The following is a 115,343-nucleotide window of genomic DNA, read 5'->3' as shown; positions in this document are numbered from 1 at the left end:
CCATCTTTATCAAGACAATATATCATTCCAGGGTCCGTATCTGATGTAAAATATATGTATACTTCTCCATCACCGTTATCATAAGCAGTAGATATCACAGGTGAAGATTGCACCGGGCCATTAGCCGTGAAGTTCCATTTCTCATCAAGCGTCACGGCATCCAGACAGAATAATTTTGTGTATGCAGTTCCACCCATGGAGGCACCCGTGCCTACATATAAAGCACTATTATAAACTGTTGGGGTAGAAGTGCTCCACCCGATGTAATGGGAAGCTGTATCAGAGGTTTCAAAGATACCTGTTGCAGGATTGAAACCCAGCGAATAGCAGTATCCACCTCTGGATGAGAAATAAAGATGCTGGCTTTCCTCCACATAACAAACAGAGGAACGTATCGCCTCGGTTGAGACTCCAAACACTGTAGATACATCAATCTCATCCACCGTACTACCGTCGATCTTGTTGACAGAAACAAGATGAGAGTTTTCATCACCATAAACAAGATAATCACCTATAAGTGCTGCACCTGCCCAGTAATAGCCTCCACCGCTGTTGGAAGGACGTGACCATATCTGGACTCCAGTATTTGCATCGTAGCAATAATAGGAGTTGATGCCACCATACTCACCAAAATATATATTCTGGTTCTCATAAGTTACCGGTGTATTTAGCTGTGCACTTGTAACACTGACATTCCAGTTTTTGGCACCTGTAAGTGAATCAATTGAAAATATTTTTCCGTCTTTTGTAGGTACAAATATGCTTCCATCACCATATGCAATGTTGGCAATAAGAAAACCTTCTCCACTCGTGGGAGTTTCCCAAAGAACATTTCCTGTATTCTTATCCATTGCTCTAAGTATATTGTCAGCCCCAGCTATGTATAAAATATCATTAACCACAACTGGTGCTGTATTGAACCCACTCATGCCACTATATTCAAAATTCTGCTCCCAGAATAATCCATTAGCTACCGGATTTATAATGGGAGCTTTTTCGGATGTTACGCCATTGTTATAATTGTTCTTCTGGAACTTGTGCCACTGTGAGCCACTGTAATAGTCGGAGGGAGTGGCCATTGCAGCAAAAGTTAATGAAACAATACCAGCCAACACAAGAAATATTGCAACTATTTTTTTTATATCCGTATTTAATCTCATATTTCTCACTACTATTTTGCCGCCCATGATTAGTTCTTGCTCTTCCAGAGAGTAACATTGTTAACTATCGTCTGATGAATGCTCCCGCAAAGAGTTGTTATTGGAAGGAAAAACGCCCTCTGTAATCTTATTTATCTAGCGCAGCAATCTTGCTTAAAAGGTCAAAAGCCTACAGATTTATCTGACCCGAGTAAAACTATCATCAAGTCCTATATATACGCGGCTTTAATCATTAGATATATTACCATTTATGATAATATGCGGAAAACATCAGTGAGGTAAAAAAAAGAAGAAGCAGGCAATAAACCTGCAATAATTTATACTTATTTACATGGGTGTCTGACTAACAAACGCATTGTACATTACCATCACAGTGGCAAAGTCAATATCCTCACCAGTACCTGGAGCACCAGACTGACTGATGAAACTGTTGTACGCTTCCATAACCTCGGCAAAGGTGATCATTTCCCCACTGTCAGAATCAGGGTCGTTCCATGGATTCCAGTCATCGGCAATATAGATGTAATCCATCTTGGTTTCGATGTCTGTACCAGCTGAGTTGCTCACTGTGAGAGTCACGCCGTATGCGCCTGGGCTTGTATAGCTGAACTGTGGATTCTGCTCTGTAGAATCTTCATTTCCATCACCATCTAAGTCCCAGGACCAACTATTAGCATATGAAGACTGATCAGTGAACTGCACAATCATTGGTGCATATCCGAAAGTTTCATTTGCCATAAAGTTAGCAATTGGATTCAAGTCCAACGATTCTTCATTGGCAAATCCAAATAAGTACTTTGAATCAGTTCCAAAGAACATCCATCCCTCAGAGATAGATATTCCACACAGAGTATATGCTGTCTTTGAGGAATCACCCCATGACCATTGCACTGCGCCGGTTTCATTCAAACAATAAACATTACCTGTTGCTGCGTTTGTGGTAAAGTAAACATATACTTCTCCATTACCGTCATCATGTGCTGTGGAAACTACTGGTGAACTTTCGATAGGTCCATTCGCTACAAAATTCCAATTCTCATTTAGCGTAACCGCGTCAAGGCAGTAGAATATCTTCTGAGTGGAAGCGGAAAGTACATTTCCAGTTCCAACGTACAACTTTCCATCATAGATTGTTGGTGTGGATGTACTGAGTCCTATGAAATGTGAAACTTTGTTTGAAGTATTAAAGGCACCTGTTATGGGATCAAAACCAAGGGAATAACAGTACCCTCCCTGGGAAGTAAAGTACAACTTATTTGTTTCCTCAACATAAGAAACAGAGGAACGAATCTGGTTTGTTGTGACGCTAAATACTGTTGACACATCAATCTCATCAATCGTGGTACCATCGATCTTGCTAACAGAAACAAGATGGGATCCATCATCGCCGTAGATCAGATAGTCGCCAATCAATGCAGCACCTGCCCAATAATAACCTTCCCCAGAATTTGAAGAGCGCATCCATATTTGATTTCCTATATCTGTGTCATAGCAGTAGTAGGACTCATCGCCCATGTACTCTCCAAAATAAATTCTGTTTTCTTCATATATTATAGGAGTATTGAGCTTTGAGAAAGGGGATGCTGGCAAAGTTGCGTTCCAAACCTCATTTCCTGTGACTATATCGATGGCAAATATTTGCCCATCATCAGTAGGAACATAAAGCTTACCATCACCATATGCCATACTCCCTACAATTGAATTGAAAACAGAGATTTGTGTTGCCCACAACTCATCTCCACTGGTTTTATTAATCGCACGCACAACACCATCATTCCCTACAACATAAACAGTGCTTCCAAGAACCAGAGTCGAAGAATCAAACCAGTCTCCTGATGAAAAATGGCTTTCCCATGAAAAGCTATTGCCAATAGGATTTGTTATTGGTGCCTTGTTATCTGTCACACCATTATTGTAATTTGTTTTTTGAAATCTTGGCCAATCCAAAGGAGCAGGGTTGCAGTTGTATGGAATTGACCCACTGTCGGGTGCATAGTCTCCGCTTATAGTTGAAGCCATTTCAACTGAAAAATCAAGTGATTTAGGATAACCTAGTACTTCTAATGGTATTTCCAATACATACTTGTTCCCATCAGTAGTATAAGTGGACTCAAAAATGGACTCTCCATTATTCGGGTCTCCAAAAGAGCGATCCATTACCCTAAATGTCCCTAACATGAAATTGAAATGAGTATAATATTCCGCACCATTATAATAATATGATAGGGGTGTACTAGCATTTTTATCGGTATCAAACTGTAGGTAGAGACTGTGATAGACATCATTAGTAGTTTGCTCTACCTCAACTTCAATAATCAATGTTTCACCATCATCACCCATGTAAACATTTATTATGTCAGTAGTTGGACTGGAATCACCTGATGCATCTGCTAGTATTAGATCAAGATCAATTGTTTCTGAAGCTGTTACTGGTAATATCATTATTGAAAAAAGCATACATAGAAAAAGCAAGCTTCTACTAAGAAATTCTGTATTCTGCATTTTTTTCATTTTTGTCCTCCATTTAAATCTAAGTTTAATGCCATTGATTGTTCCTTAAATATCATTTAGGCCATACTTTCCATTCTGGCAGAGAAACTCATCTTTATATCAAACCCAACTGCTTGAATTAATTACTAAATCTGAGAGAATTTCATTAATCTGTGCAAGTTGATTTTTGCTTGGAAAATAAACATTCTTTTGTCTTTATTGAACTACTATTTAAACTTAGAAAATAAACATAAACATATAAGCTAAAAAGATAAACATGCCATTGAACAGCAAATTAGAATATCAAGAACATGCTCATTCAAAAAACCAGATCCACAAGAACTAAGCTAAACTCTGGCTTACGAAAGCATTATACAATACCATCACAAAAGTAAAGCACCTTCAACTGCACCTGACAGCATAAGCAATCCCATTATGATAAAAACAAACATTTTCCTGATATTCATATATGTTGTACCACCTTTTAAAACAAGTTCAATGAAAAATTTATGAAATTTTAACACATGCCCTAACTGCTTTAATATTGATTTGAATTTGTTTACTTTTGAAGCATCTAATCTTAAGTACATATAAATATTACTTATTGAAAATATATATTGGAGTTAAAGATTAGAGGTATAAAAAACAGAATTAATAGATGGTTAAGCTCTGAAGCTTAATAGCAACCATTCACAAAACACATATTGCGAAGGATGAGAATCCTGGAGTCTGAGACTCAAATACTAAGTAAATATCTTCTTCATTTACAATTTCAGTTGGCAGTTCATGCCAGATGCCATCAGCATATCTGAACAGTACAACTGAGGAAGCATCAAATTCGTTTTCATCCAACCAAGGTATGCTTACCCTGAAACCAATTACTATATCTGTCATTCTGGATGGAGCCGGCAATATCTCTGCCCCGATCCAAATGTTCAGGTGCCTGTAAACTTTTCCGGGAGGATCAGATTTTACGAGACCTGATCTGTTCCTAAGAACTTCCACCTTTGATTCCGTCATCCCTGAATCATCCAGTGCTCCAAAACGAATATACTTAATTGGATTCTCTTCATTTTCAAAATCATAGAAAACATTGCTATCTGCAACTACTTCCTGGGTAAGTACATCTTTAAAAATAACATTCTCATACTTTTTATTCTTTACAGGTATTATTCCCTTTTTGATACCGGTGTATGCTCCAAAACCTGCTACCAGTAACAACAGGAGCGGTATAACTATCCATTTATTGACATTCGATGAAGACTCATTATGTAACTCATCTTCATGAAAGCCTTCCTCAAATGAAGGATCAGTCGAAAGAAGCTCATCATCGGTTGTTGAACGCAATGCATCCACAATAGTAGACTGAAGATTTTGCCTATCACCGGTTATAACAAAAGGTGAGAAACCTGGAGTTTTGGACTCAAAATAAAAGAATTTCGAATCCTCCTTTATTTTACGTGTTTCCAACTTGCCCCATTTGTTGTCGTTATACCTGTACATAGCTATTGAAGAATCCTGGATATTATTTTCAGATATCCATGATTTATCCACTTTGAAAGTAATCTTTGCATCATCAATATTGTCAGAGGTTGCAAAGCCACTGTCTCCGACCCATATGTTCAGGTATTTGTATACTACTCCAGGAGGAGGATTAGACACAAGACCGGATATATCCTTCAGAATTTCAATGGTAGTTGCCACCACACCAGAATTCTTCAATGCCAGGAAACTGATAGATGTTATTGGATTTGTATTATCATCAAATTTAAAGGTGGTTATTTTCTTTGCCAACACATTCTGACTTTTTGTTACCTTCTTCAGGATATTATCATAGTTTTCTCCTGAATAACCGATTCCTTTAATGCGACTCTTTCCTGAGGAGGAATCTCTATCATTAATGGGAGTAGATTGTACAGTCACATTCCATAACCATTCTCCCTGTGCAGTTCCATTAATATTTTCTGCAAGGACAGTTAGATTATGTGATCCCTCTTCTGCTGAAGAAAAATGACATGAAGCTGTTGTAACTGAGTAATTGATATGCAGTAACTGACCATCGAGTAACCATGTAATGTTTGCAATCTCGTTAATACTGACATTGAAAGTTCTTGAATTACCTACATTATCCGTAACTGAAAAGGATTCAGGTGAAAATAATGTGAACGTTATTTTTGAATGATTATTAATTTCATCTTCCAAAGTTACCCAAATAGTCTCAGAATCAGATGCATATCCGTCAGAAACAGAGAATTGGACTTCATAAATACCATTTTCAACACCTGATGTGTTCCAGCTAAACATATTTCCATGAAGATAACCATACTGTGAACTCATTGAGTAGGTAAGTTCATCCCCATCGGCATCTGTTGCAGAAAGAACAAGTTCCAATGTTTCTGATGAATTGACAGTTTTGTTCCCAATTGTTTTAAGAATAGGTGCCTGGTTTCCTTTCATCTCTGCCCAGAATACAAGTTTTCCTTCCATTGCTCCAATACCAATGAAGTCTTCAGGAACTTCCAGCATTACTTCAGCATCTATGCTTTGTTGTCTCCTGACCGTTTCAGCATATTCATCCCATTTACCGGAGTCAAGCAGAATACCATCTACGTAAAGATCTCTGGCTACATCTGTAACCTCTGAAGTGATGATAGCATTTAATGAACCTTTGTTCCTTATTGACAATAGATGCGTGTCACTCGATTGTCTAGGAGCAAGTGTTCCAAAGTCAATGCCATTTGGTGTCACTTCAATAGATAGTGTCGGAATTATCTCAGCGCTAAGAGATACACTGGATGTTTCCTCAAAGTTGCCCAAAATTCCAGACTCTTCATCCACTACTTCTTCTTCGAAAAGATAATCTGATTCATAATTTTCCGATTCATTCATAAGAGGATAGAAATCGATTAACATTACATCAGCTATTATAGAAGGAGTGTCACCGAGATGAATAGCATGATTTGGGATAATCCTTGTTGCTATAATATCTCCAGATGCATTAACTGGAACTACAAGTAAAAGAAATATAATACTAAATATTATGCATCTCTGCATTTCTTTAGGTTCCAGAATACTTTTCATTTTTCGTGAAGCTTGACCTTAAAAAAAATTCAGTGAAGGAACTTATTTTTTGTTCCTTCCTTCAACAAACAGTCCTGCAAGAAGTAAAGCAAACAAGCTTCCCATCAAGCCTATAGCAGGTGTGCTGTAGCTTGCTTCATTATGGACTTCTTCATCTTCTGCTGGAACTTCACCAGATACTTCGGAGTCTTTTGTGGACTTAAATTGTGCCTCACCCACTTCTTCCACAACACTATTCTCTGTTAACGAAGCAGAGATTGCAAATGGTGAGAAACCTGGAGTTGAAGATTCAAAGTATACGTATGTATCATCCTCTCTTACTATTTCAGTTTCAAGTTTATTCCATGCATCATCAGAATATCTGTACAGATGAACATTGTCTGAAGATACAGAGTTCTTTTCCATCCAATCTTTTTCAACTTTGAAACCAATTTCTGGACTTTCAATATTACTTGCTGTTGCGAATCCTACTTTGCCAACCCAAATGTTAATATTCTGATATATCAATCCGGGTGCATCTGAATCTGCAAAGGCTGATCTGTTCTTGAGTACTTCAATTGTGGTAGAGATCTTTCCTGAGTTCTTAAGAGCATTGAACTGAATGAAAGAAATAGAGTTCTCTTCAGATCCAAATTCATATTTAACAGTGCCTTTGTTTATGAAAACAGATTCTACTTCTTTCTTTGCAATGTTCTCATATTTTTCACCTGAAGATCCACCACCTCCGCCACTTCCACTGCCGCCGCTACTTCCTGATGAGGATGAGGTGGTTGATTGTGTTGAAGCAATTACATTTATACTGGAATCTCCTTGGACCGGTATTGATATTATTTCAAAATAGTCAAAATTTCCAACATATTTCGGAATTCTTCCAGAAGCTTCCCCATCTATTGAATACTGAACACTACTTGCTTGAGAAGGTACATTCACCTTGTATGTGATGGTTTTTTCATCCCCTTCGGATGAATCATCCATTAGTACCCATGCTTGAGTAGTAGAACTAAAAGAAAAATCTCCGTTGTCAACTTCTATGACATTCCATCCATCAGGTAAATTCTCTTCAACGGTAAGACCATTTACAGACTGGAAAGTTTTCAATTTTAAGACAACCTCGAAAGTACCACCTGCTTTGATCTCATCTACAGATAGTGTTCTCGAAACAGAGATTTCATTGTCTGCAAGTGCTGTACCCCCACTTGCTACAATTAAAGCAACACTAATAAAAACATATACAATTGTTTTTACATCCATATATATCACATTTATTTACTTATATTATTCAGTTAACTAATTGATATTTTTATTTTATATAAACATATGCAAGTTATGAAGGATGTTATCATGATGATGATGATGACTGTTTATACACTTATTTTGAAGTTACAAGAAAAATCATATCTAACTAAAATCAAAAATGTATTATATATTGAATAGATTAATTAGTATATGCCATGCGTATGTTAGCTAAAAAAATAAGAAAAACTGAGTTTAAACTAATTGCAAAACGTAGCGAAGAAAATACCTCTAGATGTAAGATCACAAATTCTGACAGAATCATTTCCTTCATCCCACCCGCAGGGACCGAAGAAGTAAAACATTACTGGGTAGACGAACCATACACATTTGTCTCAATCCTAAAGGACAGCAATAGCAAAGAGTACCTCTATCATGTTTCTGAGCCTGAACTCAGTGAATATGAGCAATCACTACTTGAGGAAATAAGGAACATGCTAGGAGATGTTCTGACACTCAAAGAAATTAGGAATCTGGATGAGATAACTAATAGTGACAAGAATAATCTTATAAGAACAAAGATAAAAGAACTGCTGAAGGACTATCCTGAACTCGCCAATGATTCCTTTGAGAAAATATACTACTATATCAAAAGGGATTTTGTTGACTTCGGAAAGGTAAGTCCCATCATGCATGACCCTCACTTAGAGGATACATGGTGCAATGGGGTTGACATACCCATATACATATTTCATTCATCCTACGGAAACCTTACCACTAATATCACTTTTAAAAATGATGAGGAACTAGATGCCTTTGTAATGAGGATTGCACATCAGAGTTCCAGGCATATCTCAAAATCGTCACCCATACTTGACACAGTGATGCAGGACGGCTCAAGGATCAATATCACATACGGCCATGAAATCAGCCCTAAGGGAAGTTCCTTTAGCATACGAAAACAGAAAAAGACCCCTTTGACTCCCTTAGACCTTATTGCCTGGAAGACATTCACATCCGAGATCATGGCTTACTTCTGGCTCTGCATGGAAAATGGAAAAAACATACTGGTCTGTGGAGGAACAGCATCCGGGAAAACATCCACATTAAATGCTATTTGTATGTTTATTCCACTAAACATAAGGGTCGTGACCCTCGAGGATACCCGTGAAATACAGCTTCCGCACGAAAACTGGATACCAACGGTAACCAGGGAAAGCATTACACACGATGAAATTGGTAAAATAGACCTTGAAAATCTGCTGCGTGCATCCTTAAGGCAGCGTCCGGACTACCTCCTCGTTGGAGAAGTGAGGGGGCGGGAATCCCAGATACTATTCCAGGCCATGAATGCAGGCCATGCAACCTGTTCTACCTTCCATGCAGGATCACCCACGGAGGTTATAAACAGATTCACTAACCCCCCAATCAGTGTTCCAGTAGCCATGTTTACAGCACTTGACATAATCTGTATGCAATCAAACACCTATGAAAATGGAGTTGAAAAACGCAGAGTCTCTGAAATTGCGGAAGTCGTTGGAGTCACAAATGGCGTGAAAACCAAAGAGATATATGTCGGAAATCCAAAAGACGAGAAATTTGATCATAGGACATCGCATGTTTTGAAAGAAATCAAAAGAAGAAGAGGCTGGACCGATGAAGAACTTTATTCAGACCTTTCTGCCAGAAAAGAATATTTGGAAATGTTAATAATCAAAGAAATTCGGGATTACAACAGCGTAGTAGAGTGGTTTGATTTCTTCAACAAAGATCAAAAGAATGCATATTCTGAACTGAAACGATACGATTCTAAAAATTTGAATCAAGTACAGTGAAATAATAAAAAGTATTTAGTAAACTTTTTATAAACATATGATTTATTGCAATAGATATGAGTGAAAACGATAATAAATGTGAGGATCAGAAATTAAAATGTTTGAGACTTTTTCGCGCTCTTGACAGTGAAACACGTCTTGAGATGTTGCAGCATTTGTTCGAAGATGAGAAACATGTTTCCGAGCTTGCACGCGAGCTTGGTATCTCTGTCCCGGTAGCCGCAAAGCACGTAAATATCCTTGAAGCCGCAAATCTAGTTGAAAGAAACGTATTCGGGAAAACTCATGTTTTGGAGTTGAACAACAAAAATGTTGCTAGTTCATTGGATGTTCTGGCACCGATAAAGAACATTGAAGTAGAGAAAGGAACAAACTTACTTGATATTTTGAAGACAGTTTCTACCATTGAAACAAAAACACTACGGGACAAAGAGCATGTGATATCAACAAATGGTGAAAAAGGTTTTTTTATCTATGAAGTGAACGGAGAGTTTTCTGACAAGACCGTACAAAACTTTGTTGTCACCAAGGATTCGAACATTGTCTGGAAGAAACTGGAACCTGTAGCAAAACTACGTATGAATATCAAAGTTAAGGAGTGAATTTGCAGCCATACAAACATATTGCTCTCCTGAAACTTTCTTTTTATTTATCGATTCCTGAAGATGCTTTGTAATTTATAGCTCAAAAGATATGCTTCAAAAAAAGGACAGATGATTGACCATTAACCATCTGTTCTGACGAAACTATTGATAAAATTTAAGCCTTAGTCTACGTTTACCGCAACCAGAGAAAGACCAAGGTCTTTTTCTAATTTCTGGATCTGTTCGAGATCCTCCTTTGTGATTTCAGCATTCCTGATGCTGAGACCCGAGAATGCAAGCAAAGTAATGTTCATTTTATCTTCGAGTTCTGATATAGCTTTTATCTGCTCATCTTTCAGTATGGAAAATCCCCATAGCATATTTTTTGTCTCCTGTGTTTTATGGAAATATTTAGAAGTGTCAGAACTAAAGTACTAATAATATTTATTTTTTCTTAAAGCACATGTTATCGGTAAAGAGCATAACCAATCATTTAAAACTGTAATTGGATTAGATCATAATTCTCTGGTTTTATATTTTGGCACGGCGTGCAAAAGCACTTGTTAGCGTTGTGTAAATGAATATTGCAACTCCAGTCCATATGAGAACAGATGCAACCTGATTTTGTCCAAGGAGCGTTAATAATAATCCAGCACCTAGTATGAATATATTGATCTTATTGATCTTCTTATTCCTGACAAGAATATTGCGGAACTTCTGTTTCCTGATTATCTTTTCTTTTTTTTCTAGTTTCAATATGCTCACCTCACAAAAAGTCCTTACTGGGATATCGTCTGATTTGGCCCAATAGTTGAGCTCCACATCCAGAATCTTTTGTTACTTGCTCACGTCAACACTTTATCAAGGCATCCCAGATCCCGTGCTTTTTTAATCTCAATTGCTATCCTACGGCCTGTGGACATCTCCGGATAAATAAGTTCAGAATAGGGTGAACCATTTATGTACGGATTTGTTCCTGCGACTATCCTGGCAGATATTTCAAAAACTTTGAATTCCAGTTCATCAGTGAGAACCGTTTCGAGACAGAATGATCCGATCAGTCCACCAAAAAGTTCTATGGACTTTTCTACCACCCTTTCTCCCATTTCAAATACTTTCGGGAGCAATGATTCCCTTAACACAAGAGGAACATTTCCTGTAACCACAAAAGTAGGTTGAATTCCCGCTTTTTCCAGCTCTGTGGGAGACCCCAGTCTGAAAATTTCGTCAGCATTTGACTCCACTCGCCTATCCATCCCGGTGAGTTCAAGTGCTCCTTGACTCAAGCTGTAGCCTTCAGTGGATAAAGGGGAATAAAAGTAATGCAAGTAGTACCTGGTTCCAAGCACGAATTCCTGCAAATCATATATTTCTTTAGATTCAATTCTCTCATTAAAATCTGAAATATTTTTAGCAATGAAAAAACCTTTTCCACCTTTAGCGCCGTGATACTTAACCATAACAGGCCCTTTTATATATTCAGGAGCTTGAATTTTACGTGGCATAGGCACACCTGCCCCTTCTAACCATTTGCGTTCCATCCGCCTGTCAGATTCCCACTCAAGCACATTACGATTACCAAAAGTTGGCAGCCTGATTTTTGCAAAATTTGATGCACCCAGATATTCCACAAATGAACCATGCGGAATGATTATTGCATTTTTTTCTGCCAGTTCATCTGTTCGTTCAAGAATTTCACTGTAAGAACTCACCGACATGAAACTATCCGGCTTTGCAAGAGGGAATGCATCATAAAACCGCGGTGGCTCTCCTATACATATACCAAGTGTTTTCAATCCTTCTTTTTTTGCTCCATGAAATATCTGGAGGCTCGTATGGGAACACACTGTGACGATCGTAAGATCTTCCATATCATATCCATCAATTATTTTTTGAATACAATCGGACATATTCTCACTCATTATACTCCTCCTGAAAAGATGAAACAAGCTTATCTGCCTTGGTTCTAGCATTCGGGATTGTCACCCTGTCTTCAGTAGTAACAGCATCCACAATGGCTACGGTTTCCGAAACCCATGTATTTTTACCTGTTTTCGTTTTTTGTCTCTGTGGATATTGGATTTGCATTATCTGACCTCTAATTCCTGCAATGCTTTTATACCGAAAATTCGGTTTTTTCTTTTAACCATTGACTGGACTGCTGTTTTAAATCCGGATATTGTTGTAATATATGGGATATTAAAATCAATTGCAATGAGACGAATCGCCGTATCAGGAGATTTTGGATTGTGATTGTCAATTGTATTGATTATCAAATCAACATCAGAAGATATTAATTTGTGAGCTATCATCGAACTATTCTCACTTTGTCTGGGGATTTGTTCTGTGAATACTCCATATCCCGCCAGCTTCCTTTTCACTTCAGTATCAGCCAATATCCTGAAGTTGAGTTCTTGTAATTGCAGTATTTCAAAAACAATTCGGGAGATCTCATCGCCCTTCACCGAAACAAATATAGTTCCTTCTACCGGAAGCGGGGAATTTGCTGCTAACTGTGCTTTATAGTATGCCATCTCAAAAGAGCCATCAACTCCCATGACCTCACCTGTGCTCTTCATTTCCGGACCAAGAAGGCTATCTGAGCCTTTGAGCTTTATAAACGGAAATACGGATTCTTTCACAGCTACATGGACTATTTCTTTTTCACTAAGACCAAAATCTTCGATTTTCGCTCCTGTCATCACCTTAGTGGCTATTTTTGCGATGGGTAATCCTGTTACTTTACTAACAAAAGGAACTGTTCGGCTGGCTCTTGGATTTGCTTCAAGAATGTATACATCCTTATTGCAAACAACATACTGTATGTTTATAAGTCCGGCCACATTTAATTCAATTGAAAGATCACGAGTGTATCGCTTGATCTTGTCAATTATTTCATCAGATAATGATTGTGGAGGAATGACACAAGCCGAATCTCCGGAATGTATACCTGCTTCCTCAATATGTTCCAGGATTCCGGCAATATACACATCCGTTCCATCGCAAATAGCATCAACATCTACTTCGATGGCATTCTCCAGGTATTTATCTATGAGTATCTGTCCCTTGCCGGAAGCATCAAAATATCTTTCAAGGGACGATTCAAGGTGCTCATTATCCCTGACAATTTCCATACGTTGCCCACCCAGTACATAGGAGGGACGTATGATTACAGGATATCCTATTTTCTCAGCAACATGAATCGCCTTCTCCACAGAAGAAGCCATTCCATGTGAAGGATTTGGTATATTCAGCTTATTTGTTATTAACCCGAACTTTTCCCTGTCCTCTGTAATATCAATACTACTTAATGACGTACCTATTATGGGAATTCCGTTTTCTTCAAGACCTTTTGCAAGGTTCAGAGGTGTTTGACCTCCAAACTGGATGATAACACCTTCAACTTTTTCCCTTTCAAGCACATTCAGGATATCTTCAAGTGTGAGAGGTTCAAAATACAGGTAATCAGAAGTATCATAATCAGTACTAACAGTTTCAGGATTGCAGTTTATCATTACAGATTCAATACCCATTTCACGCAAAGCATAACAGGCATGAACGCAACAGTAATCAAATTCTATGCCTTGTCCTATACGATTTGGTCCACTTCCGATTATAGCAATTTTAGAATTATTGAAGGACACCTCTTTATCGTCACAGTCCTCATAAGTCGAATACATATAAGGGGTCTTGGCATCGAATTCAGCAGCACATGTATCTACCATCTTGTATGATGGTAAAAGTCCCGATTCCTGCCTCAATTTCCGAATATCTTCATCTTCAGCTTTCACTAGCTGTCCGATGCGTATGTCGGAAAAACCCATTATTTTGGCATCTTCCAGAAGTTGTATGGGCAGAGTGTGTTTGGCATATGATGAAAGAATCTCTTCCATTTCCACAATATTTTTAATTTTGTGTACGAACCACGGATCTATTCTTGTGATTTTTACTATCCGGTCTACTTCCATCCCCTTTTTCAAAGCAGATGCAATACAGAAAAGACGATCACTGTTAGGAGTAGACAGGTATGTACTAAGCTCATCCAGTGAGAGTTTTTCAAATTTATCAACAAGAAGTCCATATGCATCAATTTCAAGGGACCTGACGGCTTTTTGCAGAGCTTCTTCAAATGTTCTTCCAATTGCCATCACTTCGCCTACAGATTTCATCTGGGTTGTCAATATTTCATCAGAACCGGGGAACTTTTCAAACGCAAATTTTGGGATTTTTACAACTACATAATCAATTGCAGGCTCAAAGGATGCAGGCGTCTCCTTTGTAATATCATTTGGTATTTCTGGCAGTGTCATTCCAACGGCTAGTTTCGCAGCTATCTTTGCAATCGGAAATCCGGTAGCTTTTGATGCCAAAGCAGATGAGCGCGATACCCTTGGATTCATTTCAATAGCTACAAACCTTCCATCAGTTGGGTTTACTGCAAACTGAATATTAGAACCACCAGTATCCACACCAATTTCCCTTATTATTTTCAGTGACGCATCTCGCAATAACTGGTACTCATGATCCGAAAGAGTTTGGACAGGTGCTACAGTTATGCTATCACCCGTATGTATCCCCATCGGGTCCATATTCTCAATGCTGCATATTATAACGACATTATCGTCACTATCCCGCATTACTTCCAGCTCATACTCCTTCCAGCCCAAAACTGATTCTTCAACAAGAACCTGATTGATCCTGCTGTATTTAATCCCCAGTTTTGCAATGCTTTCTAATTGTTCAGGATTGTATGCGATCCCCCCACCTGCACCTCCTAGAGTATATGCAGGCCTGACGACTACCGGATAACCAAGTTCTTCTGCGATTGAGATAGCTTCTTCAACATTCGAAGCAGTTGAACTCCTTGGAAGTGAAACACCTATTTTTTGCAGAGCTTCCTTGAACTTCAGCCGGTCTTCCGCCTTTTTAATAGCCTCAAGGTTTGCTCCTATAAGTTCAACACCATGCTTTTCAAGTACACCGGCTTCTGCAAGTTCGGATACCAGATTCAAAGCTGTCTGTCCTCCAAGAGTCGGCAGTATTGCACATGGCTTTTCTTTTTCTATAATCCTCGTCAGTATCTCAAAAGTTAGTGGTTCAATATAAGTACGGTCTGAAAGTTCAGGATCCGTCATGATTGTTGCAGGATTGGAGTTTACCAATATCACCTGGTAACCTTCTTCCTTGAGGGCTTTGCATGCCTGGCTTCCTGAGTAATCGAACTCACATGCCTGCCCTATTACGATAGGACCAGCACCGATTATCAGTATCTTTTTCAAATCATCTCTCTTTGGCATTACCTGCTAACACTCCTGTCTATTATTGTCATCATATTGTCGAAGAAGTCATAGGTATCATGTGGACCAGGTCCGGCTTCCGGGTGAAATTGAACCGAATGGATGTTGAGTCTCCTGTGCCTGACTCCTTCTATCGTTCCATCGTTAGGATTTAGCATTGTGATCTCAAGTCCGGTCCCTTCAAGAGAATCTTTGTCTACTGCAAAGCCATGATTTTGAGATGTAATAAATACCCGATCGGTTTCACAGTCCATCACCGGATGATTAGCACCCCGATGTCCGAATTTTAACTTGTATGTCTTCGCACCCAATGCAAGAGAAATAATTTGATGGCCAAGACATATACCAAACAATGGCACTTTCCCTGCTAACTCTTTCACTGTAGATATGGTATACTTCAATACTGACGGGTCTCCCGGACCATTTGATATCAGAACAGCATCAGCACCCGTATTAAGTATGTCATTGAAATTAGAAGTATAGGGAACAAGCAGCACATTTACATTTCTTTCATTCAATTGCTCGATTATGCTATGCTTTATTCCACAGTCAATGACTATAATTTCAGGTCCGCAACCTCCGTAAAACCGTTTGTACTTCTTGGTAGACACCCTGTCTACAACTTTGCACTCCGAGATTCCGGGTTGGGATTTTGTTTTTCGGACCAAAGCAGGAATATCAGGATCAGCTCCTTCGTAAACTAATATCCTGCTTTTCATTGTACCATACTCACGAATTTTTTTAGTTAATTTTCTGGTATCAACCCCTTCTATTCCAGGGACACAATTCTTTTTCATAAATGTGTCAAGATCCATCTGCGACCTCCAGTTACTTGGAGTCTCGCAGGTTTCTTTCACCACAAAGCCACTTGCTTTTATGCCATCGGACTCGCAGTCTTCATTACAGACTCCGTAATTTCCAACCAGTGGATATGTCGACATCAGTATCTGTCCGGCATAAGAAGGATCCGTAAGTGACTCTACATAACCGGTCATGGCTGTATTGAATACCAGTTCTCCAAATGCTTCACCTGCTGCTCCGAAGCCTTTCCCAAATATTGTAGTACCGTCCTCAAGTACCAATATTGCTTTTTTCATGATCATCCCAGCGATTTTCGAATTTTTCCCATTTTGAACAATGTAGACTGCGTGAGCTCCAGTAATTCCTGATCCGTATCAACACAACTACTATTATCTGTCAATAACAATCCCGCCGGCACCATCTCAAGCAGAATTTCATAGGAAGGATTGCACTTATTGTCCAGGTCAAATATTTCTTTTAGAATATCGACATCATGGGACACATTATTGATGAAATCCTTTGGCAGGAATTTAGATGCAGCATTCATATCCAGATAATCAAAAGCAAATTTTAGATCAGATTGCAGGGATGGGAAATACTTTGTAAGCAATCGCTCACAAGCATTTTCACCCATTTTGTCCCTTACATCTACTATGGCACATCCTGTTCCAATAATCTCAGGAGGCAAGCCTATTGAATATAATGCGCCTGTAAACTTTATTGCCCGTGGTAAATCCAGATTATTTTTCGGCATGTTTGCTGCAAGTTCTCTCTTGATTTCATTTCGGCAAAAATCAAATATATGCGTCATACTAGGCGCATCCCTCGAATATCCTGTTGACCCTACACGTGTAAGACGATCACGCTGCTGGGGAAGAAGATCCGAGATACTGTTTATGATTGGTGAGATATCTTTTATTGCCCTGTTATACCGGGCACCGAATATCGCTATAATATTGATGATTTCTTCTTTATCGTCATCCGAGAAGGCATCCGGAGATCCTGACAGTTTGCTTTTAGCCTGTTTAACTAAATTTTCAGCATCTCCCTTTTCGTGATCGTATCTTAATCCGGACTGAAGTGTCAATGTATCTATTCCACGATACTCTTCGAAAAAATTATCAGCATTTTCAAGTGTTACATGCCCTCTGAAAGGAAGAGCACCAGCACCGAATATGATTCCTATGCTCGTATCAATGTCTGCTTCCAATTCATTCAGAGTGCTTATGGCATACTTGCATGCTAAAGTACTCGCTACATGACCGAATGTCAGAGCTGAGTCGGACTTTCCGATAAATACCCTGTATTTTTCAAATGTGTCATTTAATTGTGCCTGGCAATCAAGGATTGTATTGGAAATAATATCCTTTGAATTCAGGAGACCCGGTACATCTTCAATTAAAGGTATTATACGCGGAGGCTCCATTTCGAAATTGAACTCTTTTTTAGCCAATTCACTTACATCAATCATATGTTGCTGCGCCTCTACGATCTCTTTAATGGCACTTGTCATTGGGTGTACCAATTCAGAAATAGCCTGAAAATCTGAATATTCATAGGCACTATAGTTGGCTTCAGCAACAGACATCATAACCATAAGTTGTCTGAATCTGTTTTCGTGAACTGCACTTGGTGCTCTTGGAGTAATGAATACATCCCTGCCAGGGATAAGTCCGGTTTCATCAATAATCTTTGATACGATCTGGACATTTTGATGATAGGGAGTTGTTTTTCCCTCATAGTCAGGCATGTATTCATCGCAGCCATATTCCGTTACAGCCTCGACAGCTTCGATAATTTCTTCCTGGGTGGAGATACACTTCGACACCGAATCCGGATGCTGCGTACACATCACTTTTGGAAATTTGATTTTTGATGTCATTTCGAATCACGTCATGATATGAATAGTTATGATAAGTTATTTAAAATTATTGCAACATATGAGATCATAAAAATGAATTAGGAAAGGGCATCCATATGTTTAAATATTTTATCATATATTTGCATATACTCACATATATTTACATAAAAAAGGTGAATCAATGGCTGATGTAACAGTGATACTCGGAAGCAAATCAGATAGAGATATAGCAAAAAAAACAATTGATATTTTCAACAAATTTGGTATTGACTATACAATCACAGTTGCATCAGCACACAGAACACCTGGCAGGGTAACTGAAATAATCGAAGAAGCCCACAAAAATGATGTTAAGGTTTTCATAGCTGTAGCGGGACTTGCAGCACATCTTCCAGGTGTGGTGGCAGCACATACGACAAAACCAGTCATTGGAGTTCCTGTAAATGCCGAACTTGATGGAAATGATTCTCTGCTCTCAATTGTCCAGATGCCTCCAGGCATTCCAGTCGCATGTGTGGGAATTGGAAGAGGAGACAATGCAGGTATTCTCGCAGTCCAAATAATGGCAACCAATAACAAGGAACTAGAAGCTAAATTGGCAGATCATAGAAAAGAACTTGCTGAAAAAGTAGAAAAGGATGCGTTGAGCTTATTTGAATAAGTTCAAGTACATTTTTGTTAAACCTTAATCTATATAAAACTGAATCGTAGATTAATTTCATGCTTCAATATAACATTGGAGCATCTTTTATCATAATTTCTATCTCCTCCATGATAAACTCTGCAACAGAACCTAACTGTCAGGCAATGTTAATAGCTGTAGTAAAAACCCGGGATTTTAAAATCATCCTTATAGCGAATACTTAAGCGGAGATTGACAATGGACTCAATATATTTGATTGGACTGATTGTAGCCCTCTTAGTAATGAGTTTGGCGGCACAATCACTTAGCAAAACATTCAAAATGCCTATTATCGTCTTTTTGTTAACACTGGGCATAATAGCAGGTCCTCAGGTATTGAACCTTCTAAATCCTTCAGTATTTGGAGACGGACTAACTGCAATAGTATCATTATCCGTTGCGATCATCGTTTTTGATGGTGGCCTCCATATCAATCTCAAGCAAATGAGGACTATCCAGAGAAGTACTTTGAAGCTTATTACAATCGGTGTCCTGATAACATTTGCACTTGCCACGATCATTACATACATGATTATTGGGATACCATTGGAACTTGCTGCGCTTTTTGGGGCACTGGTAGCTGCTACCGGACCTACTGTAATTACACCATTAGTAAGGCAAATAAGAGCAAACCACAAAGTCAGTAAAGTACTGGAACTTGAAGGAATTCTGAACGACGCAGGAAGCGTTATTCTTGCTGCCTTAGTATTCGAATGGATAGTTTCAGGACTATCCGGCATAGATGCCATTAATTTTATACTCATTCGCATAGGAATAGGCCTGACAATAGGTGCATTAAGCGGAATTCTTCTAAGTCGTTTTCTCTCAAGAGGCGCTTTAATTAGTGAACAGACTATAAGAATGCTGACAGTTACAATGGTGCTGGCAACTTATGTGATAGCTGAATCCGTAGGAAATGAAGCCGGAATACTGGCAGTCGCAATTTTCGGAATTATTATGGGAACTTCAAACGTATCCCAGAAAAGCGTAATAAAAGAATTCAAAGCTGATATAGTAGTTGTGATGCTGTCCTTTATCTTCATCATGCTGGCAGCCATGCTGCGATTTGAAGATATTATCAATCTCGGACTGGAAGGAATTATAGTTGTAATGCTTCTCATATTCCTTGTTCGCCCAATTGCGGTATTTGCATCTACCGCAGGATCAAGCCTGCGTAAAAATGAAAAGGCATTTATTTCTTTTATTGGACCAAGAGGTGTTGTTCCTGCATCTATCGCAACATATTTTGCAATCAAGTTAGACGGCCTGAACATCGCTGGTGGCCAAACACTCGTAGGACTCGTTTTTCTGACAGTAATCATTACAGTTGTGATGACAGGCACATTATCAAAGACAGTAGCAAAAATACTGGGAGTGATACCCATGGAAATAATATTAGTTGGCGGAGGAGAAGTTGGCCGCATACTTGCCGAGAGATTTGAAAAAAGGGGAGAGAATGTTGTCGTTATAGACATCTCTGAAGAAAAATGCCAGCGTCTTATGAAGAAAGGAATCCGGGCAGTACAGGGTGATGCGGGAGATATCAATATACTTAAAAAAGCAGGTATCACTAATGCAAAATATATAGTCAGTACTACAGATCAGGATAACACAAATCTACTTGTTTGCCAGATAGCAAAAACTAAGTTTGGATTTAAAAACGAACAGATCATTGCCAGGGTTAACAATATGGAAAATCTTCATGCATTCTGGGACCTTGGGATTCGTGCTATGAGTCCTGCGATGAGTTCAGCAGTTATACTCGAAAATATGACAGGTAAACCCCAGATGTTTGCAATGAGTGAGATTGGTGAGGAAGGAAATATAATGGAAACCAGAGTCACAAATCCAAAAATTGTGGGTAAGTCTATAAAGGAACTGCGACTTCCTGAAAACAGTCTTCTCGTTATGATCAGAAGATGTGAAGAGTCAATAGTTGCCAACGGTAATGTGATACTGGAAAATAACGATCTTGTAACAATCATAGGAACCGGAGATTCAACCCGGCAAACTGCAAATCTGCTAACAGGATGAAATTCAAATTGAATTCATGGTATTTGCAGCCTTCATTGCAAGCCGGATATTGATTACAAAGAGAGCTGAGTGATTTGTAGAATTACAGTTCAGCTTATAGTGGACGTGCAGAACTTAACTTTGGAAATGCTGTTAGTTCTGCGATCTGCAATATAGAACTGGTGCTTGGCTCTAAAATAGTAATCAAGTTGATACCGTGCCCTGGATACATCCCTTAAAAAAGTGCTTTTATGCTTATTTCAGGAAGTTTACTGGCGATACTAACGCTTGACAGTGATGTCACAGGACTTGAAGGCGAGCATCATCACAAGTATTGATCTTCCATTTTCTGCAATATTTCTTTTCCTGTGTTTGTCAGGACATATTTTTTCCAGGTTGTTTTCTCAGGAGTCAGACACTTTATCAAATCTTTATCCTCAAGTTCCTTCAAAGCACGGCTTATATTTTGTGTAGATCTATTTGTTTCATGAGCGATATCGGAAGCTTTAATGACAGTGTGACCTTTCATAGCTTCCATTAGCACCAGACGGCGATCGACACTTATTACCCATATAAGCAGTTCGTCCATTGAATCTTCGTTCAGATTTTCCATTGTGACCTCCTCAAATGTAAGTGTCCAATATTACATTTCACATATTAGTTCTCTGTAATTTATTAAATAGTTCTCTATAAGCAAGAGTTAAGTCACCCGTATCTTTCCTGAATACATCTTTGTCAAGACTGGTTATAATTCCTTTTTCAAAATCGTTCTTCATCCAGAAGCGACATCCATCAGGAGTACCAGCTTCATCAGCAAGAATTATTTCACCATCAGAAGTTCTTCCATATTCTACCTTGAAATCTGCCAGTATTATACCACTGGTAGCTAGTTCTTGAGCCATTATTTCATTTATTCTTTTTGTTAAATCGGTTATGTAATCAACTTCTTCTTTACTTAACCAACTATTAGATAATATTTCATCTATGCTTACAGGCCGATCTACCGCTTCGAATTTAGTTGTAAACTCAATCATTCCACCCGGTATTGGCGAACCCTCCTTTGGCTCCACACCTTCGGGAAGTATAATATCACCTGCTTCATAGCGACGCAAAAGCGAGCCTGCAGCATAGTTTCTCCAAATTACCTCAACAGGTACTATGTCCAAACGTTTAACAATCATGCTTGTTGAAGTCGGGCATTCAATGTAATGTGTAGGTATACCGTTCTTTTCTAATATCTTAAACCAGTATTCCGCTACCTTGCACGTAATTTCCCCTTTTTCATTACATTCTGACTTCTTTTTACCGTCAAAAGCAGTTACTCTATCAGTAAACTCAAAAATGAGAGTTCCATTTGAGTTTTCATAGATGTCCTTTGCCTTTCCTGAAGAAACATATACCAAATTATCTTTTTGCATATGGAGGTAAAATGCATCTGAAACTTAAATAATTTGTCATATGTTTTAATATGTCTGAATCGAACAATAATTTTGGTCTGACGAATTTGTGCTAATTTACTCCGATCCAGATTGATTATAGCAACTGATGCCTTATTGTCCAGAAGTATAAGTCAGGAATACCATCCTGGAGTCTTCAGCAGACAAAAGAGTATTTCTACCAGATGGACATTAGCGTCTGTTGTGAAAGATATCAATGATTTACTTTCCAGCTCATCCACCCGGAAAAAAGTAGAAAGGTTCAGGCTTTTTTTGCAATTAGCCGGACTCGCCATTTTTGTTTACTTCGGCAGTCAGTCCACAATATACGTAATACTTTTAAGTGTACCTCTTGCTTTACTTTTCGGGCCCGTATACTGTGGCTGGATGTGTCCGAGGGGGCTTTTTCAGGATATCTTTGCAAGGGTGGGAAGCAAGACTCTTGGAAAAAGATACAACGTTGCGGTCCCAAGAAGGTTTCATCCATTTTTGATGTATTCCAGGTACATTCTGCTGCTTTTTGTTCTTATGACTCTCATTCTCTCAGTACTTGGTGTTCTTCAAGAGTCAATAGAAATTCTTATCCTTGAAGGACTGGTAGCAATAATGATATTTTCAATATTGCTTTCCCTTTTTGTTGACAGGGCCGCATGCAAGTATTTTTGCAAAGAAGGAGCTGTTGGCGGACTGCTAAATCTTGTCAGTAGAAAGAAGGTTACAAGAGATACTTCCCTGTGCAATTCATGTGGTATTTGCGACAGGGTTTGCCCTATGTGGATTAAAGTATCAAAAAAGCATATTGTGACTGATCATTCATGTGTCTGTTGCTTTAAATGCATCCAGGCATGCCCGGTGTGTGCACTCCATATCAAAGAATAAACTGAAAGTCCGCTCACAATATAAGAACTATTACCAGGGTGATTTTATGGTTGAATCCATATGTTTCAGCCTATTAGTTGGACTTACCTGAATCCTACTATAAGAATTTCTCCGATTTGTCCGTACAAATGCTACTAAAAGTTTTTTCTGTAAAATAACAGCAAAACACCTAAGTAATGTCGGTGACCTCCTTTAAGTAGAATGAGTCAAGGCTTGTTTTAAACTATATTGAGTTGATAAATTGTCAATTAAAGATGGCGATACGATAAAGATAGATTACACCGGTACACTTGATGACGGTTCAGTATTTGATTGTTCCGATAATCACGAAAAACCCCTTGAGTTCACTGTAGGTGCAGGACAAGTCATACCTGGTTTTGAAGAAGCCGTAAGAGGTATGGAAGAAGGGGAAGAGAAAGAGTTCAGGATCGAACCGGCCGAAGCCTATGGAGAATATAACGAAGAACTTGCCCAGCAGGTCCCAAAGAATGTCATCAGGTCAGACATGGACATCCAGGTGGGAATGATGTTACTTGTAAAAACGCCAGAAGGTCAGGAAATACCTGCAAAGGTGACTGAAATCGGTGATGAGCAGGTCACACTGGATATGAATCATCCCCTTGCAGGAAAAGCACTGAACTTTAATATTAAAATAGTTGAAAAATAGACAAAGAAACCTCGAGTACTATAGAACTTTGTGACTATAGGACCGGGGTCATGTTTTTTTAAATCCATCATGAAGAAAGTTACAATTTGAGCAGATGGATTAAAGATTTAGATTTAAATGCAACAGCTGTGCTATTACCTTTCTAATAGGCTTAATTATGGCTCGGACAATTCCCTTAAATCGACAATCTTATCAGGAAAGTAAGTTGATGATTTTCTTTAGATATAAACTGAATTTCTAATTCTTCTTTTTTAATATATCAAGAAACGCATAGGCAAACTAGAAGAACAATTAGCGCGCTTCATGCCTAACATGGACCAACTGAACTTTGATGGCTCATGCGATCCCAATCCTGGAGGCAGGATGGGATTTGGATGGATTATAAGATGGGAGAGAAAGAAAACTTCCACAGAAGGAAGTAAAGAGAAGAAACGTTCCCCTTCAAACACCAACAACGTTGCGGAATACACAGCTCTTAAAGAAGGCATCCTGAACTATCTGGACCTTGGTGGCAAGGGACCACTCCAGATATGTGGGGACAGCAAGCTGGTAATCAATCAGATGGAAGGAAAATGGAAGATCAAAAACCAAAATCTTGCTGAAATTCATAGCCAGATAGCTATTATTATCAAAAAGAATAGTTTGAATGTCAAGTACAAGTGGGTACCCAGAAGTGAGAACAGTGACGCTGACAGGCTGGCAATGCCTGATAGTAAGCAGCAGGCAATGCAACAGGCAATGCCTGTTACCCGAAAAGTTATAGCTGATACAAATACAGCCCCGGTTTCACCTCAGCTAAGAGTAAGGATAAATGAGCTGAATACACATCCGTCACCCGGATTCAAGTCTTTTGCACAAATGAAGGTTGGTGGCCTTGATTCATTTTCAAGAATCAGGATAGAAAAATTGCGCAAACTTGCAGGTATCGAAGCTGCAAATCTTGCTAAAAAAGAGTTTGCGGAAGAAACACACCAGGCTTCAGTCCTTCGATGGATGTTGAGAGGACTGGCCGCAGATCTTGCAGTAAGGAAAGTAAAGGTGGATGCAGAAATCAGTAAGAGAAATGGAAAGAAGCGTTCACCTCGCTGAAATGTAAGAAAGCAGAGGATAAGGAGGATAATTAACTTATTTCCCCAAATACCTGCATTCAATTTCATTTGGATCTTCTGGACGCATCAGCCCCAATATACATTTTCAAAAACCAGAGTTAAGACAGGATTACCCTCGACATCTTTCCTAAGAAAATCAGATCAGCACCTGATATCACAGGTTACCGGAATTGCAGGGATTTCAAACAAAAAATTGCTACCTTTTCCAGGCTCACTCTCTATCCATATATGCCCATCATGCATCTCAACAAGTTTTTTGACCAGGGAAAGCCCAAGCCCCGTGCCACCGTACTTTCTGGAGATAGAACCATCAACCTGCCTGAAGGGTTCAAAGATTCCTGCAAGCTTTTCTTTTGCTATACCTATTCCTGTATCATACACTGAAAACAGAACGTAATCATTTTCGATTTTTGCTTCCACTTTTATATATCCTTCATGGCCAGTGAACTTTATGGCATTTTCCACCAGGTTATAAAGGATATTAGCAAGCTTCCTTTTATCTGCCATGATCAAATCCAGGTTTTGGTCAATATTGATATCGATTTTAATATTTTTCTTTGATGCTTTTAACGAAAGAATATTCAGGGTTTCATAAATAACATCCTTCACATTGACAGGTTGCAGCTCCAGTGAATCCGACGTTCTGTATTCTACATTTGCATAATCAAGCATTTTGTTAACTATGCTCAAAAGATCCTGTCCGCTTTGATGAATGCAATCAACATATGATCTCTGGGACTCATTGAGTTTTTTCCCGTCCCCATTAAGTAAAAGATCTGAAAATCCTATTACCGAAGTCAGAGGAGTCCTGAGTTCATGAGTGACATTCTTCAGCATTTCACTTTTAATGCGGTTAGACTCATCCGCAATATCCTTTGCATAAATTAGAGCTTCTTCGGCTTTTCTTTTTTCAGTTATGTCCGCAATTACTGAAATAGCATATAATCCTCTGCTATCTTCATCGCAAACAATCCTTACATATAATTTTGCCCATACGGAATGGCCTTTTTTATGTATATAGCGTTTTTCTATTTCGTACGAATCAATATTTCCCGCAATAGTCTGCCGGATATATTTTTCATCAAGAGGCAAGTCATCGGGATGAGTTATATCTCTGAAATTCATTTCAACTAATTCATCAACAGGATAACCAATTATTTCACTGAAACGTTCATTGACCCTGAGGAAATGTCCATCAAGGGCAACCTGGGCAACACCTGTTGCTGCCTGCTCAAAAAGTGATTTAAACATCCTTTCACTATGCTTTAGTGCTTCTTCCGCATGCTTCTTTTTAGAAATATCAAGTGCAGTAAAGGTTACTCCCTTTGAAAAGTCAGAGCTATCTCTGGGGGTGGAGGAAAGTAATACATCAATAATTGCACCGTCTTTTCGTTTCCATTGGGTTTCAATGGTACCGGTGCCCTTTTCTACAATCTGCCGATATTTTTCTTTTCCGACATACTCGAAATCCTCCTGTGTCAGATATAGCTTGCGAGAACTGAAGCCCAGCAATTCGTCAGCATTATAACCTGTCATTTCGCACATGCGAGTATTCACATCTGTAAATACACGATTTTTAACAACACCTATTCCAGCAGGTGCAACTCTGAAGATACTTTGCAATTTTTCCTTATTAGAAATCGCAGCTTCCTGAGCCCGTCGCTGTGCTAATGCCATAGCAATGCTATCACTAAGACGTTCAAGCAAGGCAATATGTTCAGCAGTAAACATTCCTTTGCGCGAATCATTTAACTGAATTAATCCCAGAGTTCCTCCCTGACTCCGCAGCGGGATTAATGCAACTGATTCATAACCTTCATCGTTACAACGATTTCGCGTATGTATCTGTCCTTCTGATTCACCTGCTTTAGCAAGAAGCTCCGAGGTCGAGTTCGTCCAGAAACTGCCATGAGAAGTGAAATACGGGTTTTCCGAATCAAATCTTCCACTTATAACGCTTCCACACATACAGTCCAGAAAAGGATTTCCAAGCTCATCTCTCAGGATATTTCCATTCGAATCAGTTGAACACAGTGAGTTTTCCAGAACTACAAAATTTTCCGGGAAACCACGCGCCTGATAATATGGGTAATCATCATCTTTTTTCAGCCTGATGCCCACAGCTTCGCAGCCTGAGCAGTCTTGTAGTAATTCTGTCACTGAGTCAATGAGTTCATGAACATCATTGGATGCATTTAGAAGATTCAGAAGACGAATAGTAATTTTGCGTTCATCTTCTACATGTTTACGCTGGGTTACATCCTGTACGAATCCAAGGAACCTTTTTTCACTCAACTTGACCGCTTTTACAGTACATATTATCTTTTCACCGTCTCGTTTCAAAAAGTGGAAATCACCTACAGCTTTTCCGGTTTCAACAACATTCTGAAAGTGCAATAAGGCATTTTCCATATCATCAGGAAATGTTATATCTTCCAGATTCATCTCCAAAAGCTCTTTCCTGGAATAGCCGGTGATCCTGCTTGCAGCCTCATTAACTTCAACGTAATTGCCTTTTTCATCTGTTATGAATACACCATCAGGTGCCTGTTCCACATAACTACGGAACTGGCTTTCACTTTCATGCAGCGATGTGAGCAGATTGTCACGTTCGTCTAGCGTTCTTGCAAGTTTGATGTTGCTATAGCTAAGATTGGAGATAAGATAAGTTAGCCGGGTATAAAATGACATTACCGCATCAAATTTTTCCCGACTCAGACGTGGCACTTTTTCAAGCGCTTCCATGTACTCTTCTTCATTAAAGCCGTATTTTCTGGCCTGCTGTCTGAAAGTATCATAAGGTATATCCTCATCATCGAAAAAGAACTGACCATAGTACAGGTTTCCTAAATGCAAACCATCCACAATAATTGGAGTAGCTGCATCCCAAAGGTTGTTCTTGCATCGGTAAAGTTTGTATTCGCCGGGATTTAAGCGACTACATAATTGCAAATCACTTTCAGTACAGTGAGTTCTTGTCTCAGGATGTATACGATGGAACTTCGTACATATATCCTGCCATCCAACAGCAACCAGAGCATTTCCATGCCGATCACCAATGGAAAGAAGAAGACCAGTCAAGCGGTTAAAATCTTCCATCATTAATTGAAGGCTTTCACAGTCAAGGATGTCAGCAAGTTCCAGTTCCCCAACAGCATCATCCTTGCATACATGCCCTGGACAATTGCCTTCCGTTAATACTGACGGATTATGCCCTCTGTTTTCCGATGAACGTAAAGAAGTTTTCATGGTCCCCCTGAATTTAACTAAAGTTCAAGAGTACGTTTTAAGCAGTGCTTTACTATCTCTGGACTACGCAACCGGATAAGTTAAAACACCCACATATCAAAGCATTTGTATGCTTTATATTCCCGCTTTTTATGATGGGACCATATTATTTATGTTTTACTAAACTGTTTCTTTAGGAATCATATCCTGAAATATAGGTCAACACAGGAGCACCAAGCCACAAATGTGCAGCAGTAATATTTCTGCATCTTGGCTTCCCCACATTTTTATTTTGTCCGGGATAAAACAGAAACTACTTATTCGAAAATTTTGTCATCCATGATTTCTACAAAATCTAAAATTGCATAGTGTTCAGTATTTACTAATTGATACAAACAACGAAGCCAGAAGTAGAATTTGATACCAGAATTTCCTCAATTTAAAAATTATTGAAATATCTCTTTTGACATTTTATCCGGCCTCTCTGCACAGTTGATATAAAGAAGTAAGAACAAATTTCACAGTTACAAGAGAGGATAATGCCATGACAGCAAAATGTTCTTTATCTGAAGAATTACCTGTTGAAGAATATCTCATCGAGGAAGAGCCTTACTATGTTCCGATAGGTAATGAGATAGAAATATTTACAGCAGCTTACAAGAACCTGCTACCCATCAATCTTAAGGGGCCGACTGGCTGTGGAAAGACACGTTTTATGGAATACATGGCTTACAGGTTGAAACGTCCCCTGATAACCGTTGCTTGCCATGAAGACCTTACTTCCACCGATCTTGTAGGAAGGTACCTTATCAAAGGTGAATCAGTAGAGTGGACCGACGGGCCTCTCACAAAAGCTGTCAAAAACGGAGCTATATGCTATCTTGATGAAGTTGTAGAGGCCAGGAAAGATACGATAGTTGTCATACACCCTTTGACAGATGACAGACGCATTATCCCAATAGACAAATTAGGTATAATTCTTAAAGCATCACCCGACTTCATGCTTGCTATATCCTATAATCCCGGTTACCAGAGTGCCGTCAAGGACCTGAAACAAAGCACAAGGCAAAGGTTTGTATCCATAGACTTTGATTATCCTCCAGCAGATCTTGAAAGAAAGATAGTAGCCCATGAGAGCCTGGTAAATGAGGAAACAGCAAAATATCTGGTTGAGATAGGCCAGAGGATACGCAATTTCAAGCACCACGGACTTGAAGAAGGAGTAAGTACCCGCCTTTTGATATATGCAGGCAAGCTGATACATGAAGGCATAGAACCCAAGGAAGCCTGCAGAATAGCTATGGCACGGCCGATAACGGACAACGTTGACCTCCAGAAAAGTATCGATGAGATTATCAATGCAATCGTGGAGTGAAAAAACATCTTGAAAAGAGATACCACTGAACAAACAGATCCAACAGAGGAAGAGCTTTTAGAGCTTATAGAAGTTCACTTCCCAAAACTTGATATCGAAAATAGGCGGAACGTTGTAAAGCAATTCGAAGGGCTGCACTATAATGAAGTGGAAAATGTACTTCAAGCCGGAGTCCGGTTCTTGAAAAACGGAAAGAGGATAATTCTGGCTTATCTGAGAACAGCGCCTGTAATTTATAGTTTCTGCAGCATGGAAGACTTCAACAGATGGCGGGAATTAGCCTATAAAGCTTCAGCGTTAAGTGTGTCCTGTTGTGAAGGTTTCTTTAACTCCTCAGTACTCATAATTAAAAAAGGAGGCATTCTCCTTCTCGAAAAATGGACTGACATGGGCATGTCCTATTCAAGGAAAAGTAAATGGCTTGCGATAGCCTATTTTAAGTATACGGGAAATGTGGTAATCTCTACTGAATTTGAAAACTTTGAAGAGCTTGTTCTGGCTGGCAGAGCGTTTGCTGATGTGAACGTGAACGTTGCCGAGGAATATTTCAAAAACCTGCCTCATTTACATTCCCTGCTCTCACCTGAAGACTTTCGGTTGTGGTGTAGCATCATAGCAAGTCTGCTCGAAACGAACTGGATTACTGCAGTTGACATTATTAATTCAAGTGCTGAAGTGTTCTTCCAGATACCTCCGCAAAGAGCCAGGAAGCTTCTTGAAGCCCTGGATACATTTGCGGAATATGATGAAAAAACTATTTCTGCCTTGTTCATGAGCTCACCCCATGCAATGGAAGTACTGGATGATCATGATTTCAATATATGGGTGTCCGAAGTTTCTAAAATAACAAAGGTAGATGATAATGCTGCTAAATCTTTCCTGAACAGAAGTCCTGACATAATTGCTTCCATTGATATGGACGAACTTACCGAATGGACTGACAAAGCACTCGATTCGCTCTCCGGCGATAAAATTGCCCTTGAGGCTTTCATCTATGGAAGCTTCAAAGGACTGAACAAATACTACGGCATCCAGTACCCTGAAAAAAGACATGGACGACAAGATAGAAAGTTTCTACTTGATATAGGTATAAGGCTTGCACTCATCAGGCCTGAATGTGTAGAGAGCTATTTTGAATATTCAACCCAGGCTTTGAAGTATCTTACAAAGGAAAAATTCAATGAATGGGTACAGATCGGGGAAGATATCTCAAAGGAAAGCAGCACTTTTGGAAACGATTATTTCAGGAATTTTACCAATGCTCTTAAAAAGAGCAGTTCAACATATCATGGCGAACTTCTCAGAACAGCACGTATGCTGCTTGATAAAGACTGGCTGCTTGCAGGTATATTTTTTGAAAATCTTCCCGACGCAACCAAGAATACAGAATCTGAAAATATAAGGAAATGGGCAGGTACCGGAATTAAGATTTATGACCAGGATAAGGACCTGGCAATCGATTATTTTACCTATTCGGCCCCTCTCCTAAAGAATCTGGAAGTCAGTGAGCTTGAAGAGTGGGCCTTGAACGGTATAGGTATCTTTGAAGATAATCCTCCACTTGGAAGACCTTACTTTTCCCTTAAGTCCAAAAGCTCAAAAGAATTTATTGAAAAACTGACAGGGTCAGCAGCACTCAATGAGGTTGCCAGTGTCCTCAGATATTATGCTCTTGGATTATCAGGTGTTAATTTCAATATCCTTTCCCGACAAATGATACAGATGGATGAAGAACCCGATGCAATCAATCCCGTGGTCGCAGGTAAGACTATCTACCTTACACCCCGGATAAAGAAATACGGTGATTTTGAGGATAACTTCAAGGTATACAAGCTGAGCATTATGCATGAAGTCGGTCACGTACAGTTTAGTTCCCATGCTATAAGCCTTGAAGATGCAGCCGGAATGATAGCAGATATAAAAAGAAGATATACGACCAGAAAGAAGGGAACTTATCTTTCAGGATTGCAACCCGAAGGCATCGTTGATATATCCGATATTATAGCCCTTTATCCCAACGAAGCACTGGCAGGCACCATACTGGGAATCCTGGAAGATGCAAGAGTCGAGTACAGGATAATGGAGCATTATAGGGGAGTTCGCTCGGATCTTGAGAGAATAAGACACCAGATGCTTCTGGCCAGACCTGTCCAAAACGGAAAACTTGAAGAGTTTATGGAAATACTTTTGTGGATCTCAACCGGCCATGAGCCTGTTTATAGTATAAATGCAGATATAGAGAGCCTGCTAGACAGGACAAGGACTCTGCTGAAAAACAGGATATTCCGAAAAAGATCGACTATTCTTGATTCCCTTGATATTACTTTCAAGATATATATCATGCTTGATGAGCAACTGGGCCCACTAAGCCAAATAGAGTATGAAATACTGAAGAATATCGACTATCGTGGAGTGGGTATCGGAGCATATGGGAAGAAGGATCCTCTTTCTTCCAGGTCACACGAGAATATTATCAAGAATTTCATTCCTGAAAGTGAAGTGGAACTGACTGCAGAACAGGAAAGACCAAAAGAGGAAAAAGTCAAACGCCAGTCTACTTATGTTACGGACAAGAACTGGAAGCTACTCGGCAGTTACAGTTATGACGAATGGGATGCCGTTATTAATGATTATAAAGCTGACTGGTGTACGGTAAATGAGATAGAGCCAAGTGGTATGTCCAGTGATTATTATGAAAATGCATCACAGCATTATAGGAATGAGATAGCCCTGATTAAGCGTGCATTCAACAGGATGAAACCGGAGACATTCCGCAGGATGAAGGAGCAGACAGACGGTACTGAGATTGACATCGATGCTTTCATCGATGCCCTGATACAGAAAAAGTGCGGGATTAATCCCGATGACAGGCTTTACCTCAGATGGGACAAGCACGAAAGGGACGTTGCAACTCTTTTTCTTATAGACGTCAGTTATTCTACCCGAAAAATGGTGGGGTATGAAGGAAAGAGTATTATAGATGTGGAAAAGGACTCACTTACAATTATGATACAAGCCCTTGAAAGCATTGGTGACAAGTACGCAATCTACGCATTTTCCGGCCAGACAAGGGATGATGTTGAATACTTTGTAATAAAGGAATTTGAGGAGGAACTATCTGAAAACGTTGCACGCAGGATAAGTCTTCTGGAGCCGGTATCCAACACAAGACTTGGTCCCGCCATTCGTCATTCTATAAAAAAACTGGAAAAAATCGACGCTAAAACAAAGATGCTTATACTGCTTTCAGATGGTGAACCCTTCGACACTTCAAGAGGAGAAAGTGCTTACAAAGGAAGTGTTGCCGAAGAAGACACCAGAATTGCAATAAGGGAAGGAAATGCCCAGGGAATAAATTTCTTCTGCATTACAGTGGATTCCAATCCTGGAAAGTATCTTGATAATATATTCTCTGATGTGGGTTATACGATAATAGATGATGCAAGATCGCTTCCTGAGCGTCTTCCTTTGTTGTATAAGAGGATAACTACCTGAATATTTTCAGGTATGAATGCTCCTCCCAATGTCTTTTGCCATATTCACAACCATTAAATTCATAAAACAAGTTTCATGTATAAGGGGAAGTCAATACGGACACTTATAATTACTATTTAACAGTTTAAGCATAAAGAGAGAATAAACATGGCACCTAAAAGGGCGTTTTTAACAAAAGGATTCGGCGTTCACAAAGACAGACTGGCGTCATTCGAACTTGCTTTACGGGATGCAAAAATCGAGAAATACAATCTTGTCAGTGTATCCAGCATACTTCCTCCTAACTGCAAGATAGTCTCCAGGGATGAAGGACTCAAAGAGCTTGGGGCAGGCGAGATCGTCCACTGCGTCCTGGCACGCAACGATACGAATGAGCCGCAGAGACTGGTATCGGCTGCAGTCGGAACTGCTGTTCCAGTTAACGAGAAGAACTACGGCTATATCTCCGAACATCATTCATACGGAGAAGAAGAGGAAAAAGCAGGAGAATATGCCGAGGATATTGCGGCAACTATGCTTGCAACTACTCTGGGAATCGAATTCGATGCTAACTCTGCCTGGCAAGAAAGGGAACAGGTTTACAAGGCAAGCGGCCATATTTTTGATACAACCCATTACTGTCAGACTGCTTACGGGGATGCAAACGGTAAATGGACTACAGTAGTAGCAGCAATGGTGTTTATCGAGTGAAAAAGATATTTTCCAAAGGGATTAATAAGCCTCAATATTTTTCAGTCGGAAAAAAGAAAAATAGTTAGTGAGGTAATATCTCCCTCACTCGTATATCTGCTCTGCCAGATAATTTTCGACACCCATCTGTTCAATCTCTTCAAGCTGGGCCTCAAGCCAGTCGATGTGTTCCTCTTCATCCTTCAGGATCGATTCAAGAAGTACTTTAGTATTGTTATCTCCCAGTTCTGATGCCAAGCGGATGCTTTCGTTATAACCTTTAATTGCCCCTTCCTCGGACCAGCGATCATTCTCATGCATCTTCGGCACTACATCCCCTATTCGAATCTCGTTAAGATTGCTGACTATAGGCTTTCCTTCAAGGAAAAGGATGCGTGCAATCAGCATCTCTGCGTGCTTCATTTCCTGAATAGCCCGCTTCTCTATTTCCTCATGCAGTCGCGAATAATTCCAGTCCTCGCACATTTCGGCATGGACAAAATATTGGTTAATAGCTGTCAATTCCTCAGACAAACGAGCGTTTAGGTGTTCAATGATTTTTTCATTCCCCTTCATATACAGACCTCCCCTGTAAAATCATTTATAGATTTCACACCTTATAACCATATCTCTAGTTCCCCACAAAAAATGTTGTCTGGTCCTTTTGTATTTAAAGCAAATGATTACAGAACCAGTTAAACATGCCTCTTACTTTATGCATCAATTGAACGCAACCGATAAACTCCTTTTTCTTATCCAAACCTAAAAACCACATATCATCGGCGCATTAAATCGAAAGTGTTAAATAAAATATGGGGAATGTATAGCCACCCATAGAATATATAGAATATGTAGGAGAGTAGTCATGAAAAAAATTCTGAGCATATTATTGGTTTTCCTGATGATCGGACTTGTAGCCGTATCAGGATGTACAGACACAACTGAAGAAAGTGGAACTGAAGAAGAACATGCAGACGACACAGGTGCTGAAGAGGTCACAGAAGACACAAATATGACCGAAAATGCAACTGTAGATGAGAATGCTACTGAAATGACTGATATGAATGTCACTGAAGAGGAGACAAACGTCACCGAAGAGATGACAGACGAAGAGGTCCCTGCAGAAGAATAATTCTATCTGCCTGTAAATGCCACCTCATGAAAATGGTGGCAAATCTTTTTTCAACATACTGTGTTTTTTAACTGCACTAACCGAAATCTATTCTTTTAAAATTAATCACCTGCAAGTTCAAAAATACCTTTTTTACCAAGACGGTAGGTTATCCATTTTCCATCAGCCTTAGCTCCCAGGCTTTCATAGAATTTTCTTGCAGGATTCCAGTCAAGTACACTCCAGTCCATCCTGCCACAATCCCTTTCCTTTGCAATCCTGGCACAATATGACATCAATGCCTTGACGACACCCATTCCCCTGTACTCAGGATGTACATAGATGTCCTCAACATAAAGACTAGGTTTACCCATAAAAGAAGAGAAATTGTGAAAGAAAGTTACAAAACCAGCAGGTTTGTCTCCGGCTTCTGCTACTGCAGCCTCAGCGTATGGCCTTGGACCAAAGAATGCTACTCTGATGCTATCTTCGCTTGCCATGACATTATCACTGAGATGTTCGAACTCGGCAATCAATCTTATAAATTCCAATATCAATGGAACATCCTTTTCATCTGTCTGTCTGATGCTTATTTTTAAGCGGTCATCATTCTTTGTCATGGTTTAACCAGAAGCCATTTTTAGAGCAAATAAGTTAATCTTTATTGGAATTATTATTTGGATAATAGGCGATGTTATTAAAGTATTGGCAAGGGTTACTGATTATAGCAGATTGAACAAAAAAGACAGAAAAGGAGGATAATAGAAGATATGAAATTGATCCTGAGATTCATCCTGAGTTTTATATCTTTTATCCTTACGATGATACTTGTGACAGAAGTACTCTCCGACAGAATATTCTTTTCACTTTTTCTGGGTATCCCGGCAGGAATTCTGGTATTTGTAACCACTTTTGCATACCTGAGTCTCACAAAGAACAAGTAGAATGAAAAGTTAACAAAATAGGAAGATGTATTTGAATGTGAAAAATCAGGAGAGATCTAGGGTGATAATATGCCGGTGATGACGATACTATCATGCAAGATATTACAGGATGAAATAATCCATCTTCTAGAGAATGATCCTGAAGTTGATGAGATCTGTGTGATCAAGAATAATGAAGAGCAGGGGTTTCTTACAAAGCTAGAAAATGTAGGCTTGAAATATGATCTGAAGCAATTGACCGACATTCCTCAAGTCTCCGGAAAAGCTGACAATGAAAAATATACTATCATGGTTTACCTGGTAGAACTTGCCCTTCATGAATTTCCAAAGATACTGCGTGAAGAAGTCTACAAACTTCTGGAAGGTATCACTCCATACTCTGACGGAATACTTCTTTTCTACGGCCTTTGTGGCAACGTCCTTGACAGGGTGGAGGAAGATTTCAAGGATCAGGAATCCACATGTCCTGTAAGGATACTCAGGGATGAGAAGCGAATAGTGGATGACTGCGTGGGAGCAACACTTGGAGGTGGTGAAGAATACCTTAAAGCTCTCAAAAAGTTCAGTGATCAGGGAACATTTCTTTTCACACCCATGTACGCCCACTCATGGAAAGAAATCATGCGGGTGGACCCGTTAAAACCTGAAAAAACATTAAAGATGCTCAGGAAAGTAAATGAGATTACCGGGTACAAAAGAGTTGCAAAAGTTCACACAAGACTGGGATACACCACCGATTTTGATGAAAAAGTAGAGGAGTTTGCCAGAATATTTGATTTCGAAATACTCGAAATCGAAGGTAACCAGCAAGTATTCAGTAAATGCTATGTATCCATGAAAAAAGACATGGGGTTAATCATGATTTGACTTGACATCATACCTTCATGCATACGAAAACACTGAGAAAAGTATATACGTCATCGTTAACAGACTTAGCAATACCCAAAAACAATACAAGATTGAAATAAATGTCACAAACAAGAGGTAGGATATTCTTTATTTTATTGATCTCGGCTTTTATGTATGCGGGCACATCATGTGATGCACCGCAAATAGTTCCTACCGATTTAGTGGGGGATAATATGAAATCAAAAGAAGAATTGCTTAGTGAGGGGAATGAAATTGCAACTTTTGCAGCCGGTTGTTTCTGGGGAGTTGAAGCGGCTTTCAGAAAGGTGAATGGTGTAAAATACACACAGGTTGGTTATACCGGCGGGGACTTTGAAAATCCGACTTACAAGGATGTATCCAGTGGCAAGACCGGACATGCAGAAGCTGTTGAGGTTGTATTTGATCCTGAAGTTGTGTCATATGATAAACTTCTGGAACTCTTCTGGGCAACGCACAATCCGACAACACTCAACAGGCAGGGTCCTGACATAGGAAGCCAATACAGATCTGTAATATTCTATCACAACGAGAAGCAGAAAGACGCCGCTCTGGCATCAATGACAAAACTTCAGGAATCAGGGGAGTACCGGTCCGACATTGTTACGGAGATAGTTCCTGCAGGTGCATTCTATCGTGCAGAAGAATACCATCAACAGTATTTCGAGAAGACCGGAAGAGGAGGTTGCAGCATATAAATTTTCCAGCAGGGAATTTCAGTCAATACATTTAAAAGCATAAAACACAAGATACCTTATAAATATCTAAATAACCTGAAAAATTCTAGTTGGTGAAGATATGCAGGAATTTACGTTGGAAGAAGTTTCAAAATTTAATGGAAGAGATGGACAAAGAGCCTATGTAGTCTACTCTGGAAATGTATATGACGTAACAGATAACGAATTCTGGGATGATGGAGAGCATATGGGACTCCACGAGGCAGGAGAGGATCTCACGGAAAGTCTCGATCTGGAAGCACCCCATGAATCAGATTCTCTTGATGATTGTCCAATTGTAGGCGTTATCAAAAAATAACAATTGTCGATCAGACATTTCTATAGTCTTTTTTTAGTTCCATCTGAGTTTTCACATGATTAATGGTAATTTCTTATAATTCCGATCATGAGTCAATCATTCAATAATTATGCAGGGGCAATTCACAGATAAAAGAAGAACCTCTTCCGGGTTCACTTTCAACCCTGATAGTCCCTCCGTGCATTTCAACGTAGCGTTTGACGATGGCAAGACCCAGCCCGGTTCCCTCATATGACCTGTTCAGAGCGGAATCAACCTGCTTGAAAGGTTCGAAAAGGAAGTCCTGATCCTCAAGAGGAATGCCTATTCCATCATCTTTTATCACCATTTGTAGCATTTGACCTGATTTTCTAACAGATATGAAAACATTGCCACCTTCATGAGTAAATTTAAAAGCGTTGCCCACAAGATTGTAAAGAATTTGCTTGAATTTCAGCCTGTCAGCGCTAATGATGATATCCTCATTTTTTGAAATGTCTATTTTTAAGTTTTTCTTTGTGACAAGAGGAATAAAGGATTTCAGAATCTCATCCAGCACATCAAGTACATGGAACTCTTCTATTGTGAGTTGGGTCATTCCTGCCTCAACCTTAGAAAGATCAAGAATATCATTTATAATCTCAAGTAAATGTTTGCCACTGGTAGATATGTTCTTTATGTAACGGTTTTGCTTGTCAGAGGGCGTTTGGTCATTTAACAGGAGAAGGTCTGAAAAACCTATAATTGCATTCAAAGGAGTGCGGAGTTCATGGCTCATGGATGCAAGGAATTCACTTTTTGCACGGTTGGATTCCTCAGCAGCCAGTTTAGCCTCTATGAGTGTCTCCTCAACTTTCATCCTGACTGAAAGGTCATAAAAACTTTCTATGAGATACTCCTTATCATTCATTTTTACAGAGACAGCCGACTTTACTACAGGTAATTCTTTTCCGTCACGCGTAAGGAGTATGCGTTCGGATTTATCCACTTTCTGATTAAGATCGATAATCGGACATTTACCTTCGTCTGAAGGGCACACAAAGTTATGGCAGAGTTTACCTACGATCTCCTCTTTAGACAGGCCGATAAGTCTTGCAGCAACCGGGTTGATGTCAACGATCTCTTTTGTAACCGCATCGATCATCATGATGCCACCATCAACATTATTTATAATGGTAGTTAACCTTTCAAGGATCTCTTTTTCCATTAAATCCATTTGTTTACGTTCTGTAATATCACGGATTATAGCCACTGCATTCCAGCTACCATCAGAAAGCTCTATTGTAGAAAGGGACAACTCAATTGGAAACTCTGTGCCATCCTTTCTTTTACCTTCCATTTCCAGCGTTTTGCCTAATTCATTGCCTTTCCCTACTTTTATCAATTGTTCAAAATCCTGTCTGAAAGCTTCTGGATAGTTTGAAGAAGCCAGCAGTGAATGTACATCCCTGCCTATCACCTCATTTTCCTGATATCCGAAAATACGTGTTGCAGCTTTATTCCAGAAGATAGACTGCCCCTGCCCATCGATAATTATCATTGCATCATTTGCAAACGTGGCTATTTTTGAGAATTTTTCCTCACTTACAATCAATGCATTTTCAATCTTTTCCCTTATTCTTATCTGCCGTTTCAGTTCTTCCTCACGCGCTATGATCTCAGTGACTTCATGGAAAATATACATTCGCCCTCCAACAGTGTTGTCGATCATTAATGGAAGAGAATGTACTTCAAAAGCCCGGCCATCCTTGAACTGCACCAGGGTCTTACCTTTGATTGTCGAGCCTATTCTTTCATTTATCTTATTCAGGATATCTTCTTTATTTTCAATAACCTTCAAAATGTGGTCAAGTATTTTAGCGGAATTTTTCTCAGAATGCAATTCAGGGGGCAGATTACACATTTGAATAAAAGACGGATTAATCAGAAGTACATGCCAATCATTATCAATTATTACTATTCCCTCTACCGTTGTTTCGATAGTGGAATTCAGTAGTGAGGAGGTTTCCTGTAACGAAGACAGCATCTCATTTATGTTGTCCGCAAGTGTGGACAATTCATCGTTACCATCTATCTGTAAACGGGAACTCAAATCCCCTTTTAATCCTACTGCATTGACCCTGTCGCCTAAGAGGTCCAGGCGTGAAAACAGGTTTTTTTTCAGTATTAATGAGATTGCCAGTGTAACAATCAGGAAGAGACATATGACCACATAAATAATGGAATTGATAATATGAAGTCCGTACAGGTATATCTCCCTGTCCATTTGAGTCCGCAAAACCAGTGCGGGGTTTCCGAAGACATCCTCAATTAATCCATAACCAAATACTGTTTCACCTGTCTCAGCAATACCTACAAAATTGCCATCATCAGACAGTTTAGTTCGATCGTATTCAAGCACATCAGGCAGGTCAGTACTATGAAAACGAATCAACTCAACAGGAAGCAAAGTGTTCTCCTCGATTGATCCGATCATCGTCTCATCGAGGAATCTTCCCATGACCAAGGTTCCCCTAACTGGTCCATTTTTGTTGCTCTTTATCACTGGCCTAGAAGCTATGATCATCGGAGATTCAGAAGAGAGAAACAGGCCTGATATGTTTGAGTTTGTATCGGGATGTTCCAGAAAAGGATTTCCCGGATGGAACACATCAACAAGACTTAGAGGGATTTCTGCAACTTTTTGTTCTTCCAGATTATAGTATTTACTAAAAACGATGTCCTCTGAATCATCAAAAAAGAACACGAAATTAATGTTAAGATTGGAAAAAGTATCATCGTCAAGATTGGCTATGATGTATTCCGAATTGTTATATTTGATGAAAAAATATGTGTCATCCCTTGCAGCCCAGTCATAGACCGTTGTGTCAAGATAGTCGACTTCTGTCTGGATAGCCCTTTCTATCCTTTTGACATTATCTTTCATTTCCAACTCTTCAATATGCCTGTAGTTATCAGTCAGTATATGGTTGACTGAGACAGTTATCAGCAAAAGCATTACCAGGAAGGCCATACCTAGAGTTATCATTGTCTTATTGTAGACCTTCATGCTTTCACCAAAAAACATCAAGCAAAGTAAAAAACATTAAACTTACATACCCGCCAAATTTCATCTTTTTTTGTTTTGTGTACAATAGTGACCAAGTTGCAGAAGAAGTCATTTTCAGTAAATCAGTCATGTTTATACGTAATTTGAAACAAGATATATATAAAAATATAGTTCCTCTTTTATTAAAATGTGCAAATTTTGGATGGTATTGAAGAAGTTCGTCAAGAGTAGAGCATTATCAAAAATACTGTATTAGAATAGAAGAGTAGATTTATTTAACATAGACTTGTATAGCATTAGTCGAGACAGGTGATCTTTTTTGGTAAGGGTACTCGCAACAGGAACATTTGATCTGCTTCATCCGGGACATATTTTCTATCTCAGCAAAGCACAGGAGCTTGGTGACGAACTATATGTCATAGTTGCCAGAGAATCGATGATCCGGCATAAACCAAAACCCGTAATTCCTGATGAGCAGCGAGTAAAAATGGTCAATTCATTATCTGTTGTAGATAAAGCCATTCTTGGGAGTGAGTCTGATATGTTCGAGCCTATAAGGGAGATAAAACCAGATATCATTGCCCTGGGATATGATCAGACATTCGATATTGAAGAACTCGAAAAAAACCTCAGAGAACGTGATTTACATGCCAGGGTCGTACGTGTAAATGAATCAAGCACGTGTCCATTGTGCAGTACAGGAAGAATAATAAAAAAAGTTATTGAGCGCTGCAACGAAAAAGATGCAAAGCGCTGAACTTACAATAAAAGATATCAGGTCAATGCAGACTCAATTCTCGAAAGTCCGTCCTTGATCCTTTCCTGTGAAGTCGCATAGGATATTCTTATGAAATCCTTTCCGCTTTCGCCGAATGCAGAGCCTGGTGTAACTGCAACATGTGCATCTACAAGAAGCTTTTCTGAAATCTGGTTTCCATCACCAAACTCACTTACGTCTGCAAAGGCATAGAAAGCCCCGCCTGGTGTCTGACATTTGATTCCAATGTCATTCAGACCCTTAACAAGGATATCTCGCCTTATTTTGAATTCGTCAACCATCTCTTTTACAGGTTCCTGGGAACCCTGTAGAGCCGCCAAACCTCCGTATTGTACAAAGCTGGTTGCACTGCTTACGGAGTGGGACTGTATTTTAAGCATACCGTCAAAGATATCGGGTCTTGCGCATGCATAACCAAGTCTCCAGCCTGTCATGGCATATGCTTTGGAGAAACCGTTGACTGTAATTGTCCTGTCCTGCATGCCTTCAATTGAACCCATACTGACATGTTCCCTGTCATAGATGATCTTCTCATATATCTCATCCGAGAGCACAAGTATATCATGATCTATAGCAAGATCTGCAATATTTTTCAGTGTGCTTCTGTCATATACAGCACCTGTGGGATTACCAGGAGTGTTTACGACGACTATGCGGGTTTTATCAGTAATATATTCTTCGAGATTCTGGGGTTTGAAACCATCATACGGGTCAGTAGGAACCCAGACAGTATCAGCACCTGCAAATTTGATAGCTGATTCATAGGAGACCCATGCCGGATCAAAAAGAATAGCCTCGTCACCATCGTCAAGGACGGTTAACATGATCTCGAAAATAGCCTGTTTCGCACCTGGTGTTACGAGCACATCCGAAGCGTTTACGTCAAGCTTATTCTCTGTTTTTAACTTCTCTGCAATTGCTTCCCTTAGTTCTGGAATTCCGGCAGACGGAGTATAGTGGGTTTCACCTCTGTACATTGCATCAGCAGCTGCATCACAAATATGTTTAGGAGTATCGAAGTCCGGTTCACCCAGACTGAAACTGATGACATCTGCGCCCTGCTGCCTTAACTTGGTAGCAATGTTGGCAACTTTGATGGTTGCTGACTCTTCTACCCTTTTTAGCCTTGATGATGCCATGAAGACCCTAACCTTTTTGCATATTATTTAAGGTTTTTCATGAATCAAAGTCTCTGAACAAGTTTTACAGCAGCTTCAACGGCGCGCTTTCCGTAATCCACCCGTTCGTGAGCTTCCATTCTTGTCATGCCGGGTCCGGCGATTCCCAGAGCCACAGGTTTATTATATTCAAGGGAAAGGTCGGTAATTTTTCTTGCTGCATGCTGTACAACTATCTCGTCGTGTTCGGTGGCACCTTCAATTACGATACCAATAGTTACCACTGCATCGATCTCGTTGTTTTCACATAGTTTCTTAATGGCTAACGGCATGTCATAGACACCCGGAACCAATACTTTTTCTACAACCTCAGCTCCGAGGAACTTTGCGTGTTCCTCACCCAGCAATTCCATCTGGTAGGTGAGGTCTCTGTTGAATTCTGCTATTACAAATCCCAATTTAATAGTCATATCGATCACTTTGATTTTGATAAATGGAGGAGTTCAGACCCTTGCAGGTCCGATATCCCTGAATCCCTGGCGTTGCCCGGTTCCTGCTTCCTTGATAAGCTGTTCGGGTTTGAAAAGCATTTTTACCACGTTAAGTGCATGCTCCCTGGAGCGCTGTTCCATCAAAAAAGCAAGTTCTTTTTCGTCTTTTCCTTCGTCCTCATGGACAAATACTTCGATTATGTGGGTATTCGTCATAAGCTGTGCCTGGATTATCCCGGTGGATGCCTCATGTGCACAGATCTTGTCCTTGTCCTTCGCACCGGGCATTCCAAGTGCCATAATTATATCGCACTTCTCTTCCTCAATGAGCTTTTTGGCTGCAACCGGAAGGTCCTTGATTCCCGGAACAGTCCTGCGGATGATCTTGGCAGAGGCGTGCTTCTGTATCTCATCCACCGCAGCCTTGCCCATATTGAAGCGTGCGAAGGTCGTATCCACAATTCCGATTACTGGCATAATTATCTGATAATTCCTGAAAAATATTAAAGCAGGGTATCCAGCACTTCGCTGGCGGCTTCCACGCCTGCACCTATATCTGATACAATGCCCCTCTTTTTAAGGACCACTTCAATTTCCTGTATTGTTAGCATTATGTCCTTTGGTTGCACATTGCCCATGCTGCCAATCCTGAATATCTTACCACTGAGATGAGACTGACCTCCGGCAATTGTAATACCCCTTGCCATCATGTCTTTCTTTATATCATTACCTGAAACGCCTTCCGGAGCTTTCATGGCTGTCACGGTATTTGAATAGTGGCTGTGATCATTGTGAAGCTGTGGGAACATCTCAAGACCCATTGCATCGGCTGCTGCACGTATGGCTTTTGCACCGGTTGAATGGCGATTGATCCTGGCATCCATACCTTCTTCTCTGACTATGTGCAGTGCTTCTTGGAGACCGAAGAAAAGAGGAACTGCCGGGGTATATGGGGTCTGTGACTTGTCACCACTTTTCTTGTACGCCTTGAGATCAAGATAATACGGTAAGGAGTCTTTTTCAGACATTGCTTCGAAAGCACGCTCGCTTACAGAGATCATAGAGAGACCTGGTGGTGCAGCAAGACATTTCTGAGAACCGACAACGGCAATATCAACACCCCAGTCATCAGTCTTGACGAGATCTCCTCCAAGGGTGGTTACACCATCCATAATGAAGAGAGCATCGTATTTCTTTGCAAGCTCACCAACCTCTTTAGCCGGGTTCTGGATTCCAACGGAAGTTTCGTTATGGACAAGAGTTATGGCTTTTGCACCTTCTTCAAGTTTCTTTTCGACCTCATCGAGGTCGAAAGAGTGTCCCCATTCACTCTCCAGAGGGTTTACTTTTCCGTACCTTGCGACAATATCCTTGAAGCGCTCTCCGAATTTACCGTTTTCAAGAGCAACTACGGTATCCTCAGGACCTACAGTACAGCCAACTGCAGCTTCCATTGCGGCGGTACCCGAACCACTCAAGATGAATACATCATTTTTAGTCTGGAAGACATCAGCCAGAATTTCGCAGCAATCATCATACATTGCTGAAAATTCTGCTCCCCTGTGATTGATCATGGGCTTTGACATAGCCCGAAGAACACGAGGTGCAACAGGAACCGGTCCTGGCATCATAAGAAGCGTATCTTCAATTTCCATGTAAATCTCCTGATTCTAATGTAATATATGTGAATGACAGAATCTCTCATAATTAAAATCATTGGCAACCGAACAGATGAAGAGCACACGAACTGTGCTGCGGGCCATTTTAACTATTAGGTATTCGTGCCTGATATGTAACATTATTATTTAAATGTAGTAGGAAGGAGTAATTCTGCATCTTTGTAAAATTCTATCTCCTATGTCGTTAACATAAGGAAAATTTGATGCGGAACAATAAAATAAGCCTTGAGAGTTTCCATTTCTCATTTAGAGAGAGACGAGAATAGTTGTACAACTTTATCGTTTTTTATTAAATAGTGAGTGACAATAAGCACTGATAAGCCTATTAATGCAGCAACTGCAGCACTGTACATATTAACACCCAGGATCAGGATACTCCATCCAAACAAAACCCATTGGATGAAATACATTGAAGTTACATTTTTGCTCCAGAACGTCAGAGTCTTTATGATTGTATTTTTCTTTGTAACTTTTTGCGATATGGCATAGCAGGCAGGAATCCATACAAGTACAAACCCAATGATAATCAGGTGAAGAGCTATTCCACTACGTTGATAATCCATATCCGGGAAAACACTAGTTAGCAAAATACCTGTTAGCAAAAGCAAGATTCCATATGAAACAATATTCCTAAATTTGTCCTTAATAAAACCCGGATCCAGGAAATACTTGCTCAAGTACATGCCCAATAGTGGATAAATAAACCAGGGGAAAAACGGGAAATAGACATGTTCTCCACTTCCCCAAAACAAAGAGGCAACTATATTTTCATTAAGAATCCCCCACAAAAGCGGAGAAACTAGCATAATAAGTAGTATAATTAATGGGATAATGAATTTATTTTCTACATACGGTTTGACCAGAGCTCCGAAAATCATCGAGAGACCTGCCAGTTGTAAGATATCTACTGCAAGAAAGTAATCCAAAGGTGTTTCTCCTTCAGTATACGGGCTACCTAGTGCTCCTGCAATAAGCAGCGGGACTGTAAACCGTGCAAAATTCAGAACGTAACCCAATAAAAATATCTTTATCCCCCTGATTATATTTCTTTGAGTACTTGCTTTAGAATTCGCTATGAATATTCCCATGATAATAAGAAACACAGGAGCTGCAGGAGCGGTACCCAGCAAAAGAAAAATATTACCAAGAATGCTGGACCCTTCACCTTCATTTACTTCATGTACCAGCATGCTATGCTGAGCAATCATGAACAAAATTGCAAGCCCTCTGGCTATGTCTAAAAATACAACTCTTTGTTTTTGGCTGACATATTTTTGCATAGCACTCATTGTCTTTATGATTTTTTATTGACTATAAGTATTTCGAATTTTAGTCAGGTACTACAAAATATAGACATATTCTTTGTATTAGCAATAAATTACTTAGCGAATTAATTTTCAAGCATTTGGCTTTTAGCTATGTGTAATGTTAAAATTTGCATTCACTCCTGGAAATTTAATACCTTGTTATACATTCATCAAATGTACGAATCTATTTCAAAAGTCTAAATGTTATTCTCCAAACAGTAGAGTGGGAAATTAGAATGGAGATTGAACTTAAAAGCAGAAAATCTGTGCAAGTAAAACACCCGCCACATTCCCCAACAAAATGAATAAAAAATCTTACATTTATTTAAGTATTACAATACGTATAAATAAATGTAAGAGAGATTCATTTTTCGGAGGATAGAGTTGGCAATAAAGAAGTCCTTGGTTGATGTGGTATTCGCATCTGAAAAAAGAAAAAATATGCTGCTTTTGTTGCATGACGGGCCTAAGGAGATGGATTTCATCCTTGAGTCATTGGAGGTAAGGAGACAGGCGTTGCTCCCGCAAATAAAGATACTGGAAGATTATCATCTCCTTTCCCGGGTGCATGACACTTACAAATTAACGGTTATCGGGAGATTGGTGGTTGATAAGATGAAACCCCTGCAGGATATAATAAACGTTTTTGACAATGATATCAACTACTGGGGAACTCGTAAGCTTGATCAGATCCCAAACGAGCTATTGAAAACAATAAGTAAGCTTGGAAAATGTGATGTGGTCAGTCCCTGTCTTTCAGACATATATAGTGTCCCTGACATTTACTCTGTTACAAAAGAAACTTCTGAAACTATTGGTAAGTCCACCCGGGAACCTATCGTATCGAATTATTATGGTGCTATTGCCACATTCCTTTATCCTAACACTGATGAGATAGTGGCTAAATTGCTCGCCTGTAACATAGATGTAAATTTAATCATTTCTGAAGATTTACTTGATAAGATACGCACTGACTTCTATTCCTCTTTTGCGGAACTCCTGGAAAATCCTTTGCTCCACTTATCTGTTCTCACCAAAGAAACAGGTTTCCTTTCATGCTCATATACAAGTTCTTATTTTCTCATGCGCTTACTGAATAAAAAAGGAGAATATGATAACAAGTATATTTTGTGTTCAAGCCCAACTGCACTTCAATGGGGAAGAGATCTGGTTGAGTATTATTTGAAGGACTCCAGGCCGATAGCTGAAATATGAATGGATTTTAAGCTCCTGAAAAATAGTGCTGGATAGCAAACTCCGGATTAATAGTCTTGAACTTCATTTCGCCTAATCACTCAATAGCTTCAGCACATCATGCTTTGTCACAACACCCACGACCTTACCCATTTCCAGCACAAGGACAGCAGGGTTTCTTTCCAGCATGTAAGAAACCATTTTTATATCCGCGTTCGGAGAGACGGTCGGGAAGGAATCGCCCATCATTTCCTTGATCAGCATATGAGATACCGTGTTTTTCTTCTTGCCCGCCAGAGACCTTACTATCATTTCCTCGGAAATGCTACCAACGGACACACCCTTTGATATCACGGGTATCTGGGAAATATTATGCTTTTCCATGATCTGCACGGCAACATCGATATGTTCTTCTGGAGGAGCAGAAATGACATTAGTATTCATGATATTGCCCACCTGGATATCTTCCTTCTCAACATCTTCGAAAACTTCAATGATCTTCCTTAAAGTTGAAAGCCTGGGATCAACATCACCCGATTCAATCCTGGCTATCAGAGGCTGGCTGACACCTGCACGTTTTGCAAGATCACTCTGAGTAAGCCCCAGTTCTGTTCTTTTATCTTTTAATTCCTCTGGAGTTGGAAGTTGCATAATATTACTGAAGGTAATTATAATATATAAGGCATACCTTCCCTGTCAAAGCCTGCAGGGAAGGAAAAAGATGAGAAAGAATTTCATATGAAAAAGATGAAAAGTCCGGCAATATAAACAGTGTAAGTTGCAAGTATCAGAAAGCCTTCCCACCTTTCCAGCTTACTACCAGTAATCCCGAAGATTACCAGAAGGGTCATGATAAACATCATCACAGGGAAGTCGTAAATCACTGATTGCTCTAGGATATCCAGAGTCCTGATCTGTGAAGAAACACCGAGTATAAGAGTGATATCCATGATGTTAGCACCCAGAATATTACCAATGGAAATATCCTGGTGTCCCTTCAGGGTTGATGAAATCGCCGTAATTAATTCAGGGAGTGAAGTTCCAAAAGCTACAAGTGTAAGACCGATGAGCATTTCAGGAACTCCGAGCCACTCGGCCAGGGTGATGCCCGAATCAACAAGAATACGGCTGCCTACCACGACCAGGCTGGCACCCAAAATAAAGATCAGGATCTCTTTTTTCATATCCTTTGCAGATGCCCTGGTAAATTCATCATCTTCCTCGCTAAACACTGTGCGCTGGAGTTTGTAGTTGTAATACATGAAAGCAACAAATACAGTCAGAAGAAGAAGGCCATCAAATGATGAAAGTTGCCTGTCAAGAGTTGTAAGGATAAGTAAGATACCGGAGAAGAGCATAAACGCACTCTTGCGGATAAAACCATGCCGTTCTACAGGAATAGCCTTTATTAAAACAACAAGTCCCAGAACAAGACCGATATTGCATATCGCAGAACCGACTGCATTACCGACAGAAAGGTCCGTATGGCCTATGTATGCTGCTGTAACAGAAACTGCGAACTCAGGCGATGTTGTGGCAAAACTCACAATTGTGGCGCCAATTATGATTTTTGGTATGCCACTTTTCTCAGATATGGCCACCGCAGACTCTACAAACCAGTCCGCACCCTTGGTGATCATTACAAGACCCACGATCAGCAATGCAATTGTCTCCATTACCATGGATTGCCTATAATGCACCATTGCATTTAAAGGTAAGAGTTAGCACAGAGCTTACCGGCAACATCAGAAAACAAAAGACAAGAAAAAACCCTTAAATTCAGCCGGGATTATTCAAGTCCAAGTATCGTGACTGCTGCAACGATCAGTATCCCCAGACCCACCATCCGGGCCGAATGCTTGATAAGGCTCTGTTTTGCAAGTTTCCCGGAAAACACACCAAGTATTGAAAGAACTATGATGCTGAATACTATCGCAACCTCAAGCTGGTTAGCATCCAGAAGCAGGAAAGGTAAAATAGGCACCAGTGATCCCAAAAAACTTGCACCGCCATGGAAGAAGGAATCACTCCATATCTTCTTTTTAGTCTCCTGTTCCAGACGGGTTCTTTCCAGACTCCTGAGTAATGGTTTCTCAAGTTCTGCGAGTCTGCCGTATTCAACGGCACTTTCAGCAAGATAAGAGCCGATACCGTTCGTCAGTGCAAGAGCTATGGCCCCTCCGAGTGCTGCATTGATGACGATTGAAGTATCACTTGATACATGGGATGTTCCGATTACGACTCCCAGAACAGCCAGGGTGCCGTCGATGCATCCGAGAATAATATAACGGCCCTGTTCGGTCTTAATTTTCATATTAACGTCTCTGGAAAATATTTTAATAATGGCACTTTTTCATGATAAGCACTTAAAGTAGATAAATATACACACAAAGTTTTTTTTGCTTTCGGATATTAGCAGGTACGTTTATTTCCTGTCAGAGGATAAAGGTCACACCAACTGAGGAATTTACCCATGAAAGTCCACCCACGATGCACATACTGCCTGCTCTCGAGAGTACACATGGAAGCGGAATTATCTACGGACGATGTAGATCTCATGCATGAAGCCGTACAGGGAGGAATCGAAGTTCTCAATAGCATTTACACTCCCGGCATGCCTGCCGCTGCTCTCTCGACGCCCATGCACAGGAAAGCCTACGAGATACTCAATGATAATGATCCCTACAGAGAAAAGAAAGAGTTAAGCAGCAGAATAGCAGAAAAATTCCTTCCTACTATTCGCTCGCATGTATTCGACGGCGATGAAGATGATGTTGCCACTTTCAAGCGTGCTGTCCTAGCATCTGTAATAGGCAATTATTTCGACTACGGAGTCATGGGGCTTGAAGTACCAATCGATGTCTTCGATGAGACATTTCGGGAACATTTCAGGCGCGGACTGGATATAGATGACACTGACAAGATGCTGGATAAGCTCAGCAACGTTGTATACCTGGCTGACAACTGCGGAGAAATACTCATTGATACATTTGTCTTTGAGATGATAAGGAAAATGGGTGGAAAGATTACTCTGGTCGTTCGCGGTGCTCCGATACTCAATGATGTGACTATGGACGAAGTAAAGCAATTTGGCATAGATAAAAAGGTTGACCAGGTTTTGACAACGGGTTCCAATGCCATTGGTGTTTGTTTTGACGAAGCACCTAAGGAACTTAAAGATGCTCTTGATAACGCTTCACTTATAATCAGCAAAGGTATGGCTAACTATGAAACCCTATCAGAAGAAAATTATAAGCCTATAGCTTACTTACTTAAGGTAAAGTGCGATCCGGTAGGTGAAGATATCGGCGCTCCAAAAGGCTGTTCTGTGGCCAGGTTATTCGAGTAAAGGGAGGAAAATAAAATGTGTGAACTAAATGCCATATTGATAAAGGGAGACGAGCGTAAAACAGTTATGGAATCTGTCACAAAGATGGTTGTGGAGGGGGATTCTATCCAGCTTTATGGCTTGCTCGGAGAAAAAGAGATCATCGAAGGTTCGATTAAAGAGGTCGATTTTTCAAAAGGGGAAACTATAATACTTGGAAAATAGTATACAGGATGAAAAAGTTTGCAAATTGATTTTATAGCCTGTATAATTATTACTCAAATAGCAATCAAAATTTTGAACTGAATGGAAGGAACATTAGATGTCAAAGGTAAAAGTAGCAATAAATGGTTACGGTACAATAGGTAAGAGAGTAGCAGATGCTGTTAGCCTGCAGGATGACATGGAGATCGTAGGTGTTTCCAAGACAAGGCCAAACTATGAGGCATCAATTGCAGTTGATAAGGGCTATGCATTATATACTCCTGCTGAAAAAGCGGATTCAATGAAAGAAGCCGGAATGCCTGTGGCAGGCACCGTGGAAGATATGGTAGATAACGCAGACATTGTAGTTGACTGTACTCCCGGTGGCATCGGTAAGAAGAACAAAGGACTCTATGAGAAGGCAGGAGTTAAGGGAATCTGGCAGGGTGGTGAGGACCATGAACTCGCAGGCTGCTCATTCAATGCCATCTCAAATTATGAAGAAGCTCTCGGAAGGGACTTTGTAAGGGTCGTCTCCTGTAACACAACCGGACTTTGCAGGGTTATCTATCCACTTGACCAGGAATTTGGTGTGAAGAAGGTAAGAGTTACTCTTATGAGAAGGGCAGCAGACCCTAACGATATTAAGAAAGGACCTATCAACGCAATTGTGCCAAACCCAATCAAACTGCCTTCGCATCACGGTCCTGATGTAAAGACAGTTATGCCTCACATCAACATCGCATCCACTGCAGTCAAGCTCCCGACAACACTGATGCACCTGCATACCTTGAACATTGAGCTTGAAAAGGACTGCTCTTCAGAAGATGTTAAAGACCTGTTCGCAAAACAATCCCGTATAAGATTTGTAGGCCAGGGAATCAGCTCAACAGCCGAAGTCATGGAATTGGGTAAAGACCTCGGGCGTCCAAGAGGAGACATGTGGGAGAACTGCATATGGGATGAATCCATCACCATGTACGAAGGAGAACTTTACTTCTTCCAGGGAATCCACCAGGAATCCGATGTTATTCCCGAAAATGTAGATGCTATCCGTGCCATGATGGAACTTGAGAGTGACGGGGCAAAGTCTGTAGTAAAAACTAACAAAACAATGGGTATCTGATACCCATCAATCTCTTTTTTATGCCAAAACATGGTTACTTTCTAGATCTTAGCAACAGGATAGCTGATGCTGTTCATGAGAGAATTAAAAATGTCGTCGGGACATTCAATGCGAATGATATTGTGTACATGGGCGCTGACGGCACCCCCACAAAGATGATAGACGACATTTCCGAAAAGGTCATTTTGGAAATACTCGAGAAAGAAGGAAGGCCTTTCAGGATATTGAGTGAAGAATGTGGCGAGAAAATTATTGGTGACCTTCCAAAATATACCATCATAGTCGACCCCATTGACGGGACATATAACGCATCCTTCGGGATTCCTTTTTACAGTATATCCCTTGCTATAACCACAAATGGCCCTCAGGACGTATGCTTCGGATATGTGAAGAACCTTGCAACAGGGGATGTGTTCTATGCAGAGAAGGGAAAAGGGGCATTCCTAAATACAGAGAGAATACAAATATCCAGTAAAGTTGAAATAAACAGGTTCTGCATTAGTGCTTATGGTTACCGGCCTCATATAGAGGAGACAGCTACGTTACTCAAAAACGTACGAAGGGTGAGGGTGCTCGGAAGCGTAGCACTTGAACTTTGTTATGTGGCAGCTGGTAAGTTCGACGCATTCGTTGATGTACGGGGATCCCTGCGCCTGACAGATGTGGCAGCCGGAAAACTGATTGTTGAGGAAGCAGGGGGAAAAGTCACCGATGGCTCCGGTGCACCTTTAAAACTTGAGGACAATATACTCAACAAAGTCTACATGGTAGCTTCAAATGACCATGCGCATGAGACGATATTAAAATTATCAAAGGGAGATTCGGCATGAGGGTTAAAAAAATAGGCATTGTATCACGCTTTGATAGTCAGGAAGCCCTAGATCTAGCCAGGGAAATAATAGAAACTTTTGAAATGGAAGTTGACATATTCCTATCCCCGGGAACTGCCGAGCACCTCTGTATTGATGAAAAATGCATGCCTGTTGAGAATATGCGGGAAGAAGGAGTCGAGCTTGTGGTCTCCATCGGCGGAGACGGTACGGTACTTCGCAATATTTCCAAAATGGAAGATCCACTTCCGATATTAGGAATCAATATGGGAACTCTCGGTTTCCTTGTAGACGTTCAGCCAGAGGATGCCATCAGTGCAATAGAGGATGTGCTTAAAGGATTCACATACACAGAGCGCAGCAGACTTGGAGTCTATCTCAACGGAAGGGTTCTCCCCCCGGCAACTAACGAGGTGGTGCTTATCACCGCAAGACCTGCAAAGATACTTACCTTCAGGGTATCTGTTGATGAATCCATGATCGAGGAACTTCGAGCTGACGGCGTTGTATTTGCAACCCCAACCGGCTCAACTGCCTATGCAATGAGTGCAGGTGGTCCGATAGTTGATCCCAGGGTTGACGCATCATTAATAGTGCCGCTTGCCCCGTTCAAGCTTTCCGCACGTCCGTGGGTCGTACCTGCAACCAGTAAGATTTCAGTGGAAATGACCATTCCTGAAAAGGAAGCAGCTATCGTTATCGATGGGCAGCATTCCTACAGCATCAAGGCCAGCGACAAGGTCATACTTACCAAATCAGAGAAACCTGCAAGGTTTGTTAGCAGCTCTATTAACGGCTTTTATGAAAAGGTCCAGAGCAAACTTTCATAAATATACTTTTGAGACGCGACTTTAATACGAATAACTGTTTTCTTTCAATTTACCCAAAGCTGCAAGCACATGCCTTCTACTTACTTAATAAAGATTGCTGTTTGGCGACAGGCTTTTAATGAAAAAGAAGGGTTAAAAACCTAAAATTTATATTGAGTATTGGGGATTTTCGTCATTCACAGGAATCAAGAACATGTCGGAAGTTGAAGCTTATTCAAGAAACAGACTCATTGATTATCTCAACCTATCACCTCTGGATATAGAAATATGTGATGTCACCCTCAGGGATGGTGAACAGACACCAGGAGTGGTATTTACCAGAGATGAGAAGATAGCACTCGCTACCGAACTCGACACTGTCGGAGTAGAGATAATTGAAGCCGGATTCCCGGTGGTATCATCCGCTGAAAAAGATATAGTTAAAGAAATCGCAAACATGGAGCTCAATGCAAAGACATGTTGCCTTGCGCGTTCAGTTATTAGCGATGTTGAGACAGCAGTTGACTGTGATGTTGATTTCATAAGTATTTTCATAGCCATGTCAGAGCTTCACCTCAAATACAAGTACCATAAAAGCTATGATGAGATGTTTACCTCCGCAATGAGTGCTATTGAGTACGCAAAAGAGCATGGGATAGGAGTAAGGTTTGCTGCGGAAGATGGCACAAGGACCGATATAGAAGTTCTGAAAAAAGCATTCGTTGCAGCCGAGGATTACAAAGTCGATTATGTTAGCATCGCAGACACCATCGGCATACTCAATCCCAGCACAACACATTATCTGATCAGTGAGATTAAAAAAGTTGTAAACACGCCCATCTGCATACACTGCCATAATGATCTGGGACTTGCTACCGCAAATACACTATCTGCCGCAGAAGCAGGTGCAAAGCAGCTTCATACAACAGTCAATGCTATTGGCGAAAGGGCAGGTAACGCTTCCCTTGAAGAACTACTTGTCTCTCTAAGGGTCCAGTATGGAATTGACAGATACGATACAACTAAGCTTACTAACCTTTCCAAAATGGTCAATGAGTACTCGGGAATTAAACCAGCCATCAATAAAGCTATTGTAGGCGAGCATGCATTTTCACACGAATCAGGCATACATGTGTGTGCCATCCTTGAAGAACCAAGGACATATGAACTTTTCAGTCCGGAGATGGTTGGAGGAACACGTCACCTGATAGTTGGAAAGCATACCGGCATGAAGGCATTAAAGGGTATCGTTAAAAGTATGGGATACAAACTCGAGAAAGAGCAACTCTGCGTACTTCTTGACAAGATAAAAAACTGCACAGAAGCCAAGAAGGGAATACCCCCCTCCAGGCTTAATGAAATGATCAGGGACTTAAGCGAGAATTAGTAGTCCAGCAAAACATCTTTTTTCCTGCGTGACCCCTGCATCAGATCCTCACTTTCACCATCTTTTTTAGGCTCCGGGATGTAGTCATCATAATAGTTCATCTGATCATTCTCAAGAATGATAACATAATCCGCAGAATTTCTCAAAGCAGTTGAGAATCCGGGTTCCACACCGAATATAATGGTTTCCTTCCCGTGTTCGTTTGCCTTGTTCAGAAGAGGCTTAAAATCAGCATCTCTTGTGACCAATGCCAGAGTATCTATTGTAGGATTGTACACTAGTTCCATCCCTTCAACGGCAAGTCGCACATCTACATCACTTGAGCAGATGATAGGCTCAAAACCATTATTTTCAATAGCTTCGACAAGCTTGTCGGATGCATACTGGTTCAGGAATACCCTGCCAATCTTTACGTTTCCATACTCTTTTAACACATCTCTTATCTCTTCGAGATTAACATTGAACTCCTTGCGGAGCACATTCGGACCATCTACAAGCAGACCTATACTACGCCTGCCGGTTTCCTTCTTTGTACTAAGGTACTTGACAATAGAATTAAGTCCGGTTTTAACATTGGCCATGATACCTCACTATAATAATATATAATTGCTATAATACTTGATCAAACACAATTCTTAAAGTTGTAATACAGATTCTACATTTGCTATAAACAATATAATAACATGTAAATATTTACTATGATAACATATAATCCTTACTAAAACGCCACCGTAAACGCAGAATTCATACTTATTTTCACAGAATATCTGCAAGTAGTTTTTCTTTTATTTTCACTCCCCGGAAGGAATCATTTTCAAGTCTGAAATGGTTCACTAATCTTCCACCCTTTTTTATCCTTGTATAATGGATTTCTCCACCATGTTTAATAAACATATCCACTACCCCTTCGAATTGTGATTTCTCCATTTCTGACAGCTCGATAAGACTTTCCCCGTCTGAGAGCCAGTTGTAGACCCTGAGTACGGTAACCTCCCGCACTCTCTTCAGGTCTTCTGTGTCTTTATAATCATCAACATATACCGAGCGTTTCAACCGGGGAGACCAACCTGCTAACTTTTCCTGCATGTCAATAAACTGGATAGGTATCTCTTCGTTCTCCCCGGGTCTTGGAAAGAAACTTTTGAGATGACTGATGTCCTTTTCCAGCAGGATCACCTTCCATAGTAATAATACGGATCCCTCCATTGGTCTTTCTTGGTTGTTTGCTTGATACGCATTCCCATGAAAAGACCTACGAGTATACCACTCAAATGTGCCGTATGCGCAACCATATCATTGGAGCCCAGATACATGAAATCAATCAGCACGAACAAGATCAAAGCATGCCATATTCTCATGGGAATAAAGTACACATAAACTCTCATCTCAGGTGCTATGATCGTGAGTGCGGCAAAGATGCCCATTATTGCACCACTTGCCCCTACAACCGCCGCATTAGGCGAGCTTGTAAGAGAATAGCCGATTGCTGCAAGAACACCTGCAATGAAGTATACCTTCAAAAACGTGTTTTTCCCTGCTCTTCTCTCAAGTTCGGGCCCGAAGAAGAAAAGGACCATCATATTAAAGAGAAGATGAAGGAAATCCACATGCAGAAACATGTGAGTAAACAATGTCCATGGACGGACAAAGATATCACCGGGAATAAGCATGAAGGCTTGGAAGTAACCCGGTATCAACTGCAAAAGAAATGAGAAGATACAGAGGCAGAGAATTGCCATGGCGGGACTACTTTTCATGGAATACTTAATATTGGAGCTTACTCCGCTAATAGCACTTTTCGCAGCATACTTTGCTGTGTTCTTTAGCATTCCTTTGAGGACATCATCAGCTTCCGGAACAGTACGACCATTATGCATACTGCCGGAACCATGTTCCCTTACATGTGCAAGGCCTTCGCATGCATGTTGCTCAGGAAGCCTATGTTTGGAACAGAACACTTTCCCACAAAAGCGGCATTTAAAAGGGATATGTTCTTCCCTGCCGCATATCCAGCATTTTTTATCCAAAAGATTCACCGTATTGAAATATTCTTTGCTAATAAGGTTCGCATCAAATAAAACTATTTCCAGGGAAAAATGGAAGGTACGTCATTGATTGTCAAGAATAATCATTATAGATGACGGAAACCTTATATGTTTAAATTGCTTATGAGGGTTAATCCAAAAACTGCTTAAGATATATTTTTTCCCTATATGTGAAACTATCAAATTATTGTCACATATAATCGTGACAAATCCGGAAACTTTTTTATATAGGATTGCTGTATAAGAACACCCAGAAAAACAGTTTCAACTTTACTTTGGATTGAAAAGAGCATGAAACTTTTTAACATGATTTTGTTTTCTAGTAATACACCAAAAGGAGGATAAGATACAAAATGAGCGATATATCAGCTGGACAATTTTCCATTGATGAACTGGAAAACGTCCAGATCACAATCGGCAAGATCGTAGGTGCCATTGAGAAAAAAGCAGAAGAAGAGGGAGTCGAAGTCGGTCCCACTCCAAAACCCGGAATCTCTGGCCTGAGGGATTGGGACTATAAGCTTCTTTCCCGCTACCAGCCGGTTTACACTCCGGTATGTGACCAGTGTTGTTACTGTACCTTTGGTAAATGTGACCTTACCGGTAACAAAGAAGGCGCATGTGGTATAAACATGGAGGCTCACCAGGCCCGTGAAACTCTCCTCAGGGTAATCACCGGTGCTGCTGCGCACTCTGCACACGGACGTCACATCCTTCATCACCTGATAGACCTTTACGGACACGACAAACCCATAGATGTAGGGCCTTCCAATCTGGTTGCTCCAAACACCCAGGCAGTAACAGGTATCAAGCCGGAAACACTTGGCGACCTTGAAGAAGTCATGGACTACGTTGAGGAACAGATTAACCAGCTACTTGCTACTGTCCATGCAGGTCAGGAAGGTGCAGCTATAGATTTCGAATCAAAGGTCCTTCACGGCGGTATGCTTGACCACGTCGGTATGGAAGTGTCAGACCTTGCCCAGGTCTCATGTCTGGGAATGCCGAAATCAGATCCTGAAGCTCCTCTTGTAGAGATCGGAATGGGCTGTATTGATTCAAACAAACCCGTACTTCTTGTCATCGGACACAATGTTGCAGGTGTAACTTACATCATGGATTACATACAGGATCACGGTCTGGAAGATGAGATAGAACTTGGTGGCCTGTGTTGTACTGCTATTGATATGACACGCTATCAGCTTGATCAGGGTGGCAAGCCGCAGGCAAAGGTCATCGGTACCCTTGCAAAGGAACTCAAGATGATCAGATCCGGAGTACCGGATGTTATCGTTGTTGATGAACAGTGTGTCAGGGCAGATGTTCTTGATGAGGCTAAGAAGCTCTCAATCCCTGTTATCACAACAAATGAAAAGATCATGTACGGTCTTCCAAACAGGTCAAATGACAATGCAGCAGATATCATAGAGGACCTTTCCAGCTTTAAGGAACCAGGAGCACTTATCCTTAACTTCGATACTCTTGGCGAGGTAGCCCCTGAGCTTGCAATCAAGATGTCAAAGATCCGCGATGAAATGGGCATCAAAGCACTTCCAAGCGATGAGGAACTCCAGGAACTGTCGGCAAAGTGTGTTCAGTGTGCAGCCTGTGAAATGGATTGCCCTGCAAACCTCCCGATAATGTCCGCCATGAGAGCAGGAGCTGACAATGATTTCAGCGAATTCGAGTACCTGCATGACAAGTGTATTGGTTGTGGCAGATGCGACCAGGCATGTCCAAAGGATATACCAGTCTTCAATATGATCGAAAGGGCATCCAGGAAGCTTATCAGCGAAGAAAAAGGACTCATGCGTGCAGGCAGAGGACAGATCAGTGACCCAGAGATCCGTGAAGAGGGTGTAAACCTCGTACTTGGAACAACACCAGGAATAATTGCAATGGTAGGATGTTCCAATTATCCTGACGGTACAAAAGACCTGTACACAGTTGCAGATGAAATGCTCAAGAGGAATTACATAGTCGTAATGTCCGGATGCTCTGCAATGGACCTTGGAATGTACAAGAATGAAGATGGAGAAACACTTTATGAGAAGTATCCGGCAAAGTTCCTTGCAGGTAACCTGATCAATGTAGGTTCATGCGTCTCCAACTCACACATCACAGGAACAACCATCAAGGTTGCCGCTATCTTTGCCCAGAGGCAGGTATCCGGTAACTACGAAGAGATCGCCGACTACATCACAAATCGTATCGGTGCTGTTGGTGTCGCATGGGGAGCATACTCCCAGAAGGCCATATCTATCGGTTCCGGATGTAACAGGCTTGGAATTCCCGTAGTTGTCGGACCACACGGTTCCAAGTACAGAAGGGCGCTTATTGGAAAGCCATATGATGAAGAAACATGGAAGGTCTTTGATGCAAGAGATGGTTCAGAAATGCCGATTCCCGCATCACCTGAATTCCTGCTCACAACTGTGGAATCCGTTGAAGAGCTTTTCCCAATGCTTGCAAAGAACTGTATCCGCCCATCCGACAACAACATGGGAAGGATGATCAAGCTCACCCACTACATGGAACTCAGCCAGAAGTACCTCGGACATATGCCCGAAGACTGGTACAAATTCGTAAGGACAGAAACAGACCTTCCACTTGCAAAGCGTGAGGAGCTCCTGAAGATACTTGAAGCTGAACACGGATGGGAGATCGACTGGAAGCGTAAGAAGATCCTCTCCGGTCCGACTATGAAATCAGATGTTTCTGCCCAACCCACAAATGTCAAGAGACTCTGCAAGGAGGGATGCTAAATGGTAGATACAACCAAGAACACACAGGTCTACACCACATGGGGAAGGAAAACGGCAAAACCTGTCAACCCCTCTGTGGCAGCTAAGATGATCTCAAAGGCAAAGAGACCTCTTTTTGTAGTCGGGTCTGAGATTGTTGGTGATGAAACACTCACTGAAAAAGCAGTTGCTATTGGAAAGAAAGGTGTCCCGGTTGCAGCGACCGGGCATTCCATAACCGCATTTAACGGAAAGGACGTAGGTGCAAAATATATTAATATTCATGCTCTAGCACACTACATAGGGGATGAAAAATGGAGTGGCCTTGACGGACAGGGTTCATATGACACCATAATCTTCCTCGGACACAAGAAGTATTATCTTGATCAGGTACTTTCGGGTCTGAAGAACTTCACAGACCTGAAGACTATAACTATCGAGAGACATTTCATGCAGAATGCTACATTGTCCTTTGGTAACCTCAAACCAGAGGTACACCTTGAAGCACTTGACGAATTAATTGAGAATATACAAGTATAATTACAATTTTGGTGACAATACGGAGAACTAATCATGGCAGATGAATTTCCTTTTGAGATATCTCCTATGTTTGAAGGAGAGAGGATTAGAAAAGATGGTATGTATGCAGAACTTGCAGGTCCGAAATCCAAAGGATTCGAACTTGTAAGGGCAGCAGAGATGGATAGTGTTGAAGATGGTAAGTTCACACTTGTCGGTCCCGACATTGCAGATATGGAAGAAGGTTCCCGATACCCTCTTGCAATGATCTACAAGATCGCCGGTGAACTTGTAGAAACTGACCTTGAGTCCATTGTAGAAAGAAGGAACCACGAATTCCAGAACTACATACAGGGATTCATGCACCTGAACCAGAGAGATGATGTCTGGATGAGGGTCAGCAAGGATGCAGTTGCAAAGGGCCTGACATCCTTCGAGTCTGTTGCAAAAGCCATTATGATGCTTTTCAAGAACGAACTTCCATTCATAGAGAAGGTCGAAGCCATATATATTACAGATATGGATGAGATCGAGAAGGAAGTTGAAAATGCAAGGGCAGTTTACAAGGCAAGGGATGACAGGACACGTGACCTTCACGATGAAGATGTCGACACTTTCTACGGATGTACACTTTGTGCATCATTCGCTCCTACCAACGTCTGTGTTGTTACACCTGACAGGATATCACTCTGTGGTGCCATCAACTGGTTCGACGGAAGGGCAGCCGCAAAGGTAGACCCCGAAGGTCCTCAGTTCGCTATTCCAAAAGGAGATGTCATCGACGCAGAATCCGGAGAATATACCGGTGTCAATGAAGCTGCAAAGAGACTTTCAAGCGGTGAATATGACCGTATCAAGTTGCACTCATTCTTCGAATACCCACACACATCATGCGGATGTTTCGAAGTAGTGGGATTCTACATCCCTGAAGTTGACGGTATCGGATGGGTAGACAGGGACTTCGCAGGCACAGCTCCAAACGGACTTCAGTTCTCAACCATGGCAGGACAGACCGGAGGAGGTAAGCAGGTTGTAGGTTTCCTTGGTGTAGGTGTCAACTACTTCCGTTCACCAAAGTTTATCCAGTCCGATGGTGGCTGGGACAGGGTAACATGGATGCCAAAGATGCTCAAGGACAAGGTAATAAACGACATTCCTGAAGAGATCCGTGACAAGATCGCAACCGAAGAGGATGCATCAGATGTTGAAAGTCTCAGAGCTTTCCTCAAGGAAAAGAACCACCCAATAATTGAAAGATGGGCGGAGGAAGAAGAGGAAGCACCTGAAGAGGAAGAAACTTCCGAGGCAGCAGCCCCACAGGGTGGATTTGCTGCTCCACAGATGATGCAGGCTGGAAACTTCGTGCCATCCATGCCAATGGTAGGCGGTGGCGGATCAGGTGGTGTCAAGATCATTCTGAAGAATGCAAAGGTCAGCATCGACAAGGTAATCATCAAGAAACAGGACTAAGAGAGGTCTTCTGTGGCTAAGATAATTGCAGTGACAGGTAAAGGCGGGACAGGGAAGACGGCAACGACCAGTCTTCTCATCCGCCACCTTACAAGAGGTGACAAGGTAGTCCTTGCAGTTGATGCGGACCCTGACACCAATCTCCCGGAAACCCTTGGGTGTGAAACCAACAAGACCATCGGCGACATTAAAGAATACATGCACGAGGAACGTGATAATCTTCCTCCCGACATTAACAAGGAATCTATACTGGAATCAAAACTCTACGAAATACTTGAGGAGATGCCAGGATATGACCTGCTTGTAATGGGAAGACCCGAAGGTTCTGGTTGTTACTGTTACGTCAACAACCTGCTTCGAGGCATCATGAACAAACTTGTGACAAATTATGATGTGTTAATCATCGATGCTGAGGCCGGTCTGGAACATTTCAGCAGGAAGATCTTCAAGAATGTTGATGATCTTATAGTCGTCACGGACGGTTCGCGCAGAGGTCTGAGAACCGCTGAGCGTATCCGGGAACTTGTGAATGAGCTGGAAACAGATGTTTCCAATATCTATGTTATTGCTAACAAGGTCACAGATGCAAACCGCGAGAGGATCTCCAGTACTGCTGAGGAACTCGGTCTTGAACTGATAGGAATGGTCCCTGTGGATGAGATGATAGTGGAAAGAGATCTTGCCGGGGAACCTTTATTTGATCTTCCTGACGATTCCGTTGCAGTAAAGGAAATTGAGAAGATCGCTCAGAAACTTGGTTTGTAACAAATATATCATATGGTGGAATGCACATGACAAAGAAAATGAAATTATCACAGCTTAGTGATATGTTGCAGGACCTCGATGTAGAGTCACTGGAAGGTGTGACCATTGAAGGCGACGTCGAGCTCAACATTACAGGCGGAGGAGGACTCAATCCTGCACTTGCCTACGCACTGGGAAATGAAATATCCCAGATATCCCTGCATATGGCTAACATTGGAAGGATGCTCGGATTCCCTGCAGAACAGTTGCTAGCATCTGCTTTCGGATTGGGAGAGATGCCACAGCCAGAAGCACTTCCGACATCTCCAAGAATACAGGAACTCCTTGCTTCCAAATTCGAGGTTGCAAAAGTAGATAATTGGAAGAACCCAATACAGGAAGTAACTCTTGGTGCTACGTCAGGTGACGGTGGCTCAAGGAAAAGCACTGTTACCATTGGTGGCGAAAACGCACTTCCATATTATTTCGATGCTGAAATGCCCCACAGAAACTATGTCACAATGGACGTTTTCGACATGCCAATAGGCATGGCAAAGGCAGTCAAAGGCAACTATGAAGACGTTATCAACGACCCTGCCGAATGGGCAAAGAAGGTCGTGCGTGATTTCAACGCAGACATGGTAACCATTCACTTAATCTCAACTGACCCTCTCATCAACGACACTCCTGCAAAGGAAGCAGCAAAGGTTGTTGAGGATGTACTCCAGGCAGTTGACGTGCCTATAGTTATCGGTGGTTCGGGCAACCCGGAAAAGGACCCTGAAGTGCTTGAAAGGGCAGCCGAAGTTGCAGAGGGTGAGAGAGCACTACTCGCATCCGCAAGTTTGAACCTTGACTACGAGAGAATTGCAAAAGCAGCCCTCAACCATGGCCATGCCGTGCTTTCCTGGACCCAGCTTGAGATAAACGCCCAGAAGGAACTTAACAGGAAGCTTATGAAGCAGTGCAATGTTCCAAGGGACAGCATTGTGATGGATCCGACAACTGCAGCACTGGGCTATGGTCTTGATTATGCTTATACCAACATGGAACGCATAAGGCTTGCTGGTCTTATGGGTGATGACGAACTGACATTCCCGATGTCATCAGGTACCACCAACGCATGGGGTGCCCGTGAAGCATGGATGGTCTCATCCCCATTAAGTCAGGATTCTGACTGGGGACCACGAGAATACCGTGGACCTATCTGGGAGATCGTCACAGGTCTTGCACTCTCACTTGCAGGCAATGATATGTTCATGATGATGCATCCGACATCAGTGCAAGTGCTCAAGGAAATTACACAGACACTCTATGGTTCCATTGAGTCAGAAGAAATAGATATCACTAACTGGATCGGAGCGGAGGTGTGATAAATGAAAATTAACAGTCCACTGGAAGCTTACAAGTTCCTGCCAGCCACCAACTGTGGATTATGTGGCGAGCAGACATGTATGGCTTTTGCAGCACACCTTATCGACAGGTCCAAGAAACTCACAGATTGTACACCTATCCTTGAAGACAAGTTCAAGAAGAAATTCGAAGAGCTGGACACACTCCTTGCTCCCGAAATAAGAGAAGTCGAAATCGGTGTTGGTGACAAGATCGCTAAGATCGGCGGAGACGATGTACTCTACAGGCACAAGCTTACATTCTTCAACCAGACACAGTATGCTTACGATGTATGGGACACAATGGATGAAAAGGACCTGGTTGAGAGAGTAAAATACATCCAGGACTTCAAGAAATTCTACGTCGGTAATTTCCTCACCGTAGATATAGTGGCAGTGCGTTGCACATCCAATGATCCTGCAAAGTTTGCTGCAGCAGTCAAGAAGGTTGTTGAAACAACGGACTTACCCATCATTCTCTGTTCCTTTGACCCTGCAGTTCTTAAAGCAGGTCTTGAAGTTTCAAAAGACAGGAATCCATTACTCTATGCAGCAAATGAAGATAACTGGAAAGAAGTCGCAGATCTTGCACTGGAGTACGATGTACCTGTAACACTCTTTGCACCGAATGATCTTGATCTTCTCAAGACGCTGGCAAAGACCTTTACAGAAATGGGAACCGAGAAACTTGTACTTGATCCGGGAACATTCCCGACTGGCAAGCAGCTCAAACAGACCTTTACCAACTTCATTAAGGTACGCAGAGCTGGAATCGAAGGTGACCGTGACATCGCCTATCCGATAATGGCAGTTCCGTTCACGGCATGGATGGCTCACGATGATCCTGTAAGTGCTTCATACTGGGAAACAGTTGTTGCATCAGTTTTCACCATCAAATACGGTGACATAATGATTCTTCACAGTACAGAGCCTTATGCAATGCTACCTGAGCTGCATATCCGTGACACTATCTACACTGATCCGAGAAAGCCTGTAACGGTTGATCCGGGCATGTACAAGGTAGGAGAGCCAACTGCAGATTCACCGGTACTGGTCACAACCAACTTCGCTCTCACGTATTACACAGTAGAGAGTGATATCTCATCCAACAAGATCGACTGCTTCCTCTGGGCAATTGATACCGATGGTATCGGTGTAGAGGCTGCAGTGGCCGGCGGACAGCTTACTGCTGCCAAGATCAAGAAGGGAATAGAGGATTCCGGATTTGACCTTAAGAAGGAAACTACACACAACACCATCATTCTTCCCGGACTTGCAGCACGTCTGCAGGGTGATGTGGAAGATGAGACAGGTGCCAATGTGATGATAGGTCCTGCTGATTCAGGAAGAATCCCCGGATGGATGGAAAAGAACTGGCCACCACAGAAAAAATAATTCTGTTGAAATAGGCAACGAATATTCCGTGCAGCTATGCACGGAACTTCTCTCTTTATCAACAGCCAGAAAATATCCCAAAGTTTGAAAAATAATTCTGGCTACAATGTTTAATCAGAAAATTATTATATATCATCTTGAATTCTAATGTGTGGAAAAATATGGAGCCTATCATAAGAAGTCCCAACAGCCTTGAGTTAACAAAGGAAGAAAAACACTGTACTATCATCGGCAATGTCGCAGATATCACAGATGAATATATCATCAAACTTGCTGAATGGGCTACTACACTCTGGGATTATGATAAGATAACCATGTGGAAAAAATCGGATTCTATGGAACCGGGTTACTTCATCCGCGACAGTGAAAAAGGAAAATATAAACTACATATCCTTGATAATGAACAACTTGAAGCCCTTTTCAATGCGTCTAGAAAAGATAGTCCGAAAAGATTGCATGAATGGGAAAAGAAAGAACTTGTAGCTTATGTGGATTGGTTAACAGATTAATAAAGATCATACTCTCAAAAATAAGGAGTAAAATTAAAAACCACAGTCATCGACCATAATTTCAGGATGCGAATCTTTTGTAAAATCCGCCCTGATCTTTGACTCCAGATATTTAAGATATTCGCACTTACCTGTTTTCCTGAAAATTACGCAATCACTACAATAGATCATCTTGTTCCTTTCCGAATATCCGATTGATTCTATTATACACATGTTCCCACTCTTTCATCGTTGATAGTAATTGTGACCATGTCTTTTGCTGAAGTGATCCTGCCACAACATTTACAATAATAGAAAACATTCGAGCCTAAAAGCTGTCTTTTCAATTCCGTATTGCAGTGCTCGCAGGATAGTCCGATCTCTTTATTCACAATTCTTACTCCCGTTAAATTGCAATTTTTCCCCAACCCGTCATTTTGCATCGATGCCACCGATCATGAACCTGATCAATTCCAGGTCCTCCGGGTCAATGGATTTCTCGTACTGACCTTTGATAACAAACTTAATTTCATTATCTGTTTTTCTATTTGTATATGAATTTACACACTTTTGAATGTTTCGCATCTTTATTCGCTCCTTTCTCTTTCTACAAGTCCATTATTCTTTGCCGGGCGTATATATTTGATGCAAATAATAGATATATATGCCAGTAAAGTATATATCATATATATAGCACATCAATTGATATTATTTTGCGCAAACGTACAGAATGGAGTAACTTTTACGCAAATGCTAAATATATGTAGGTTTTACCTTAGTTACAGCAAGTGTATGCCAGAATTAAATCACAATACTCTTGCCCATGAAAAGGTTCATAGATAAACTATTTTGACCGGGAGTGCAAAACCATATGTACCTGAAAAGTTCCTTTGCAGAAGACATTGTAAGAGAAATCGTTGACCTTGAAATGAGCGACAATGAAGCAGTAATGATACTGCTGGCAGTAGAAGGGCAAACAGACGTGGATGAGCTTATTAGGCAGCTTAATTATCATGGCATTGATTTTTTCGGAGGGATATTTCCCGGACTGATTCATGGAACGAAGGTACACCATTCAGGCGCTGTTGTGCAAAAGTTTCCCTTAATTGAAAAGCCAATTCTTGTAAAAGGACTTGATAGTCAGGACTTCGGAATTCCGCCTTTTGAAGGAAAAATACTCGAAAATACGAGCAAAAAGAACACATTGATGATCCTGCTTGACGGAATGACGGAAAACATCACACAATTACTGCACCGGACATTCAACAGCCTGGGCAACTCCGTCAATTACATAGGAGCAGGAGCCGGTTTTTTGCAAGTAGAACGTAATCCATGTGTATTCACCCCGGCAGGTCTTTTTCAGGATGCAGCTATCATTGTTCCCATAGGAATGGAATCCGGATTGGGAGTTCACCACGGACTGGAATTCATTTCGGGTCCGATCATTGTTACAAAATCAAACAACCATGTTATCCAGGAACTTAACTGGAAAAATGCCTATCAGGAATACAAAGATACCATTGAAAAAGCTATGGGAGAAAAATGGAACGATGATGAGTTCTCAGAACTCATTGAAAACTTCTCCTTTGGTATTTATTGCGAGGACAGAGAATACATTGCAAGGGTGCCCGCAAGAGTAACAGAAAACGGAGAACTTATCTGCCCCGGCGGAATGCCGGAAAATGCTGCTCTAAGTATTCTTAGAAGTGAAAGCAAAAAAATGCTTCAAGCAGCATCAAAAGCCGCAAAGGAGGCAATTCATCCCAAAACAAAAGCAAGAAATACATTGGTGGTTGAATGCTTAGGAAGGTATAATTTCTTAGGAAATGAATTTAATGCTGAGCTGAGCTCAATAGCAAGAGAACTGAAGAAAGTAGATGAGAAGGTAATTCCGGAAGGTATCCTCTCGGTAGGTGAAATCTCCTCTTACCAAGATGGTATTCTAGAATTTTTCAACTGTACAGTTGTTGTGGGGCGTTTCTATGAATGATCATTATCAGGAAATAATAAAAGATGTTTCATTGCTCTATGAACTCTCACTCTCAATAGGGACTTCCCTTGATCTGAAAACAAATTGTGATACATTCCTTAGCAAACTTTTAGCAAGAGAAAATTTTGTTTTTGCATCTGTATGGATAAAAGACAAGTATCTCACACAACAACATTCTCAAAAAGCTACTCTCGTCTATGCCAATCCCGAATACCTGGTACGAGATGCAAATCTTTCCCTCTCGAATCCGGTATTTACCCTGACCAAGGAAAAAGAGCCTATTGTAGTAGGTTCCTCTGATGATTATTTTCAGGAAATGGTAGCTGAAAAGAACATAAATGATGGTACTTATTATATATTTCCGCTTGGAGATATTGGTTTTCTCAAGTTATATTCCTCCCTTGAAAAAAAGACACATGATGAGACCATCCTGAATAAACTGATAAACGTAATATCAAAGTTCACTGTTTCAATAGAAGCATGCCTCTATCATGAACGCAGTGTCATGGAAGTAGAAGAAAGAAGACGGGCAGAGAGTAAGCTACGCATCAGTGAAAAAAGATTCAAGGATATGGCAGAGCTTTTACCGGAAATGATCTATGAATGTGACCTTAAGGGAGACTTTACGTATATAAATAAAAGCGGGCTCAGAATGCTGGGAATCTCGCGGAAAGAACTGTACAATGGATTCAGCCTCTCCGAGTTGATCCCTGAATCTGAAAAAGCAAAGTTCAAAAATAGGTTTGCAGATCTGTTGTCTGCAAAAGAACTTCCTTCTATCGAATATGACCTGTTGACAAAAGAAGGTCAAACCGTCAGCGTAATAATGTCCTCAACCGTGATGATAAGAGGAGGGGAAGTCGTCGGTCTCAGGGGGATCATCGTAGACATTACTGAGAAAAGAAAAATGCAGGATTTCCTTCTTGATGCAAAAATGATCGCTGTTGCAAACAGGGTAAAAAATGATTTTTTTGCAAACATGAGTCATGAACTTAGGACACCCCTGAATTCAATCATTGGATTTTCAGCGGTTCTGGAAGATGAAGTCTTTGGAGAACTGAATGGAGATCAATCACGTTATGTCCAGTATATTAATTCAAGCGGAAAAAGACTGCTTGAACTGATAGATGACCTGTTAAGTATTTCCAAGATGGAAACGCAGAACATTGAAATTAATACAGAGCACTTTGACATCATGAGGGCAGTTGTAGAAGTTACAGAAGCATTAAAACCTGTTATGTTACGTGATAATGTGCACCTGACAGTTGCCACTCAGACAGAAGTCGGAAAAATACATGCAGACAGAAGCAAGTTCAAGCAAATCATATATAGTTTGCTTAGCTGCATTCTGAAACACACCGGTGAAAAGCAAAAAGTTAGTCTCGAGCTGAGTATGGTTATTAATATGCTGAAAATAACAGTCAAGGGAGACACAAAAACTTTTTCTGCCTATGAAAGAGAAAAGATCATCGACATATTGACTGAGAATTTCAAAAGTATACCCAAAAACAATGAAGTTTTTGAACTTGAACTGATGATAACAAAGAGGTTCATAGAGTTGCACGGGGGAAGTATCTGGTTTGAGGCTAATGAAAAGGATAACTGTTTTTCGTTCATTCTCCCGGTAGCTATAGAAAAGGAAAAAGAGTCCCAGTTAGTCCTTGTTTAAATGCCTGGCAAAAAAGACTCCGGGAAAGTAAGATTCGCAGGATCGATAAAGGTATTTTGATGCGCACTCTTTTGTACCGAGCTTAGAATTCCGAAAAGAGGGAAAACATTATTAGTCCGGGAAGGGATTCTGAAACGATGAACTACATCATTTGTCCTAAATGCGGGAAAGATGCTGAAAGGCTTGTGGATGGCCTCTGTCAGAAATGTTTCTTTAAGAGTTCTGACCTCGTACAGGTACCGCAGGTATTGCATGCAAAGATATGTTCAAACTGCGGAGCACGCTTTAGCAGGGGAAGATGGACAAATGACCTGAATATCGATGAGATCGTCATTCAGACTGTAGAAAATGAACTGCTCATACATGAAAAAGCTGATAACATCGAACTCTATATCGAACCCAGACAGATGACACCTCATCTCTATCGTGCAAAAGTTGAAGTCGATGCCCTTGTGGTAGGTGAACAGCTACATCAGGAAGTAGAGACCGAAGTACGTATCACACGACTAGCCTGTGATATGTGCAGCAGGGTATCAGGAGGATATTTCGAATCCATACTTCAGATAAGGGCTACAAACCGTCGTCTGACCGATGATGAGAAAAAAGAATGTATGGACATTGTCAACTCCATACTGACAAGGATGCGCAAGAAAGGTGACAGAATGGCATTTATCTCCAATTCTATCGATGACAGAGATGGTATTGACCTGTATATGGGTTCGGCAAACGCAAGCCGCGATATCTGCAAGGAGATAATATCTGAATTCGGAGGCAGTTTTTCAGAATCACCCAATCTATTCACAAGAAAGGATGGCAAGGATGTTTACAGGATCACATTTGCTTTGAGGTTACCCGAGTTCATGCCAGGAGACATCATAGAATTCGGGGAAAGGGTCATTGAGATAAAGAAATTCGGGAAAAATGTAACAGGAACGGATCTTGTAAGCGGTTCAAGATATCTTTCAAAACCTGATGACATAAAGAATGCGGAACTGGTTGCACGAAAAGAAGATGCTGCCAGAACCGTTGTAGTTGCAACGGAAAAAGATGAAATCATGCTGCTTGACCCGGAAACATTTGAAACGGTAACAATTAAGAAACCCCTTTTGTTCAACGCAGAAGCAGGAGACGAAGTTCCTGCAATAAAAACACGTAACGGTATCGTAGTATTGCCTGAAGAAGCAACGAAAAAGAATGACAATTGAATTCCCAAAAACTATGAAGAATATACTCGTTATCGGATTCAGTACCCGTAATATCGTTTGCTCCGGAAAGCGTGCAGGCTACAATATGTTTGCTATAGACGCATTCTGCGACTCTGACATGCTTGAGTGTGTCGAAGCTGCTATAAAACTTGATGTAGGCGAGGGTTTCGATGCCAGGAATATCGAACCTTCCAGACTCTCTGAAATGATAGAAAATTTCGGGATCGATTTCGATGCAATTATACCGGCATCCGGTTTCGAGACAATGAAATTCCCAGAACGTTTTCCAATATTACAAAACGAATACAATATCATGAGAGAGGTTTCAGACAAATCCAGGTTCGCAAAAATACTTGCATCACTGGATATGCCACATCCGCAAACATACCCCCTGGCAGAACTTGAGGACATTAATTATCCTGCAATGGTGAAGCCTGCTTGTTCAGGTGGCGGTATACTTAACAGGGTTGTCAGTAGCCCGGAAGAACTTCATATTTATCTTAAATGCCTTAGTAAGTTACAGGTTCCATTCAGGAAAGAAAACATGATACTTCAGGACTACCTTTTGGGAACTCCTGCAAGTGTTTCTGTAATTTCCACGGAAAGCGAGGCACGTACGATTGCCATTAATGAACAATTGATAGGAATTCCCTGGCTCACAAAGCTTCCCTTTGCATATTGTGGAAACATTACACCATTCATCACACCCTATGCTAACCAAATGAAGAACATAGCTGAAGAGCTAATCATAGAACTTGGACTTATAGGGTCTACAGGGGTTGATTTCCTTATAACGAAAGACGGTCCGGTCATAATCGAAGTGAATGCGAGGTTTCAGGGAAGTCTTGATACTGTGGAGATGGCCACAGGGTCGAACATATTTGGGGCACATATGCAGGCATTTGACGGCAGTATACGTCCTGAAGTGACCGGAAGTAAACAATATGCTGTCAGGGCCATACTTTATGGAGACAGGGATAAAGAGATAACAGATAATATCCATAATACTATCCTGGAAAAACAAATTGCAGATGTTCCTAACGTAGGAGACATGATACACGTTGACGAGCCCCTGACATCAGTATTGTCCACAGGGCATTCCAGAGGAGCAGCGATAAACAAAGCCAAACGTAGCGTCATGTTTATACGCGAGTGTCTGGATTTAGGAACGTCTCATGAAGGAAATCCTACAACAAATAGCACTTATGTTCATAATATTTGAAAGATGTTTTTTGGCAAAAGTTAATATTGTAATACATTACATAGACATGCGTTTTATGAGGTGAATGTTTTTTGATAGATCTGAATAATCCGGTTATCAGGGGATATCTTATCCGACTTGTGGGTGAAGACGGGCTGGAAATGATAAAAAATATGCCCGAAGGTGAAGTTACGGATGAACAAATCGCAGAAGCGACGGGGATACTTTTAAACATAGTCAGAAGAACGCTTTTTATTCTCAATGAAAATAAACTGGCTGTTTGCAGGAGAGAAAGGGATTCCAGCAGTGGATGGCTCACATACCTCTGGACCCTTGATATGTCTGACATCGAACCACAGCTTGTTAAAGAGAAAAAAAGAATTGTGAAGAACCTCAAGACACGCCTTGCTTTCGAGGAAGATAATGTTTTTTATAGCTGCCCCGAAGGCTGTACGCGTATGAACTTCAACGAAGCTACAGAATGTGAATTCCTTTGCCCGTTCTGCGGTGAGGATATGATGTTCGAAGACAACCAAGAATTCGTTGGAAAGATAAAGAAACGTCTCATCAGCCTCGAAAAGTGATATGATTTCATACGAACAGGCCTTGAAGATACTTGAGGAATCAGGCTGCAAACAAAAAGTGATAGCACACTGTATTGCAGTTTCCAATCTTGCAACCTGTATCGGGAAGGAACTTTCCAACCGTGGTGAAAAACTGGACTTTGAGCTCATAAAAATTGGCGGTTTACTACATGATCTGGGACGGGCCAAGACCCATGGCATCATGCACGGACTGGAAGGTGCCAGAATGGCTGAAGAAAGAGGTCTTGATCCACGGCTTGTCCAAATAATTAAAAGACACATTGGTGCAGGTATAACACCGGAAGAGGCAATAAAATTCGGACTTCCGGAAGACGACTATATACCATGTACAATGGAAGAAAAAATTGTCGCCCATGCAGATAACCTTACAAAAGGAACAAAGAAAATAACTATTCAAAAGCGAATTTCCTTAATGGAAAAAAAGAATATCGACATTGGAAGCATTGAACGTGTTAAGAAGCTCGCCGATGAGATAGGTATTGTATAGAACACAAGGGATAATTATTTATATAGAAATCACTAATGGGTAACTGTGCATAGGAATGCATAACACGTTTTTATCATGTTAATTTTCTCATTTTTAGTTAGAGGTATAACTGATGACCGATGATAAGTATTTGAAAGGTACAACCACAGTTGGGATAGTTTGCAACGATGGTGTTGTTCTCGCAACCGAACAGCGTGCAACAATGGGACATTTTATTGCAAGTAAGACTGCAAAGAAGATCTATCAGGTTGACGATTTTGCAGCTATGACAACAGCTGGTTCCGTGGGGGACGCACAACAGATCGTTCGCGTAATCAGTGTTGAGTCAAAACTTTACAAGATGAGGCGCAAAGAGCCAATGACCATTAAAGGCCTCACCACCCTTTTATCCAATCTTCTGGCCGGCCAGAGATATTATCCGTTAATGGTACAGCTCCTGATAGGAGGCTATGACAAAAATGGCCCGGCATTGTACTCTCTTGATGCACTTGGTGGAAACATAGAAGAAAAAGATGCAGTATCAACTGGTTCAGGCTCACCCATAGCATATGGTGTGCTTGAAGACAGGTTCAAAGAGAACATGACTACCGAAGAAGGTGCCGAGCTAGCTGTCAGGGCATTGCACAACGCCATGAAAAGGGACTCTGCATCCGGAAATGGAATTGATGTCGTGATCATAAACAAAGATACTTACAGAAGACTTGAATCAGAGGAAGTTAAGAAACTCAGAGAACAACTCAATTGATAAAATGTATATATTTTTTAAATAATATTTTTAAAGACCTGCATTTCCATATCTCATACTTTTCATTTTTTACAGGAAGGCTGTTTTAATGGCGGTAGAAGAAGTATTATCCGATCTTAAGAAAAAAATTGAAGAAAAGTTGCCAAGCGGCACAACTATTTCTAGTGTTGAATTTGAAGGCCCTCAACTCGTAGTTTACACCGAAGAACCGAAGAAGTTTGCTGATAACGGCAACATAGTCAGGAACCTTGCAAAGATCTTGAGGACACGCATAGTCGTACGTCCAGACCCAAAAGTACTGATACCCCCTGAGGAATCGATCAAGAAGATCGAAGAGACGGTTCCGTCAGAATCTATTGTATCAAACTACCACTTCGACCTGGATGTAGGTGAGGTAATCATCGAAGCTGAAAAACCGGGGCTTGTAATAGGTAAACATGGGGAGACGCTTAGAGAGATCACAAAAAAGATTGGGTGGACACCCAAAGTCGTAAGGACGCCGCCTATAAAATCACGGACTGTAAAGAACATCCGTGAATTCATGCGTACCAATCATAAGGAAAGAAAAGACATCCTGAAAGCCGTGGGAAGAAAAATACACAGAGGATGTACTTCCAAGGATCAGTGGGTAAGAATAACATCTCTCGGAGGAGCAAGAGAAGTAGGAAGAAGCTGCTTCATAGTTTCAACTCCTGAGTCCAGGATAATGATCGACTGTGGAGTCAATGTTGCTTCAGAAGACGATATGACACCATACCTCTATGTACCTGAAGCTTTCCCCATAAACCAGATAGACGCAGTAGTACTAACACATGCTCATCTTGACCACCAGGGCCTTGTCCCCCTGCTATACAAGTATGGTTTCGAAGGACCGGTATACTGTACCCCGCCCACACGTGACCTGATGGCACTACTGCAACTGGATTATATCGATGTAGCCTCTAAAGAAGGCAAAAGACCACCCTATGCCTCTGCAGATGTAAGGGAAGTCTTAAAGCATGCCATTGTCCTTGATTATGAAGAAGTTACGGACATTGCACCCGACATAAAATTGACGTTCCATAATGCAGGACATATAATAGGTTCAGCAGTTTCTCATTTCCACATTGGTGACGGGCTACACAATGTAGTATTCACCGGTGACTTCAAGTTCGAAAAGACAAGGTTATTCGATCCTGCTGTAAACAGGTTCCCACGTGTGGAAAGTGTAGTTATGGAATCCACCTACGGAAGCTCAAATGCCATGCAGCCATCCCTACAGGATGCCGAAAACAATCTCAAGACTGTGATTAATGAAACACTGAAAAAGGACGGAGTAGTACTCATCCCCGCGTTTGCAGTGGGTAGAAGCCAGGAAGTCATGATCGTTCTTGAGGATGCTATTCGCAGAGGAGAGATCCCGAACGTCCCTGTATATCTTGACGGTATGATCTGGGAAGCAACAGCCATTCATGCCACGTATCCGGAATACCTTAACAATGATCTGCGTAAGCTTATCTTCCAGAAAGGAGAGAACCCCTTCCTTGCTGAATGCTTCAGGCCCGTTGATTCCAATGAACTGCGTCAGAAGATCATTGATGAACCTGAACCCTGTGTGATCCTGTCCACATCGGGAATGATGAATGCAGGCCCTGTAATCGAATACTTCAAGGCATTCGCAGAGAATGAGAACAACACACTTGTCTTTGTAGGATATCAGGCAGATGGAACTCTTGGAAGAAGGATACAGAAAGGATGGAAAGAAATCCCATTGTCCACCAATAACGGAACCTTTGTTGTTTCTATGAATATGAGAGTTGAGGTTGTTGACGGTTTCTCAGGACACTCCGACAGAAGACAACTGATGGATTATATCAAGAAAATGAAGCCACGCCCGGAGAGAGTTTATACCGAGCATGGCGACGAGCGTTCGTGCCTTGATCTTGCAAGCTCTATACACAAGAAGAACAAGCTTGAAACAAGAGCACTGACAAACCTTGAAACAGTACGGTTAGTATAACCGTACATCTCTTTTCTATTTTTCACTTTGAAAGCCATCTGCGTCAGCCAGGCCTTTAAGGTAATCTATCAAAGATTTGTGGTCCTTGAACACAAGATCGGCTTCAGACAGTTTTTCTGGTTTGAGATAACTTGCAACTGCCACACAATAGAGACCCGCATTCTTAGCAGACTTCACTCCCAGAGGAGCATTTTCCACAACAATACACTCTTCCTTTGCGACACCAAGATGAGCTACAGCCTTCAGATAGGGTTCCGGATCGGGTTTACCATTGCTTACATCTTCACCTGAGATAATAACATCAAGAGTATCAGGATAAAATTTCTCCATCAGGCTTGTCACAATTGTCCTGTCGGCACCTGAAGCAACTGCAAGTTTATATTTGGGGTGCAAAAGTTGCAGGCATTCCCGCATGCCATCAAATGGTTTTGCCATGTTGTGTTCCATGAAATGAGCTCTTTTCTTTCGTAGCAATTTTGAATAAGCAGCATTATCAGCTTCTTTACCGGCTTTTTCAAAAAATATGTCTACAACACCTATATGATTCGAGCCCTCGATTTCATATATCTCTTCTTCAAAGACAACAATGCCCTCTCCTTCAAAAGCCTTCACCCAGGCCTCTGCATGATAGGGCATTGAATCCACGAGCACACCATCCGAATCAAATATGATTCCTTTAAGCATAGTGGCATTACTATCCCAATATTAGAATAACTTTGTCGGAGTATGTTTTCTCAGGACTTCCTGTCAGGAAAGCAGAAAAGGATTTAAACATACCTGCTCAAGTGAATATCATGGGAGAAAATAGTGTTGGCACGGAATTCAGGATATGCACTAAGTGCGGATACCATAGAGGTTTCCACGTATATTTCAAAAAGCTTCAGGAAGGAAAAGCCAAAATTGGCCTGATATGCCCCAATTGTGGACAGAGTTTTGATATTGGCTGGATCACTTCTGATATTCCTGCAATCGACCCGGAAAAAGGACAGGTTTTTGAAAGATAGGATGCTAAAACTATTTTGTTGAAACTTGATCCATAACTTATTTTTTATTAAAAAATCAGCTTCAAAATGTCTATCCAGAGCTGATCCTGTCCTGATAGGACACATATGCAAATCCGGAAGAAAAAAATATTGATGAGAAGAACCATCACGAATAATCATTCTCATTAAAAAACATTATATATAGGTAGTTGAATTAAGAATGGCATGGATTCGTTTACAGCAATTACTCTAGCGGTTTTTTTGCCATTCATTTTGGCCGGTATATTGCCAGTGGTTGAAAAGGTCCTGAAAAACAGGATAGGATGGTATGCAGCGGCGGTTGCTTTCCTGAGTCTTGTACTTGTGGCACAGGTTGCACCAAAAGTTATCCATGGAGAGAACATCCAAGGCTCCATATCATGGATTCCTTCACTCGGCATTGATCTGTCATTCTACGGAGACGGCCTCAGTGTGATGTTCGGTCTTATTGTCTCAACAGTGGGCATCATCATCATGTCTTACTCCAATGGATACATGTCAAAAAGAGAAGACTTACCACGTTACTACCAGCAGCTTCTTTTCTTCATGGGCTCAATGCTTGGAATGGTTTTTTCGGCCAACTTTATCCAGCTTTTCATCTTCTGGGAACTTACCAGTATTACATCCTTCATGCTAATCGGTTACTGGCGTAACAGACCCATGTCTGTCTACGGCGCAACCAAATCAATGCTGATTACAGCTACTGGCGGCCTTTTCATGCTTGCAGGTTTCCTGGTTCTTCACGCTATGACGGGAACTTTTGATATTCCCACTATTCTGCACAGCGAATCCACGATAGAATTCATTAAAGGTAACGAACTTTTCATTATCACACTTTTCCTGATCCTCATAGGTGCTGCCTCCAAGTCCGCACAGGGACCCTTCTATATATGGCTCCCAAATGCGATGGAAGCACCAACCCCTGTAAGCGCTTTCCTGCACTCCGCTACAATGGTTAAGGCAGGTATATATCTTGTAGCAAGGATACACCCAATATTTTCCGGAACAGAAGCCTGGTTCATTCTTGTAAGCGGTGTAGGAATCATCACCATGCTTGTGGCAGGCTTTCTGGCTTTCCGCCAAACAGATATCAAAGGAATTCTTGCCTACTCGACTATCAGCCAGCTTGCCTACCTGATGACGATGTACGGTTATACGACCCTCCATCACCCGGGCATAGGAGTTGCTGCCGCAACTTTCCACTTGCTCAACCATGCAAGCTTTAAAGCATGTCTCTTCCTTGTAGCAGGTATAGTTGCTCATGAAACAGCTACCAGGGATATCACAAAAATGGGCGGATTACGAAAGGAGATGCCGATTACATTCATCCTGGCGGTCATTGGGGCTCTGTCCATGGCAGGAATACCGCCACTAAACGGTTTCCTAAGCAAGGAGATGTTCTATGAAGCATCCTGGGAAATGGGACATTTGCTGGGAGGCTCTTTCACATACATTATCCCCGCATTGGCAGTTCTCGGAGGAATACTTACTTTTGCTTATTCAATCAAGCTCATAGATGGCATTTTCCTCGGAAAGCGGCCCACACACGGCCTTCCGGAACATATACATGACCCTTGCTGGAAAATGATCCTGCCAACATCTTTCCTTGCGGCACTTATCGTATTGTTCGGACTCGTACCGTCAATACCTATACATTACATTGTCCAGCCTGCAACAGAAGCAATACTTCAGGAACCTGTCCACCTGCACGTACATCTCTGGCACGGGATTACACCTGCCCTGATAATGACTATCGCAACGTTCATTCTCGGAATCCTAATGTACACACGTTACGACAGAATTGCAGCCTGGCAGAACAGCTTCAATTCAAAGCACCCCAAGGTAAGTATCAACTATTTCTATGATGCGACAGTGAACAATGCAAAAAGCGTGACATTCGGATTTTCATCTCGAATGCAGCCCGGAAATATCAAGACCTATGTAGTGGCCCTGCTATTGCTAATGCTTGTATTGTTCATCATACCCATAATAGTGCTTTCGGCTGATATCATTCCTTCCACTCTCAACTTTGACATACCCCCATACGAAGCAATACTGTTCCTTTTCATGATCGTTGCAGCTCTTGGTGCGGCATTGCTCCCACGTTACATGCCTGCAATAATTTCCCTGTCGGCGCTGGGGTATCTTGTAAGTTTACTGTTCATTTACCTGTCAGCACCTGATCTTGCACTTACACAGGTGCTTGTTGAGACTCTCACAACAATTATCTTCATACTTGCCATCGTGAAGATACCACAGAAATTCAGGGAACATATGACCAAGTCAGTGATTGCGAGAGACCTCTTGATAGCTTCAGCGGTTGGTTTGACCGTATTCATAATAATGATAAATGCCACCCAGGGAATAGTCTCTCCCTTTGAGAGTCTTTCTCACTACTTCATAGAAAACAGCCTGCCACTTGCCGGAGGGCATAACATTGTCAACGTCATAATTGTTGACTTCAGGGCTTATGATACCCTCGGAGAAATAGCGGTACTTTGTCTGGCGGCATTTGGTGTCTATAACCTGATCCACAGCAGAGGTGAGGAAGAATGACCACCACCATTACAAAAACAGTTACAAAGATATGCTTACCTTTAGTGATTCTCTTTTCCATATCCCTGTTGCTTGCAGGGCACAACAATCCGGGAGGAGGATTTATCGGAGGAGTGATGTTTGCTTCGGTTATCGCATTGACATATGTTGTCTTCGGGCTTGATTACATCAAGTCTTTTTTCAATCCAGACTGGGGCAACTGGTTTGCGTTTGGTCTGTTGCTCGCATCCCTGACCGGCTTTGCAGCATTACCTTTCGGACACAACTTTTTAAGAAGCGCCGTTGAATTCCTGCATCTTCCTTTTTTCGGGGAGATTGAACTGGTATCCGCAGGCCTCTTCGACATCGGAGTCTACTTGGTTGTGATAGGAAGTCTACTCTTCATTTTCAAAAACGTAGGTGATGACAAGTGAATAATACATTGCTCTCATTAACCATTGCCATCCTTTTCGGAATAGGCACATTCCTGATCCTGCGCCGGGACATATTAAGAGTTATCATCGGCCTAAGTATACTCTCACATGCAGTTAACCTGCTTATCGTTTCCACAGGTGTTTTCACAGGAACGAAGGTACCAATTATCACCGATGACGGCGGACATGGAGCATCCGAAGCAACCGGCACTATATTCATGGATTCCTTATCGGAAAATATATTTGCACCGATACTTGCCCCGGGACACACCGTGGATTTCGTCGATCCGCTTGTTCAGGCAATGGTTCTCACTGCGATAGTCATCAGCCTTGCAATAACCGCCTTTATATTGATACTCGCATATCGCATTTATGAGGAGTACGGCACCACTGACATAAAAGAACTCAGGAGGCTGTGGGGATGAACTCACTCATGCAACACATCCCGATATTCCTGATTGCTGTCCCGATACTTATGTCAGCAATCATGGTAATGATTAGATCAAAACCACAGCTGCAGAAAGTACTGAGCATAGCCGTTTCCTTCGGACTCGTGATCCTGAGTATATTGCTGCTTTTGCAGGTGTGGAACGAAGGAATACAGGTATATGAATTAGGCGAGTGGGCCAAGTATGGAATATTGCTTGTTGCGGACCTGCTTAGTGCGGGAATGGTTGTGCTCACAACATGCATCTCATTCCTGTCATTGATATACTCACTGGACTATATTGAGAAGAGATCATTGAGTTCCACATATTACCCGTTGTTCAGCCTGCTGTTAGCAGGTCTTAACGGATCTTTCCTGACGGGAGATATTTTCAATCTCTTTGTGTTCTTCGAGATATTATTGCTCTCATCATGTGCACTTGTAATTGCCAACGAGCACGGAGGAGTTACAAAAAGCTCCGACAAGATGGAAGCGACATTCAAGTATCTTGTGCTGAACATGCTCGGGTCCATCGTCATGCTGATAGCCGTTGCTGCACTGTATGCAACTACAGGTACATTGAACATGGCTGATATTTCCGTAAAACTCAGCGAGATGAGTGCTGCGGGAACAATGCCCTGGCATGTGTTTGCTATCGCCCTTATGTTCATTGTGGTATTCGGGAACAAGGCAGCAATATTCCCATTGCACTACTGGCTGCCTGATGTGCATCCTACAGCACCTTCACCAATCAGCGCAATGCTGAGTGGTGTACTCATCAAGGTTGGTGCTTACGGTATGCTACGTGTGTTCTTCCTGATCTTCAGAGATACACTCTACATATTCCAGCCTGTAATAATCTACCTGGCACTTGCAACCATTATAATCGGTGCAATCTCCGCGGTGGCACAGACAGATGTGAAACGTCTGCTGGCATATTCAAGCGTGAGTCAGATAGGCTATGTATTCCTGGGGATAGGTCTTGGAAGTGTGTACGCAATCGCAGCAGCACTTATCTATCTGGTGAACCATGCGATTGCAAAGTCCATGCTTTTCCTCAGCTCTGGGGCCATTATCCACCATGCAGGAACCAGAGACATGCGGAAAATGGGAGGAATGGTTGACAGTTCCCCCATGATAGCACTCCTGTTCCTTGCAGGAGCAATGTCCATTGCAGGATTGCCACCTACAGGAGGATTCATAGCCAAGTTCGTGCTGTTTGATGCAGGTATCACCGGTGAATACTACTTCGAAATAGGAATAGCACTAATATTTGCAATATTTACACTCTTCTATATGTTCAGGGCCTGGCTGTTGATGTTCTGGGGAGAGAAGAGAGATGTCGAGAAATATGGTGAATATTCATCCCACAAGGCATCCCCGCTGATCATGGCACCTATTATTGTGCTGGTAGCTGCCATCGTGGTCTTCGGACTGTATGCCGAGCCTTTGATCTCACTGGCAACTGCAACTGCAGGACAGATACTTGACCCGCAACCTTACATTGAAGCAGTACTCACGAGGGTGGTCAGATGAAGCGTTACATATTCTTTGCCGCGGTATTCGGACTTATCTGGTGTTTTGTCCACGGTACTATCAGTTTCGACAACTTTGTGTTGGGACTTGTCTTCGCACCGTTCATTATACGTCCTTTCAAGCCACTCTACCATTTTGAGAATGACTTCTCATTCGGAAAAGGAATCAAGAGGATACCGGCTCAGGCCAAGTTCTTCTATGTTCTTATCAAAGAGATCATAAAGGCAAATATCGTGGTGGCAAAAATAGTACTACAACCTAAAATAGACATAAAACCAGGCATAATTGCAGTGCCTATCAGAACAAAAACAGACATGAGTATTACTGCAATAGCCAATACTATAACTCTCACACCAGGTACACTGACAATTGACATGTCTGACGACAGATCAGTCCTGTACGTCCATGCCATCGATGCATCGGACCCTGAAGGCGTCGCTAACTCGATCAGAGACGATCTGGAAAAATACGTACTGGAGGCATTCGAATGATTTCAATGTTCACTTTATCGCTATCTATCATGGTACTTGCAATTGTACCGTGCATATACAGAATAATAAAGGGACCGACAATACCTGACAGAGTAATAGCACTTGATGCAATGACTACAGTAATAGTTGTGATGCTGGGTGTATATTCCCTTGATCAGGGTTCTGTCTTCTTCATGGACGTAGCACTTGTGCTTTCCATAATCGCATTTGTGGGAACCGTAACAATAGCAAAATATCTCGATGAAGGAGTGGTTCTATGAGTTTTATGGAACTTGCACTTGAACTATTAAGCAATGTCTTCCTTGTTTTCGGCCTGATATTCGTGTTCCTCGGGATGTTGGGACTTGTAAGATTACCGGATGTGTATAATCGCCTACATACTACGACAAAGATAGGAACACTGGGAGCTTTTGGAGTCATGTTAAGCATTCTGCTGAAAGTCGGCTTTTCTCCAATGGGTGTGAAAGCAATAACAGTAGGTTTATTCCTGCTGCTAACGGCCCCCATAGCAGCCCATATGATAGGTCGTGCTGCTCACAGGCATGGTGTAGGTCTTTGTGAAGAATCGATCATCGATGAATATGGCAAAGCCTATATACGCGAAAAGGATGAATGATATCTGAATTTATTTAAAGCGACCTTGGGATAGCTCAAGGTCATCTTATTTACAAATATCTTTTTCAAAAATAATTTTCTTTTTCATCTCGGAAGAAACTTTAATAATCAGGGATTTATATAAGGAACAATTATCAAGAACAAATTTCAATAACGAATTTTAAACCCATAACTACTGAAACAAAATATGATACCATATTTTAGGTTTTCCCCCGTAGAATAATTGTGAGCGGGTTGGGGAGTGGGGGTTAGTGTGGGAGTGGGGTTAAAAACAGACCCGCTCACTTAGCGACTAGATGTCATTATGCTATATAAGTATTGCTATTTGGTTTTGACAAAAAAAAGTAGAGAAGAGCCACAGTTGAGAATTATTTCAAATAATTTTTTTGGACAAAATATGAGAGTTTTCTCGCATGGATGAAAATTTTCTCGTATAGATTAAAAAAGGCATCACTACTAACAAAAAACTTATCTTCCTCGTAATGTTAATATGTAATTCAGAACTAGTTTTGCAGGATCAAAGTTTGGAAACGTGGATATAAACCATACAAATAACCATCCGACTTTCTGGACAAAGAGCATCTAAGGAAAATGTTAATTGCTTCAAACCTCTTGAAAGAACCAACTACCATGACATCCAGAACGTGTATATTCCATATAGATGAATGCGATTTCGAAAAAAGCATAAACGAAGCCGCTAAGATGATCAAAGATGGAAAAACTGTTGCTTTCCCGACTGAGACGGTGTATGGTCTCGGAGCAGATGCCTTGAATCCTGCTGCTGTAAAAACTATTTTTGAAGCAAAAGGCAGACCGGCAGATAATCCACTGATAGTACATGTTGCTTCAAAGGAACAGTGCGAAGAACTTGCAAGAAACATTCCGGAAAAAGCTTATACGCTTATGGATCGATTCTGGCAGGGGCCATTAACACTGATATTGAAAAGAAAAGAAATTGTCCCGGACATAACAACCGGAGGTCTGGACACTGTGGCCTTAAGAATGCCTGACAACGAGATTGCCATAGAACTTATCAGGGCTTCAGGAAAAGCGATTGCAGCACCAAGTGCAAATCTTTCGGGAAAACCAAGTCCCACGACTGCAAATCACGTCATTGATGATCTTTTTGGCCGCATTGACGCTGTGATTGATGGCGGAGCCGTTAGAGTAGGGGTTGAATCAACTGTCATTGACATGAGTTCTGAAGTGCCTGCAATACTCAGGCCAGGCATGATATCCCAGGATGAGATAGAAAAAGAGATAGGCGACATAATCATCGGTTATGAAGATAAAGTTCATCAGGATATCGAAAAGGTTCGTTCACCGGGAATGAAATACACCCATTACTCCCCTGATGCCACTGTGATTCTGGTAGAAGGAGAAAATGAGACAGTTATTGTAAAAATCCGGGAGATGCTTGATGACTTCAAGTCCCAGGGCGCCAAAGTCGGACTGCTTTTAACGGATGAGAACAATGAAACCATAGTAGGGAATGAACAGTTCCTGCTTGGCAGAAAAGACAGACCCAGGGAATTAGCTTGTAACCTGTTTGCAGGATTACGTTATCTTGATGAAAAGAATGTTGATGTTATACTCACAGATGGATCATTCAGCCATAGTGGTGTCGGGACTGCCGTTGTGAATCGGCTGCGCAAAGCTGCAGAAATGATAATCAAAATATGAAGTGAATTATATGAGCAAAGAGAAAATGGAAGCAATTAGGGAGCAACAGAAGCACCTTGCTGTGCTTCACAGGAATAAAAAGCTACTAAAAATCAACGTGATCATATTAAGCGTCGGGCTTGCACTTTCTTTCATAGGAAGAGAGAGTATAGGAGAACCCGTCCTTTGGCTTGGAATTATAATTTTTGTCTACACATTTATAACAAACTACAATGCCAGGTCAGCGTTGAAAAAACTTAAAGGTCCAATATCCAAATAAGTTGGATATTGATTGCCTCGTTAATAGTAATATTGATACGAAGAAGCATATAAGTTGTTTAAAGTAAATCAATTAAGGAATTATGTTTCCTTAAGTTTTATTTACATATGTAACAAAGTTAATCTGGTGGTCAATATTAGTCTCTGGTTATCCTAAGAGAACTTAGTTCACATTGCCACCAAGTACCACCTTACTGAAAAAGGCAAAGAGTTGGAATCGGGAAACAGGTTTGTAGTAGTGGCAGATATGTTTCCCTTTTCCTTAACTTAGCTTCTTTATTGAAATGATACATGATTCATTTCTTATCGCTATGTTAATTACTTGAACTCTATATGGCTATATGCCTTATATACATACCTCATAATACTAAAAATAAAACTTATGTCATAGAATATTATCCTTAAAATTAGTAAGTCAACGCTAAAATTATGATAAGTGTTCATTTTACTAATAAATTTTATTTTTATAATTTACACAGAATGATTTTCAGTCTTTTATACAGGACAAAGATTCTACAAAGAAAACAACAAGTAACAAAAGTACATCATCTATTGATACCGATTTCAAAAGACTTTGATTCGTAACTATCTTTGGTATCAAAGTTTCTAAACTAAAGTTAGGAATTCTAATTCTTATCTTTATATAATGCTAAAACTCATATTCTCTACCGGGGTTGTCAAGAAATTAGTTCAAGATAGCTGTATCTGGTATTAGAGTCCCTGTCAGGCGAAGTTGAGCGGACTGAGTGATAGGAATCCTGCCATTTAAAGAAATCTTGATTGTGAGAATAGTGAGATTAAGCTCATAAAATACAGTGATATAGATCCCGGAAAAATGGAAACATTTGGCTTGGAAGTTGTTTGCGGACAGAACCACACTGAGAGCATTAAGAACAACAGATCTTCACAAGAGGGGGATGAGGATCAGTAGTCTTCACATGCATATCTTGCTTTCGAGAAAGGTAACTCAGGAAAAAAAACCATAGGCAACATGCCATCTGGAAGATAGATAATTAGAGTAAATAATTGGGAAGTACCTGATTTCATTAACAGAGGATAGAACTTCCCGACAGCGTTCGTTATAATCTAAATATTAGACGCTGCAGAATTACCGCAAAATGAGGGAATCTTCCGGTTTAAGAGATAAATGCCCATATAAACACAGCATTTGTTCCATGAGAAAACACAAACACATATGTCAGGCACTTTACCCGATTAGGGATGTGATCATTATTAGAAGAAGTCGAACTGCAATCAGTGTAGAAATCTTGAGAGCTGCCATGGAGGGGGCAAAAAAAACACACATTGTTTACCGTGCAAACCTGAATTTTGAGGTTGTCAACAGATACCTTACAATGTTAGAAGAAAAGGGATTGATAGAGAAGAGGGACAATCTGTATATAACAACTGAAAAAGGCAAAGAGTTCCAGGAAATTGCAAGGGAACTCGGCTTATAATTTTTGTTATAAATTGCTAAATGCAACACGATTTGTACATAAGATATTTGTACTGAGTCTATAGCATATCAACAGAGTAATCAACGCATATTACTCCATTAAAAATATTCCTACAGTTTTTGAAAAAACGTTGTTTGCGATTCTCAATAAGTTTTTAACATATAGCAGTATTAAGGATACTAACATTTTAACTGTATGCCTATTATTCTCGCATAACTAAAAATGTAAGGGAGATCATGCTTATGCTAGAGATCAATAATCTAACTGTTGAAGTCGGAGGTCGCAGAGTATTAAAAGGTGTAGACCTTAATGTTGAAGCCGGCCACACCAACGTTCTTTTCGGACCCAATGGAGCAGGCAAGTCCGTACTCCTTATGACACTGATGGGATTCAGTGGCTACAAAGTCGTGGATGGAGAGATAATCTTTAAGGGAGAGGATATCACACGCCTGTCTGTTTCACAAAGAGCACAGATGGGTATGGGCATCATGACCCAGAGACCTCCAAACCTGGGTGGTGTCAAACTTGAGGATCTCCTGAAAGTAATAACAAATGACCTCAAGGAAACTGAAGAGCTCGCCGAATCTGTAGATATGATGCGGTTCTTCGAAAGAGACATAAATGTAGGTTTTTCCGGTGGTGAAATAAAGAGATCGGAACTCCTGCAACTCTCAGCACAGAATCCTGACTTCCTGCTGCTTGATGAACCGGAATCCGGTGTTGATCTCGCAAGCATCGAATTACTGGGCACTACGATAAATAAACTTCTGACTAAAGATTGTAAATGTCCCGGAGAAAGATGCAAACATGGGAAATCTGCGCTTGTCATAACACACACCGGCCAGGTCCTTGATTATCTGGAAACGGATAGGGCATTTATTCTTTGTAATGGAACAGTGATGTGTTCGGGAAACCCACGTGAAATGCTTACCGAGATCAAGGAACAGGGATATGAGGAGTGTATCAAATGCAAACTGATGCAGATATGAAGAAAAAAGTGGAAGATGCCCTCAAGAAACATGCCAGTTATGGAGAAGATTTTGATCTTGAGGAATACGGCATCGCCACAGAAGATGTACGATACGCAGAAGATCTTACAGAACTCGATGAAAATGATCAGAGAACACTCCTGAACGTCGGTTTCACCCCTGGAGAAGAGAATCGTTCAGGCAGCCTGGTAATGATCGATAATGCCATTACTCACACATCCCTTCATGACAAAGATGTCGTTGAACTCATGTCCCTGAGAGATGCAATGAAAGTTCATGACTGGGTGAAGGATTATGTATGGAAACTTGTCAAGCCGGATGCTGATAAGTATACTGCCATGAGCTATCTGCAAGATGCTAACGGTTATTTTATCCGCGCTCCAGCAGGGAAGAAATCAAAGATGCCGGTCCAGACATGTCTTCTTATAGGCTCAAAGCAGGTTTCACAAACAGTACACAATATAGTCGTTGTTGAAGAGGGAGCCGAACTTGAAGTTATCACAGGATGCTCGACCAAACACGGGATCGAAAAGGGATTGCACCTCGGGATTTCAGAGATGTACGTGAAGAAGGGAGCAACACTGAACTTCACCATGATCCACAACTGGGCCGAGCAGATAGGTGTCAGGCCAAGGACAGTAGTACATGTCGAGGAAGGCGGCACATACATTAGTAATTACGTGACCCTCAAGCCTGTGAAGTCTATTCAGGCATATCCGACCGTTATACTGGAAGGCAAGGGTGCTTTTGCCAGACTCAATACCATAGCAGTTGCACATCCGGAATCTGAACTTGACCTTGGAAGCAGGGTAATCTTTGAGGCTGAAGAAACATCTGCAGAACTTATTTCAAGGACTATTACTACAGGCGGAGTTTCAATTGCAAGAGGAGAGATGGTTGGAAATGCAAATGGTGCCAAAGGCCATCTTGAGTGTCACGGACTAGTACTTGGAGGAGGCACACAAAGAGCCATACCCATCCTTGAAGCAAATGTAGAGGATATCGAATTATCCCATGAGGCTGCAGTCGGACGTATTGCTCGTGAACAGATAGAATATCTGATGGCACGTGGCCTTTCAGAGGAAGATGCAGTCGGTATGATAGTTAGAGGATTCCTTGATGTCGGCATACAGGGAATTCCCGATGAACTGAGGGCAGACATTGATGAAACAATTGCAAAAATAGGAGAAAGTGCAATTTAAACCATTGAATGATTTTCGCCATCAAAAGAGGATCTTAAATGAATCAGAAATACGTTGCCATTTTTTTGGCCGCAATAATGCTAATGTCAATCGCACCGTTCTTTTTTAGCGGTCCGTTGAACAATAATCAGGATGAAAATTCAGACTTACAGGATGAACTGGAAAATGCACCGGGATTTGAAACCATTCCCGGAACGAAGATGGAGCACGAGATTAATTCGATACAGGATGGACTGGAAATAACTCCAGAAGGGGCAGCAGTAGTCTCATATGTGGATTATTCAAGAGTTTACGGAACTCCGCTTGAGATGATGGCACCGAACATAACCGAGCTCTTTTCAGTTTATAACTCCTTGATAGTGAAAAGATACTCGGCATACAATCTTGAAGGAGATTTTGCCTTTGAAGCACATACCATTAATCCCGAAGTTATCAATTTTGAGTATATGACAGTAGACGATCCCTACAATGGATATTATATGTTGTCCCGCGGAGGAGAGCTTTACAATGTCGTAGGCACACCCATGTTGTTAGGTTCCAAGGATTCACTTGAAGATGTTATTGACGTCAGTTCGGGAAATAACAATAGTTCAACTGATTTTGACAGGATATTGACCTTTGTGGAACCGGGAGCGGAGTATTCAATGCTGGTTACCGGTGATGATAGTCTTGCAGAGCAATATTATCTGGAATACAGGCACATGGAAGATGGTAACTATTCAAGGACAGAGGTATTCGTTGAGCCCGAGCAGAATATCCTTGACAATGTAACAGCCATGGAAGCAAATAGTACTGAGAGGAATCTGTACTACAATACAACCAACTATGAAGATGAGAACGTAACGAAAGTCGTAATCACAACAGATGCTTCGAACGTTTACGGACTTTTGACTGAACAATTCAGGTGAGAGATAGTCTCACCTTCTCTTTTCTTCTATTTTTGCCACAAGGTTTATACATAAAAAGATTGTTTTGGAATCAAATCGCCATTTGCCGAAAGATATATATCTGAATGCAGCGATTGGTAGCAGTTACTTTGGCATATATTATAGTGTCAGTTATTGATAATTAATTAGTAACAATCTTAATGGCCAAATTAGTTCAGGTCCAGACCTGATCTGCAATGAATAATGAAAAACCATGAGACTATCATGGTTTCGAAGGAGACAATAAAATGGCAGCAAAATTTGACGTTCCAGAAGAATTAGCAAACAAGGCGCTTGAGAGTGTAGAACTTGCAAGAGACACAGGTAAATTGAAAAAGGGCACCAACGAAGTCACAAAAGCAATTGAGAGAGGTATTACAAAGCTTGCTGTGATCGCAGAAGATGTCAGCCCGGCCGAAGTTGTCGCTCACATAGGACCACTCTGTGAGGAAAAGAACACTCCATACATTTTTGTCAAGGAGCAGAAAGAACTCGGTGCAGCCTGTGGCATAGGTGTTGCCTGTGCAGCTGTCGCAATCGTTGATACTGGAAAAGGCAGCTCACTTGTTGAAGATATTGCACAGAAAGTAAGTGCACTGAAATAATACTGATACGTGAGGTATCGTAATGGCAGATGAAGATACAGGCTATGCGGCTGAAGTCATTGATGTTATCGGAAATACCGGTATGCATGGTGAAGCCAGCCAGATACAGTGCCGTGTACTTGAAGGACGCGACAAGGGGCGTATCATCACCCGTAACTGTGTCGGTCCGATCAGAATCGGTGACGTATTGATGTTGGTAGAAACATCAAGAGAAGCAAAGAAGCTGACTACAAGGTGATCATAGTGGAACAGAGAAAATGTTCTTTTTGCGGTGAATTCCTTGAAGCCGGAACAGGCAAACTCTTTGTAAAGAAGGACGGATCTACATACCTTTTCTGTTCTTCAAAATGCGAGGGCAACTTTGAGCTTGGAAGATTACCAAGGCGTACTGTCTGGACCGAGCAGGGCCGAATACACCTGAAGAAGGCATAATGTGGTGTCAAATATGGAACAGACATACATTATGATAAAACCTGATGCAGTACAGCGTGGACTCATTGGGGAGATTGTGGCAAGGATCGAGAAACGCGGTCTGAAGATAGCAGCCATGAGAATGAACGTAATGAGCGAGGAAAGTGCAAAGGAGCACTACAAAGAACATTCCGAAAAGCCGTTCTTTGGATCCCTCATAGACTACGTTACATCAGGACCCTCAGTTTCAATGGTTGTCGAAGGGAAGGATTCTATAGCAATCATGCGTGCTGTGAATGGGGCAACAAATCCCGTAGACGCACTTCCGGGAACCATTAGAGGAGACTTCGCTATTGAGACCGGAAGAAATGTAGTTCATGCTTCCGACTCTCCCGAATCAGCAAGCCGTGAGATCTCAATTCACTTCAAAGAATCAGAGATAGCAAACTATTCAAAGATCGATGAGGTTTGCCTCTACGAATAATTGAAAGGATTTTCGGGAAATTAATTTTGCAAATGCAAATTATCTCCCGGAATTGCTTTATAGTCAGGTTATTTGATAATTCATCGGGTTTGAGGGGTTGTAATGACAGCTAAACAGGATTTACGTACACCAATAGTTTCTGTAATGGGACATGTAGATCACGGAAAAACAACCTTGCTAGACAGGATAAGGGGCAGTACCGTAGCAGAGGGTGAAGCAGGCGCTATAACCCAACACATCGGTGCAACCGAGGTTCCCATCGACGTAATTGTTGATAAATGTGGCAACCCCGCATTGAGAGACAAGTTCATGGTACCCGGACTTCTTTTTATTGACACCCCAGGGCACCACGCGTTTACATCATTGAGAAGTCGTGGAGGAGCACTTGCCGACCTTGCAATTGTGATAGTGGATATTAACGAAGGATTCATGCCACAGACAATTGAGAGTCTGCAGATACTCAAAAGATTCAAGACTCCTTTTATTGTAGTTGCGAACAAAATTGACAGGATACACGGCTGGGAGCCACAAAAAAATGCTCCTTTCATGGTATCGTACAATAAGCAGAGCGAGCGTGTAAAGAGTGAACTTGACAGGAAGTTCTATGAAGTTGTAGGAGAGCTTTACAATGCAGGTTTTAACTCCGAAAGATACGATAGGGTCACTGATTTCCAGCGTAATATAGGAATAGTTCCCATAAGTGCCATGACAGGAGAAGGTATTCCTGATATTTTGATGGTGCTTCTCGGACTCGCCCAACGATTCCTTGAAGGCAACCTACATTATGACGCAAATGGTCCTGGAGTGGGAACCGTCCTGGAAGTTAAAGAAGAAAAAGGACTTGGTACCACCATTGATGTGATTCTCTATGACGGCACCCTGAAAAAAGGTGATACGGTAATTGTCGGCAGTCTTGGTAAACCCATACAGACAAAAGTCCGTGCCCTTTTGAAACCCCGTCCTCTTACGGAAATCAAAGCCGAAGAGAAATTCAAGCAGGTTCCATCCGTTACAGCAGCCATCGGCGTGAAAATATCCGCACCAAATCTCGACAGTGCTCTTGCAGGATCTCCTGTGAGAGTAGTGACACCCGAAACTATTGATGCGGTCTCAAATGAAATACAGAATGAGATCGAAGATGTCCAGATAGATACGGACGCCATGGGAATAACCATCAAGGCAGACACAATAGGTTCACTCGAAGCATTGGTCAACGAACTCAAGAAAGAGAAAATTCCCATCAGAAAAGCAAGTGTTGGTGATGTTTCCCAGCGTGATGTCGTTGAGGTCATGGCAATCGAGGACCCATTCTACAAAGTTCTGATCGGATTCAACGTGAAGGTACTTTCCGATGCAAAAGGGAAGATTCAGGATAGTGACATTACACTCTTCCGTAATGATGTCATTTACAGACTCATCGATGATTACAAGGATTGGGTAAAAGAGCAGAAAGAGCTTGCTGAAAAAGAGATGTCTGACACCATCGTAAAACCAGGAAGGTTCCAGATAATGCCAAACTGTACATTCCGGCAGAGCAAACCTGCAGTAGTAGGTGTGAAAATTATTGGCGGAATGGTTAGGACAAATGTTGATGTAACAACAGTTGACGGAACTGTGGTAGGCAAGGTCAAAGGTATTCAGTCAAGAGGAGAGAATATCTCCGAAGCCAGGGTTGGCATGGAAGTTGCCATTGCAATTGAGGGTGCCACTGTGGGAAGACAAATAAAAGAGGAAGATTTCCTTTTTGTGAACGTACCTGAAAGGCATGCAAAAACCCTTGAGAATGAAATTTACGACTCACTGACGGCAGATGAATTAGAGACACTGGATGCATTCCTTGAGATCAAAAGGAAAGGAAATCCTTTCTGGGGTAAATAAAAACAGGAATGCAAAACTCATTAATATCATATAGATACGAACGGAAAATATAGTTAAAGGAGAATCAATTATGGCAGATTTCAAAGTTGTGGTCTCAGACCCAAAAACAAAAGCATATCAATTCGATGTCACCGGAGCAGAAGCTAACAAACTGGTTGGTAAATCCATCGGTCAGACCGTTGATGGCTCAATCGTAGGATTACAGGGATACACATTGAAAATAACAGGCGGTAGCGACAAGAGTGGAATGGTCATGAGACCTGACATTCCCGGGCCTAAGAGGCAGAAAGTACTTGTTGCATCAGGCGTTGGATATGCACCTGTCTCAAACGGCGTACGCCGCAGAAAGATGATGCGTGGAAGAGAAATTGCACCTGACATTGTCCAGGTGAATGCTGTTGTTGTCGAACACGGCGAAAAGTCAATCGACAAGATCCTTGGCGGCGAAGAGGAAGAAGCAGCAGAAGTTGAAGCACCGGCTGAAGAGTGAACATTCACTCTTTAACCAGCTCTTTTTAAATTATTTTTTTTACCCATCTAAATTTTAGATTTTGTGTACTTGGAAGTTCCGAATCCTACATCGATAATCTTTTTGCGCTTTACCAGTTCCTGAAGGAATTGTTCAGCACCCTTGATGTTAAGTCCTGTTTCTTCGGCAATATCGCCAGCATCAAAGTATTCATTCTCTTCAATAAAGTTTTGCAGTTTTTCTTCCAGAGATTCTGTTTTCTTGTCGGAATTATGCCAGACAAGCAAATTTATGGAAGAATCAACAGTTTCATTGAAAATAAGAGAATCAGTATTCAGCTCAACTAAAAAAAGCATTAAGCGTGGATGCATGAAACTCGTCGCCCATTCCCTGATTTCTTCATTCCAGCCGGAATTTACAAGGCAAAAGCTCTGGAATTGTTCTCTTGGGACAGCATTCGCCACAGACTGGACGAATTGCATCATTTCCTTTACATTATCCTCAGGATGCCAGCAAGTCTCAAGGCGCAGAAGACTCCTGAAAACACCATCTTTCACGGTACCCCTGATGCACTTATCAGATATTTCAAAAGTCCATTTCCTGTCACCGATAAACCTACCATCAACTGAGACTTCCGGGTGACAATGTGAATATTTGTGTTCCAAGATGTTAAAGTAGTTGTAAAGCCGGGACAATGTTTCCGCATCGAGCTCATCTGAATGATTGGAGACTTCATTTATGTCTTCCCCATATAGGACACTCTGGCTAACGTGTTCTGCTGGCTTAACTCCAAAAGGACTTGCTTTTTCTTTTGTAGGAAGAGCTATTTCAGAGGCTGAACCCATGAAACTCCCCGGAGTTTCAACTTCCACTTCTTCAGAATTAAGAGCATTCTGGGAACCGTTGTCCAATGTTGATGCTATCTCTGCTTGCTGTGCTCTGAATTCATCCAATATAGTTTTGTCAATAATTATTCTGCTATTGAGACTTTTTTCGAAAAGTTCCAGGTTGCCTTCCAGAGAGAAAACATCTATGGAATCCCGGGAAGAAATTGAACTGGTAACAGTGTCCAGGAAAGCTACTGAAGCATCAATAAACCTGTCTTCTGCCGCGTAGAATTCCTCAAGTTTACCTTTTTTTCCACTGAAGGTACTAAGCCCCTTTGATCCCATTTCGGAAATCAATCTGGAAACATCGGTTCTTATATTACGAAGACTGGAATTTGCATCCATCTCATTATTCATATAGGTTTTCTGGACCAATTTCTCGACGACACCATAAGCATCCTTGAGGTTATTTATAGCAGTCTGGCGATTTTGCTCTTGCAGTTCCACAATGTCTTCGGAAATTTCTGACATACTGACCTCTCTTGATTTTACAGGGATTTTTATCTCAAATTAGTCATTAATATACTCTGAATGTTGTGTTGAATGCCTATTTTACGTTATCCTGTACGTTCCCAAAGCTATAGGTTCCTTGTAGCAAAGATTGCCATTAACCTCAAATGAGATATTAAGATTACCAAGGTCAACTTTTCCACCTGTCACAGGCTTCATTGCAATAGAAGTATAACGTGATGAACCGGGTTCAATATCCGGTATCGAAACAATAGGAGCCTCACATTCTATCTGCGATGAGAAACAACTGGTGAAACAAACATTTGATAAAGAATCTTCCGAGAGGTTATCTACAATTATTCCGATAGATACAGGGACATCCTTGTAAAAAGCAGTAGGCATATTCATCCTGACATCAAGTTCAGGAGAAATTATCTGGTACTTACCAAAATCTACAGGTCCGATATAGCACTCATTGCCGTTTACATGGAATCTCAGGTTGAAGTAACCAAGACTTGCTTCATGATTTACCTTAGGGATAATATCAAATGACAGGATACTTTCCGATCCAGGAACAATATCTTCCAGGGTAAAAAGTGAGGAATCAGAATCAATATTCCTCGAAAAGAAACATTTTAAACTCGGTCCCGTCAGTGGCATTTGAGAATTATTACTCAGATTTACTTGCAGGGGAGCAGTATGCCCGAACTTAAGAAGACCCAGCACTGTTGTATTGATATCCAGGTATGAGTGAGTTATCTCATGAGTTCCGAGAGGAAAAGGTTCTTTCCTGAACTCTTTTCCATTCATTTCAAAATAAAAGTCAACAAGACCAAGATCTGCCTTCCCGGCACAAAGAGGAACAAATGAAATTGAAACTGACTTGGATGTTCCGGGCTTCAGCATACCCAAAGATACCTCGGGAGAATCGCACCTTATACATTCTGGAAAGATGGACCTGACCCAGATATTCTCTATCTTTGACTTAGTCGGATTACTAATCTGGAAGGACACAGAGCTGCCCATTCCAACTTCCATTCTGGAAGGAATACTAAAATCAGCTTTGACAGACTCATAGGCTTTCATTTCCTTTTTTCTTCGTCTCTTAGCTCCTACAGTTCTATCATATATCCAGAACAGATAGACAGGTAAGTAAGGAACAAGAATGCATATCACAGCAGGCAGCAGGAATAAAGGCACCCCAGGATAAGTTAAAGTTTGGAGATAAGCTATCTCAGGAATGGAATTTGCGCTCCCGGAGACAAAAAAAGCGATCCACAATATCCATATCAACAGATACAACTGAAAAAATATCCCCATTATTCCGCCTGCTCTGTTCAGCAAAGCATGAGGAAATGATTTTATTATACCAGCCGGAAGTTCCAGTAATTTCATCAGATCACATTTACTTTTAATTCAATAACCTAAAATTGGTTTTATTAATATATAAAATGTAATATTTAAATTAATCTAACAATCTGACTTTAGCACCACAATCAGTACAGAAGTTTGCATCGGAGAACAATTTTGAGCCACAGGAAGGACAATAGTTAGCATTCATATCTGTTCCGAGAATAATGCTGTCATCTATTACAACTTCACCATTACATGAACCACTCATATCGCAGGAGTTAAGCAGATTGCTGCGCTGTATAATTGAATCCTTGATCACAACATTCACGATCTGACTGACACCCCCGCTTCCAATGTTCAGGGCAGCTATGTCCTGTTGCGTTTCACGACCAAGTTCGGCAAGCATTCCTACAAGTGACTCAGCAGTCTCGGTAGCACCGAACAGTTCGATGCTGCCGGTATCCTCGGAGATTGTTACTTTCAGGATCACAACATGACCTTTCACCTTAGTCTTTCCATAATACCAGGATTCATGAACCCTGTCATCTGTTGTCCTGAACGAGCGGACATGCCTTACATCATGCTTCTGGACCGTTTCCCGGCAGGTAGTAACCAGTTCACCGACATCAGGAAGAAATTCGATCTTGTAGACCTTACTATCCTTGAAAGGAAGTTTGTCAAGGAATTCCTTGAGCATCCCTATATTAATATCCGAATCGGTCTTCATTATCGGACATGTAACAGCTATCTTTTTTGCCTGCATGAGAGTGTTCTGGAGTTGTCCCTTGGCATCCTTGAAAGACACCTGGCATTTTATTTCCGTAGACCTGGAACATATCAATGGATCAAAATATACCGCAACAGACTTTGAACTGTTACCTTCAATGCTGCCCAGAATCAGCTTACCATTTCTGGTTGTATATGCGGGTTCGAACCGGTCAATCCTGAGAACGTCTTCGTCAAAATCAAATTCAAGAGCAACATCAGTAACAACAAGGGAAGAGATATTCGAAATCGACATCTTCAATCGTATAAATCCCTGATAGAATTCAGTCTCCCGTAGTACCTGCAGACCTGTAGAAGAAGTATTACCGGCCACATGCTCAACCGAAGACTGGACGGATTCATAGGGACCTATATCTATGGGAGCTTTACGATAGAAATTCCTGTTAATAAGATATGAAACTTCCAGCTTCCCAAGCTCTATTGTGTCGGACATTCTCGGATAAATGAATAATGCCGTGTATTTAGAAGACCCCGGGGGGACCACATCAATATGCAGCTCCGGTTCATCACATTTCACCATTCTGGAAAAAACATACTTGATTCTGATGTTCTCTATGGACTCGGAAGAAGGATTATTAATAGTAATCTTAACAGGGTTCTCAAGCCCCGTCTTTAGAGGTTGCTGTATGCTTAGTCTTACTTCAAGGCATTCACTTACTCTTTTTTCGTATTCCAGTTGCTTGTCCCTTCTCAATCCTTCCTTTTCTTCCTTCTCTTTCATATCTTTCTTGACTTTCAGCCCCGATCTGAGAGCAACACTCATACATACAAAAAAGATGATAAGCCCAGCAGGTTCGAAAGAAGAGAAGACTATTGTCCCAAAGATAGATAGTAAGAATCCCAGAAACAAAGCATATGATAGAGGGTCCCTTTTATTATGAGAATTGTTATAGATATTCTGATATTTTACATTCTGCACGACATAGGCTGTCAGAAGAGCCATGAACACACCTATTACAACCCCTCCTAAAAGACCCTTAAATCCACCTGCGAGTCCGAAGAAGGCACCAATGAGGATACCTATACGCAGATTATCCCTGGGATCGAAGTATGACCGCCTGAGTCGCATCATTTTAATCACTTACCCAATAATTTCGCTGAAAACCTCTTCTTCACCAGTCTTCTGTATAGCTTTTCTGGCTCCGATGTACCAGCTTGTAATGGAAGGTTTACGTTTGCCTACCGCAATGGCAAAATCCTGCATGCCAATCTTGCGTGCATTTCTCCCCTTAAGAGCTTCTCCCAGAGGAATGTCCGCAGCCTCCTTGCATATAGAAGATATATCGGCACCTGAATAGGATTCAGTCATTTCTGCAAGGACTCTTAAATCAACATCATCATCCAATGGACGATTCTTAAGCTGGATATTAAAAATTGCCACTCTGGCCTCAAAGTCCGGCTCAGGTATGAAGACCATTTTGCTGAAACGTCCCGGACGTCTCAGTGCAGGATCTATGGACCATGGCTCGTTGGTTGCCGCAAGCACAAGCAGGTCATCTCCGGCAGTATCCACACCGTCCATCTGGGCCAGCATCTCATTTACGACCCTCTTTGCATAATCCTCACTTTCACTTCGCCTGACGGCTACAGAATCTATCTCATCGAAGAAGATAATAGACTTTTCACCCTGCCTTGCCGTATCGAATATCTGCTTAATGTTCTTCTCGGAAGCACCCACCCATTTGCTTACAATGCTACTGGTCTTGACGCTGATGAAATCCGCACTACATTCTTTTGCCGCAGCCTTTGCCATCATTGTTTTACCGCAACCAGGAGGACCATAGAGAAGTATACCTTCCCCAGCCTTCTGACCATACATCTGGTAAAGGTCCTTGTGAGTGAATGGATAAATAATGGCTTTGCGTATTTCTTCCTTTACGTCCTCAAGACCTCCGATATCTGAAAATCCGATGTTTGGAATTTCTTTGAGAATAAGATCATCCTTGGACAGTGATGATTCGTCTTTACTATCGGAACCGCCAGAGCTCTCAAGGCCATTATTAGAATATTTGGCAGAAGAGGGTTTGAGAGATTGTGCCTTGGAAAAAAGATGTTCTGCCAGATCACGCTGGGTATTTCGGTCTATATCGTCTGTTGCTGAAGAGTAAGCATCATTATAGAGTTTTGCAGCCTTGAGATAAAGCTGCCTTGCCCTTTCAGGCTGGCCGCTGTCTTCAAGGTCCTTTGCGGCCTTTGAATATCCGCGTGCCTGGGCTGCGAGGGTGATCGCTGAAGTCAAATGGGCACCTCACATAAATGATTTTAGGTTTTTCTCCATTCTTACAATCAGGCAGCAATTACTCTGTTTCTGCCAGCTCGGAATCTATCTTTTTTGATAGTTCATCCTTTGCGGGCTCTGAACTGCTGAGTTCTGCAAGCAATTCGGATCTCAGGGAGTCCTGCATCTCAGTCAGCTCTGCATTACCACCCATGGCAGCATCCATTGTAGATGTCATCATCGTACTTGCAGTATTCACTTTTTCCATGGAAGTACGAATATTAGTGACTGCGCTTTCAAGTTTTCCCGTATCAAAACCAAGCTGTTTCTGCCACTGGCCCAGATCCTCACCGATTTCAGCGACTTCCTTGAGACCAGTCTGCATCTCAATTACATCCGACATGGATTGTGCCATCTCAACCATGCTTCCAATAGTGTTGACCTGGCCTTCCACAAGGGAATAACGTCTTGAGGCAACCCTGAACTCGCGGTCGTTACCCTTTGCAAGAGCATCCTTGGCTTCGGATCTTGCTTTTTCCTGCTTTTTCTTCAGTTCTTTTTCACGGGCCGTAAGCCTTTGCTCGGAGATTGAGAGCTTTGTTTTCATTTCCTCGGGAGAGACTTTTTTGAAAGGATTCTTGAACACCATTAGAGTTCCTCCTCCATTTTTTTCTGTTTAGCATACCTTATGCATAACTTGAGAGCTTCAGACGTATTAATGGCTATACCCATTTCTACAAGTCTATCAAGATATATTTTACTGTCCTCAGATATTCTGGCGCTTACCGGATAAGATCTGTTCATAGTTTTCAACTTCACAGTCATTTAATTACTATTGTATACAATGGAAAACATTATATATAATACTTATCCAATATATAAAACAGAAAATTGCCCGATATTTAATGATATGCAAAAGGTGGCACTAAAATGGCATTCAAGTGGAAAAGACAGGAGAACGACATCGCCAGAGTCGTACCAAAAAGTCAGGTAGGTGGTTTTTTCAGAAAGGATATAATTCTCTCACCCAACGAAAAAGCAGCCATGATCAAGAACGGTGAGGTCCAGGAAACCGTTGATGAAGGAAAACTCAGAGTAGGAGGCATCCTGAAACCCGGAAACATCGGGAAAGATGTAGATGTGGCACTCATGGATACATCACCCAAGGACCTCCAATGGATACAAACTGAACTCTGGACATTAGATAATCAAAAGGTAGGTTGCAGTGGACTTCTGAGATTCAGGATACAGGAACCAAAACGCTTCTTCCAGATGCTGTACTCCTATACTACTCCTGACAAGAAAGGCGAGAGAATACTTTCAGTAGAGGATATCTATGACCGACTTGAGAGTGAGACCATAACACTAGTGCTTGAACCCGAGGTCCGCAAGGAGAGTGTGGAAAAACTTTATGGTAACAGGGATCTTCGCCTTAAACTGGAGAATGAGCTGGAGATGAGACTCAAGTCAACCCTTTCACTCTGGGGACTTGAGACACTGAAATACACAGTCAAATGGGATATTGGTTCCTATGGTGAAGTCATGCAGGCTACCAATGACTTCAACACCACTGAAGAACTTGCAGAACTGGATACTCTTGCAGTGGAAGGAGATTCCGAGCGCAGAGGACGAGAAGATGTAGCCGAACTGCGTGCAGACAACGCAAGCACCGCTGCGCAGAATGATTTCGAACGTAGCCAGCAGTACAAGGATGTGACATCCCAACTTGAGCTCGAAAAATTGCAGCATGAAGCAGATATGAGGGAAGCAAGGGAAGCCATTGCCCTCAAGGAAGAACTCAAGCTTACAAAGGCCAGGGGCATGAGAGCAGAACTCGAGGTCGAGCAGGATATGAAAGACCGTGAGCACGGCCGTGACATAGAATACCTTAAAACAATTACAGAAAGCGGCGGAGCCGATGCTGCGAAGGTTGTCACCGAAGGACGTGAGTACGGGAAGATGTCGGCTGCACAGCTTGAAGCCTTGGCAAAGGTCAGACAGAGTGAGATGATCGCAAAGGAAGACAAAGTCCGTTTCATGATGGATGTGGAAGATCGAGAGCGCGCTGATTCATACAGAAGACAGGGACTGGATGCTGCCATGATGGGAGCTGCACATGGCAAAACATCACCTACTGTCAGGAAATGTTCAGGCTGCGGCTCCACAGTACCTGCGGAAGCAAGTTTCTGTAGCCAGTGCGGAAAGCAACTGTCAGGGAATTGAATAGTTCCCGCAACATTTATTTTTAATATAGCCTTACCCTAAATTAAATAAAAACGAAGTACATATTATTTTCAAAAATATACGGGTGGCAAATGACACTAAAACATCTAAGGCATCCATTCATATTCATCCTCATAATATTGTTTTTTACCCCGACTGCCGTAAGTTCTTCTGCTGATGAATACGATGTAGTCCTGATGGAAGGTGAATTTGTCGAACTTAGTAGCGGCTATTACCTGAATGTGCTTGACGTTGACACATATAGTGACGGCGCAGAGTTAACAATAACCTATTATGGGACTGTTCTTTCAGAAAACTACTACAGAGCAGGCGATTATTTCTACTACGATGACGATGTCATCCAGCTCGAATTCTACATTGAAGATACATACACGATCGACTATACTGATTATGTGCTGTTATCCGATGTCTACTTCTATGATAGTAGCTTCGATACAGAGTCAACTGCAGAAGCAGCAGACAACACTAACGATGCCTACTACTACGATGATAAGAACTATTACGACAGCAGTTCAGACAGTGAAGGCTTTCCCAATCTTATACCCATACTTGCAATCCTCTTTTTCCCGTTCCTGATCCTTAGGAAATCATTGAAAAGAAGAAAAGGAAAGAAGGAAGCAATGGCAGTACAGCCAAAAAAGCAAACAAAGACAACATCACCTCCTGCCAAGGGAGCAACAACAACCACCCCGGCTTCAAAGCCAATGGAAGTCAAGGGCGTTGTTATCAAATCAGCAGTGCAATACAAAGGCGCAAACATCCTATATAAGGTGAAAGTAGAGAACCCATCACAGGAACCTGTAGGAGATATAAAAGTAAGTCTTTTTGTTCCTGATGTTTTCAAGCTCAAGGAAGCAGACAGGACTATTTCCATGCTCCAGCCGGGAGAAGGTAAAACTGCCACATTCGAGATCAGGCCAACCGGAGAGTGTGGTAACTGCATCATTTCCGGCAACATCCGATACTATGACTATAGCCAAAAGAAGCATATCCAGCTTGATCTCTCCAACAAAATGGTTGATATTGTCTGTCCTGTCCTTAGAACAGTGGAGACCGATGAATATACCTGGAGAGAAGATGTCAGGAAAATGCTGATCGCTGAGGAGGATACCAAAGATCTGGAAATACCTGCAGAGAACCTTTTTGGCATAGCCACACGCATCCTCAAGGACATGAACCTTTACATGATCCCCCCGGAGATCACATCCACCCAGCAGCTCTACACCGGAGTAGCACGTTTCTATGCCGAAGGAGTGGCGGGTCTGAAATATGCAGCCTATATAGAAGTCGTAGGAAAACGCAAGTCCCGCCTCATTGTAAAAGCCTGGGCAGAAAAGGAAGAAGCTCTGACAGGATTCTACCATAAAATACTGGAGGAGATAGGGAAGAGGACAGACATCAAACTCTTTGTTGATGACTCGATTACACAGTACAACATCAACAAGACCACAATATCTGACAGTGTAATCCAGCGGTCCAACATCGGCAACGAGAAAAACAGGTGTTCCAACTGTGGACGTGAAGCAAAGGCAGGAGAGAAGTTCTGCATGAACTGTGGTGAAAGACTTGAATGAAATCAGGTCTTATGCCAATCCTGTCAAAAAGAGAGGACACGATCTTGTTCAATTCTCCCTGTTTTAGTTTTCGCCAGTTGCATATTTTACTTATTATCAATTAAAGTGGAACTTTTTTGATTTTGCTTTTTTGCTATTATCAGCCAGGACAGAAGAAATGTACTATAGTGGGAACTTCAGGCCATAACGACTATATAGAATTATTTTACTATAACCATTACTTTATTTGATAAGTAAACTCAATATTCAGAATGTCCGTTTTTTGCCTTATTTACGTACGTTTCTGATACAAATTAAAGAGTGGACGGATGAAAATGAAATATAAGATATTATTTTTATTGTTTTTGATGTGCATAGCACTGTTCAATTCAGGTTGTATAGGTGAAGATTTAACTGCTGACCAGATAGCTGAGAAAATGCAGGAAAAGCAGGAAAACATAGAGGATACCTCTGCCACAGTGCACATGAAAACCTCAATGGGAGATGAAGTTCAGGTAATGGAATATGAAACTATCCAGAAAAATCCCAACAAGATGAAGAGTGTTGTCATACTACCGGAAGAGTTGGCAGGTCAGACAACTGTTACTAACGGAGAGAAAATGTGGACTTATGATCCGAACACAAACCAAGTGACCATAATGGAAATGCCAGAGATTCCTGAAGATTTCGAAATAGATTATGCAACAGTTATTGGCAGTTTGTTGAACGAAAGCGATGTTTCGCTTATGGGAATTGAGGATTTCAACGGCAGGAATACTTATGTAATTAAGTTAAGTTCAAAAGAGAATGAAAGCTTATTCGGATCCAATATGACAGTATGGGTTGATGAAGAGACATGGACACCATTGAAAATTGAGATGGGAACAAAGGAAACATATCAGATCGTTGTAGAATACAGGAACTTTGAAGTAAATACTGGCATATCTGATGATGAATTTGAGTTTGATATCCCCGAGGGTGCAGAGATCATAGATGTTGGAGACTTTGACAATCTCCTTCCTGTAGACATGACATTTGAGGAAGCACAGGAAATATCAGCATTCCAAATACGTCTCCCTTCCCACATTCCGGAAGGATATGAACAGGACAAAGTCTTGTTCAGTAATAATTCACTTGTAGCCAGTCTAAAAGGATCGTTCACATTGATCTATTCAAATGGAGAAAACAAAATTGCTATATCTGAAAACTTCTATGAAGGAGAAAAGGATTCGAGTCAATTTTCCCTGTTGGAAAGTGAAAAGATTTCAGTCAATGGTGTAGAAGCCGACCTATATACGACGTATGGTGATACCAGAGTGTTACAGTGGGAAATCGAAGATGCAGTCATAAGCATCAGTGGTTCCCTTGACACAAATGAAATAATACGGATCGCCGAATCAATGAAGTAACATACCATTTAAGTCGAAGAGATATATGCGATTCCTGTCTTGAGAATCGTGTTTATTTCTATTTTTCACTAACTAGTCCATACTTCTCACCTTAATGGAATATGCAACCGTAAATGAAAAACCAAAAGAGCAATAAATGAAATAAAAAAATTTGAAGCTACTTTTAAAGTAACTTCTTTCCGGCATTTGGACCCGGACCGCACTCAAAGATATCTGTTACCTTCATTTTGACAAGGAATTTTGCAGGGAAGTGTTCACCCTTTGCCTTTACCATCTTTCTCATGGTATCATATTCCTCACCCCTGTCAATGATCTTTATGTCACCCTTTATCTGGAAACAACCCTTAACTTCGGGACCCCATACATAGAGTGCACCCTTTGGATTTGCCCTGAGGTTTTCTATTGTCTTAAGGAAGAAATTGTCAACAATCCATATAGTTTCTGCATCTTCCTGAAGGAAGCACATACCTATAGGAATAACGTTTGGCATACCATCTTTTGAAGCGGTTGCGAACGGGAATATCTTCATCTTTGCGAATTCTGCTTTCATCTCATCTGTTAATTTTACCATTAATGTCGCCTCTGAATATCAAAATAAAAAGTCTTAGATAACTTACACATCAATGAAGTTTATACTTTTTCATCAGTCAGTTCGAATCAATAATACAAAAACAAGAAGAGAAAAACTGAAGAAAAATCCCGAAAAATCCTCCAATTAAACAATATAGGATAAATATCCAACTTTTTGTATGGGTGATTGCTCCAATATTAAAGATCATGAGTAGTCATTTTCAAAGAAGAATGAGGAGAATAAAATGACTGCAATAAAAGTTCATCACGAATGGGGGAAGTTGAAAGAGGCGATTGTTGGCACAGCCGTCAGCATGCGAATACCAGAATGGAGTGATGAATACGAGTTTGTCACTCCAGAAGTTCAGCAGTTCATCAAAGAGAATCAGGGCAAATTACTGAAGGATGCTGATAATGATCTGTATGAAAACAGTGTGGCTCAAATGGATGCGTTTGTCAAATTGCTGGAGTCACTTGGTGTTGTGGTACATCGAGCAGAGCCCCTTACAGCCGATGAGGAGGATTTTCTTGTTAATTTTAAGAAAGGAGTTCAGCAATGTTTCACCCGTGACCCGGTGCTGGTCATCGGCAATAACGTGATTGAAACCTCAATGCGGGAGTTTGATCGACGCAAGGAGCGTTTCGGAATCCGGCGCGCGCTTGAGAAACGATTGGAAGACAGTAACGCCAACTGGATCTCCATGCCACAGGCCGTACCGGTCCGAGGAACAGGCGGATATGGTCCCGGCCCTTTTTTGGAGGGAGGCGATGTGCTTCTGGTTGGTCACGACATCTACGCAGGATATTCTGGACATGGCTCGAATTTGGCTGGCATCCAATGGTTGCAGCGTTTTCTGGGAACGGAATACAAGGTGCATCCCATTCGCCTCAAACGTGGATTTTTGCATCTTGATGTAGTTCTGAGCCTGCCACGTCCAGGTCTGGCTATTATCTGCCGCGATGCCTTTATGGACAAGTTGCCTGAATTTCTCAATGGATGGGACTTGATTGATGTCTCAGTAGACGATACTACACGACTGGCCTGCAACGGACTGGTTCTGGATGAAAAAACCTATATTTGCGCTTCTGAGCATAAAGGAGTGGCAGAAGCCCTAAAAAAACACGGTCAAACTGTGTATACCCTGCCATATGACAAAATTTCACTTTGGGGTGGCTCTTTCCGTTGTTCACATCATCCTCTAATCAGAGAAAGTAACCTAGATTGAAAAACAAGCTATCTTCTGATATGCTTCTACAAGCTGAATTGAATCAGCAAGTATTCCAACTATTCAAATTGTGTTTGTATTTCTAATATTATTAGGATACACAATACATTTATATCTATTCAAAGCTGTATAGTATTTGCTATCAGATAAAACGTAATTTGCCTAAGGATTGCAATTCCTTTATCACCATTAAGCTGGTCTCTCCAATGTTTTGTCTGATAGCCTCCAAACACTAAAGTAACCATATGAAGATCTGCCTCAATCTTTTGCCAATACTGAAAGCATTCAACAGCAGATTGTAAAATTTATACTCTTCTCAAAGGATTAATTTTCCATACTCACTCATAGAAATAAATTACTTTTTCGGCTACTTGAATCCAAAAGTGAATCAGAATAACTCAGCGATTAAGCTGGAACACCTTGATATCGAATAAATTTTGAGTATCCGGTAAACCAAATTGAGAGCTTATTCAACCTCATAGATTGATGCTTGTTAAGCATTGAAACTTCCCTCCAATAGTCTTTTCAAAATTCAAAGTTCATTGGACCAATCGTTTTTTGTAATCATGACTAAGTAAAGTAGGCTAACCAATAAATTGATATATATTGCACTGATATATTGGAGTACAAACTTAAATTTGGATACCAAAAATTATGTCGTGAACTAGAGTAAATGAACAAATGGTACGTTCCAAACAAGAATCAAAACGGATCCGTTTGAATGGAGGATGAGAGTTATGAGCTGCAGATTATCAAGAAGAACACACCAACGTTTCAGACATTTCAGAATATGGATTTGAAAAATTCACTTTAATCTGATCGCTGTAATTAATTTTTTGAAAATAACTGCAAAAAAACAATAGAATAAGGAGGAAAAGAATGACAAAAACTATTATTGTATACGGAAGCACTACAGGAAATACACTCCAGCTGGCAGAGGAAATTGAAGAGAACATAAAGAGGTATAACGGAGATGTAGAATTAGCTGAAGTAACAGATTTACATCCCTCAGACCTGACTGCTTATGAGTTGATATTGCTGGGATGCTCAACATGGGGTGACGGAGAACTTCAGGATGACTTTATTACTTTTGAAGAAGAAATGAAAGAAATTGATCTCAAGGGAAGACTTGCTGCCTGTTTTGGCCCTGGAGATAGTGATTATCCATTGTTCTGCGAGGCTGTCGACATCCTTGAAAACAGGCTGGGAAGCTGTGGAGCAAAGATAGTTTTGGAAGGTCTGAAGATTGACGGTGATGTAGAGAGTCAGTTTGACATAGCTGGAAAATGGGTAAATAATCTTCTTAAAAGTGTAAATGATCTGTCTTGAAACATGGGAGGTGCAATCAAATTGAACAATATAGATGAAGAACTATTGAAAACACATCTTCATGGAAATATGCAGATCTTACGACATCATGTTTACGAATACCAGAAAGGAATCAGGCATTTGATACTGCATACATCCAATATCACTCTTGAAGATGAGATCATAAGTCTGCTTGAGAAGAAAAACGTAAGCTACCTGATTCGTTCATCTTCAAATCAGAAAATTAATGTGTTTTTCGGAGACCGCAGATGTATAGATATTCTCGAAAGAATAGGTGAGAAAAGTCTTTCGGATTTCACGGATGAAGAGGACTTTATACTCGGGATAATGCTGGGATATGATCAGATCAAACAATGCGAGCGCTATATAAAAAGAAAAGAAAAGGAAGATATAGCTGAAAATAAAGTCGTGAGAATTAATAATGAAAAAGCAATGGTTGAAAATGCAATGATTGGAATAACTTGTTGAACAAGAACGGCTTTGTAGAGAAAACTTAAAACTTATACCAATCAAGTAAATTAAGCAATTTTGCTACAGTCAGGATGAATCAAATTTTCCTGACTTTCTCTCCTGCAAATGTCGGAGAATCCCTAGAAAGTTTAGAAATCTTCATAGTATCTGTTTTGATTCAGACTTGTCCAATACATACCTTGCTCTATTCTATGAATGCTTTACCCTTTTATGCTGATTCCTTATCTACAGAGCTCATTCTATACTTTACTGTAAAATGGATTTGCTTTTGTATTCTTTGTTGTATGACTTACCTATTTGGCACTCATCAGGTAATAGCTTCAAAAAAAAATACTCTGACTCTCAGAGCTCTGTTCAAAAATAAATTCTTTTCAAAGAAATCAGAAAACCAGGAAAATACGCTGCATACTGCCAATATAGGTTAAAAAATGAAGAAATAAAAGAGCTGTTCTACATGAAAACAGCTCTTTAAACAAAAGCCTAGAAATTTCTTAATTCGTTTATTTACTGCATTCCTTTTTCCCCTGTTCGGTAAGACGGTATGTCTTGCCGGCAGTAAAGCCGACGCCGGTGTCGCAACATGCAGATCCCATGGCGCATCCGCTACACTTTTTTTTCACAGAGGTTTGCTCATCTGCACATGAGCTCTCTATGTCGCCCCTGTCCTCCATGGTCTCAAGAAGATCTTTCAACTTTTCCTGACTGAGGTTTAGTCTTCGTGCAAGCTCGCCAAAGGTTATATTGTCTTCTGTCAGGGCCTTTGCGACTTCCTTGAGCATATATCGATAACCTATTAACATTGTACCTCATGCTACGTTTTTCAATGAAGTGGAAAAATTATCCCTCCATACAATGTATCCTGCTAAAGCAAGGAATCCAAGATAAATTCCCGGCCTGATACCATCTATGATAGTCCATCCTTCATATTCACCACTCTGGATGAGTAGTCCAAGAATTCCTGCCCCGATAATCAAAAGATAGACTGCCATGAATATCAGTGCAAGGACGATGCCTACATAAACATATGAAACACCCAGATAATCTCCGGAAGTTAGTTCTTTGAAGCCGTAAAGGAATACTGCCCCGATAACCACAAAGCAGAATCCGCCGAAGAAATCAGGAGGTATCAATAACAGGTCTGCAAGACCTGTTTGAATACCGAATCTTTCCAGTATCTGGAGTAAGCCGGCCCCTACGTAGAGAATACCTGCCACCAGTGCAAAGATCTTTTTACTTGTATTTGACATATTTATCACCTCAAATTTAAATGCCCCATCCTATAGCCTTGCCTACATTATATATGAGGAAAGCTGCAATCCAGGCAAGTGCAGTTCCGTAGACTATTGAGAAAAGTGTCCACTTCCAGCTTCCAGTTTCTGACTTGATAACACCAACACACGCAACACATGGCATATAGAGCAGGGTGAATACCATGAGTCCAAGGGCAGTAAGAGGATTCATTGCTCCGCCTACAAGTATTTCTGTAAGCGCATCTTCATCCTCCCCTGCTCCGTATATAACTCCAAGTGCACCGACTACGATTTCTTTTGCAACGAATCCGAATATCAGGGCAATGGCAATTCTCCAGTCAAAACCAAGTGGTTCAACCAGTGGTTCTACCAGTTGTCCTATGTATCCTACCATAGAATCCCCGGTACCTAATATTTCTTCAGAGGCAAATTCCGCATCTACTCCAGGAGCTGGTATTGCTGCCAGCAGCCACACAATAACAACACCAAGAAGAATAATCGTACCTGCTTTTTTGATATACAGGGAAGCCTTATCCCACATGTGTATAGCACTTGCCTTCAGAGTAGGCATCCTGTAGGGAGGCAGTTCCATAATGAATGGAGCTGCAGTTCCCTTCACTAAAGTACCTCTGAAAAGTTTTGCAGAGAGAATCGCAACGATAATACCCAGTGCATAAAGACCGAAAATTACTGCCCCGGCATCCCTTCCGAAGAAAGCCCCCGCAAGAAGAATATAAACAGGCAGCCTGGCACCACAGGAAATGAATGGAGCTACAAGTATTGTCACAAGTCTGTCATGTTCATCTTCGATTGTCCTTGTACTCATTATTGCAGGAACGTTACAACCAAAGCCCATAATCATGGGTATAAACGATTTTCCGTTGAGGCCTATTTTATACATAAATTTATCCATAATGAATGCTGCACGAGCCATATAACCGGAATCTCCAAGCAAGGCAATCATCATGAACAGGAGAACAATATTGGGTAGGAAGATAAGAACTGATCCGACACCTGCAATTATTCCGTCTCCGAGGAAGGAACCAAGCACAGGTGAAGAGATGTTTTCAGCAACAAATCCGGCTGCCCATCCAAAGAACATATCCACCATTTCCATGAAAGGTACTGCAACCGTAAAGGTAACTTCAAAGGCAGCCCACATCAAAGTTAAGAAAATGGGTATTCCAAAACTCTTATTCGTGACAACCCTGTCCACCATATCAGAAAAAGTAACTTCCTTAACACACTTGGAACAGAACTGGGGAAGAGCTGCATTAATTACCTCATAACGCTTATCAGCCATCTTTGCTTCATATCGCTCTTTATCAACCTTAGTTACCATCCTGTCGACCTGAGAGGAAACGGAGCTTTCGCTTATTTTCTCAGCAATTTCCTCATCACCATCAAGAAGCTTCACAGCCAGCCACCTGAGAGGATATTTCTCTGCAAGTTTGCTGTCAGTTACAAGTACTTTTTCAAGCTCGATTACTTTCTCTTCAATCTCGTCACCGTAGCTTATTTCGTGCTGGTGATGTGGTCCCCTGCCTGCCTCTTTTAGTGCAGTTTCAAGAAGATCATCGATTCCTATTCCTTTGTTAGCAACTGTTTTTACAACAGGGATTTCCAGATATTCTTCCATCTTCTTGATATCTATCTTATCCCCCTTTGATTCTGCAAGGTCCCACATGTTGAGAGCAATGATAACAGGAACACCAAGCTCCATCAACTGTGTGGTCAGATAGAGATTACGTTCGAGGTTTGTTGCATCTACGATGTGTACTACAACATCGGGTTTTTCTTCAACCAGATAATCCCTTGCAACAACCTCATCGAGTGAGTATGCAGTAAGACTATAGGTGCCCGGCAGATCTACAATGTCTACTTCAACACCATTGTGAGTCGCTTTACCCGTCTTTTTTTCCACAGTTACCCCTGGCCAGTTCCCCACATGTTGTCTTGCACCCGTAATTGCATTAAAAAGGGTAGTTTTTCCAACATTGGGATTGCCCGCCAGAGCAATCGTCATTTTTTTATTTTTCACCAAAACTCCACCTTAATAGACTTTTGAATCCGTGATCATTATCTTCATAGCTATCCCTTTACCCAGAGCGTATTTGCTGCCATTCGTTACCACCACAAGGGAACCTCTGTCAGCCCTGTCAACCTTTACAGAACAATTTTCAGTAAATCCCATTTCCGTAAGACGCAACTTCAGCTTGTTGCCAGCGTTGATAGAGGCGATTTTTCCTTCCTTTCCTTCAGGAAGCATGGCAAGGGGAATTGCTCCTGGCACGAAAGAATCACACTCCGGTACTCTGTACCATTATATGTTCAGCTTCACTTTTTCTCAAGGACAAGTTATATCCTTTAATCAGAATTTCTATAGGGTCTCCTAAAGGAGCAGTTCTGATCATCTGGATTTCAATACCAGGAACCATACCCATATCGAGAAGCTTCCTTCTTGCACTACCTTTTCCTGTTACCTGTATTACTTTGGCTTTATTGCCTGGTTTGAGATTACTAAGTGTCATCTCAGTCATTTAGCATCAACTCCATTATATTGCTATATAGGATAATAGTAGGTTAACCTACATATAATTTGAGTTGCAAATTGGTATTGCATCTATATTAAATTTTTGTATCAACTAATACTAAACAGATAAATTCATTTGATTGTAAAAAAATACCTGCTATAACTAAAAAATATATAATAATTAATAAATTTATTTTTAATTAAGATATTAAGAAATATTGAAAACTGCTTTTAGCACCTGATCCAAAACACTAATTTAATATTAAACGAAAACATTGCTTACTCAAACAATTTTGGAAACACAAAAAGAGTTGGTCTAAAATGACTACGGAAAGAACCGAGGACTATTTGAAGATGCTGGATTCAATAATCGAGAAAAAAGGATACGCTAAAGTAAAAGATGTTTCTGAGATCATGAATCTGAATCCTTCAACCGTCACCGGAATGTTCAAAAAACTGGACAAAGAAGGATATATCAACTATGAAAAATACGGCGCTGTTACTCTTACATCCAGAGGGAAAGAAGTTGCCTGTCGAACTGAAGAAAAATACGATGTTGTAAAGGATTTTTTGCTAACATTCGGACTGGATACCAAAACCGCCGAAGAGGATGCTTGTAAAATAGAACATGCCATTAGTCCTAAAACCTTGAAAATGCTCTCAAGGCTCACCGAATTCGTCACAAAGGACGAAGATTTGCCACAGTGGTTGAATAACTTTAAATTTTTTTATGAAACGGGTGTTTATACCCGACATGCTCCTGAAGACAAAGATGATCCACTGACACATGAAAAGAAGGAAAACTGACAATCGGACCTTTATGTTAATCCTATATACGGAAATACGGATCTTCATTTTGCCCTATTAGGCCACGTAAAACATAATAAAAAAGTATCATATTGTTCTTTTTTGGATGGTATTTCACAGATCCATATATTGAACAAGCAAATCCTGCTTCGGGCATTGAGACCACAGTTTTATGTCTGATCACTCTATTTTGTTGGAACTGTTTTTTATTATACAAATGAGTGAAGAAGGAGAATCTGGCATAATGTATTATTGACAGAAAAACGTTTCAAAAAAGTAAGTCCAAAGGACGGGGGGCCACCAGAACCCATCCTCAGGACTTACTTTTTTGTTCCCTCGGAGAGGAGAATTTTTTAACTTATTTTCTTCAGTGTTTTGCCAGTGTATGGAGGCCATTATGCAACATTAATGACAATATTATGGGATTAGGAATGACCCTCCTGCCTTAAAGGTTCCAAAGGTGATAATAAAGCATATCTTTGTTGCATAATAGCAAATACTATGATGTGTTTGCAATATTTAATGTTTTTGGGTAATTGAATAATAATAGTTGTAGCTATATTTTTGCGAAGAGAGTATAGCAGTTTCAGTGGTAGCAAGCAATATCTAGAACGCTACAAACAGGATGCCAGGTTCTTGATTTTTGCCAGCATCTGCAGCCTATTCATTAATAATAGAATTTTGTCAAACAATTAATCAATTTCACTATTGCACTTTTAGTCCTAACTTTATTCGGAAGTTCTTTTTATACACCTAATTTACATAGGGCTTACTCCGAAAGATTGTTTCACCGAAACAATTCTATTCAGACAAAAAATGGTGGCGGATATGAAAGAAAACACTAAGAAAACAGTATTGAAAAGTATTTTTCTGACATTCATGTTAATTGTAGTCATGCCTGCTGCATCTGCAGCAACAACATATGATTTCTCGGATGTACCGGGTGCAGACGATGTTTTGATAGCAAGGACTTATAGTGACGATACGGTGAGTAGTGGAACTCTTGAAGAGGATTTCCTGAATGCCCCTGATGGAGATTATTACTTCTCTGGCGTACCAGACGGAGATTATAAACTCTATCTTGCTTACTGGACTCCTTTCCCCATGAATTCCTGGTCAGTAGCGAATGCTGATGTTACTGTGTCAGGGGAGCAGATTGTGGAAGATGTATGGCTTAACGTAACTCTTCTTGATAATACAAACCCAACAGAAATGGCATGGGGAGCATCATTTTATGATATTGTGGCAAACAGTACTGTAACCCCGGTATCTGGAGGAACCGGTGCAATCTCCGGGACAGCATATGCTCCCACTGCACCCATGATGCAGTACAGGCCAGTAAGGGGAGCAACAATAGGCCTCTATGCAAAAAATGACACCCAGAATAACAACGAGGAAGAATACCTCAACATTACTTCTCCTGCAAATATTGCCTTTGTTGTCGTGGGGGACGATTTTGTACCTTTAATCCAGGATGCGACAGAAGAGCTTAATTTGAATGAACAGGGGATTGACATCTCACTCTACGCTTATTCAAGACAACCTACGGTCAATGTTTCCTACAATAAATTGTCCGATGATGTTGATCTTGGTGAGTATGACGTGATATTCCTCGGATCAATGACGGCCATGTCCTTTATGGGAGAAAGCGTCAGCTCTCAGGTTCACGAAATAGTTAATGAGACAAAGGATCCAAATGCTGTTGTAATCGATGCAGGTGGTTTTGGTCTTGGAACAGTAGATCTGGAAGAACATCCACACATAGAACAGTACTGGAATAACCAGACAGGTGTTAATGCACAGAGAATGCTGGCATATATCCTGATAAATTTCTGTGGAGCTGAAGGAAACGTTAAGCCACCTATTGAAATACCTTCCAATGGAATATACCATCCTGATGCAGAGTTACCATTTGAGAATATCGAACAGTACCTCCAATGGTATTCCACAGACGATGGCACACATCATGTGTACAACCCGGACAATATTACGATAGGAATGCCTTTCCTGATCAACACAGACGGCAATATCGGAAACAAAGTCATTGATGATGCCGTAAGAAGACTTGAAGCCAGAGGAGTAAATGTCATTCCGACCTATATGCACTGGGTACTTTATACAACTGCTCCCGATTTCTTCAAGCACGAAGATGAGTGGGTGGTAGACGGTTTCATAGATATGGGAATGGGAGTCATGCTCTCGACCCAGATACAGGAGACAAGCTACCTTCAGGAAGCTAATGTTCCCATCATCAATGCAATACAATATGAAGGAACAATTGAAGAATGGGAAAACAGTACAACAGGAAGAGGATTCTGGTTCCAGTACCAGATACCTATCATGGAGATGGGCGGACATATCGAATCCATTGTTGTAAGCGGAAAAAAGTATGATGAAGAATATGGCATTTTAGTTGATGAGCCAATACCAGCCCAGATGGAATGGATGATAAACCGTACTCTCAACTGGGTGAATTTGAAAAATATAGAAAATGAAGATCGCAAAGTTGCACTGATCTATTATCATCATTCGCCGGGAAGAGATGGTGCAATGGCTGCAGCAAATCTTGATGTCGGGCCCAGCATATCCCTTCTGCTGGAAGCGATGGATGAACGTGATTACGACCTGAACAACCAGACACCAAACCAGACCGAGCTTCTTGACCTTGTTCTCAAACAGGGACGCAATATCGGTGCATGGGCTCCCGATGAACTTGAAAAAATCGTGAATACCAATGAAGTCGAACTTTTGCCTGTTGATGAATACATGGAAATGTTCAACCAGCTTCCCGAAGAAGCAAGAAACGAAGTAATCGATACTTGGGGAGAAGCTCCCGGAGAAATCATGGTATATGAGAATGAGTCCGGTGAATACTTTGTTTTCCCGAAGATCTCCCTCGGAAATGTATTGCTTGCTCCCCAGCCAACCCGTGGTGGTACTAACAATACTGAAGTACTGTACCACGACCAGACACTACCCCCGGACC

The 115,343-nt window shown here is 41.1% G+C and carries 110 protein-coding genes (2 of these 110 cut by a window edge); 66 read left to right on the top strand and 44 right to left on the bottom strand.

Annotation, left to right across the window (positions count from 1 at the left end):
* The 4 genes from V7O62_RS00805 to V7O62_RS00790 form a co-directional block, all read right to left on the bottom strand.
* Window positions 1-1,160: the 5' portion of a PQQ-binding-like beta-propeller repeat protein gene (locus tag V7O62_RS00805; RefSeq protein ID WP_406657117.1), read on the bottom strand. The gene continues 559 nt to the left of window position 1, outside the view; the window shows 1,160 of its 1,719 coding nt (coding positions 1-1,160); the start codon lies at window positions 1,158-1,160; the stop codon falls past the left edge of the window.
* Between the two features lie 327 nt (window positions 1,161-1,487).
* Complete coding sequence (locus V7O62_RS00800; RefSeq protein WP_406657116.1) at window positions 1,488-3,602, bottom strand: PQQ-binding-like beta-propeller repeat protein; 2,115 nt, start codon at window positions 3,600-3,602, stop codon at window positions 1,488-1,490.
* A 738-nt stretch (window positions 3,603-4,340) separates the two neighbouring features.
* The gene (locus V7O62_RS00795; RefSeq protein WP_406657115.1) at window positions 4,341-6,539 is read right to left on the bottom strand and encodes a PGF-pre-PGF domain-containing protein; all 2,199 of its coding nucleotides are present in this window, start codon (window positions 6,537-6,539) and stop codon (window positions 4,341-4,343) included.
* 234 nt (window positions 6,540-6,773) lie between these two features.
* Entirely contained in the window at window positions 6,774-7,982 is a 1,209-nt protein-coding gene (locus tag V7O62_RS00790; protein ID WP_406657114.1) for a PGF-pre-PGF domain-containing protein, read from the bottom strand.
* A 206-nt stretch (window positions 7,983-8,188) separates the two neighbouring features.
* Here V7O62_RS00790 and V7O62_RS00785 point away from each other — a divergent pair, with 206 nt between their 5' ends.
* Both V7O62_RS00785 and V7O62_RS00780 read left to right on the top strand, forming a co-directional pair.
* Window positions 8,189-9,799, top strand: coding sequence for a type II/IV secretion system ATPase subunit (locus tag V7O62_RS00785; protein ID WP_406657113.1), 1,611 nt, complete (start codon window positions 8,189-8,191; stop codon window positions 9,797-9,799).
* A 56-nt stretch (window positions 9,800-9,855) separates the two neighbouring features.
* Window positions 9,856-10,401, top strand: coding sequence for an ArsR family transcriptional regulator (locus V7O62_RS00780; protein ID WP_406657112.1), 546 nt, complete (start codon window positions 9,856-9,858; stop codon window positions 10,399-10,401).
* A gap of 164 nt (window positions 10,402-10,565) precedes the next feature.
* Here the strand turns inward: V7O62_RS00780 and V7O62_RS00775 are convergent, their stop codons facing one another.
* From V7O62_RS00775 to ppcA, 7 genes are all read right to left on the bottom strand, one after another.
* A complete protein-coding gene (locus V7O62_RS00775; RefSeq protein WP_406657111.1) occupies window positions 10,566-10,763 on the bottom strand; it encodes a hypothetical protein in 198 nt (65 codons plus the stop codon).
* A 151-nt stretch (window positions 10,764-10,914) separates the two neighbouring features.
* Window positions 10,915-11,139 carry a hypothetical protein gene (locus tag V7O62_RS00770; RefSeq protein WP_406657110.1) on the bottom strand — a complete coding sequence of 75 codons (225 nt, stop codon included), beginning with the start codon at window positions 11,137-11,139 and terminating at the stop codon, window positions 10,915-10,917.
* Window positions 11,140-11,228: 89 nt separating this feature from the next.
* Window positions 11,229-12,305: a formate--phosphoribosylaminoimidazolecarboxamide ligase gene (locus tag V7O62_RS00765; RefSeq protein ID WP_406657109.1), complete on the bottom strand. Its 1,077-nt coding sequence runs from the start codon at window positions 12,303-12,305 to the stop codon at window positions 11,229-11,231.
* Complete coding sequence (locus V7O62_RS00760; RefSeq protein WP_406657108.1) at window positions 12,298-12,471, bottom strand: hypothetical protein; 174 nt, start codon at window positions 12,469-12,471, stop codon at window positions 12,298-12,300. The genes V7O62_RS00765 and V7O62_RS00760 overlap by 8 nt, the downstream gene beginning before the upstream one ends.
* On the bottom strand, window positions 12,471-15,680 hold the full coding sequence (gene carB / locus V7O62_RS00755; protein ID WP_406657107.1) for a carbamoyl-phosphate synthase large subunit: 3,210 nt from the start codon (window positions 15,678-15,680) through the stop codon (window positions 12,471-12,473). Before carB ends, V7O62_RS00760 begins: the two co-directional genes overlap by 1 nt.
* Window positions 15,680-16,777 carry a glutamine-hydrolyzing carbamoyl-phosphate synthase small subunit gene (gene carA, locus V7O62_RS00750; RefSeq protein WP_406657106.1) on the bottom strand — a complete coding sequence of 366 codons (1,098 nt, stop codon included), beginning with the start codon at window positions 16,775-16,777 and terminating at the stop codon, window positions 15,680-15,682. The genes carB and carA overlap by 1 nt, the downstream gene beginning before the upstream one ends.
* Before the next feature lie 2 nt (window positions 16,778-16,779).
* Window positions 16,780-18,363 carry a phosphoenolpyruvate carboxylase gene (gene ppcA, locus V7O62_RS00745; RefSeq protein WP_406657105.1) on the bottom strand — a complete coding sequence of 528 codons (1,584 nt, stop codon included), beginning with the start codon at window positions 18,361-18,363 and terminating at the stop codon, window positions 16,780-16,782.
* Window positions 18,364-18,523: 160 nt separating this feature from the next.
* Between ppcA and purE the strand changes: the two genes are divergently transcribed.
* Together purE and V7O62_RS00735 are read left to right on the top strand one after the other, a co-directional pair.
* A complete protein-coding gene (gene purE, locus V7O62_RS00740; RefSeq protein ID WP_406657104.1) occupies window positions 18,524-19,003 on the top strand; it encodes a 5-(carboxyamino)imidazole ribonucleotide mutase in 480 nt (159 codons plus the stop codon).
* 219 nt (window positions 19,004-19,222) lie between these two features.
* Complete coding sequence (locus V7O62_RS00735) at window positions 19,223-21,058, top strand: cation:proton antiporter (RefSeq protein WP_406657103.1); 1,836 nt, start codon at window positions 19,223-19,225, stop codon at window positions 21,056-21,058.
* 304 nt (window positions 21,059-21,362) lie between these two features.
* Here the strand turns inward: V7O62_RS00735 and V7O62_RS00730 are convergent, their stop codons facing one another.
* On the bottom strand, window positions 21,363-21,650 hold the full coding sequence (locus tag V7O62_RS00730) for a winged helix-turn-helix domain-containing protein (protein ID WP_406657102.1): 288 nt from the start codon (window positions 21,648-21,650) through the stop codon (window positions 21,363-21,365).
* Window positions 21,651-21,687: 37 nt separating this feature from the next.
* Window positions 21,688-22,455, bottom strand: coding sequence for a phosphoribosylaminoimidazolesuccinocarboxamide synthase (gene purC, locus V7O62_RS00725; RefSeq protein ID WP_406657101.1), 768 nt, complete (start codon window positions 22,453-22,455; stop codon window positions 21,688-21,690).
* 222 nt (window positions 22,456-22,677) lie between these two features.
* Between purC and V7O62_RS00720 the strand changes: the two genes are divergently transcribed.
* From V7O62_RS00720 to V7O62_RS00710, 3 genes are all read left to right on the top strand, one after another.
* The gene (locus V7O62_RS00720; protein ID WP_406657100.1) at window positions 22,678-23,352 is read left to right on the top strand and encodes a 4Fe-4S binding protein; all 675 of its coding nucleotides are present in this window, start codon (window positions 22,678-22,680) and stop codon (window positions 23,350-23,352) included.
* A 241-nt stretch (window positions 23,353-23,593) separates the two neighbouring features.
* Window positions 23,594-24,019 (top strand): peptidylprolyl isomerase, encoded by a 426-nt coding sequence (locus V7O62_RS00715; RefSeq protein WP_406657099.1) that lies wholly within the window; start codon window positions 23,594-23,596, stop codon window positions 24,017-24,019.
* A gap of 312 nt (window positions 24,020-24,331) precedes the next feature.
* Complete coding sequence (locus V7O62_RS00710; protein WP_406657098.1) at window positions 24,332-25,108, top strand: ribonuclease HI family protein; 777 nt, start codon at window positions 24,332-24,334, stop codon at window positions 25,106-25,108.
* A 161-nt stretch (window positions 25,109-25,269) separates the two neighbouring features.
* Here the strand turns inward: V7O62_RS00710 and V7O62_RS00705 are convergent, their stop codons facing one another.
* On the bottom strand, window positions 25,270-28,377 hold the full coding sequence (locus V7O62_RS00705; RefSeq protein ID WP_406657097.1) for a PAS domain S-box protein: 3,108 nt from the start codon (window positions 28,375-28,377) through the stop codon (window positions 25,270-25,272).
* Between the two features lie 523 nt (window positions 28,378-28,900).
* On the opposite strand from V7O62_RS00705, the gene V7O62_RS00700 reads away from it, so the two are divergent.
* The 3 genes from V7O62_RS00700 to V7O62_RS00690 all read left to right on the top strand — a co-directional run bounded on the left by V7O62_RS00700 (window position 28,901) and on the right by V7O62_RS00690 (window position 33,916).
* Window positions 28,901-29,731: a CbbQ/NirQ/NorQ/GpvN family protein gene (locus tag V7O62_RS00700; protein ID WP_406657096.1), complete on the top strand. Its 831-nt coding sequence runs from the start codon at window positions 28,901-28,903 to the stop codon at window positions 29,729-29,731.
* 9 nt (window positions 29,732-29,740) lie between these two features.
* Window positions 29,741-33,226, top strand: a complete 3,486-nt coding sequence (locus tag V7O62_RS00695; RefSeq protein ID WP_406657095.1) for a nitric oxide reductase activation protein NorD — start codon at window positions 29,741-29,743, stop codon at window positions 33,224-33,226.
* A 147-nt stretch (window positions 33,227-33,373) separates the two neighbouring features.
* Window positions 33,374-33,916, top strand: coding sequence for a pyruvoyl-dependent arginine decarboxylase (locus V7O62_RS00690; protein ID WP_406657094.1), 543 nt, complete (start codon window positions 33,374-33,376; stop codon window positions 33,914-33,916).
* An 84-nt stretch (window positions 33,917-34,000) separates the two neighbouring features.
* Here V7O62_RS00690 and bfr read toward each other — a convergent pair whose 3' ends face one another.
* Window positions 34,001-34,471, bottom strand: a complete 471-nt coding sequence (bfr, locus tag V7O62_RS00685) for a bacterioferritin (RefSeq protein WP_406657093.1) — start codon at window positions 34,469-34,471, stop codon at window positions 34,001-34,003.
* 289 nt (window positions 34,472-34,760) lie between these two features.
* On the opposite strand from bfr, the gene V7O62_RS00680 reads away from it, so the two are divergent.
* Complete coding sequence (locus tag V7O62_RS00680; RefSeq protein WP_406657092.1) at window positions 34,761-35,027, top strand: hypothetical protein; 267 nt, start codon at window positions 34,761-34,763, stop codon at window positions 35,025-35,027.
* A gap of 101 nt (window positions 35,028-35,128) precedes the next feature.
* Here V7O62_RS00680 and V7O62_RS00675 read toward each other — a convergent pair whose 3' ends face one another.
* On the bottom strand, window positions 35,129-35,626 hold the full coding sequence (locus V7O62_RS00675) for an N-acetyltransferase family protein (RefSeq protein ID WP_406657091.1): 498 nt from the start codon (window positions 35,624-35,626) through the stop codon (window positions 35,129-35,131).
* 150 nt (window positions 35,627-35,776) lie between these two features.
* Here V7O62_RS00675 and V7O62_RS00670 point away from each other — a divergent pair, with 150 nt between their 5' ends.
* From V7O62_RS00670 to V7O62_RS00655, 4 genes are all read left to right on the top strand, one after another.
* Window positions 35,777-35,950 (top strand): hypothetical protein, encoded by a 174-nt coding sequence (locus tag V7O62_RS00670; protein ID WP_406657090.1) that lies wholly within the window; start codon window positions 35,777-35,779, stop codon window positions 35,948-35,950.
* Between the two features lie 69 nt (window positions 35,951-36,019).
* Complete coding sequence (locus tag V7O62_RS00665) at window positions 36,020-36,817, top strand: DUF1638 domain-containing protein (protein ID WP_406657089.1); 798 nt, start codon at window positions 36,020-36,022, stop codon at window positions 36,815-36,817.
* Window positions 36,818-37,032: 215 nt separating this feature from the next.
* Window positions 37,033-37,536, top strand: coding sequence for a peptide-methionine (S)-S-oxide reductase MsrA (gene msrA / locus V7O62_RS00660; RefSeq protein WP_406657088.1), 504 nt, complete (start codon window positions 37,033-37,035; stop codon window positions 37,534-37,536).
* A gap of 100 nt (window positions 37,537-37,636) precedes the next feature.
* Window positions 37,637-37,873: a cytochrome b5 domain-containing protein gene (locus V7O62_RS00655; protein WP_406657087.1), complete on the top strand. Its 237-nt coding sequence runs from the start codon at window positions 37,637-37,639 to the stop codon at window positions 37,871-37,873.
* 100 nt (window positions 37,874-37,973) lie between these two features.
* Here V7O62_RS00655 and V7O62_RS00650 read toward each other — a convergent pair whose 3' ends face one another.
* Window positions 37,974-40,901, bottom strand: coding sequence for a PAS domain S-box protein (locus V7O62_RS00650; protein ID WP_406657086.1), 2,928 nt, complete (start codon window positions 40,899-40,901; stop codon window positions 37,974-37,976).
* 319 nt (window positions 40,902-41,220) lie between these two features.
* Between V7O62_RS00650 and V7O62_RS00645 the strand changes: the two genes are divergently transcribed.
* Window positions 41,221-41,658: an adenylyltransferase/cytidyltransferase family protein gene (locus V7O62_RS00645; RefSeq protein ID WP_406657085.1), complete on the top strand. Its 438-nt coding sequence runs from the start codon at window positions 41,221-41,223 to the stop codon at window positions 41,656-41,658.
* A gap of 17 nt (window positions 41,659-41,675) precedes the next feature.
* On the opposite strand, the gene V7O62_RS00640 is transcribed toward V7O62_RS00645, so the two are convergent.
* The 5 genes from V7O62_RS00640 to V7O62_RS00620 form a co-directional block, all read right to left on the bottom strand.
* Window positions 41,676-42,818 carry a pyridoxal phosphate-dependent aminotransferase gene (locus tag V7O62_RS00640; RefSeq protein WP_406657084.1) on the bottom strand — a complete coding sequence of 381 codons (1,143 nt, stop codon included), beginning with the start codon at window positions 42,816-42,818 and terminating at the stop codon, window positions 41,676-41,678.
* 44 nt (window positions 42,819-42,862) lie between these two features.
* Window positions 42,863-43,267 (bottom strand): 6,7-dimethyl-8-ribityllumazine synthase, encoded by a 405-nt coding sequence (gene ribH, locus V7O62_RS00635; protein WP_406657083.1) that lies wholly within the window; start codon window positions 43,265-43,267, stop codon window positions 42,863-42,865.
* A 33-nt stretch (window positions 43,268-43,300) separates the two neighbouring features.
* A complete protein-coding gene (gene ribC, locus V7O62_RS00630; protein ID WP_406657082.1) occupies window positions 43,301-43,765 on the bottom strand; it encodes a riboflavin synthase in 465 nt (154 codons plus the stop codon).
* 26 nt (window positions 43,766-43,791) lie between these two features.
* Window positions 43,792-44,943 (bottom strand): pyridoxal-phosphate-dependent aminotransferase family protein, encoded by a 1,152-nt coding sequence (locus tag V7O62_RS00625; RefSeq protein WP_406657081.1) that lies wholly within the window; start codon window positions 44,941-44,943, stop codon window positions 43,792-43,794.
* Between the two features lie 266 nt (window positions 44,944-45,209).
* Window positions 45,210-46,256: a heparan-alpha-glucosaminide N-acetyltransferase domain-containing protein gene (locus V7O62_RS00620; RefSeq protein ID WP_406657080.1), complete on the bottom strand. Its 1,047-nt coding sequence runs from the start codon at window positions 46,254-46,256 to the stop codon at window positions 45,210-45,212.
* 402 nt (window positions 46,257-46,658) lie between these two features.
* On the opposite strand from V7O62_RS00620, the gene V7O62_RS00615 reads away from it, so the two are divergent.
* Window positions 46,659-47,489: a helix-turn-helix transcriptional regulator gene (locus V7O62_RS00615; protein ID WP_406657079.1), complete on the top strand. Its 831-nt coding sequence runs from the start codon at window positions 46,659-46,661 to the stop codon at window positions 47,487-47,489.
* 72 nt (window positions 47,490-47,561) lie between these two features.
* On the opposite strand, the gene V7O62_RS00610 is transcribed toward V7O62_RS00615, so the two are convergent.
* The 3 genes from V7O62_RS00610 to V7O62_RS00600 form a co-directional block, all read right to left on the bottom strand.
* A complete protein-coding gene (locus tag V7O62_RS00610; RefSeq protein WP_406657078.1) occupies window positions 47,562-48,119 on the bottom strand; it encodes a CBS domain-containing protein in 558 nt (185 codons plus the stop codon).
* A gap of 83 nt (window positions 48,120-48,202) precedes the next feature.
* Window positions 48,203-49,150, bottom strand: coding sequence for a calcium/sodium antiporter (locus V7O62_RS00605; RefSeq protein WP_406657077.1), 948 nt, complete (start codon window positions 49,148-49,150; stop codon window positions 48,203-48,205).
* A gap of 107 nt (window positions 49,151-49,257) precedes the next feature.
* The gene (locus V7O62_RS00600) at window positions 49,258-49,782 is read right to left on the bottom strand and encodes a VIT1/CCC1 transporter family protein (protein WP_406657076.1); all 525 of its coding nucleotides are present in this window, start codon (window positions 49,780-49,782) and stop codon (window positions 49,258-49,260) included.
* A 159-nt stretch (window positions 49,783-49,941) separates the two neighbouring features.
* On the opposite strand from V7O62_RS00600, the gene V7O62_RS00595 reads away from it, so the two are divergent.
* The 6 genes from V7O62_RS00595 to V7O62_RS00570 all read left to right on the top strand — a co-directional run bounded on the left by V7O62_RS00595 (window position 49,942) and on the right by V7O62_RS00570 (window position 55,152).
* Window positions 49,942-50,817 carry a damage-control phosphatase ARMT1 family protein gene (locus V7O62_RS00595; RefSeq protein WP_406657075.1) on the top strand — a complete coding sequence of 292 codons (876 nt, stop codon included), beginning with the start codon at window positions 49,942-49,944 and terminating at the stop codon, window positions 50,815-50,817.
* Between the two features lie 15 nt (window positions 50,818-50,832).
* A complete protein-coding gene (locus tag V7O62_RS00590) occupies window positions 50,833-51,021 on the top strand; it encodes a CooT family nickel-binding protein (RefSeq protein WP_406657074.1) in 189 nt (62 codons plus the stop codon).
* Window positions 51,022-51,118: 97 nt separating this feature from the next.
* Window positions 51,119-52,126 (top strand): type II glyceraldehyde-3-phosphate dehydrogenase, encoded by a 1,008-nt coding sequence (locus tag V7O62_RS00585; protein ID WP_406657073.1) that lies wholly within the window; start codon window positions 51,119-51,121, stop codon window positions 52,124-52,126.
* Between the two features lie 20 nt (window positions 52,127-52,146).
* A complete protein-coding gene (locus V7O62_RS00580; RefSeq protein WP_406657072.1) occupies window positions 52,147-52,956 on the top strand; it encodes a bifunctional fructose-bisphosphatase/inositol-phosphate phosphatase in 810 nt (269 codons plus the stop codon).
* The gene (locus V7O62_RS00575; protein WP_406657071.1) at window positions 52,953-53,786 is read left to right on the top strand and encodes an NAD(+)/NADH kinase; all 834 of its coding nucleotides are present in this window, start codon (window positions 52,953-52,955) and stop codon (window positions 53,784-53,786) included. Before V7O62_RS00580 ends, V7O62_RS00575 begins: the two co-directional genes overlap by 4 nt.
* 193 nt (window positions 53,787-53,979) lie before the next feature.
* A complete protein-coding gene (locus V7O62_RS00570; RefSeq protein ID WP_406657070.1) occupies window positions 53,980-55,152 on the top strand; it encodes a homocitrate synthase family protein in 1,173 nt (390 codons plus the stop codon).
* Here the strand turns inward: V7O62_RS00570 and V7O62_RS00565 are convergent.
* The 3 genes from V7O62_RS00565 to V7O62_RS00555 form a co-directional block, all read right to left on the bottom strand.
* On the bottom strand, window positions 55,149-55,733 hold the full coding sequence (locus tag V7O62_RS00565) for a TIGR00288 family NYN domain-containing protein (RefSeq protein ID WP_406657069.1): 585 nt from the start codon (window positions 55,731-55,733) through the stop codon (window positions 55,149-55,151). The two genes, V7O62_RS00570 and V7O62_RS00565, sit on opposite strands and share 4 nt — an antisense overlap.
* A 175-nt stretch (window positions 55,734-55,908) precedes the next feature.
* Window positions 55,909-56,358 carry a hypothetical protein gene (locus V7O62_RS00560; RefSeq protein WP_406657068.1) on the bottom strand — a complete coding sequence of 150 codons (450 nt, stop codon included), beginning with the start codon at window positions 56,356-56,358 and terminating at the stop codon, window positions 55,909-55,911.
* Window positions 56,325-57,188 carry a rhomboid family intramembrane serine protease gene (locus tag V7O62_RS00555; protein WP_406657067.1) on the bottom strand — a complete coding sequence of 288 codons (864 nt, stop codon included), beginning with the start codon at window positions 57,186-57,188 and terminating at the stop codon, window positions 56,325-56,327. Before V7O62_RS00555 ends, V7O62_RS00560 begins: the two co-directional genes overlap by 34 nt.
* A gap of 362 nt (window positions 57,189-57,550) precedes the next feature.
* Here V7O62_RS00555 and cdhA point away from each other — a divergent pair, with 362 nt between their 5' ends.
* From cdhA to V7O62_RS00520, 7 genes are all read left to right on the top strand, one after another.
* Complete coding sequence (gene cdhA / locus V7O62_RS00550; RefSeq protein ID WP_406657066.1) at window positions 57,551-59,962, top strand: CO dehydrogenase/acetyl-CoA synthase complex subunit alpha; 2,412 nt, start codon at window positions 57,551-57,553, stop codon at window positions 59,960-59,962.
* Complete coding sequence (cdhB, locus tag V7O62_RS00545) at window positions 59,963-60,481, top strand: CO dehydrogenase/acetyl-CoA synthase complex subunit epsilon (protein WP_406657065.1); 519 nt, start codon at window positions 59,963-59,965, stop codon at window positions 60,479-60,481.
* A gap of 33 nt (window positions 60,482-60,514) precedes the next feature.
* Window positions 60,515-61,930: a CO dehydrogenase/CO-methylating acetyl-CoA synthase complex subunit beta gene (gene cdhC, locus V7O62_RS00540; RefSeq protein WP_406657064.1), complete on the top strand. Its 1,416-nt coding sequence runs from the start codon at window positions 60,515-60,517 to the stop codon at window positions 61,928-61,930.
* Window positions 61,931-61,942: 12 nt separating this feature from the next.
* Window positions 61,943-62,695, top strand: coding sequence for an AAA family ATPase (locus V7O62_RS00535; protein WP_406657063.1), 753 nt, complete (start codon window positions 61,943-61,945; stop codon window positions 62,693-62,695).
* 26 nt (window positions 62,696-62,721) lie between these two features.
* Window positions 62,722-64,047 (top strand): CO dehydrogenase/acetyl-CoA synthase subunit delta, encoded by a 1,326-nt coding sequence (gene cdhD, locus V7O62_RS00530; protein ID WP_406657062.1) that lies wholly within the window; start codon window positions 62,722-62,724, stop codon window positions 64,045-64,047.
* Window positions 64,048-64,050: 3 nt separating this feature from the next.
* A complete protein-coding gene (gene acsC / locus V7O62_RS00525) occupies window positions 64,051-65,460 on the top strand; it encodes an acetyl-CoA decarbonylase/synthase complex subunit gamma (RefSeq protein ID WP_406657061.1) in 1,410 nt (469 codons plus the stop codon).
* 161 nt (window positions 65,461-65,621) lie between these two features.
* Window positions 65,622-65,969, top strand: a complete 348-nt coding sequence (locus V7O62_RS00520) for a hypothetical protein (protein ID WP_406657060.1) — start codon at window positions 65,622-65,624, stop codon at window positions 65,967-65,969.
* Window positions 65,970-66,002: 33 nt separating this feature from the next.
* Here V7O62_RS00520 and V7O62_RS00515 read toward each other — a convergent pair whose 3' ends face one another.
* From V7O62_RS00515 to V7O62_RS00505, 3 genes are read right to left on the bottom strand one after another with little or no spacing between them, the layout of a single operon-like run.
* A complete protein-coding gene (locus V7O62_RS00515) occupies window positions 66,003-66,182 on the bottom strand; it encodes a hypothetical protein (protein ID WP_406657059.1) in 180 nt (59 codons plus the stop codon).
* A complete protein-coding gene (locus V7O62_RS00510; RefSeq protein ID WP_406657058.1) occupies window positions 66,173-66,340 on the bottom strand; it encodes a hypothetical protein in 168 nt (55 codons plus the stop codon). The genes V7O62_RS00515 and V7O62_RS00510 overlap by 10 nt, the downstream gene beginning before the upstream one ends.
* Before the next feature lie 40 nt (window positions 66,341-66,380).
* Window positions 66,381-66,533, bottom strand: coding sequence for a hypothetical protein (locus tag V7O62_RS00505; RefSeq protein WP_406657057.1), 153 nt, complete (start codon window positions 66,531-66,533; stop codon window positions 66,381-66,383).
* Window positions 66,534-66,819: 286 nt separating this feature from the next.
* Between V7O62_RS00505 and V7O62_RS00500 the strand changes: the two genes are divergently transcribed.
* The 8 genes from V7O62_RS00500 (at window position 66,820) to V7O62_RS00465 (ending at window position 75,849) form a co-directional block, all read left to right on the top strand.
* Window positions 66,820-67,938 carry an FIST signal transduction protein gene (locus tag V7O62_RS00500; protein WP_406657056.1) on the top strand — a complete coding sequence of 373 codons (1,119 nt, stop codon included), beginning with the start codon at window positions 66,820-66,822 and terminating at the stop codon, window positions 67,936-67,938.
* Window positions 67,931-69,607 carry a histidine kinase dimerization/phospho-acceptor domain-containing protein gene (locus V7O62_RS00495; protein ID WP_406657055.1) on the top strand — a complete coding sequence of 559 codons (1,677 nt, stop codon included), beginning with the start codon at window positions 67,931-67,933 and terminating at the stop codon, window positions 69,605-69,607. The genes V7O62_RS00500 and V7O62_RS00495 overlap by 8 nt, the downstream gene beginning before the upstream one ends.
* Window positions 69,608-69,744: 137 nt before the next feature.
* Window positions 69,745-70,812: a 60S ribosomal export protein NMD3 gene (locus tag V7O62_RS00490; protein WP_406657054.1), complete on the top strand. Its 1,068-nt coding sequence runs from the start codon at window positions 69,745-69,747 to the stop codon at window positions 70,810-70,812.
* A gap of 13 nt (window positions 70,813-70,825) precedes the next feature.
* A complete protein-coding gene (locus V7O62_RS00485; RefSeq protein WP_406657053.1) occupies window positions 70,826-72,034 on the top strand; it encodes an ATP-grasp domain-containing protein in 1,209 nt (402 codons plus the stop codon).
* Window positions 72,035-72,105: 71 nt separating this feature from the next.
* Window positions 72,106-72,597 (top strand): transcription factor, encoded by a 492-nt coding sequence (locus tag V7O62_RS00480; RefSeq protein ID WP_406657052.1) that lies wholly within the window; start codon window positions 72,106-72,108, stop codon window positions 72,595-72,597.
* A gap of 1 nt (window position 72,598) precedes the next feature.
* Window positions 72,599-73,105 (top strand): TIGR00295 family protein, encoded by a 507-nt coding sequence (locus V7O62_RS00475; protein ID WP_406657051.1) that lies wholly within the window; start codon window positions 72,599-72,601, stop codon window positions 73,103-73,105.
* Between the two features lie 112 nt (window positions 73,106-73,217).
* Complete coding sequence (gene psmB / locus V7O62_RS00470; protein ID WP_406657050.1) at window positions 73,218-73,850, top strand: archaeal proteasome endopeptidase complex subunit beta; 633 nt, start codon at window positions 73,218-73,220, stop codon at window positions 73,848-73,850.
* Between the two features lie 88 nt (window positions 73,851-73,938).
* Entirely contained in the window at window positions 73,939-75,849 is a 1,911-nt protein-coding gene (locus tag V7O62_RS00465) for a beta-CASP ribonuclease aCPSF1 (protein ID WP_406657049.1), read from the top strand.
* Window positions 75,850-75,864: 15 nt separating this feature from the next.
* Here V7O62_RS00465 and V7O62_RS00460 read toward each other — a convergent pair whose 3' ends face one another.
* Window positions 75,865-76,533: an HAD family hydrolase gene (locus V7O62_RS00460; protein WP_406657048.1), complete on the bottom strand. Its 669-nt coding sequence runs from the start codon at window positions 76,531-76,533 to the stop codon at window positions 75,865-75,867.
* 110 nt (window positions 76,534-76,643) lie between these two features.
* Between V7O62_RS00460 and V7O62_RS00455 the strand changes: the two genes are divergently transcribed.
* The 20 genes from V7O62_RS00455 to V7O62_RS00360 all read left to right on the top strand — a co-directional run bounded on the left by V7O62_RS00455 (window position 76,644) and on the right by V7O62_RS00360 (window position 93,292).
* The gene (locus V7O62_RS00455; RefSeq protein ID WP_406657047.1) at window positions 76,644-76,853 is read left to right on the top strand and encodes a hypothetical protein; all 210 of its coding nucleotides are present in this window, start codon (window positions 76,644-76,646) and stop codon (window positions 76,851-76,853) included.
* Window positions 76,854-77,057: 204 nt separating this feature from the next.
* Complete coding sequence (gene mbhE / locus V7O62_RS00450) at window positions 77,058-79,427, top strand: hydrogen gas-evolving membrane-bound hydrogenase subunit E (protein WP_406657046.1); 2,370 nt, start codon at window positions 77,058-77,060, stop codon at window positions 79,425-79,427.
* Window positions 79,424-79,840 carry a monovalent cation/H+ antiporter subunit B gene (locus V7O62_RS00445; protein WP_406657045.1) on the top strand — a complete coding sequence of 139 codons (417 nt, stop codon included), beginning with the start codon at window positions 79,424-79,426 and terminating at the stop codon, window positions 79,838-79,840. The genes mbhE and V7O62_RS00445 overlap by 4 nt, the downstream gene beginning before the upstream one ends.
* Window positions 79,837-80,265: an NADH-quinone oxidoreductase subunit K gene (locus tag V7O62_RS00440; protein WP_406657044.1), complete on the top strand. Its 429-nt coding sequence runs from the start codon at window positions 79,837-79,839 to the stop codon at window positions 80,263-80,265. Before V7O62_RS00445 ends, V7O62_RS00440 begins: the two co-directional genes overlap by 4 nt.
* The gene (locus V7O62_RS00435; protein ID WP_406657043.1) at window positions 80,262-81,803 is read left to right on the top strand and encodes an NADH-quinone oxidoreductase subunit M; all 1,542 of its coding nucleotides are present in this window, start codon (window positions 80,262-80,264) and stop codon (window positions 81,801-81,803) included. Before V7O62_RS00440 ends, V7O62_RS00435 begins: the two co-directional genes overlap by 4 nt.
* The gene (locus V7O62_RS00430) at window positions 81,800-82,294 is read left to right on the top strand and encodes a Na+/H+ antiporter subunit E (protein WP_406657042.1); all 495 of its coding nucleotides are present in this window, start codon (window positions 81,800-81,802) and stop codon (window positions 82,292-82,294) included. The genes V7O62_RS00435 and V7O62_RS00430 overlap by 4 nt, the downstream gene beginning before the upstream one ends.
* Window positions 82,291-82,554, top strand: coding sequence for a cation:proton antiporter (locus tag V7O62_RS00425; protein ID WP_406657041.1), 264 nt, complete (start codon window positions 82,291-82,293; stop codon window positions 82,552-82,554). The genes V7O62_RS00430 and V7O62_RS00425 overlap by 4 nt, the downstream gene beginning before the upstream one ends.
* A gap of 5 nt (window positions 82,555-82,559) precedes the next feature.
* Window positions 82,560-82,910 (top strand): monovalent cation/H(+) antiporter subunit G, encoded by a 351-nt coding sequence (gene mnhG, locus V7O62_RS00420; RefSeq protein WP_406658310.1) that lies wholly within the window; start codon window positions 82,560-82,562, stop codon window positions 82,908-82,910.
* 629 nt (window positions 82,911-83,539) lie between these two features.
* On the top strand, window positions 83,540-84,592 hold the full coding sequence (locus tag V7O62_RS00415) for an L-threonylcarbamoyladenylate synthase (protein WP_406657040.1): 1,053 nt from the start codon (window positions 83,540-83,542) through the stop codon (window positions 84,590-84,592).
* Between the two features lie 10 nt (window positions 84,593-84,602).
* Window positions 84,603-84,851 carry a hypothetical protein gene (locus V7O62_RS00410; protein WP_406657039.1) on the top strand — a complete coding sequence of 83 codons (249 nt, stop codon included), beginning with the start codon at window positions 84,603-84,605 and terminating at the stop codon, window positions 84,849-84,851.
* 1,117 nt (window positions 84,852-85,968) lie between these two features.
* A complete protein-coding gene (locus V7O62_RS00405; RefSeq protein WP_406657038.1) occupies window positions 85,969-86,307 on the top strand; it encodes a winged helix-turn-helix domain-containing protein in 339 nt (112 codons plus the stop codon).
* 242 nt (window positions 86,308-86,549) lie between these two features.
* Window positions 86,550-87,296 (top strand): ABC transporter ATP-binding protein, encoded by a 747-nt coding sequence (locus tag V7O62_RS00400; protein ID WP_406657037.1) that lies wholly within the window; start codon window positions 86,550-86,552, stop codon window positions 87,294-87,296.
* Window positions 87,275-88,498, top strand: coding sequence for a SufB/SufD family protein (locus tag V7O62_RS00395; protein WP_406657036.1), 1,224 nt, complete (start codon window positions 87,275-87,277; stop codon window positions 88,496-88,498). Before V7O62_RS00400 ends, V7O62_RS00395 begins: the two co-directional genes overlap by 22 nt.
* Before the next feature lie 38 nt (window positions 88,499-88,536).
* Window positions 88,537-89,406: a hypothetical protein gene (locus V7O62_RS00390; protein WP_406657035.1), complete on the top strand. Its 870-nt coding sequence runs from the start codon at window positions 88,537-88,539 to the stop codon at window positions 89,404-89,406.
* Between the two features lie 266 nt (window positions 89,407-89,672).
* Window positions 89,673-90,029 carry a 50S ribosomal protein L7Ae gene (gene rpl7ae, locus V7O62_RS00385; RefSeq protein ID WP_406657034.1) on the top strand — a complete coding sequence of 119 codons (357 nt, stop codon included), beginning with the start codon at window positions 89,673-89,675 and terminating at the stop codon, window positions 90,027-90,029.
* Window positions 90,030-90,051: 22 nt separating this feature from the next.
* Window positions 90,052-90,267, top strand: a complete 216-nt coding sequence (locus V7O62_RS00380; protein WP_406657033.1) for a 30S ribosomal protein S28e — start codon at window positions 90,052-90,054, stop codon at window positions 90,265-90,267.
* Between the two features lie 5 nt (window positions 90,268-90,272).
* Window positions 90,273-90,461, top strand: a complete 189-nt coding sequence (locus V7O62_RS00375; RefSeq protein ID WP_406657032.1) for a 50S ribosomal protein L24e — start codon at window positions 90,273-90,275, stop codon at window positions 90,459-90,461.
* A 13-nt stretch (window positions 90,462-90,474) separates the two neighbouring features.
* Window positions 90,475-90,924: a nucleoside-diphosphate kinase gene (gene ndk, locus V7O62_RS00370; protein ID WP_406657031.1), complete on the top strand. Its 450-nt coding sequence runs from the start codon at window positions 90,475-90,477 to the stop codon at window positions 90,922-90,924.
* Window positions 90,925-91,026: 102 nt separating this feature from the next.
* Complete coding sequence (gene infB / locus V7O62_RS00365) at window positions 91,027-92,802, top strand: translation initiation factor IF-2 (protein WP_406657030.1); 1,776 nt, start codon at window positions 91,027-91,029, stop codon at window positions 92,800-92,802.
* Between the two features lie 70 nt (window positions 92,803-92,872).
* The gene (locus tag V7O62_RS00360) at window positions 92,873-93,292 is read left to right on the top strand and encodes a 30S ribosomal protein S6e (protein WP_406657029.1); all 420 of its coding nucleotides are present in this window, start codon (window positions 92,873-92,875) and stop codon (window positions 93,290-93,292) included.
* A gap of 47 nt (window positions 93,293-93,339) precedes the next feature.
* Here V7O62_RS00360 and V7O62_RS00355 read toward each other — a convergent pair whose 3' ends face one another.
* The 6 genes from V7O62_RS00355 to V7O62_RS00330 form a co-directional block, all read right to left on the bottom strand.
* Window positions 93,340-94,629 (bottom strand): hypothetical protein, encoded by a 1,290-nt coding sequence (locus V7O62_RS00355; RefSeq protein WP_406657028.1) that lies wholly within the window; start codon window positions 94,627-94,629, stop codon window positions 93,340-93,342.
* Window positions 94,630-94,710: 81 nt separating this feature from the next.
* Window positions 94,711-96,003 carry a hypothetical protein gene (locus tag V7O62_RS00350; protein ID WP_406657027.1) on the bottom strand — a complete coding sequence of 431 codons (1,293 nt, stop codon included), beginning with the start codon at window positions 96,001-96,003 and terminating at the stop codon, window positions 94,711-94,713.
* A 70-nt stretch (window positions 96,004-96,073) separates the two neighbouring features.
* Window positions 96,074-97,819 carry a zinc ribbon domain-containing protein gene (locus V7O62_RS00345; protein WP_406657026.1) on the bottom strand — a complete coding sequence of 582 codons (1,746 nt, stop codon included), beginning with the start codon at window positions 97,817-97,819 and terminating at the stop codon, window positions 96,074-96,076.
* Window positions 97,820-97,828: 9 nt separating this feature from the next.
* The gene (locus V7O62_RS00340; RefSeq protein ID WP_406657025.1) at window positions 97,829-98,986 is read right to left on the bottom strand and encodes an AAA family ATPase; all 1,158 of its coding nucleotides are present in this window, start codon (window positions 98,984-98,986) and stop codon (window positions 97,829-97,831) included.
* A gap of 58 nt (window positions 98,987-99,044) precedes the next feature.
* The gene (locus tag V7O62_RS00335) at window positions 99,045-99,614 is read right to left on the bottom strand and encodes a hypothetical protein (protein WP_406657024.1); all 570 of its coding nucleotides are present in this window, start codon (window positions 99,612-99,614) and stop codon (window positions 99,045-99,047) included.
* The gene (locus V7O62_RS00330) at window positions 99,614-99,769 is read right to left on the bottom strand and encodes a hypothetical protein (protein ID WP_406657023.1); all 156 of its coding nucleotides are present in this window, start codon (window positions 99,767-99,769) and stop codon (window positions 99,614-99,616) included. Before V7O62_RS00330 ends, V7O62_RS00335 begins: the two co-directional genes overlap by 1 nt.
* Before the next feature lie 126 nt (window positions 99,770-99,895).
* On the opposite strand from V7O62_RS00330, the gene V7O62_RS00325 reads away from it, so the two are divergent.
* The 3 genes from V7O62_RS00325 to V7O62_RS00315 all read left to right on the top strand — a co-directional run bounded on the left by V7O62_RS00325 (window position 99,896) and on the right by V7O62_RS00315 (window position 104,171).
* Window positions 99,896-101,188: an SPFH domain-containing protein gene (locus V7O62_RS00325; protein WP_406657022.1), complete on the top strand. Its 1,293-nt coding sequence runs from the start codon at window positions 99,896-99,898 to the stop codon at window positions 101,186-101,188.
* 92 nt (window positions 101,189-101,280) lie between these two features.
* Complete coding sequence (locus V7O62_RS00320) at window positions 101,281-102,783, top strand: zinc-ribbon domain-containing protein (RefSeq protein WP_406657021.1); 1,503 nt, start codon at window positions 101,281-101,283, stop codon at window positions 102,781-102,783.
* Between the two features lie 347 nt (window positions 102,784-103,130).
* A complete protein-coding gene (locus V7O62_RS00315) occupies window positions 103,131-104,171 on the top strand; it encodes a DUF4367 domain-containing protein (protein WP_406657020.1) in 1,041 nt (346 codons plus the stop codon).
* A 163-nt stretch (window positions 104,172-104,334) separates the two neighbouring features.
* Here V7O62_RS00315 and V7O62_RS00310 read toward each other — a convergent pair whose 3' ends face one another.
* Window positions 104,335-104,742, bottom strand: a complete 408-nt coding sequence (locus V7O62_RS00310) for a pyridoxamine 5'-phosphate oxidase family protein (protein ID WP_406657019.1) — start codon at window positions 104,740-104,742, stop codon at window positions 104,335-104,337.
* A 244-nt stretch (window positions 104,743-104,986) separates the two neighbouring features.
* On the opposite strand from V7O62_RS00310, the gene V7O62_RS00305 reads away from it, so the two are divergent.
* From V7O62_RS00305 to V7O62_RS00295, 3 genes are all read left to right on the top strand, one after another.
* Window positions 104,987-105,967 (top strand): dimethylarginine dimethylaminohydrolase family protein, encoded by a 981-nt coding sequence (locus V7O62_RS00305; RefSeq protein WP_406657018.1) that lies wholly within the window; start codon window positions 104,987-104,989, stop codon window positions 105,965-105,967.
* 879 nt (window positions 105,968-106,846) lie between these two features.
* On the top strand, window positions 106,847-107,296 hold the full coding sequence (locus V7O62_RS00300) for a flavodoxin (protein WP_406657017.1): 450 nt from the start codon (window positions 106,847-106,849) through the stop codon (window positions 107,294-107,296).
* A gap of 21 nt (window positions 107,297-107,317) precedes the next feature.
* Complete coding sequence (locus V7O62_RS00295) at window positions 107,318-107,764, top strand: DUF2023 family protein (RefSeq protein ID WP_406657016.1); 447 nt, start codon at window positions 107,318-107,320, stop codon at window positions 107,762-107,764.
* Between the two features lie 503 nt (window positions 107,765-108,267).
* On the opposite strand, the gene V7O62_RS00290 is transcribed toward V7O62_RS00295, so the two are convergent.
* The 5 genes from V7O62_RS00290 to V7O62_RS00270 are packed head-to-tail and all read right to left on the bottom strand — an operon-like array spanning window position 108,268 to window position 111,557.
* A complete protein-coding gene (locus V7O62_RS00290; protein ID WP_406657015.1) occupies window positions 108,268-108,567 on the bottom strand; it encodes a FeoC-like transcriptional regulator in 300 nt (99 codons plus the stop codon).
* A 6-nt stretch (window positions 108,568-108,573) separates the two neighbouring features.
* On the bottom strand, window positions 108,574-109,014 hold the full coding sequence (locus tag V7O62_RS00285) for a hypothetical protein (protein WP_406657014.1): 441 nt from the start codon (window positions 109,012-109,014) through the stop codon (window positions 108,574-108,576).
* Between the two features lie 16 nt (window positions 109,015-109,030).
* Window positions 109,031-111,043, bottom strand: coding sequence for a ferrous iron transport protein B (gene feoB / locus V7O62_RS00280; protein WP_406658309.1), 2,013 nt, complete (start codon window positions 111,041-111,043; stop codon window positions 109,031-109,033).
* Window positions 111,044-111,070: 27 nt separating this feature from the next.
* Complete coding sequence (locus tag V7O62_RS00275; RefSeq protein ID WP_406657013.1) at window positions 111,071-111,310, bottom strand: ferrous iron transport protein A; 240 nt, start codon at window positions 111,308-111,310, stop codon at window positions 111,071-111,073.
* 7 nt (window positions 111,311-111,317) lie between these two features.
* Window positions 111,318-111,557 (bottom strand): ferrous iron transport protein A, encoded by a 240-nt coding sequence (locus V7O62_RS00270; RefSeq protein ID WP_406657012.1) that lies wholly within the window; start codon window positions 111,555-111,557, stop codon window positions 111,318-111,320.
* A 314-nt stretch (window positions 111,558-111,871) separates the two neighbouring features.
* On the opposite strand from V7O62_RS00270, the gene V7O62_RS00265 reads away from it, so the two are divergent.
* Both V7O62_RS00265 and V7O62_RS00260 read left to right on the top strand, forming a co-directional pair.
* Window positions 111,872-112,357, top strand: coding sequence for a metal-dependent transcriptional regulator (locus V7O62_RS00265; RefSeq protein ID WP_406657011.1), 486 nt, complete (start codon window positions 111,872-111,874; stop codon window positions 112,355-112,357).
* 828 nt (window positions 112,358-113,185) lie between these two features.
* A protein-coding gene (locus tag V7O62_RS00260) for a cobaltochelatase subunit CobN (protein WP_406657010.1) crosses the window boundary here: on the top strand, window positions 113,186-115,343 show its 5' end (the start). It continues 3,239 nt past the right edge of the window; only the first 2,158 of its 5,397 coding nucleotides appear in the window; the start codon lies at window positions 113,186-113,188; its stop codon lies off the right edge, out of view.

Origin of the sequence: Methanolobus sp. ZRKC2 (genome assembly GCF_045291185.1) — an archaeon.
GTDB lineage: Archaea > Halobacteriota > Methanosarcinia > Methanosarcinales > Methanosarcinaceae > Methanolobus.
The sequence above is the reverse complement of the archived record's forward strand: the minus strand, read 5'-3'. Positions and strand labels throughout refer to the sequence as shown.

Coding starts and splice junctions, on each gene's coding strand:
- acsC (WP_406657061.1), top strand. CDS start 64,051: ATGAAAATTAACAGTCCACTGGAAGCTTACAAGTTCCTGCCAGCCACC.
- ndk (WP_406657031.1), top strand. CDS start 90,475: ATGGAACAGACATACATTATGATAAAACCTGATGCAGTACAGCGTGGA.
- V7O62_RS00490 (WP_406657054.1), top strand. CDS start 69,745: ATGAACTACATCATTTGTCCTAAATGCGGGAAAGATGCTGAAAGGCTT.
- V7O62_RS00360 (WP_406657029.1), top strand. CDS start 92,873: ATGGCAGATTTCAAAGTTGTGGTCTCAGACCCAAAAACAAAAGCATAT.
- ppcA (WP_406657105.1), bottom strand. CDS start 18,363: ATGACATCAAAAATCAAATTTCCAAAAGTGATGTGTACGCAGCATCCG.
- V7O62_RS00465 (WP_406657049.1), top strand. CDS start 73,939: ATGGCGGTAGAAGAAGTATTATCCGATCTTAAGAAAAAAATTGAAGAA.
- V7O62_RS00410 (WP_406657039.1), top strand. CDS start 84,603: ATGAGCAAAGAGAAAATGGAAGCAATTAGGGAGCAACAGAAGCACCTT.
- V7O62_RS00495 (WP_406657055.1), top strand. CDS start 67,931: ATGAATGATCATTATCAGGAAATAATAAAAGATGTTTCATTGCTCTAT.
- V7O62_RS00335 (WP_406657024.1), bottom strand. CDS start 99,614: ATGGTGTTCAAGAATCCTTTCAAAAAAGTCTCTCCCGAGGAAATGAAA.
- V7O62_RS00395 (WP_406657036.1), top strand. CDS start 87,275: ATGCAAACTGATGCAGATATGAAGAAAAAAGTGGAAGATGCCCTCAAG.
- purE (WP_406657104.1), top strand. CDS start 18,524: ATGGCTGATGTAACAGTGATACTCGGAAGCAAATCAGATAGAGATATA.
- V7O62_RS00315 (WP_406657020.1), top strand. CDS start 103,131: ATGTGCATAGCACTGTTCAATTCAGGTTGTATAGGTGAAGATTTAACT.
- bfr (WP_406657093.1), bottom strand. CDS start 34,471: ATGAAGGGGAATGAAAAAATCATTGAACACCTAAACGCTCGTTTGTCT.
- V7O62_RS00445 (WP_406657045.1), top strand. CDS start 79,424: ATGACCACCACCATTACAAAAACAGTTACAAAGATATGCTTACCTTTA.
- V7O62_RS00570 (WP_406657070.1), top strand. CDS start 53,980: ATGTCGGAAGTTGAAGCTTATTCAAGAAACAGACTCATTGATTATCTC.
- V7O62_RS00590 (WP_406657074.1), top strand. CDS start 50,833: ATGTGTGAACTAAATGCCATATTGATAAAGGGAGACGAGCGTAAAACA.
- psmB (WP_406657050.1), top strand. CDS start 73,218: ATGACCGATGATAAGTATTTGAAAGGTACAACCACAGTTGGGATAGTT.
- V7O62_RS00405 (WP_406657038.1), top strand. CDS start 85,969: ATGAGGGAATCTTCCGGTTTAAGAGATAAATGCCCATATAAACACAGC.
- infB (WP_406657030.1), top strand. CDS start 91,027: ATGACAGCTAAACAGGATTTACGTACACCAATAGTTTCTGTAATGGGA.
- V7O62_RS00390 (WP_406657035.1), top strand. CDS start 88,537: ATGAATCAGAAATACGTTGCCATTTTTTTGGCCGCAATAATGCTAATG.
- V7O62_RS00670 (WP_406657090.1), top strand. CDS start 35,777: ATGAAATTGATCCTGAGATTCATCCTGAGTTTTATATCTTTTATCCTT.
- V7O62_RS00485 (WP_406657053.1), top strand. CDS start 70,826: ATGAAGAATATACTCGTTATCGGATTCAGTACCCGTAATATCGTTTGC.
- V7O62_RS00610 (WP_406657078.1), bottom strand. CDS start 48,119: ATGCAACTTCCAACTCCAGAGGAATTAAAAGATAAAAGAACAGAACTG.
- V7O62_RS00345 (WP_406657026.1), bottom strand. CDS start 97,819: ATGATGCGACTCAGGCGGTCATACTTCGATCCCAGGGATAATCTGCGT.
- cdhC (WP_406657064.1), top strand. CDS start 60,515: ATGGCAGATGAATTTCCTTTTGAGATATCTCCTATGTTTGAAGGAGAG.
- V7O62_RS00290 (WP_406657015.1), bottom strand. CDS start 108,567: ATGTTAATAGGTTATCGATATATGCTCAAGGAAGTCGCAAAGGCCCTG.
- rpl7ae (WP_406657034.1), top strand. CDS start 89,673: ATGGCAGCAAAATTTGACGTTCCAGAAGAATTAGCAAACAAGGCGCTT.
- V7O62_RS00705 (WP_406657097.1), bottom strand. CDS start 28,377: ATGAAAACTTCTTTACGTTCATCGGAAAACAGAGGGCATAATCCGTCA.
- cdhB (WP_406657065.1), top strand. CDS start 59,963: ATGGTAGATACAACCAAGAACACACAGGTCTACACCACATGGGGAAGG.
- V7O62_RS00265 (WP_406657011.1), top strand. CDS start 111,872: ATGACTACGGAAAGAACCGAGGACTATTTGAAGATGCTGGATTCAATA.
- V7O62_RS00560 (WP_406657068.1), bottom strand. CDS start 56,358: ATGGAGGGATCCGTATTATTACTATGGAAGGTGATCCTGCTGGAAAAG.
- V7O62_RS00665 (WP_406657089.1), top strand. CDS start 36,020: ATGCCGGTGATGACGATACTATCATGCAAGATATTACAGGATGAAATA.
- V7O62_RS00310 (WP_406657019.1), bottom strand. CDS start 104,742: ATGGTAAAATTAACAGATGAGATGAAAGCAGAATTCGCAAAGATGAAG.
- V7O62_RS00425 (WP_406657041.1), top strand. CDS start 82,291: ATGATTTCAATGTTCACTTTATCGCTATCTATCATGGTACTTGCAATT.
- V7O62_RS00730 (WP_406657102.1), bottom strand. CDS start 21,650: ATGGAAAATCTGAACGAAGATTCAATGGACGAACTGCTTATATGGGTA.
- purC (WP_406657101.1), bottom strand. CDS start 22,455: ATGCAAAAAGATAATTTGGTATATGTTTCTTCAGGAAAGGCAAAGGAC.
- V7O62_RS00575 (WP_406657071.1), top strand. CDS start 52,953: ATGAGGGTTAAAAAAATAGGCATTGTATCACGCTTTGATAGTCAGGAA.
- V7O62_RS00800 (WP_406657116.1), bottom strand. CDS start 3,602: ATGATATTACCAGTAACAGCTTCAGAAACAATTGATCTTGATCTAATA.
- ribH (WP_406657083.1), bottom strand. CDS start 43,267: ATGACTATTAAATTGGGATTTGTAATAGCAGAATTCAACAGAGACCTC.
- V7O62_RS00690 (WP_406657094.1), top strand. CDS start 33,374: ATGGCACCTAAAAGGGCGTTTTTAACAAAAGGATTCGGCGTTCACAAA.
- V7O62_RS00585 (WP_406657073.1), top strand. CDS start 51,119: ATGTCAAAGGTAAAAGTAGCAATAAATGGTTACGGTACAATAGGTAAG.
- V7O62_RS00700 (WP_406657096.1), top strand. CDS start 28,901: ATGACAGCAAAATGTTCTTTATCTGAAGAATTACCTGTTGAAGAATAT.
- V7O62_RS00325 (WP_406657022.1), top strand. CDS start 99,896: ATGGCATTCAAGTGGAAAAGACAGGAGAACGACATCGCCAGAGTCGTA.
- feoB (WP_406658309.1), bottom strand. CDS start 111,043: ATGACGATTGCTCTGGCGGGCAATCCCAATGTTGGAAAAACTACCCTT.
- V7O62_RS00595 (WP_406657075.1), top strand. CDS start 49,942: ATGAAAGTCCACCCACGATGCACATACTGCCTGCTCTCGAGAGTACAC.
- V7O62_RS00475 (WP_406657051.1), top strand. CDS start 72,599: ATGATTTCATACGAACAGGCCTTGAAGATACTTGAGGAATCAGGCTGC.
- V7O62_RS00270 (WP_406657012.1), bottom strand. CDS start 111,557: ATGACTGAGATGACACTTAGTAATCTCAAACCAGGCAATAAAGCCAAA.
- cdhD (WP_406657062.1), top strand. CDS start 62,722: ATGACAAAGAAAATGAAATTATCACAGCTTAGTGATATGTTGCAGGAC.
- V7O62_RS00580 (WP_406657072.1), top strand. CDS start 52,147: ATGCCAAAACATGGTTACTTTCTAGATCTTAGCAACAGGATAGCTGAT.
- V7O62_RS00605 (WP_406657077.1), bottom strand. CDS start 49,150: ATGGTAATGGAGACAATTGCATTGCTGATCGTGGGTCTTGTAATGATC.
- V7O62_RS00320 (WP_406657021.1), top strand. CDS start 101,281: ATGACACTAAAACATCTAAGGCATCCATTCATATTCATCCTCATAATA.
- V7O62_RS00460 (WP_406657048.1), bottom strand. CDS start 76,533: ATGCTTAAAGGAATCATATTTGATTCGGATGGTGTGCTCGTGGATTCA.
- V7O62_RS00765 (WP_406657109.1), bottom strand. CDS start 12,305: ATGAGTGAGAATATGTCCGATTGTATTCAAAAAATAATTGATGGATAT.
- mbhE (WP_406657046.1), top strand. CDS start 77,058: ATGGATTCGTTTACAGCAATTACTCTAGCGGTTTTTTTGCCATTCATT.
- mnhG (WP_406658310.1), top strand. CDS start 82,560: ATGGAACTTGCACTTGAACTATTAAGCAATGTCTTCCTTGTTTTCGGC.
- V7O62_RS00650 (WP_406657086.1), bottom strand. CDS start 40,901: ATGAAGGTCTACAATAAGACAATGATAACTCTAGGTATGGCCTTCCTG.
- cdhA (WP_406657066.1), top strand. CDS start 57,551: ATGAGCGATATATCAGCTGGACAATTTTCCATTGATGAACTGGAAAAC.
- V7O62_RS00300 (WP_406657017.1), top strand. CDS start 106,847: ATGACAAAAACTATTATTGTATACGGAAGCACTACAGGAAATACACTC.
- V7O62_RS00680 (WP_406657092.1), top strand. CDS start 34,761: ATGAAAAAAATTCTGAGCATATTATTGGTTTTCCTGATGATCGGACTT.
- V7O62_RS00600 (WP_406657076.1), bottom strand. CDS start 49,782: ATGAAAATTAAGACCGAACAGGGCCGTTATATTATTCTCGGATGCATC.
- V7O62_RS00625 (WP_406657081.1), bottom strand. CDS start 44,943: ATGGAAATTGAAGATACGCTTCTTATGATGCCAGGACCGGTTCCTGTT.
- V7O62_RS00355 (WP_406657028.1), bottom strand. CDS start 94,629: ATGTCAGAAATTTCCGAAGACATTGTGGAACTGCAAGAGCAAAATCGC.
- ribC (WP_406657082.1), bottom strand. CDS start 43,765: ATGCCAGTAATCGGAATTGTGGATACGACCTTCGCACGCTTCAATATG.
- V7O62_RS00400 (WP_406657037.1), top strand. CDS start 86,550: ATGCTAGAGATCAATAATCTAACTGTTGAAGTCGGAGGTCGCAGAGTA.
- V7O62_RS00780 (WP_406657112.1), top strand. CDS start 9,856: ATGAGTGAAAACGATAATAAATGTGAGGATCAGAAATTAAAATGTTTG.
- V7O62_RS00675 (WP_406657091.1), bottom strand. CDS start 35,626: ATGACAAAGAATGATGACCGCTTAAAAATAAGCATCAGACAGACAGAT.
- carB (WP_406657107.1), bottom strand. CDS start 15,680: ATGCCAAAGAGAGATGATTTGAAAAAGATACTGATAATCGGTGCTGGT.
- V7O62_RS00350 (WP_406657027.1), bottom strand. CDS start 96,003: ATGAAATTACTGGAACTTCCGGCTGGTATAATAAAATCATTTCCTCAT.
- V7O62_RS00775 (WP_406657111.1), bottom strand. CDS start 10,763: ATGCTATGGGGATTTTCCATACTGAAAGATGAGCAGATAAAAGCTATA.
- V7O62_RS00640 (WP_406657084.1), bottom strand. CDS start 42,818: ATGGCATCATCAAGGCTAAAAAGGGTAGAAGAGTCAGCAACCATCAAA.
- V7O62_RS00795 (WP_406657115.1), bottom strand. CDS start 6,539: ATGAATGAATCGGAAAATTATGAATCAGATTATCTTTTCGAAGAAGAA.
- V7O62_RS00285 (WP_406657014.1), bottom strand. CDS start 109,014: ATGTCAAATACAAGTAAAAAGATCTTTGCACTGGTGGCAGGTATTCTC.
- V7O62_RS00515 (WP_406657059.1), bottom strand. CDS start 66,182: ATGTGTATAATAGAATCAATCGGATATTCGGAAAGGAACAAGATGATC.
- V7O62_RS00565 (WP_406657069.1), bottom strand. CDS start 55,733: ATGGCCAATGTTAAAACCGGACTTAATTCTATTGTCAAGTACCTTAGT.
- V7O62_RS00735 (WP_406657103.1), top strand. CDS start 19,223: ATGGACTCAATATATTTGATTGGACTGATTGTAGCCCTCTTAGTAATG.
- V7O62_RS00655 (WP_406657087.1), top strand. CDS start 37,637: ATGCAGGAATTTACGTTGGAAGAAGTTTCAAAATTTAATGGAAGAGAT.
- V7O62_RS00455 (WP_406657047.1), top strand. CDS start 76,644: ATGGGAGAAAATAGTGTTGGCACGGAATTCAGGATATGCACTAAGTGC.
- carA (WP_406657106.1), bottom strand. CDS start 16,777: ATGAAAAAAGCAATATTGGTACTTGAGGACGGTACTACAATATTTGGG.
- V7O62_RS00790 (WP_406657114.1), bottom strand. CDS start 7,982: ATGGATGTAAAAACAATTGTATATGTTTTTATTAGTGTTGCTTTAATT.
- V7O62_RS00760 (WP_406657108.1), bottom strand. CDS start 12,471: ATGCAAATCCAATATCCACAGAGACAAAAAACGAAAACAGGTAAAAAT.
- V7O62_RS00430 (WP_406657042.1), top strand. CDS start 81,800: ATGAAGCGTTACATATTCTTTGCCGCGGTATTCGGACTTATCTGGTGT.
- V7O62_RS00520 (WP_406657060.1), top strand. CDS start 65,622: ATGGAGCCTATCATAAGAAGTCCCAACAGCCTTGAGTTAACAAAGGAA.
- V7O62_RS00305 (WP_406657018.1), top strand. CDS start 104,987: ATGACTGCAATAAAAGTTCATCACGAATGGGGGAAGTTGAAAGAGGCG.
- msrA (WP_406657088.1), top strand. CDS start 37,033: ATGAAATCAAAAGAAGAATTGCTTAGTGAGGGGAATGAAATTGCAACT.
- V7O62_RS00330 (WP_406657023.1), bottom strand. CDS start 99,769: ATGAACAGATCTTATCCGGTAAGCGCCAGAATATCTGAGGACAGTAAA.
- V7O62_RS00505 (WP_406657057.1), bottom strand. CDS start 66,533: ATGCGAAACATTCAAAAGTGTGTAAATTCATATACAAATAGAAAAACA.
- V7O62_RS00710 (WP_406657098.1), top strand. CDS start 24,332: ATGGACCAACTGAACTTTGATGGCTCATGCGATCCCAATCCTGGAGGC.
- V7O62_RS00380 (WP_406657033.1), top strand. CDS start 90,052: ATGGCAGATGAAGATACAGGCTATGCGGCTGAAGTCATTGATGTTATC.
- V7O62_RS00435 (WP_406657043.1), top strand. CDS start 80,262: ATGAACTCACTCATGCAACACATCCCGATATTCCTGATTGCTGTCCCG.
- V7O62_RS00620 (WP_406657080.1), bottom strand. CDS start 46,256: ATGAGTGCTATGCAAAAATATGTCAGCCAAAAACAAAGAGTTGTATTT.
- V7O62_RS00785 (WP_406657113.1), top strand. CDS start 8,189: ATGTTAGCTAAAAAAATAAGAAAAACTGAGTTTAAACTAATTGCAAAA.
- V7O62_RS00500 (WP_406657056.1), top strand. CDS start 66,820: ATGTACCTGAAAAGTTCCTTTGCAGAAGACATTGTAAGAGAAATCGTT.
- V7O62_RS00415 (WP_406657040.1), top strand. CDS start 83,540: ATGACATCCAGAACGTGTATATTCCATATAGATGAATGCGATTTCGAA.